The organism is Kitasatospora sp. NPDC048365 (assembly GCF_043200835.1).
Lineage (GTDB): Bacteria > Actinomycetota > Actinomycetes > Streptomycetales > Streptomycetaceae > Kitasatospora > Kitasatospora terrestris.
Genome location: NZ_JBICYJ010000006.1, coordinates 55,727 through 167,213, shown reverse-complemented (window position 1 = coordinate 167,213; position 111,487 = coordinate 55,727). Strand labels below are relative to the sequence as shown.

At 73.2% G+C, this 111,487-nt stretch carries 104 protein-coding genes and 5 tRNA genes (2 of these 109 cut by a window edge); 66 read left to right on the top strand and 43 right to left on the bottom strand.

The features are described 5' to 3' along the window. From ACGFX4_RS08515 to ACGFX4_RS08505, 3 genes are all read left to right on the top strand, one after another. Positions 1 to 693 carry the 3' portion of an amidase gene (locus tag ACGFX4_RS08515; protein ID WP_393071224.1) on the top strand. It extends 600 nt beyond the left edge of the window, so the window shows 693 of its 1,293 coding nt (coding positions 601-1,293); its start codon lies off the left edge, out of view; it ends in the stop codon at positions 691 to 693. 116 nt (positions 694 to 809) lie between these two features. After that, positions 810 to 1,418 carry a TetR/AcrR family transcriptional regulator gene (locus ACGFX4_RS08510; protein ID WP_393071223.1) on the top strand — a complete coding sequence of 203 codons (609 nt, stop codon included), beginning with the start codon at positions 810 to 812 and terminating at the stop codon, positions 1,416 to 1,418. A 113-nt stretch (positions 1,419 to 1,531) separates the two neighbouring features. After that, positions 1,532 to 2,410 carry an alpha/beta hydrolase gene (locus tag ACGFX4_RS08505; protein ID WP_393071222.1) on the top strand — a complete coding sequence of 293 codons (879 nt, stop codon included), beginning with the start codon at positions 1,532 to 1,534 and terminating at the stop codon, positions 2,408 to 2,410. A 90-nt stretch (positions 2,411 to 2,500) separates the two neighbouring features. Here the strand turns inward: ACGFX4_RS08505 and ACGFX4_RS08500 are convergent, their stop codons facing one another. Continuing rightward, on the bottom strand, positions 2,501 to 2,728 hold the full coding sequence (locus tag ACGFX4_RS08500; RefSeq protein WP_393071221.1) for a DUF5302 domain-containing protein: 228 nt from the start codon (positions 2,726 to 2,728) through the stop codon (positions 2,501 to 2,503). A 333-nt stretch (positions 2,729 to 3,061) separates the two neighbouring features. On the opposite strand from ACGFX4_RS08500, the gene ACGFX4_RS08495 reads away from it, so the two are divergent. Continuing rightward, entirely contained in the window at positions 3,062 to 3,883 is an 822-nt protein-coding gene (locus ACGFX4_RS08495) for an integrase (protein WP_393071220.1), read from the top strand. A 33-nt stretch (positions 3,884 to 3,916) separates the two neighbouring features. Here ACGFX4_RS08495 and ACGFX4_RS08490 read toward each other — a convergent pair whose 3' ends face one another. The 3 genes from ACGFX4_RS08490 to ACGFX4_RS08480 form a co-directional block, all read right to left on the bottom strand. Then, positions 3,917 to 4,474 (bottom strand): GNAT family N-acetyltransferase, encoded by a 558-nt coding sequence (locus ACGFX4_RS08490; RefSeq protein WP_393071219.1) that lies wholly within the window; start codon positions 4,472 to 4,474, stop codon positions 3,917 to 3,919. A gap of 206 nt (positions 4,475 to 4,680) precedes the next feature. Beyond that, positions 4,681 to 5,640: a pirin family protein gene (locus ACGFX4_RS08485; protein ID WP_393071218.1), complete on the bottom strand. Its 960-nt coding sequence runs from the start codon at positions 5,638 to 5,640 to the stop codon at positions 4,681 to 4,683. Between the two features lie 116 nt (positions 5,641 to 5,756). Next, positions 5,757 to 6,254 (bottom strand): MarR family winged helix-turn-helix transcriptional regulator, encoded by a 498-nt coding sequence (locus ACGFX4_RS08480; protein WP_393071217.1) that lies wholly within the window; start codon positions 6,252 to 6,254, stop codon positions 5,757 to 5,759. A 106-nt stretch (positions 6,255 to 6,360) separates the two neighbouring features. Between ACGFX4_RS08480 and ACGFX4_RS08475 the strand changes: the two genes are divergently transcribed. Both ACGFX4_RS08475 and ACGFX4_RS08470 read left to right on the top strand, forming a co-directional pair. Continuing rightward, positions 6,361 to 7,215: an SDR family oxidoreductase gene (locus tag ACGFX4_RS08475; protein ID WP_393071216.1), complete on the top strand. Its 855-nt coding sequence runs from the start codon at positions 6,361 to 6,363 to the stop codon at positions 7,213 to 7,215. 39 nt (positions 7,216 to 7,254) lie between these two features. Beyond that, positions 7,255 to 7,680 carry a MarR family transcriptional regulator gene (locus tag ACGFX4_RS08470; RefSeq protein ID WP_393071215.1) on the top strand — a complete coding sequence of 142 codons (426 nt, stop codon included), beginning with the start codon at positions 7,255 to 7,257 and terminating at the stop codon, positions 7,678 to 7,680. Positions 7,681 to 7,770: 90 nt separating this feature from the next. On the opposite strand, the gene ACGFX4_RS08465 is transcribed toward ACGFX4_RS08470, so the two are convergent. Beyond that, on the bottom strand, positions 7,771 to 8,271 hold the full coding sequence (locus tag ACGFX4_RS08465) for an SseB family protein (protein ID WP_393071214.1): 501 nt from the start codon (positions 8,269 to 8,271) through the stop codon (positions 7,771 to 7,773). A gap of 216 nt (positions 8,272 to 8,487) precedes the next feature. Between ACGFX4_RS08465 and ACGFX4_RS08460 the strand changes: the two genes are divergently transcribed. Together ACGFX4_RS08460 and ACGFX4_RS08455 are read left to right on the top strand one after the other, a co-directional pair. Continuing rightward, positions 8,488 to 10,317, top strand: a complete 1,830-nt coding sequence (locus ACGFX4_RS08460; RefSeq protein WP_393071213.1) for an acyl-CoA dehydrogenase — start codon at positions 8,488 to 8,490, stop codon at positions 10,315 to 10,317. A gap of 190 nt (positions 10,318 to 10,507) precedes the next feature. Next, positions 10,508 to 11,803, top strand: coding sequence for a M18 family aminopeptidase (locus tag ACGFX4_RS08455; protein ID WP_393071212.1), 1,296 nt, complete (start codon positions 10,508 to 10,510; stop codon positions 11,801 to 11,803). Positions 11,804 to 11,847: 44 nt separating this feature from the next. Here the strand turns inward: ACGFX4_RS08455 and ACGFX4_RS08450 are convergent, their stop codons facing one another. After that, positions 11,848 to 13,668: an NHL domain-containing thioredoxin family protein gene (locus ACGFX4_RS08450; protein WP_393071211.1), complete on the bottom strand. Its 1,821-nt coding sequence runs from the start codon at positions 13,666 to 13,668 to the stop codon at positions 11,848 to 11,850. A gap of 178 nt (positions 13,669 to 13,846) precedes the next feature. Here ACGFX4_RS08450 and ACGFX4_RS08445 point away from each other — a divergent pair, with 178 nt between their 5' ends. Continuing rightward, on the top strand, positions 13,847 to 14,569 hold the full coding sequence (locus tag ACGFX4_RS08445; protein WP_393071210.1) for a phosphotransferase: 723 nt from the start codon (positions 13,847 to 13,849) through the stop codon (positions 14,567 to 14,569). A 10-nt stretch (positions 14,570 to 14,579) separates the two neighbouring features. Here the strand turns inward: ACGFX4_RS08445 and ACGFX4_RS08440 are convergent, their stop codons facing one another. Then, the gene (locus tag ACGFX4_RS08440) at positions 14,580 to 15,236 is read right to left on the bottom strand and encodes a phosphotransferase (protein WP_393071209.1); all 657 of its coding nucleotides are present in this window, start codon (positions 15,234 to 15,236) and stop codon (positions 14,580 to 14,582) included. 67 nt (positions 15,237 to 15,303) lie between these two features. Here ACGFX4_RS08440 and ACGFX4_RS08435 point away from each other — a divergent pair, with 67 nt between their 5' ends. After that, positions 15,304 to 15,795, top strand: coding sequence for an LURP-one-related/scramblase family protein (locus ACGFX4_RS08435; RefSeq protein WP_393071208.1), 492 nt, complete (start codon positions 15,304 to 15,306; stop codon positions 15,793 to 15,795). Positions 15,796 to 15,840: 45 nt separating this feature from the next. Then, positions 15,841 to 16,263, top strand: coding sequence for a DUF350 domain-containing protein (locus ACGFX4_RS08430; RefSeq protein ID WP_345698320.1), 423 nt, complete (start codon positions 15,841 to 15,843; stop codon positions 16,261 to 16,263). Positions 16,264 to 16,362: 99 nt separating this feature from the next. Here the strand turns inward: ACGFX4_RS08430 and ACGFX4_RS08425 are convergent, their stop codons facing one another. Both ACGFX4_RS08425 and ACGFX4_RS08420 read right to left on the bottom strand, forming a co-directional pair. Beyond that, the gene (locus ACGFX4_RS08425) at positions 16,363 to 16,956 is read right to left on the bottom strand and encodes a GNAT family N-acetyltransferase (RefSeq protein WP_393071207.1); all 594 of its coding nucleotides are present in this window, start codon (positions 16,954 to 16,956) and stop codon (positions 16,363 to 16,365) included. 83 nt (positions 16,957 to 17,039) lie between these two features. Continuing rightward, on the bottom strand, positions 17,040 to 18,323 hold the full coding sequence (locus tag ACGFX4_RS08420; protein WP_393071206.1) for an adenylosuccinate synthase: 1,284 nt from the start codon (positions 18,321 to 18,323) through the stop codon (positions 17,040 to 17,042). A gap of 126 nt (positions 18,324 to 18,449) precedes the next feature. Between ACGFX4_RS08420 and ACGFX4_RS08415 the strand changes: the two genes are divergently transcribed. The 3 genes from ACGFX4_RS08415 (at position 18,450) to purM (ending at position 22,176) form a co-directional block, all read left to right on the top strand. After that, positions 18,450 to 19,262, top strand: coding sequence for a diacylglycerol kinase (locus ACGFX4_RS08415; protein WP_393071205.1), 813 nt, complete (start codon positions 18,450 to 18,452; stop codon positions 19,260 to 19,262). Between the two features lie 162 nt (positions 19,263 to 19,424). Continuing rightward, entirely contained in the window at positions 19,425 to 21,005 is a 1,581-nt protein-coding gene (gene purF / locus ACGFX4_RS08410) for an amidophosphoribosyltransferase (RefSeq protein ID WP_393071204.1), read from the top strand. Between the two features lie 88 nt (positions 21,006 to 21,093). Then, positions 21,094 to 22,176, top strand: coding sequence for a phosphoribosylformylglycinamidine cyclo-ligase (purM, locus tag ACGFX4_RS08405; RefSeq protein WP_393071203.1), 1,083 nt, complete (start codon positions 21,094 to 21,096; stop codon positions 22,174 to 22,176). Positions 22,177 to 22,250: 74 nt separating this feature from the next. Here purM and ACGFX4_RS08400 read toward each other — a convergent pair whose 3' ends face one another. Continuing rightward, entirely contained in the window at positions 22,251 to 22,496 is a 246-nt protein-coding gene (locus ACGFX4_RS08400) for a DUF3073 domain-containing protein (RefSeq protein WP_393071202.1), read from the bottom strand. Positions 22,497 to 22,861: 365 nt separating this feature from the next. Continuing rightward, on the bottom strand, positions 22,862 to 24,022 hold the full coding sequence (locus ACGFX4_RS08395) for a Glu/Leu/Phe/Val dehydrogenase dimerization domain-containing protein (RefSeq protein WP_393071201.1): 1,161 nt from the start codon (positions 24,020 to 24,022) through the stop codon (positions 22,862 to 22,864). 164 nt (positions 24,023 to 24,186) lie between these two features. Between ACGFX4_RS08395 and ACGFX4_RS08390 the strand changes: the two genes are divergently transcribed. Beyond that, positions 24,187 to 25,083, top strand: a complete 897-nt coding sequence (locus ACGFX4_RS08390) for a hypothetical protein (protein WP_393071200.1) — start codon at positions 24,187 to 24,189, stop codon at positions 25,081 to 25,083. A gap of 498 nt (positions 25,084 to 25,581) precedes the next feature. Next, complete coding sequence (gene bldC / locus ACGFX4_RS08385) at positions 25,582 to 25,788, top strand: developmental transcriptional regulator BldC (protein ID WP_030459248.1); 207 nt, start codon at positions 25,582 to 25,584, stop codon at positions 25,786 to 25,788. A 322-nt stretch (positions 25,789 to 26,110) separates the two neighbouring features. Here the strand turns inward: bldC and ACGFX4_RS08380 are convergent. Together ACGFX4_RS08380 and hrpA are read right to left on the bottom strand one after the other, a co-directional pair. Further along, positions 26,111 to 26,184, bottom strand: a tRNA-Asp gene (locus ACGFX4_RS08380). A 117-nt stretch (positions 26,185 to 26,301) separates the two neighbouring features. Next, entirely contained in the window at positions 26,302 to 30,267 is a 3,966-nt protein-coding gene (gene hrpA / locus ACGFX4_RS08375; protein WP_393071199.1) for an ATP-dependent RNA helicase HrpA, read from the bottom strand. Between the two features lie 137 nt (positions 30,268 to 30,404). On the opposite strand from hrpA, the gene ACGFX4_RS08370 reads away from it, so the two are divergent. Then, entirely contained in the window at positions 30,405 to 30,749 is a 345-nt protein-coding gene (locus ACGFX4_RS08370) for a hypothetical protein (protein WP_393071198.1), read from the top strand. Positions 30,750 to 30,781: 32 nt separating this feature from the next. Further along, a complete protein-coding gene (locus ACGFX4_RS08365) occupies positions 30,782 to 31,903 on the top strand; it encodes a hypothetical protein (RefSeq protein WP_393071197.1) in 1,122 nt (373 codons plus the stop codon). Between the two features lie 40 nt (positions 31,904 to 31,943). Here the strand turns inward: ACGFX4_RS08365 and ACGFX4_RS08360 are convergent, their stop codons facing one another. From ACGFX4_RS08360 to ACGFX4_RS08345, 4 genes are all read right to left on the bottom strand, one after another. Then, positions 31,944 to 32,591 carry a hypothetical protein gene (locus ACGFX4_RS08360; protein ID WP_393071196.1) on the bottom strand — a complete coding sequence of 216 codons (648 nt, stop codon included), beginning with the start codon at positions 32,589 to 32,591 and terminating at the stop codon, positions 31,944 to 31,946. A 115-nt stretch (positions 32,592 to 32,706) separates the two neighbouring features. After that, positions 32,707 to 33,477, bottom strand: coding sequence for an alpha/beta fold hydrolase (locus ACGFX4_RS08355; protein WP_393071195.1), 771 nt, complete (start codon positions 33,475 to 33,477; stop codon positions 32,707 to 32,709). Positions 33,478 to 33,539: 62 nt separating this feature from the next. Continuing rightward, entirely contained in the window at positions 33,540 to 35,012 is a 1,473-nt protein-coding gene (locus ACGFX4_RS08350) for an MFS transporter (RefSeq protein ID WP_393071194.1), read from the bottom strand. Between the two features lie 195 nt (positions 35,013 to 35,207). After that, complete coding sequence (locus ACGFX4_RS08345) at positions 35,208 to 36,188, bottom strand: NADPH:quinone reductase (protein ID WP_393071193.1); 981 nt, start codon at positions 36,186 to 36,188, stop codon at positions 35,208 to 35,210. Positions 36,189 to 36,375: 187 nt separating this feature from the next. On the opposite strand from ACGFX4_RS08345, the gene ACGFX4_RS08340 reads away from it, so the two are divergent. The 3 genes from ACGFX4_RS08340 (at position 36,376) to ACGFX4_RS08330 (ending at position 39,896) form a co-directional block, all read left to right on the top strand. Then, entirely contained in the window at positions 36,376 to 37,548 is a 1,173-nt protein-coding gene (locus ACGFX4_RS08340; protein ID WP_393071192.1) for an acyltransferase family protein, read from the top strand. Between the two features lie 29 nt (positions 37,549 to 37,577). Continuing rightward, positions 37,578 to 38,426 carry an NAD(P)H-binding protein gene (locus ACGFX4_RS08335; RefSeq protein ID WP_393071191.1) on the top strand — a complete coding sequence of 283 codons (849 nt, stop codon included), beginning with the start codon at positions 37,578 to 37,580 and terminating at the stop codon, positions 38,424 to 38,426. Between the two features lie 246 nt (positions 38,427 to 38,672). Continuing rightward, complete coding sequence (locus ACGFX4_RS08330; protein ID WP_393071190.1) at positions 38,673 to 39,896, top strand: IS701 family transposase; 1,224 nt, start codon at positions 38,673 to 38,675, stop codon at positions 39,894 to 39,896. A 7-nt stretch (positions 39,897 to 39,903) separates the two neighbouring features. On the opposite strand, the gene ACGFX4_RS08325 is transcribed toward ACGFX4_RS08330, so the two are convergent. Beyond that, entirely contained in the window at positions 39,904 to 41,853 is a 1,950-nt protein-coding gene (locus ACGFX4_RS08325) for a helix-turn-helix domain-containing protein (RefSeq protein ID WP_393071189.1), read from the bottom strand. A 297-nt stretch (positions 41,854 to 42,150) separates the two neighbouring features. On the opposite strand from ACGFX4_RS08325, the gene ACGFX4_RS08320 reads away from it, so the two are divergent. Together ACGFX4_RS08320 and pabB are read left to right on the top strand one after the other, a co-directional pair. After that, a complete protein-coding gene (locus ACGFX4_RS08320) occupies positions 42,151 to 42,918 on the top strand; it encodes a methyltransferase (RefSeq protein ID WP_393071188.1) in 768 nt (255 codons plus the stop codon). 16 nt (positions 42,919 to 42,934) lie between these two features. After that, entirely contained in the window at positions 42,935 to 45,052 is a 2,118-nt protein-coding gene (gene pabB, locus ACGFX4_RS08315) for an aminodeoxychorismate synthase component I (RefSeq protein WP_393071187.1), read from the top strand. Here pabB and ACGFX4_RS08310 read toward each other — a convergent pair. Then, positions 44,997 to 46,163 carry a transaldolase family protein gene (locus ACGFX4_RS08310; RefSeq protein ID WP_393071186.1) on the bottom strand — a complete coding sequence of 389 codons (1,167 nt, stop codon included), beginning with the start codon at positions 46,161 to 46,163 and terminating at the stop codon, positions 44,997 to 44,999. The two genes, pabB and ACGFX4_RS08310, sit on opposite strands and share 56 nt — an antisense overlap. Before the next feature lie 272 nt (positions 46,164 to 46,435). Between ACGFX4_RS08310 and ACGFX4_RS08305 the strand changes: the two genes are divergently transcribed. The 11 genes from ACGFX4_RS08305 (at position 46,436) to ACGFX4_RS08255 (ending at position 56,917) form a co-directional block, all read left to right on the top strand. Continuing rightward, positions 46,436 to 47,056, top strand: coding sequence for an NAD(P)H-dependent oxidoreductase (locus ACGFX4_RS08305; protein WP_345698343.1), 621 nt, complete (start codon positions 46,436 to 46,438; stop codon positions 47,054 to 47,056). Between the two features lie 45 nt (positions 47,057 to 47,101). Beyond that, entirely contained in the window at positions 47,102 to 48,316 is a 1,215-nt protein-coding gene (locus tag ACGFX4_RS08300; RefSeq protein ID WP_393071185.1) for a 3-deoxy-7-phosphoheptulonate synthase, read from the top strand. A 73-nt stretch (positions 48,317 to 48,389) separates the two neighbouring features. Next, positions 48,390 to 49,160, top strand: coding sequence for a 2,3-dihydro-2,3-dihydroxybenzoate dehydrogenase (locus ACGFX4_RS08295; RefSeq protein WP_393071184.1), 771 nt, complete (start codon positions 48,390 to 48,392; stop codon positions 49,158 to 49,160). 37 nt (positions 49,161 to 49,197) lie between these two features. Then, positions 49,198 to 49,815, top strand: a complete 618-nt coding sequence (locus ACGFX4_RS08290; protein ID WP_393071183.1) for an isochorismatase family protein — start codon at positions 49,198 to 49,200, stop codon at positions 49,813 to 49,815. Further along, a complete protein-coding gene (locus ACGFX4_RS08285) occupies positions 49,812 to 51,716 on the top strand; it encodes an anthranilate synthase family protein (protein WP_393071182.1) in 1,905 nt (634 codons plus the stop codon). The genes ACGFX4_RS08290 and ACGFX4_RS08285 overlap by 4 nt, the downstream gene beginning before the upstream one ends. Further along, positions 51,713 to 52,048, top strand: a complete 336-nt coding sequence (locus ACGFX4_RS08280) for a hypothetical protein (protein WP_393071181.1) — start codon at positions 51,713 to 51,715, stop codon at positions 52,046 to 52,048. Before ACGFX4_RS08285 ends, ACGFX4_RS08280 begins: the two co-directional genes overlap by 4 nt. A 176-nt stretch (positions 52,049 to 52,224) precedes the next feature. Next, a complete protein-coding gene (locus tag ACGFX4_RS08275) occupies positions 52,225 to 53,160 on the top strand; it encodes a 3-oxoacyl-ACP synthase III family protein (protein ID WP_393071180.1) in 936 nt (311 codons plus the stop codon). Between the two features lie 63 nt (positions 53,161 to 53,223). After that, positions 53,224 to 54,030, top strand: coding sequence for an arylamine N-acetyltransferase (locus ACGFX4_RS08270; protein WP_393071179.1), 807 nt, complete (start codon positions 53,224 to 53,226; stop codon positions 54,028 to 54,030). Between the two features lie 14 nt (positions 54,031 to 54,044). After that, positions 54,045 to 54,422, top strand: a complete 378-nt coding sequence (locus ACGFX4_RS08265; protein WP_393071178.1) for a YybH family protein — start codon at positions 54,045 to 54,047, stop codon at positions 54,420 to 54,422. 24 nt (positions 54,423 to 54,446) lie between these two features. Next, positions 54,447 to 55,547 (top strand): phenazine antibiotic biosynthesis protein, encoded by a 1,101-nt coding sequence (locus tag ACGFX4_RS08260; protein ID WP_393071177.1) that lies wholly within the window; start codon positions 54,447 to 54,449, stop codon positions 55,545 to 55,547. Beyond that, positions 55,547 to 56,917 (top strand): aldehyde dehydrogenase family protein, encoded by a 1,371-nt coding sequence (locus ACGFX4_RS08255; protein WP_393071176.1) that lies wholly within the window; start codon positions 55,547 to 55,549, stop codon positions 56,915 to 56,917. The genes ACGFX4_RS08260 and ACGFX4_RS08255 overlap by 1 nt, the downstream gene beginning before the upstream one ends. Before the next feature lie 102 nt (positions 56,918 to 57,019). On the opposite strand, the gene ACGFX4_RS08250 is transcribed toward ACGFX4_RS08255, so the two are convergent. From ACGFX4_RS08250 to ACGFX4_RS08205, 10 genes are all read right to left on the bottom strand, one after another. After that, entirely contained in the window at positions 57,020 to 58,228 is a 1,209-nt protein-coding gene (locus ACGFX4_RS08250) for an FAD-dependent oxidoreductase (RefSeq protein ID WP_393071175.1), read from the bottom strand. A gap of 86 nt (positions 58,229 to 58,314) precedes the next feature. Then, on the bottom strand, positions 58,315 to 59,625 hold the full coding sequence (locus ACGFX4_RS08245) for an FAD-dependent oxidoreductase (protein WP_393071174.1): 1,311 nt from the start codon (positions 59,623 to 59,625) through the stop codon (positions 58,315 to 58,317). After that, positions 59,622 to 61,703 carry a molybdopterin oxidoreductase family protein gene (locus tag ACGFX4_RS08240; RefSeq protein ID WP_393071173.1) on the bottom strand — a complete coding sequence of 694 codons (2,082 nt, stop codon included), beginning with the start codon at positions 61,701 to 61,703 and terminating at the stop codon, positions 59,622 to 59,624. The genes ACGFX4_RS08245 and ACGFX4_RS08240 overlap by 4 nt, the downstream gene beginning before the upstream one ends. Beyond that, positions 61,690 to 63,057 (bottom strand): nitrate/nitrite transporter, encoded by a 1,368-nt coding sequence (locus ACGFX4_RS08235; RefSeq protein WP_393071172.1) that lies wholly within the window; start codon positions 63,055 to 63,057, stop codon positions 61,690 to 61,692. The genes ACGFX4_RS08240 and ACGFX4_RS08235 overlap by 14 nt, the downstream gene beginning before the upstream one ends. A 43-nt stretch (positions 63,058 to 63,100) precedes the next feature. Beyond that, positions 63,101 to 64,843 (bottom strand): lyase family protein, encoded by a 1,743-nt coding sequence (locus tag ACGFX4_RS08230; protein WP_393071171.1) that lies wholly within the window; start codon positions 64,841 to 64,843, stop codon positions 63,101 to 63,103. Beyond that, entirely contained in the window at positions 64,840 to 66,810 is a 1,971-nt protein-coding gene (locus tag ACGFX4_RS08225; RefSeq protein WP_393071170.1) for an FAD/NAD(P)-binding protein, read from the bottom strand. Before ACGFX4_RS08225 ends, ACGFX4_RS08230 begins: the two co-directional genes overlap by 4 nt. Beyond that, positions 66,807 to 68,021 (bottom strand): 3-hydroxybenzoate 6-monooxygenase, encoded by a 1,215-nt coding sequence (locus tag ACGFX4_RS08220; RefSeq protein WP_393071169.1) that lies wholly within the window; start codon positions 68,019 to 68,021, stop codon positions 66,807 to 66,809. The genes ACGFX4_RS08225 and ACGFX4_RS08220 overlap by 4 nt, the downstream gene beginning before the upstream one ends. After that, positions 68,018 to 69,586 (bottom strand): AMP-binding protein, encoded by a 1,569-nt coding sequence (locus ACGFX4_RS08215; RefSeq protein ID WP_393071168.1) that lies wholly within the window; start codon positions 69,584 to 69,586, stop codon positions 68,018 to 68,020. The genes ACGFX4_RS08220 and ACGFX4_RS08215 overlap by 4 nt, the downstream gene beginning before the upstream one ends. 36 nt (positions 69,587 to 69,622) lie before the next feature. Then, positions 69,623 to 70,165, bottom strand: a complete 543-nt coding sequence (locus ACGFX4_RS08210) for an SRPBCC family protein (protein WP_393071167.1) — start codon at positions 70,163 to 70,165, stop codon at positions 69,623 to 69,625. 94 nt (positions 70,166 to 70,259) lie between these two features. Beyond that, positions 70,260 to 70,691, bottom strand: a complete 432-nt coding sequence (locus ACGFX4_RS08205; RefSeq protein ID WP_393071166.1) for a GNAT family N-acetyltransferase — start codon at positions 70,689 to 70,691, stop codon at positions 70,260 to 70,262. Positions 70,692 to 70,772: 81 nt separating this feature from the next. Here ACGFX4_RS08205 and ACGFX4_RS08200 point away from each other — a divergent pair, with 81 nt between their 5' ends. Both ACGFX4_RS08200 and ACGFX4_RS08195 read left to right on the top strand, forming a co-directional pair. Further along, on the top strand, positions 70,773 to 71,156 hold the full coding sequence (locus tag ACGFX4_RS08200) for a VOC family protein (RefSeq protein ID WP_393071165.1): 384 nt from the start codon (positions 70,773 to 70,775) through the stop codon (positions 71,154 to 71,156). Between the two features lie 95 nt (positions 71,157 to 71,251). After that, the gene (locus ACGFX4_RS08195; RefSeq protein ID WP_393071164.1) at positions 71,252 to 72,595 is read left to right on the top strand and encodes an FAD-binding oxidoreductase; all 1,344 of its coding nucleotides are present in this window, start codon (positions 71,252 to 71,254) and stop codon (positions 72,593 to 72,595) included. Between the two features lie 66 nt (positions 72,596 to 72,661). On the opposite strand, the gene ACGFX4_RS08190 is transcribed toward ACGFX4_RS08195, so the two are convergent. The 4 genes from ACGFX4_RS08190 to ACGFX4_RS08175 all read right to left on the bottom strand — a co-directional run bounded on the left by ACGFX4_RS08190 (position 72,662) and on the right by ACGFX4_RS08175 (position 75,584). After that, positions 72,662 to 73,342, bottom strand: a complete 681-nt coding sequence (locus tag ACGFX4_RS08190) for an oxygenase MpaB family protein (RefSeq protein ID WP_393071163.1) — start codon at positions 73,340 to 73,342, stop codon at positions 72,662 to 72,664. 2 nt (positions 73,343 to 73,344) lie between these two features. Next, the gene (locus ACGFX4_RS08185; RefSeq protein ID WP_393071162.1) at positions 73,345 to 74,586 is read right to left on the bottom strand and encodes an MAB_1171c family putative transporter; all 1,242 of its coding nucleotides are present in this window, start codon (positions 74,584 to 74,586) and stop codon (positions 73,345 to 73,347) included. Then, on the bottom strand, positions 74,579 to 75,055 hold the full coding sequence (locus tag ACGFX4_RS08180; protein WP_393071161.1) for a ParH-like protein: 477 nt from the start codon (positions 75,053 to 75,055) through the stop codon (positions 74,579 to 74,581). Before ACGFX4_RS08180 ends, ACGFX4_RS08185 begins: the two co-directional genes overlap by 8 nt. A 94-nt stretch (positions 75,056 to 75,149) precedes the next feature. Continuing rightward, positions 75,150 to 75,584, bottom strand: coding sequence for a helix-turn-helix domain-containing protein (locus ACGFX4_RS08175; RefSeq protein ID WP_393071160.1), 435 nt, complete (start codon positions 75,582 to 75,584; stop codon positions 75,150 to 75,152). A 356-nt stretch (positions 75,585 to 75,940) separates the two neighbouring features. On the opposite strand from ACGFX4_RS08175, the gene ACGFX4_RS08170 reads away from it, so the two are divergent. From ACGFX4_RS08170 to ACGFX4_RS08160, 3 genes are all read left to right on the top strand, one after another. Further along, entirely contained in the window at positions 75,941 to 76,798 is an 858-nt protein-coding gene (locus tag ACGFX4_RS08170) for a sulfurtransferase (RefSeq protein WP_393071159.1), read from the top strand. A 118-nt stretch (positions 76,799 to 76,916) separates the two neighbouring features. Further along, positions 76,917 to 77,945: a glycosyltransferase family 2 protein gene (locus ACGFX4_RS08165; RefSeq protein WP_393071158.1), complete on the top strand. Its 1,029-nt coding sequence runs from the start codon at positions 76,917 to 76,919 to the stop codon at positions 77,943 to 77,945. A gap of 135 nt (positions 77,946 to 78,080) precedes the next feature. Then, positions 78,081 to 78,854: a hypothetical protein gene (locus tag ACGFX4_RS08160; RefSeq protein WP_393071157.1), complete on the top strand. Its 774-nt coding sequence runs from the start codon at positions 78,081 to 78,083 to the stop codon at positions 78,852 to 78,854. A gap of 100 nt (positions 78,855 to 78,954) precedes the next feature. On the opposite strand, the gene ACGFX4_RS08155 is transcribed toward ACGFX4_RS08160, so the two are convergent. The 4 genes from ACGFX4_RS08155 to ACGFX4_RS08140 all read right to left on the bottom strand — a co-directional run bounded on the left by ACGFX4_RS08155 (position 78,955) and on the right by ACGFX4_RS08140 (position 79,729). Continuing rightward, positions 78,955 to 79,028 (bottom strand) — tRNA-Phe (locus tag ACGFX4_RS08155). A gap of 27 nt (positions 79,029 to 79,055) precedes the next feature. Further along, positions 79,056 to 79,129: transfer RNA gene (locus ACGFX4_RS08150), tRNA-Asp, on the bottom strand. A gap of 45 nt (positions 79,130 to 79,174) precedes the next feature. Beyond that, positions 79,175 to 79,247 (bottom strand) — tRNA-Glu (locus ACGFX4_RS08145). A 140-nt stretch (positions 79,248 to 79,387) separates the two neighbouring features. Continuing rightward, complete coding sequence (locus ACGFX4_RS08140) at positions 79,388 to 79,729, bottom strand: metallopeptidase family protein (protein WP_393071326.1); 342 nt, start codon at positions 79,727 to 79,729, stop codon at positions 79,388 to 79,390. 97 nt (positions 79,730 to 79,826) lie between these two features. On the opposite strand from ACGFX4_RS08140, the gene ACGFX4_RS08135 reads away from it, so the two are divergent. The 6 genes from ACGFX4_RS08135 to ACGFX4_RS08110 all read left to right on the top strand — a co-directional run bounded on the left by ACGFX4_RS08135 (position 79,827) and on the right by ACGFX4_RS08110 (position 86,417). Then, the gene (locus ACGFX4_RS08135; protein WP_393071156.1) at positions 79,827 to 80,309 is read left to right on the top strand and encodes a CrcB family protein; all 483 of its coding nucleotides are present in this window, start codon (positions 79,827 to 79,829) and stop codon (positions 80,307 to 80,309) included. Next, positions 80,306 to 80,647 (top strand): DUF190 domain-containing protein, encoded by a 342-nt coding sequence (locus ACGFX4_RS08130; protein ID WP_393071155.1) that lies wholly within the window; start codon positions 80,306 to 80,308, stop codon positions 80,645 to 80,647. The genes ACGFX4_RS08135 and ACGFX4_RS08130 overlap by 4 nt, the downstream gene beginning before the upstream one ends. Beyond that, on the top strand, positions 80,644 to 81,003 hold the full coding sequence (gene crcB, locus ACGFX4_RS08125) for a fluoride efflux transporter CrcB (RefSeq protein ID WP_393071154.1): 360 nt from the start codon (positions 80,644 to 80,646) through the stop codon (positions 81,001 to 81,003). Before ACGFX4_RS08130 ends, crcB begins: the two co-directional genes overlap by 4 nt. Before the next feature lie 963 nt (positions 81,004 to 81,966). Next, positions 81,967 to 84,258 (top strand): DEAD/DEAH box helicase, encoded by a 2,292-nt coding sequence (locus ACGFX4_RS08120; RefSeq protein ID WP_393071153.1) that lies wholly within the window; start codon positions 81,967 to 81,969, stop codon positions 84,256 to 84,258. Between the two features lie 139 nt (positions 84,259 to 84,397). Then, positions 84,398 to 85,210 carry a TIGR02452 family protein gene (locus tag ACGFX4_RS08115; RefSeq protein ID WP_393071152.1) on the top strand — a complete coding sequence of 271 codons (813 nt, stop codon included), beginning with the start codon at positions 84,398 to 84,400 and terminating at the stop codon, positions 85,208 to 85,210. A gap of 46 nt (positions 85,211 to 85,256) precedes the next feature. Next, positions 85,257 to 86,417: a low temperature requirement protein A gene (locus ACGFX4_RS08110; protein WP_393071151.1), complete on the top strand. Its 1,161-nt coding sequence runs from the start codon at positions 85,257 to 85,259 to the stop codon at positions 86,415 to 86,417. Between the two features lie 7 nt (positions 86,418 to 86,424). On the opposite strand, the gene ACGFX4_RS08105 is transcribed toward ACGFX4_RS08110, so the two are convergent. Further along, entirely contained in the window at positions 86,425 to 87,126 is a 702-nt protein-coding gene (locus ACGFX4_RS08105) for a tyrosine-protein phosphatase (protein WP_393071150.1), read from the bottom strand. 117 nt (positions 87,127 to 87,243) lie between these two features. After that, positions 87,244 to 87,990 carry an SDR family oxidoreductase gene (locus ACGFX4_RS08100; RefSeq protein WP_393071149.1) on the bottom strand — a complete coding sequence of 249 codons (747 nt, stop codon included), beginning with the start codon at positions 87,988 to 87,990 and terminating at the stop codon, positions 87,244 to 87,246. A 98-nt stretch (positions 87,991 to 88,088) separates the two neighbouring features. On the opposite strand from ACGFX4_RS08100, the gene ACGFX4_RS08095 reads away from it, so the two are divergent. Then, positions 88,089 to 88,775: a transglutaminase family protein gene (locus tag ACGFX4_RS08095; RefSeq protein ID WP_393071148.1), complete on the top strand. Its 687-nt coding sequence runs from the start codon at positions 88,089 to 88,091 to the stop codon at positions 88,773 to 88,775. Here ACGFX4_RS08095 and ACGFX4_RS08090 read toward each other — a convergent pair. Beyond that, entirely contained in the window at positions 88,754 to 89,953 is a 1,200-nt protein-coding gene (locus tag ACGFX4_RS08090; protein WP_393071147.1) for a DNA glycosylase AlkZ-like family protein, read from the bottom strand. The genes ACGFX4_RS08095 and ACGFX4_RS08090 overlap by 22 nt on opposite strands. Before the next feature lie 109 nt (positions 89,954 to 90,062). Between ACGFX4_RS08090 and ACGFX4_RS08085 the strand changes: the two genes are divergently transcribed. The 3 genes from ACGFX4_RS08085 (at position 90,063) to ACGFX4_RS08075 (ending at position 91,702) form a co-directional block, all read left to right on the top strand. Continuing rightward, on the top strand, positions 90,063 to 90,773 hold the full coding sequence (locus ACGFX4_RS08085) for a DNA polymerase beta superfamily protein (RefSeq protein WP_393071325.1): 711 nt from the start codon (positions 90,063 to 90,065) through the stop codon (positions 90,771 to 90,773). Positions 90,774 to 90,895: 122 nt separating this feature from the next. Beyond that, a tRNA-Lys gene (locus ACGFX4_RS08080) sits at positions 90,896 to 90,968 on the top strand. A gap of 176 nt (positions 90,969 to 91,144) precedes the next feature. Next, complete coding sequence (locus tag ACGFX4_RS08075; RefSeq protein WP_393071146.1) at positions 91,145 to 91,702, top strand: hypothetical protein; 558 nt, start codon at positions 91,145 to 91,147, stop codon at positions 91,700 to 91,702. A gap of 130 nt (positions 91,703 to 91,832) precedes the next feature. Here ACGFX4_RS08075 and ACGFX4_RS08070 read toward each other — a convergent pair whose 3' ends face one another. Then, the gene (locus ACGFX4_RS08070) at positions 91,833 to 92,534 is read right to left on the bottom strand and encodes a TetR/AcrR family transcriptional regulator (protein ID WP_393071145.1); all 702 of its coding nucleotides are present in this window, start codon (positions 92,532 to 92,534) and stop codon (positions 91,833 to 91,835) included. Between the two features lie 90 nt (positions 92,535 to 92,624). On the opposite strand from ACGFX4_RS08070, the gene ACGFX4_RS08065 reads away from it, so the two are divergent. Next, the gene (locus ACGFX4_RS08065; protein WP_393071144.1) at positions 92,625 to 93,809 is read left to right on the top strand and encodes an FAD-dependent monooxygenase; all 1,185 of its coding nucleotides are present in this window, start codon (positions 92,625 to 92,627) and stop codon (positions 93,807 to 93,809) included. Here ACGFX4_RS08065 and ACGFX4_RS08060 read toward each other — a convergent pair. Beyond that, the gene (locus tag ACGFX4_RS08060; protein ID WP_393071143.1) at positions 93,772 to 94,341 is read right to left on the bottom strand and encodes a TetR/AcrR family transcriptional regulator; all 570 of its coding nucleotides are present in this window, start codon (positions 94,339 to 94,341) and stop codon (positions 93,772 to 93,774) included. The genes ACGFX4_RS08065 and ACGFX4_RS08060 overlap by 38 nt on opposite strands. A gap of 67 nt (positions 94,342 to 94,408) precedes the next feature. On the opposite strand from ACGFX4_RS08060, the gene ACGFX4_RS08055 reads away from it, so the two are divergent. Beyond that, entirely contained in the window at positions 94,409 to 95,545 is a 1,137-nt protein-coding gene (locus tag ACGFX4_RS08055) for an FAD-dependent monooxygenase (protein ID WP_393071142.1), read from the top strand. Next, positions 95,542 to 96,369, top strand: a complete 828-nt coding sequence (locus tag ACGFX4_RS08050) for a TrmH family RNA methyltransferase (protein WP_393071141.1) — start codon at positions 95,542 to 95,544, stop codon at positions 96,367 to 96,369. Before ACGFX4_RS08055 ends, ACGFX4_RS08050 begins: the two co-directional genes overlap by 4 nt. Positions 96,370 to 96,385: 16 nt before the next feature. Here the strand turns inward: ACGFX4_RS08050 and ACGFX4_RS08045 are convergent, their stop codons facing one another. Further along, complete coding sequence (locus ACGFX4_RS08045; RefSeq protein ID WP_393071140.1) at positions 96,386 to 97,456, bottom strand: hypothetical protein; 1,071 nt, start codon at positions 97,454 to 97,456, stop codon at positions 96,386 to 96,388. Positions 97,457 to 97,851: 395 nt separating this feature from the next. Between ACGFX4_RS08045 and ACGFX4_RS08040 the strand changes: the two genes are divergently transcribed. The 14 genes from ACGFX4_RS08040 to ACGFX4_RS07975 form a co-directional block, all read left to right on the top strand. After that, positions 97,852 to 98,040: a lysine biosynthesis protein LysW gene (locus ACGFX4_RS08040; RefSeq protein WP_393071139.1), complete on the top strand. Its 189-nt coding sequence runs from the start codon at positions 97,852 to 97,854 to the stop codon at positions 98,038 to 98,040. Then, positions 98,037 to 98,921 (top strand): RimK family alpha-L-glutamate ligase, encoded by an 885-nt coding sequence (locus tag ACGFX4_RS08035; protein WP_393071138.1) that lies wholly within the window; start codon positions 98,037 to 98,039, stop codon positions 98,919 to 98,921. Before ACGFX4_RS08040 ends, ACGFX4_RS08035 begins: the two co-directional genes overlap by 4 nt. Before the next feature lie 23 nt (positions 98,922 to 98,944). Then, on the top strand, positions 98,945 to 99,586 hold the full coding sequence (locus tag ACGFX4_RS08030; RefSeq protein ID WP_393071137.1) for a degT/DnrJ/EryC1/StrS aminotransferase: 642 nt from the start codon (positions 98,945 to 98,947) through the stop codon (positions 99,584 to 99,586). Further along, positions 99,583 to 100,902: a DegT/DnrJ/EryC1/StrS family aminotransferase gene (locus ACGFX4_RS08025; protein ID WP_393071136.1), complete on the top strand. Its 1,320-nt coding sequence runs from the start codon at positions 99,583 to 99,585 to the stop codon at positions 100,900 to 100,902. The genes ACGFX4_RS08030 and ACGFX4_RS08025 overlap by 4 nt, the downstream gene beginning before the upstream one ends. Then, positions 100,895 to 101,935, top strand: a complete 1,041-nt coding sequence (gene argC / locus ACGFX4_RS08020) for an N-acetyl-gamma-glutamyl-phosphate reductase (protein ID WP_393071135.1) — start codon at positions 100,895 to 100,897, stop codon at positions 101,933 to 101,935. Before ACGFX4_RS08025 ends, argC begins: the two co-directional genes overlap by 8 nt. Further along, positions 101,932 to 103,773 (top strand): M20/M25/M40 family metallo-hydrolase, encoded by a 1,842-nt coding sequence (locus ACGFX4_RS08015; RefSeq protein ID WP_393071134.1) that lies wholly within the window; start codon positions 101,932 to 101,934, stop codon positions 103,771 to 103,773. The genes argC and ACGFX4_RS08015 overlap by 4 nt, the downstream gene beginning before the upstream one ends. Continuing rightward, positions 103,770 to 104,567: a thiamine pyrophosphate-dependent enzyme gene (locus tag ACGFX4_RS08010; protein ID WP_393071133.1), complete on the top strand. Its 798-nt coding sequence runs from the start codon at positions 103,770 to 103,772 to the stop codon at positions 104,565 to 104,567. Before ACGFX4_RS08015 ends, ACGFX4_RS08010 begins: the two co-directional genes overlap by 4 nt. Next, the gene (locus ACGFX4_RS08005; protein ID WP_393071132.1) at positions 104,564 to 105,472 is read left to right on the top strand and encodes a transketolase family protein; all 909 of its coding nucleotides are present in this window, start codon (positions 104,564 to 104,566) and stop codon (positions 105,470 to 105,472) included. The genes ACGFX4_RS08010 and ACGFX4_RS08005 overlap by 4 nt, the downstream gene beginning before the upstream one ends. 27 nt (positions 105,473 to 105,499) lie before the next feature. Further along, the gene (locus tag ACGFX4_RS08000; RefSeq protein WP_393071131.1) at positions 105,500 to 106,756 is read left to right on the top strand and encodes an ATP-grasp domain-containing protein; all 1,257 of its coding nucleotides are present in this window, start codon (positions 105,500 to 105,502) and stop codon (positions 106,754 to 106,756) included. Further along, a complete protein-coding gene (locus ACGFX4_RS07995) occupies positions 106,753 to 108,087 on the top strand; it encodes a hydrolase (RefSeq protein ID WP_393071130.1) in 1,335 nt (444 codons plus the stop codon). Before ACGFX4_RS08000 ends, ACGFX4_RS07995 begins: the two co-directional genes overlap by 4 nt. After that, entirely contained in the window at positions 108,084 to 109,304 is a 1,221-nt protein-coding gene (locus tag ACGFX4_RS07990; RefSeq protein ID WP_393071129.1) for an MFS transporter, read from the top strand. Before ACGFX4_RS07995 ends, ACGFX4_RS07990 begins: the two co-directional genes overlap by 4 nt. A gap of 4 nt (positions 109,305 to 109,308) precedes the next feature. Continuing rightward, positions 109,309 to 110,037 (top strand): 4'-phosphopantetheinyl transferase family protein, encoded by a 729-nt coding sequence (locus ACGFX4_RS07985; RefSeq protein WP_393071128.1) that lies wholly within the window; start codon positions 109,309 to 109,311, stop codon positions 110,035 to 110,037. Between the two features lie 22 nt (positions 110,038 to 110,059). Continuing rightward, entirely contained in the window at positions 110,060 to 110,983 is a 924-nt protein-coding gene (locus tag ACGFX4_RS07980) for an LLM class F420-dependent oxidoreductase (protein WP_393071127.1), read from the top strand. 105 nt (positions 110,984 to 111,088) lie between these two features. Further along, a protein-coding gene (locus tag ACGFX4_RS07975; protein ID WP_393071126.1) for an SRPBCC domain-containing protein crosses the window boundary here: on the top strand, positions 111,089 to 111,487 show its 5' portion. It continues 57 nt past the right edge of the window; only the first 399 of its 456 coding nucleotides appear in the window; the start codon lies at positions 111,089 to 111,091; its stop codon lies off the right edge, out of view.

The following is a 111,487-nucleotide window of genomic DNA, read 5'->3' as shown; positions in this document are numbered from 1 at the left end:
GTGATCGCGCACGCGCCCGGCCTGGACACCGTCGGCCTGTTCACCGCCGACCTCGCGGGCGCGGAGCTCGCCGCGTCCGTCCTGTGCGACGGCTGGACGCCCGGCGGGCCCGCCGGGCGCGAGCCGGTCCTCGGGGTCCCCACCGGCGGCTACCTGGACCAGGTCACGCCCGCCGCCCGGGAGGCGTTCGAGCAGACCCTCGACCGGCTCGGCGTGCCCGTCCGGCGGGTTGACGCGCTGCCCGACCTGGACGACCTGCGCCGGCACCTGATGGTCATCAGCCGCTACGAACTCGCGCGTGTCCACCAGGAGTTGTTCGCCCGCTTCGCGGGGCTGTACCGGGCCGAGACCGCCGCCGCGATCCGCCGCGGACAGGAGATCGACCGGGCCGACTACCAGGCCGCACTCGCCGCCCGGGCCCGCTTCCGCCGCCGCCTCGCCGACCGCGCCGCCGCCGACTCGATCGACCTCTGGGCGAGCCCCGCCGCGACCGGGCCCGCCCCGCACGGCCTCGACTCCACCGGCGACCCCGCCATGTCCGCCCCCTGGAGCTACGCCGGCCTCCCCGCCCTCACCCTCCCCGCCGGCCACCTGGACGGCCTCCCCCTCGGTCTCCAGCTCGCCGCCCACCCCCACACCGACGAACACCTCCTCGCCGCCGCCGCCACCCTCGCCCCCCGCCTCGCCCCCTGACACCACCGGCCGGGGGCCGTCCGCGGGGCCGGTCCGGGGCGGGTGGCGGCGGCGTAGGCTGGGCGTCTGCCGACGGGTGGGCCGGGCGGCTGGGTGGTGGGCGGAGGTGGAGCGCGGTGGTCGACGCCTCGACGGACGGCCGGGTGCAGCGGGGCAACGAGACCCGTCGCGCGGTGCTGGCGCGGTCGGTGCAGATCGCCTCGGTCGAGGGCCTCGGCGCCCTCTCCATCGGCCGGCTCGCCGCGGACCTGAAGCTGAGCAAGAGCGGTGTGTTCGCCGGCTTCGGCTCCAAGGAGGAGCTCCAGCTGGCCACCGTCCGGGCCGCGAGCCGGATGTTCTACGACGCCGTGGTCGCCCCGGTCGAGGCCCTCCCGGACGGACGGGCCAAGGCGCTGGCGCTCTGCGAGCAATGGCTGGCCTACTCGCGGGACCGGGTCTTCGACGGCGGGTGCTTCTTCTACGCGGTGGGCGCGGAGTTCGACGCCCAGCCGGGCCCGGTGCGGGACGCGCTGGCCGCGGCCGCGCTCGCCTGGGAGCGCAACCTCGAGGACCTGCTGCGCGCCGCCGCCGCGGCGGGCGAGCTGCCGGCCGGCACCGATCCGGTGGACACCGCGTTCCTGCTGATCGCGGCACTGGAGACGGCCAACGCGCAGAGCCTGCTGCACGACGACCCGTCCCGCTACGACCGGGCCGCCCGCACCATCCGCCGTCTCCTCGCCGCCTGACCCCGCCGCCCGTCTCCCAGGTCTGCCGCCGCGCTCCAAAAACTGCACGAACGGTCGTGCTAATATCTCGTCCCAGCAAGGCCCGCCCTTCGCCGCAGCCCCGTGGAGAGACCATGGCCCCGATCGACGCCGCCGTCCGCACCGCCCTGAACGCCACCTCCCTGCTGTCCCCCTCGCTCGCGGGCCGCGCGGCGTTCGCGCTCTTCTGCCGCCCGCTGCGCCGCAGTCGCGTCCGCAGCACCGAACTCGACGTGCACGCCCGCGCCGCCACCGAGGAACTCACCGTCAACGGCAAGCGGGTGGTCGCGTACCGCTGGGGCGACGGCACCCGCCCGGTCCTGCTGCTGCACGGCTGGCGGTCGCGGACCTCGCGCTTCGCCGACTGGATCCCCCGCCTGCTGGACCTCGGCTACAGCCCGGTCGGCTTCGACGCGCCGGGCCACGGCGACTCGCAGGGCCGCGGCACCACGATCCTGGAGTACCGCGAACTCATCGGCCGGCTCCAGGACCGGTACGGGCACTTCGAGGGGGTGGTCGCGCACTCCTTCGGCGTCCTGTGCGCCTTCCACGCGCTGCGCACGGGCGTCACCGCCGAGCGCCTGGTCGCCCTCTCCGGGGTCTCCGACTTCACCTTCGTCGTGGACGGCTTCTGCGCGGGCCTCGGGGTCAACGACCGGATCCGGCGCGAACTGGTCCGCCGCATCGAGCGCGAGCTGTTCCCCGGCACCCCCGACCCGCTGCGGGTGTTCGACGCCGGCCGGGCGCCGGAGGAGGTCCCGCTGCCGATCCTGGTGGTCCACGACGAGCAGGACGACGTGGTCCCGCACGGCCAGGCCCGCCGGCTGCAGGCCGCGTACGGGGAGCGCCTGCGGCTGCTCACCACCCGGGGCCTGGGCCACCGCCGGATCGTCGCGGAGCCGACCGTGGTCGACAACGCGATCGGCTTCCTGGCCGAGCCGCTCGCGGCCGAGGTCCCCGCCCCCGCCCGCTGACGCCGGCGGGGCGGGCCCCGAAGGACCCGCCCCGCCGGTACGGACGGCACCGAGCGCCGGCCGCTCGGCCGGCGCTCGGGAGGTGGTCGGTCAGCCGCCGCTCTTGCGGCGGAAGGTGCGCTTGCCGCCGGCCGCCGCGTGGGCGCCGTGGATCTTCGACCCGCCGCCCGCGCCGCCCGCGCCGCCGTGTCCGCCGCCCTTGCGCTCCAGCGCGGCGAGGAACTTCGCCTTCACGTCGTCCGGCTCGGCGGTCTCGGCCGCAGCGGCGGTGTCGGCCTCGGTCGTCGCCTCCGCCGGTTCGGCTGCTTCACTGCTCATTCGGGGACCTCCTGGACGCGAGCCGGTACTGATGTGCACTGCACACCCTGCCACGTCCGCCGCGCTGACGGACCATCGTTTCTCACGGCTGCGGCCGGTCGCGGTACTCCAGGCCGCCGATCATGTAGAGCAGCGCCAGGGTCGGAAAGCCGATCGAGGCGATCAACAGGACGAAGAACTGCCACACCATCGGAAAACTCCTCCCAGGACACTGCAGTCGTCTCCTGGACGATATGTCCGTATCATCCCTTTCCGCCATCGGAGGCTCATCTTTCGAGGGATCACGGTCCTACCCCTGTTCCCGGGCGCGTCCCGGTGCGCAGACTGAGTGGCATGCAGGTAGACCTCGCAGGAGAGCCCCGCCGCCCGGACCGCGTCAACGAGGACTTCGCCGCCGCCTCCCCCGAGGCCCTGGTGCTGCTGGACGGCTCCAGTTCGCCGGCCGGCCTGGAGTCGGGCTGCCGGCACGGCATCGCCTGGTACGTCCGCCGGCTCGGCGTGCACCTGCTGGCCCGGATGACCGACCGCTCGGACCGGTCGATCGCCGAGTGCCTCTCCGACGCCATCGCGGAGACGGCCGCCCTGCACGGCGGCCGCTGCGACCTGGCGCACCCCAACACCCCGGCCGCCATGGTGGTCGCGGCCCGACTGCACGGCGGCTCGCTGGAGTACCTGGTGCTCGGCGACTCGCTGCTGGTCCTGCACCTCAAGGACGGTCCGCCGCGGGTGCTCGGCGACAACCAGCGCTTCCCCGCCGGGGAGACGCTGCGCCGGCAGGTCTGGGCCACCGTGCCCGGCTCCGCCGAGCGGGCCGCGCTGCACATGCAGTACGCGATCGCGGTGCGGGCGGCCCGCAACACCGGCCACGGCCCGTGGATCGCCGCCGCCTCGCCGAGGGCCGCCGAGCACGCCGAGACCGGCTTCGTGAAGCTGGGCGACCTGCACGGCGTGGCCGCCCTCAGCGACGGCGCCGCCCGCTTCACCGACCGCTTCGACCTGGGCAGTTGGGCGGACGCGGTCCGGCTGCTGGCCGAATCCGGGCCCGCCGAGCTGATCGCCCGGGTCCGCGCGGCGGAGCGCTCCGACGTCGACTGCGAGCGCTGGCCGCGCGGCAAGGCGCACGACGACGCCTCCGCCCTCTACGCCCGCGTCTGAGGCGCACCCGGCAAAGGCGTCGTCGGAGGGGTGCTAAACGCCGGCCGGCGGCCACTCGCGGCGCAGCACCGACATCAGCACCTGGTCGTGCCAGCCGCCGGAGCGGTACACGGCCTCCCGGCGGCGGCCCTCCTCCACGAACCCGGCCCGCGCGTAGGCGGCGATCGCCCGGGCGTTGTAGCTGTTGACGGTCAACTCCACCCGGTTGAGCCCGAGTTCGTTGAACGCGTAGCCGATGGTGGTGCGCAGGGCGTCGGTTCCGAGTCCGCGGTCCTGGAAGGGCGGGCCCATGACGATGGCGAGGGTCGCGGCGCGGTCCTTCGGGTTGGCGCCGTAGAGGGTGATGTGGCCGGCGAGTTCGCGGGTCTCCACGGTCTCCACGCTCAGCCCCAGGTCGCTGCCGGTGTTGCGGCTCCAGGAGCGGAACATCTCGGCGAGCGCGCCGTCCGGCTGGGGGTGGACCGGCCCGGTCACCTGCTGGACGGCGAGGGCGGGATCCCGCCACCAGTCGGCGAGCCGGGGGAGGTCGCTCTCGCGCAGCTCGCGCAGTCGGACGAGCTTGCCGGTCAGCGGATCGCCGTCGATCGCCATGGTGGTGCCCCTCGGGGGTTCGGTGGTGCGGAGGTTCGCTCGGTTCGGCCCCACCGTAGGACCCGCGCCGGTGCCGGGCGGTCGGCGATGTCAGGTTGTGTCCTTCCCGACGCCCGATGCGGACCCCGGCCCCCGATGCCGTCGGGAAAGCCGCAGGCCCCGGCCGCCCATGACGGGCGGCCGGGGCCTGCGGGCGGCCGGACCGGTCAGTTCCGGTCGGCCGGGACGGTGCCGAGACGGCCGGCCTGGAAGTCCTCCATGGCCTGCTGGAGCTCGCGGTGGCTGTTCATCACGAACGGCCCGTACCAGGCGACCGGCTCGCGGATCGGCAGGCCGCCGAGCAGGACCACCTCGAAGGTGGAGCTGCGCGAGTCCTGCTTCTCGTCGGCCCGGATGGTCAGCGAGTCGCCGTCGCCGAAGGCGACTGCCTGGCCCATCCGGAACGGGCGGCGCTCGGTGCCGGCCGTGCCGCTTCCGGCCAGGCCGTACGCGAGGGCGTTGAAGTCGGACCGCCAGGGGAGGGTGACCTCGGCGCCCGGGTTCACCGAGACGTGGATCATGGTGATCGGGGTGTGGGTGGCGCCGGGGCCCTGGTGGCCGGCGATGTCGCCGGCGATCAGGCGGATCAGCGCGCCGCCGTCCTCGGTGGTCAGCAGCTTGACGCTGCCGCCGCGGATGTCCTGGTACTTCGGGGTGATCATCTTGTCCGAGGCCGGCAGGTTGACCCACAGCTGGAGGCCGTGGAACAGGCCGCCCGACATCACCAGCGACTCCGGCGGGGTCTCGATGTGCAGCAGGCCGGAGCCGGCCGTCATCCACTGGGTGTCGCCGTCGGTGATCACGCCGCCGCCGCCGTGCGAGTCCTGGTGCACGAAGGTGCCGTCGATGATGTAGGTGACGGTCTCGAAGCCGCGGTGCGGGTGCCAGGGGGTGCCCTTGGGCTCACCGGCCGCGTAGTCCACCTCGCCCATCTGGTCCATCATGATGAACGGGTCGAGGTACTTGGTGTTGATCTTCGCGAAGGCCCGGCGCACCGGGAATCCCTCGCCCTCGAAGCCTTCCGGGGCGGTGACCACCGTCATCACCGGACGTGCGACCGCACCGGCCGGGTCGGGGGTGGCGACGCGCGGGAGGGTCAGCGGGTTCTCGACGGTCACGGCGGGCATGTCGGCCTCCTTCGGGGTTACTGGCCTGGGTCCAGAGTAGTTCAACTCTCAACCACTCGCAAGGTTGAACATTGAACTACCTTCGACCATTCCCGGCCGTGCCCGTGCCGCCCGCCCTACCGCCCCTTGCCGCGCAGCGCGTCCTGGGCCTCGACGTACTTCAGCATCAGACGGGCGAAGTCCAGCCGCTCGCGCTCGCTCCAGTCCGCGGTGATCTGGTCGAAGGCCGCGCGCTGGTGGCGCAGGAAGCGGCCCATCAGCTCCTCGCCGCCCGGGGCCAGGTGCAGCACGGTGCGCCGGCCGTCCTGCTGCGAGGCGGCGCGCACCAGGTAGCCCGAGGCGATGCAGTCGGAGACCATCCGGCTGGCCACCGAGGGGTCCACGCCCAGGTGGTCGGCGACCGCGCCGACCGTCACCTCGCGGGCGCCGCCGCCGGGCTCCCGGCCCTCCGGGCGGTCCGCCTCCTGGACGATCCGCAGCACCAGGGTGCGGCTGAGGTCCTTCTGGCCGATCGGGTCCTCGACGTCCAGCAGTGAGGAGCGGCGCAGCCGTCCGAACGCCGGACCGACGGCGTTCAGCAGGTCCTCGTCGGTGGCGGGCTCGCGGTTCGTCATGCCGCCAGTCTACGGGTGCGTGATGAGGCGAAGGCATGTGTTGACATGAAAACGTGTGCAGGACATCATGCATATGTCGTCAACAACGAATAGATCGGAGTCCACCGTGACCACCCTCGTCACCGGCGGCCGCGGCCAGATCGCCCGCGCCGTCACCTCCCGCCTGCACGCCGCCGGCCTCCCGGTCCGCGCGGCCGGCAGCAGGCCCGCCGAGCTGGCCGCCCCGGCCGGAGCCGAGACCGTCGAACTCGCCCTCGGCAGGCCGGAGACCTTCGCCGCCGCCCTCCGCGGCGTCCGGCAGGTCTTCCTCTACCCCGAGCCGGCCGGCATCGGGGCGCTGATCGAGGAGGCCGAGGCGGCGGGCGTCGAGCACGTCGTCCTGCTCTCCTCCTCCGCGGTCCTCGGCCCCGAACCCGAGAAGGACCCGCTGGCCGACCACCACCTGCGGGTCGAGCGGGCCCTCGCCGGCTCCGCCCTGACCGGCACCTTCCTGCGGCCGGACGCCTTCGCCAGCAACGCCCTCGGCTGGGCGCACCCGGTCTCCCGGGCCCAGCCGGTCCAGCTGCCCTACCCGGACGCCGGCGTGGTGCCCGTCCACCCCGAGGACATCGCCGAGATCGCCGTCGAGGCGCTCACCGGCGACCGCCTCACCGGCCGTGCACTCACCCTCACCGGGGCCGAGCCGCTCACCTTCCGCGAGCAGCTCGCCGTCCTCGCCGACGTGTTCGGCCGCGAGATCCCGGTCGAACGGATCACCCGCGACGAGGCCGAGCGGCAGCTCTCCGCCTTCATGCCCGCGCCGATGGTCGGCTCGCTGCTCGACTTCTGGCAGCGGGCCGACGCGGAGCCGGTCGCGGTGGCCGACACCACCGCCACCCTGCTCGGCCGCCCCGCCCGCACCTTCCGCCGGTGGGCCGCCGAACACGCCGACGCCTTCGCCCCCGGGCGGACCGCCGCCTGACCGGCGCCTGACCGGCGACACCTTCGAGAGGAGCCCGCCATGCGCCCGATCGGGTACTGGCTCAACCGCACCGACCGCGCCCTCACCGCCCGGATGGACGCGATGCTCGCCGAGGACGGACTCACCCGGCTCGGCTGGCAGGTGCTGAACGCGGTCCACGACGACCCGCGGGCCGGCGACGCCGCCGTGGCCGGACTGCTCGTTGCCAACGCGACACCCGCCGCCCTGGCCGCCGCCGTCGAGGCGCTGCTCGCCGACGGCCGGCTCACCCGCCCCGCCCCGGGCGCGCTCGCCCCGACCGCCGCCGGCCGTGACTGCCTCACCGAGGTGGGCGCCCGGGTCCGGGCCTTCCGCCGGCTGGCCGCCGAGGGCGTCCCCGACGAGGACTATCGCACCGCGATCGCCGTCCTCGAACGCATCACCCGCAACGTCGAGGCCATGGGGGAAGGCGCGGACCGCCGGTAGAACCCGGTGCCGCCGGCCTCGCGGCCGTCCTGCTGGCCGTCGCCCTGCCGAGCCGGCTGCCGGGGCTGCAGCCGCCGGCGGTGGTACGGGCTAGCCGTACATCCGGCGCATGGTGAAGTCGACCATCTGCTCGACGGCCTTGGCGTCGAAGACCATCCGGTGCTCGCCCTCCATGTCGAGGGCGAAGCCGTAGCCGGTGGGGAGCAGGTCGAGGATCTCGGCGCCGGTGACGCTGAAGTGCTTGGACTCCTTGCCGGCGTAGCGCTTCAGCTCCTTGAGCGAGCTGAACATCGGGATCACCGGGGTCGGGGTGTTGTGCAGTGCGAGGAAGCCGGGGCGGTCGCCGCGCGGGCAGTAGACCTTGGAGGTGATGAAGATGGCCTGGAAGTCCTCGACCGCCATCGAGCCGGTGGTGAAGGCGCGCACCGCGTCGGCGAGGGACGGCGGCGACGGCTCCGGGTACAGGGACTGCTGGGCGCCCTGCTGGTGCGGGTCGCCGTACGGGCCGGCGCCGGGCATGCCGTTCATCCCCTGCTGCATCTGCTGCTGGTAGGGGTCGCCCTGGTAGGCGGTCTGCTCGTAGCCGTACACGGGAACAAGGCTATCGGGCGGACGGACTTTCGTGGGGCGATGGTCCGCACAATGCGGCCCGGGGCGGCATTGTGGGACGTGACCACGTTCATAGGCCTTTCATCCCGGAGGGCTTGAACAAGTTACCAACGGGTAGCATCATGGTCCCTACTGGTGGGTAAGTGGGACGCGCCGAGCCGGCGGGCCCGCGGAAGCAGACGAACCGGAGAAACGGTCATGGGTCACTACAAGTCCAACCTGCGGGACGTGGAGTTCAACCTCTTCGAGGTGTTCGGCCGCGACCAGGTGTACGGCACCGGTCCGTTCGCCGACATGGACGTCGAGACCGCGAAGAACATCCTGAGCGAGATCTCGCGCCTGGCCGAGAACGAGCTGGCCTCGTCCTTCGTCGACGCCGACCGCAACCCGCCGGTCTTCGACCCGGAGACCAACACCGCTCCGATCCCGGAGACCTTCAAGCGCAGCTACCAGGCGTTCATGGACGCCGAGTGGTGGCGCCTGGGCATCCCGGAGGGCATCGGCGGCCAGGTCACCCCGTCCTCGCTGGTTTGGGCGTACGCCGAGCAGGTCCTGGGCTCCAACCCGGCCATCTGGATGTACTCCTCCGGCCCGGCCTTCGCCGGCGTCGTCTTCGACGAGGGCACCGAGGAGCAGCAGAAGGTCGCCCAGCGCATGGTCGACGGCCTCTGGGGCGCCACCATGGTGCTGACCGAGCCGGACGCCGGCTCGGACGTGGGCGCCGGCCGCACCAAGGCGATCAAGCAGGAGGACGGCTCCTGGCACATCGAGGGTGTGAAGCGCTTCATCACCTCCGGTGAGCACGACATGTCCGACAACATCATCCACCTGGTGCTGGCCCGCCCCGAGGGCGGCGCCCCCGGCACCAAGGGCCTCGGCCTCTACATCGTGCCGAAGTACGACTTCGACTGGGAGACCGGCGAGCTCGGCGAGCGCAACGGTGCCTACGCCACCAACGTCGAGCACAAGATGGGCCTCAAGGCCTCCAACACCTGCGAGATGACCTTCGGCGCCAAGCACCCGGCCAAGGGCTGGCTGCTCGGCGAGAAGATCGACGGCATCCGCCAGATGTTCAAGATCATCGAGTTCGCCCGCATGATGGTCGGCACGAAGGCGATCGCCACCCTGTCCACCGGCTACCTGAACGCGCTGGAGTACGCCAAGGAGCGCGTGCAGGGCGCCGACATCTCGCAGTTCATGGACAAGACCGCGCCGCGCGTCACCATCACCAACCACCCGGACGTCCGCCGCTCGCTGCTCCAGCAGAAGGCGTACGCCGAGGGCATGCGCGCCCTGGTCCTCTACACCGCCTCGGTCCAGGACGACCTGCTGGCCGCCCGCCTGCGCGGTGAGAACGACGAGGCCGCCGAGCGCCTGAACGACCTGCTGCTGCCGATCGTCAAGGGCTACGGCTCGGAGAAGTCCTACGAGCAGCTCGCCCAGTCCCTGCAGATCTTCGGTGGCTCCGGCTACCTGCAGGAGTACCCGATCGAGCAGTACATCCGCGACGCCAAGATCGACACCCTCTACGAGGGCACCACGGCGATCCAGGGCCTGGACTTCTTCTTCCGCAAGATCGTGAAGGACGGCGGCCAGGCACTGACCGCGGTCTCCGAGCAGATCCAGAAGTTCCTCGGCGCCGGCGAGGGCGGCGACGCCCTGGCCGACGAGCGCGCCGCGCTCGCCAAGGCCGCCGGCGACCTGGAGGCCATCGTCGGCAAGCTGCTCGCCGACCTGTCCTCGGTCGAGCAGGACGTCAAGAACATGTACAAGGTGGGCCAGAACACCACCCGCCTGCTGATGGTCTCCGGCGACGTCGTGATCGGCTGGCTGCTGCTGCGCCAGGCCGCCGTCGCGCTGGCCAAGCTGGAGGCCGGCGCCTCGGAGAAGGACGTCCCGTTCTACCGGGGCAAGGTCGCCGCGGCCCGCTTCTTCGCCCGCAACGTCCTCCCGACCACCACCTCGCAGCGGAAGATCGCCGAGGGCGTGGACAACGAGATCATGGACCTCGCGGAGGAGGCCTTCTAGGCCGCCCGAACCACCTGACACACCCTCAACACGCAGGGCCCGGCACCCGCCGGGCCCTGCTGTGTGTGACGGTCCTTCACTGTTCTGTCACTCTTGGCGGGATAGCGCTGTCCTGTCCGTGTACGGGCATATGCTCGGGGCGGAGCCGGTCCCCCATCCGGTTGCCGATCTCCCTCAACTCAGGAGCAACATGTCGACCGCCGCCCGAACGGCCTCCTTCGACCGGACGCACACCGACGACCTGATCGCGTTCCTGCGCGACTCTCCGTCGCCGTACCACGCCGTGGCGAGCGCCGCCGAGCGGCTGGAGAAGGCCGGCTTCCGCCGCGTGCAGGAGACCGACGCCTGGGACGGGGCCACGGGCGGCCGGTACCTCATCCGCGGCGGCGCGATGATCGCCTGGTACGTGCCCGAGGGCGCGACCCCGGCGACCCCGTTCCGGGTGGTGGGCACCCACACCGACTCGCCCAACCTGAGGGTCAAGCCCGTCCCCGACACCGGGTCGGCCGGCTGGCGGCAGATCGCGGTCGAGATCTACGGCGGCGTCCCGCTCAACACCTGGCTCGACCGCGACCTCGGCCTCTCCGGCCGGCTCGCGCTGCGCGACGGCACCACCCGGCTGGTCAAGATCGACGAGCCGCTGCTGCGCGTCCCGCAGCTCGCCATCCACCTCGACCGCCAGGTCAACGAGGGCCTCAAGCTCGACAAGCAGCGCCACCTCACGCCGATCTGGGGAATCGGCAAGGTCACCGAGGGCGCGCTGGTCGAGTACGTCGCGGAGCGGGCGGGCGTGGCGGCCGCCGACATCGCCGGCTGGGACCTGATGACCCACGACGTCCAGCCGCCCTGCTACCTGGGCCGCGACCGCGAGCTGCTGGCCGGCCCGCGCCTGGACAACCTGCTGTCCGTGCACGCCGCCACCGCGGCGATCGCCGCCGTCGCCGGCGCCGACCTGCCCTACATCCCGGTGCTCGCCGCCTTCGACCACGAGGAGACCGGCAGCGAGTCCGACACCGGCGCGCAGAGCCCGCTGCTCGGCAACGTGCTGGAACGCAGCGTCCACTCCCGCGGCGGCAACGCCGAGGACCGCGCCCGCGCCCTGGCCGGCACCGTCTGCCTCTCCTCCGACATGGGCCACGCCGTCCACCCGAACTACAGCGAGCGCCACGAGCCCGGCCACCACCCGATGCCCAACGGCGGCCCGATCCTCAAGGTCAACGTCAACAACCGGTACGCCACCGACGCGCTCGGCCGGGCCGTGTTCGCCGCCGCCTGCGAGAAGGCCGGCGTGCCGTGGCAGACCTTCGTCTCCAACAACGCCATGCCCTGCGGCACCACGATCGGCCCGATCACCGCCGCCCGCCTCGGCATCACCACCGTCGACTGCGGCATCGCGGCGCTGTCCATGCACTCCGCCCGCGAGCTGTGCGGCGCCGACGACCCGTTCCTGCTGGCCGCCGCGATCAAGGCCTTCCTGGAGGGCTGAAACGGCTCAGGGAGCCCCGGGGCGGGGCTCCCTGCCGCAGCGGACTACTCCAGGCCGGCCAGCACCAGCGGCAGGCGGGTCGCCCCGCCCCCGGTCAGCCGCACCGGCACGCCCCAGTCCTGCTGGTGCACGTGGCACGCCGGGTACTCGATCTCCGGGTCGTCGTCGCAGGACGCCGCCATCGCCGACACGTGCAGCACGCCCTCGGCGACCTCCCCGTTCAGCACCAGCTCCCGCGACAGGTCGGTGTCCGCACCCGACCCCGCCAGCAGCAGCTCCGGCGGCGTCGAGGAGACCAGCAGCCGGGTCGACGGGCCGTAGCGCTCGTCCAGCTTCTGCCCGGACGGCGCCCGGAACACCACGTCCAGCCGCAGCGCGCCCGGTGCCACCTCGGTCGCCGCCCGCTGCGTCCGGTGCGCCACCGCCTCCACCCGCACGGCCTCCTCGGGCAGCCGCAGCCGGGTCAGCCGGTGCCGGGCCGACTCCACCACCACGATGTCCTCGTCCACCAGCACCGCGCCCGACGGCTCCCGCAGGTCGGTCGCCAGCGTCGTCACCTCGCCCGACACCGGGTCGAAACGGCGCAGCGCGTGGTTGTACGTGTCGGCGACCGCCACCGAGCCGTCCGGCAGGACGGTCACCCCCAGCGGGTGCTGCAGCAGGGCCTGACCGGCCGCGCCGTCCCGGTGCCCGAAGTCGAACAGGCCGGTGCCGACCGCTGTGTGCACGTCCTTTGTTTCACGTGAAACCCAGCGCACCGCCGAGGTCTCCGAGTCCGCGACCCACAGCCGCTCGCCGTCCGCCGAGACCGCCAGGCCCGACGGCTGCGCGAACCACGCCTCCGCGGCCGGGCCGTCCACCAGGCCCTCGTTGGTGGTGCCGGCCGCCACCGCGACCGTGCCCGCCACCGGGTCGAACGCCCACAGCTGGTGCACGCCCGCCATCGCGATCCACACCCGGCCGTCGAAGAACGCCACGTCCCACGGCGAGGACAGGTCCACCTCCAGGGCCGGGCCCTCGGTCGGCGAGCCCTGCCACCACTGCTTCCCGGTCCCGGCCAGCGTGGTCACCGAGCCGTCCGCCAGCCGCACACCGCGCAGCGCGTGGTTCACGGTGTCCGCCACCACCACGTCGTAGCCCAGCTCCAGCCCCGCCGGGACCAGCGCCAGACCCTGCGGCTCGCTGAACCGCGGCTCGGCGCCGTCCCGCAGCCCCCGCTCGCCGTCGCCGATCCGCCGCACCACGCTCTCGCCGTCCTCCGCCAGCTCCACCAGCGCATGGTGCCCGGAGTCCGCCACCAGGAAGTGCCCGTCCGGCAGGCGCACCGCCTTCCCCGGGAACTTCAGGTCCCCGGCGGTCGGCTCCGGCGGCACGTACGGGCCCTCGCCGCGACGCAGCGTGCCCTTCGCGGCGTGCTCCGCCTCCAGCTCCTCCACCAGCCGGGCGATCGCGTGCGCGTGGCCCTCACCGGCGTGCTGCGCCACCACGTAGCCCTCGGGGTCGATCACCACCAGGGTCGGCCAGGCGCGCACCGCGTACTGCTTCCAGGTGACCAGCTCCGGGTCGTCCAGCACCGGGTGGTGCACCTCGTAGCGGTCCACCGCGTCGACCACCGCCTGGTGGTCGGCCTCGTGCACGAACTTCGGCGAGTGCACGCCGACGATCACCACGGTGTCGCGGTGCTTCTCCTCCAGCTCCCGGAGTTCGTCCAGGACGTGGAGGCAGTTGATGCAGCAGAACGTCCAGAAGTCGAGGATCGTGATCTTGCCGCGGAAGTCGGCCAGCGACAGGTCCTTGCCGCCGGTGTTCAACCATCCGCCCTTGCCCACCAGCTCGGGGGCGCGTACACGTGCACGAGAAGCCATGCCCCAATCAAACCCCACGCCCGCTGTCCGCATTCCGGTGCAGGTGGGTGGAAACCCGATTGACCGGGCGGGCGGGGCGGGGTGGGATGCCGGGGTGATCTACTCCGGGGTGCCGCAGGGACGGGTCGAGGTGCCGGCGTGTGTCGCCGGGTTCGCGGGGGGTCGGCCGGTGCGGCCGGTGTGGCTGAACGGGACCGGCGGGTTGACCTTCGAGGTCGGCGCGGGGGCGGGCCGGCAGTTCGTGAAGTGGGCGCCGGCCGGCAGCGGGGTGGAGCTGTCGGCGGAGCTCGCGCGGCTGCGCTGGGCGGCCCGGTACGCGGTGGTGCCGGCGGTGGTGGCCGAGGGGGCGGACGCCTCCGGCTCGTGGATCGCCACCGACGGGCTGCCGGGCCGGTCGGCGGTGGACGAGCGCTGGCTGGCCGATCCGGCGACCGCGGTCCGGGTGATCGGCGAGGGCCTGCGGGTGCTGCACGACACGCTGCCGGTCGCGGACTGCCCGTTCGACTGGTCGGCCGAGGCACGGGTCGCGCAGGCGCACGCGCGCGCGGCCGCCGGGGCGGACGACGCGGCGAGCGCGGTCGACGAGGCCGTCCTCGAGGCCGGCGGCCGGGAGCGCGCGCTGGAGCTGCTCGCCGCGGTGCCGCTGGTGGAGCACCCGGTGGTCTGCCACGGCGACGCCTGTGCGCCGAACACGCTGCTCGCCGACGACGGCTCCCTCGCGGGCCACGTGGACCTCGGCTCGCTGGGGGTCGCCGACCGCTGGGCGGACCTGGCGGTGGCGACCTGGAACACGCGGTGGAACTACGGTCCGGGCTGGGAGCGGGCGCTGCTCGACGGGTACGGCATCGACCCGGACCCGGAGCGGATCCGCTACTACCGCCTGCTCTGGGAGCTGACGTAGCGCCAGGGGCTCAGCGCGCGGCCCGGATCAGCTCCAGGGCCTGCCCGAGGCCGGCGGTCTCCGCCTCCGTCAGGGTCGGGTTGGCCGCCCGGATCGCACGGACCTGTTCCAGCTGCCCTTCGGTCGGCGGCTCCAGCCGGCGCAGGAACGGGACGAGCAGGGCGCGGGCGAGCTCGGCGACGACCGGCATGGTGACGGCGGCCTGGGCGAGGATCAGCGCGGACATCGCCACGTCCAGGCCCGGTTCGCCCTCGCCGGCGGTGTCCCAGTCGATCACCACCGGGCCGCGCGGGGCGAGCATCACGTTCTCGGGGTGGAAGTCCAGGTGCAGGATCCGGTGCGCCGGGTCGGCGGAGTGCCGCGCGGGTATCGCGTGCAGCCGCCGCAGCAGGTCGGCGAGGAGCTCGCCGGCCTCCTCGGGGCCGGTGGTGCCGGAGGCGAGCGCCTCGCGCAGGGTGGGGCCGGCCAGCCGCTCCATGACCAGCTCGCCCGGTGCGGTGCCGGGCCACGCGGCGGCCACCGGGTAGTCGTGGCGGGCGAGATGGGCCATCACGGCGAGTTCGCCGGCGGTGTCGGAGCCGTCCCGGTAGCGCCGCAGCACCCGGCCGTCGTCCAGTGCGTACACGTCGGCCGTCCGGCCGACCCCCAACAACTCGCCGATCATCACGCCGGACAACCTAGCGGTCCGGCACGATGGGCGCAGCTATCAGGCGCGGGCCCCTCAGGAGGCGGCAGTGGCAGTGAAGTACGTGGTCAAGGAGAAGCTGCTCTCGATCGGTGACGACTACTGGATCGAGGACGGCGACGGCGAGAAGGCCTACCTGGTCGACGGCAAGGTGCTGCGGCTGCGCGACACCTTCGAGCTGAAGGACGTCAACGACGAGGTGGTGGCCGTCATCAAGGAGAAGGTGCTGACGGTCCGTGACGCGATGAAGATCGAGAACGCCGAGGGGGACGTGGTCGCGACCGTCCGCAAGAAGCTGTTCACACCGTTCCGCGACAAGTACCACGTGGAGCTGGAGGCGGGCGGCGAGCTGGAGGTGCACGGCGACCTGCTCGACAAGGAGTACCGGATCGAGTCGGACGGCGACCGGGTCGCCGAGGTCTCCCGCAAGTGGTTCCGGATCCGCGACACCTACGGGGTGGAGGTGGAGGAGGGCGCCGACGCGCCGCTGATGCTGGCGATCGCGGTCTGCCTGGACCGGATGGTCGAGCACAACGACTGACCGGTATCTTGTGCCGATCCTGGCGAGTGACGGAGGGGCCCGCAGATGAACGACATCATCCACCAGCTCGGCGAGGCGGCCGCCTACGGCGGTGTCGGCCTGGTGCTGCTGCTGCTCGGCGTCGGCCTGGTCGACGTACTGACGCCCGGCAAGCTGGGCCGGCAGATCTGGGTGGAGCGCAACCGCAACGCGGCCGTGGTGCTGAGCTCGGCGCTGCTGGCGATCGGCGGGATCGTCTTCACCGCGATCATCTCCACCTACCAGGAGTTCGGTAAGGGTCTGGCGGCGGCCGGCGTGTTCGGCCTGCTCGGCCTGGTGCTGCTGGCGGTGTCGTTCTGGGCGATCGACCTGTTCACCCCGGGCAAGCTGGGTGCGGTCCTGGTGGACCCGGAGCCGCACCCGGCGGTGTGGGTGACCGCCAGCACCAACCTGGCCGTCGCGGCGATCGTCTCGGCCGCGATCTACTGACGGTCGCCCACCGCGGGGCTCGGCCCACCGCGGGGCTCGGCCCACCGCGGGGCTCGGCCCACCGCCGAGCCCACCGCGGGGCCCGGCCCGGCGCGGGGCTCAGCCCGCCGCGAGGCGCTCGGTCAGCCGGGCCTTCGCGGCGGGCCACTCGTCGGCGAGCATCGAGAAGTACACGGTGTCCCGCCAGCTGCCGTCGGGGCGCCGCTTGGCGCGCCGGAAGGTGCCCTCGTAGCTGGCTCCGAGCCGCTGGATCGCGTTCTGCGAGCGCTCGTTGAGGTGGTCGGTCTTCCAGGAGACCCGGCCCATGCCGAGGTCCTCGAAGGCGTGGGTGAGCAGCAGCAGCTTGGACTCGGTGTTGACCGCCGTCCGCCATGCGGAGCGGGCGTACCAGGTGCCGCCGATCTCCACCTGCTCCTCGGCCGCGCTGGCGTCGAAGTAGCAGGTGACGCCGATCGCCCGCTCGGTGGCGAGGTCGACCACCGCGAACGGCAGGCAGGCCAGGTCGGCGAGCCGGGCGTCGGCGTACTCCGCCATCTGCTCCGGGGTGCGCGGCAGCGGCACCGGCACCCAGCGCCAGATCTCCTCGTCCCCGCCGCCGGCCAGGTGCAGGTCGGGGACGTGGGCGCGGGTGAGCGGCTCCAGCCGGACGTGCCGGCCGGTCAGGTACACGGGTGCGGGGAGCTTCGCGGTCATGCATGCCAACGTAGCCCCACTTTGCATTAGGTGCAATCAATATCTGCACTAGTGCAAAGTGGGGCTACGGGGTCGGGCGGCGGCTAGACGAAGGAGTTGATCTGGATCGTCTCGGTCCGGCCCGGGCCGACGCCGATGGCCGAGATCGGCGCGCCCGACATCTCCTCCAGCGCCTTCACGTAGGCCTGCGCGTTCTTCGGCAGGTCGGCGAAGGTCTGCGCCTTCGAGATGTCCTCGCTCCAGCCCGGGAGGTTCTCGTAGATCGGCTTCGCGTGGTGGAAGTCCGACTGGTTGTACGGGAGCTCCTCGACCCGGCGGCCGTCGATCTCGTACGCCACGCAGACCGGGATCTGCTCCCAGCCGGTCAGCACGTCCAGCTTGGTGAGGAAGAAGTCGGTCAGGCCGTTGACCCGGGTCGCGTAGCGGGCGATCACCGCGTCGAACCAGCCGCAGCGGCGGTCGCGGCCGGTGGTGACACCGCGCTCGCCGCCGATCCGGCGCAGCGCGTCGCCGTCGGCGTCCAGCAGCTCGGTCGGGAACGGGCCCGAGCCGACGCGGGTGGTGTACGCCTTCAGGATGCCGATGACCCGGTCGATCTTGGTCGGGCCGATGCCGGAGCCGGTGCAGGCGCCGCCGGAGGTCGGGTTCGACGAGGTGACGAACGGGTACGTGCCGTGGTCGACGTCCAGCAGGGTGCCCTGGCCGCCCTCCAGCAGGACGACCTTGTTCGCCTTCAGCGCCTCGTCCAGCACCAGGGTGGTGTCGGCGAGGAACGGCTTGATCTTGTCGGCGTAGCCCAGGTACTCCTCGAGCACCAGCTCGGCCGGGATGGCGCGGCGGTTGTAGAGCTTGACCAGGATCTGGTTCTTGTCGTGCAGCGCCGCCTCGATCTTCTGCTGGAGGATCGACTCGTCGAACAGGTCCTGCACCCGGATGCCCACGCGGTTGATCTTGTCCGCGTAGGTCGGGCCGATGCCGCGGCCGGTGGTGCCGATCCGGCGCTTGCCGAGGAAGCGCTCGGTGACCTTGTCCAGCGTCCGGTGGTACGGGGTGATCAGGTGGGCGTTGCCCGAGATCAGCAGCTTCGAGGTGTCGATGCCGCGCTCGTTCAGGCCGTTCAGCTCCGAGAGCAGCACGCCCGGGTCGATCACGACGCCGTTGCCGATCACCGGCACGACGTTCGGGCTCAGGATGCCGGAGGGCAGCAGGTGCAGGGCATACTTCTGGTCGCCGATGACCACCGTGTGACCGGCGTTGTTGCCGCCCTGGTAGCGGACGACGTAGTCGACGGAGCCGCCGAGCAGGTCGGTGGCCTTCCCCTTGCCCTCGTCTCCCCACTGGGCACCAACGAGCACGAGTGCCGGCACAGGCGTACACCCCTTCCGGTTGGGGCATCCTGCGTAGGCCGCAGTCTGACCCGAGATAGACGAAGCCCCTGGCGCAATAGCGCAAGGGGCTCTTGCACCGAGAGATTACCTGAGGAAGGACCGGTCGTGTCGTCCCTGTCCACGCCCGCATCCCAGCCCCCGGACCCCGACGCGCCCGGCCCGCTGCTGGTCCTCCTCGACCCGGCGGCCAAGCAGGCCGACGGAGAGTCGGTGCGGATCGCCAAGGACGTCCTCTGCGGCGGCGCGGACTGCAAGGTGGCGCTGCCCGAGTCGCCGTCCGAACTCGACCGGGTGCTGGAGCACCGCGGCCGGCGGCGCCCGGTGGTGATCGGGTCCGACCAGGCGCTCCAGCGGGTGCTCCAGGCGTTGCACCGGCAGCGCGAGTTGGGCGCCGACCCGATCGGCGTGGTCCCGGTCGGACGGCCCGCCGCCACCGCCGCCGCGCGGGGGCTCGGGGCGCCCGCCGAGCCGGTCGCGGCGGCCCGTGCGGTGCTCGGCGGCAGCCCGCGCAAGCTCGACCTGCTGGTGGACGACGGCGGCGGGGTGGTGCTCGCCGAGGTCCGCTTCACCGGCCCGCGGCTGGGCCGTCCGGGTGGCTGGCGTTCGCTATGGGCGAAATTGGCTGCGGCCGAGCAGGCGAAGGGCTCCCCGGTCGAGGAACTGCGGATCGAGGCGGACGGCCGGCTGCTGGCCGACGTCCACCAGGAGGTCGCCCGGCTGCGGCTGGGCCTGACCGGCGGGCTGATGGAGCTCTCGCTGCGCCTCGACGGCCGCCAGCAGCTGCACCGGGCGACCGCGCTGACCGTGGTGGGCCGGGGCTTCGGGTACGAAGCGGACGGCGTGCCGGTCGGCCCGGTCCGGCAGCGCACCTGGACGGTGCACGCCGACGCCTGGGCGCTGGTGCTGCCGATCGGGTGAGCAGGCTCACGTTTCTGCCGCCCGTCAACTGTGCGAACCCCTTGCGACAAGGGTGTGAAGTGGGTGGCCAGTTGGCGAAAAGTGCGGTAAGGGGTCGACTCTACGCGCGTCCGTCGACCGCCCTTTCGGGGTGGCGGAGCGACCTGCCCTAGACTCGAAGACGTGCCACGCGGTGACGGACGACTCAACCACGATCTTCTTCCCGGCGAGAAGGGCCCCCAGGACGCTTGCGGCGTCTTCGGGGTCTGGGCTCCCGGCGAGGAGGTCGCGAAGCTCTCGTACTTCGGCCTCTATGCCCTGCAGCACCGCGGACAGGAATCCGCGGGCATCGCAGTGAGCAACGGCTCCCAGATTCTGGTCTTCAAAGACATGGGGCTCGTCTCCCAGGTCTTCGACGAGACCGCCCTGGGGTCGTTGCACGGGCATATCGCCGTAGGACATGCCCGCTACTCGACAACAGGTTCCTCGGTCTGGGAGAACGCCCAGCCGACCTTCCGGGCGACCGCACACGGTTCGCTGGCCCTCGGCCACAACGGAAACCTGGTCAACACCGCCGAACTGGCGGCGATGGTCGCCGAGCTGCCCGGTGAGGAGCACATCTCGCGCTCCGGCCGGACCGCGGCGACCAACGACACCGACCTGGTGACCGCGCTGCTCGCCGGCCACCCGGACCTGTCCATCGAGGAGACCGCCCGGCAGATCCTGCCCAAGGTTCGCGGCGCCTTCTCGCTCGTCTTCATGGACGAGCACACCCTGTACGCCGCCCGCGACCCGCAGGGCATCCGCCCGCTGGTCCTGGGCCGCCTGGAGCGCGGCTGGGTGGTCGCCTCCGAGACGGCGGCGCTCGACATCTGCGGCGCCTCCTTCATCCGCGAGGTCGAACCCGGCGAGCTCATCGCCATCGACGAGAACGGCCTGCGCACCTCGCGCTTCGCCGAGGCCAAGCCCAAGGGCTGCGTCTTCGAGTACGTCTACCTCGCCCGCCCGGACACCAGCATCGCCGGCCGCAACGTGCACCTCTCGCGCGTCGAGATGGGCCGCCGCCTCGCCAAGGAGGCGCCCGTCGAGGCCGACCTGGTGATAGCGACCCCGGAGTCCGGCACCCCCGCTGCGATCGGCTACGCCGAGGCCAGCGGCATCCCGTACGGCTCCGGCCTGGTGAAGAACGCCTACGTCGGCCGCACCTTCATCCAGCCCAGCCAGACCATCCGGCAGCTCGGCATCCGGCTCAAGCTCAACCCGCTCAAGGAAGTCATCGCGGGCAAGCGGCTGGTCGTCGTGGACGACTCGATCGTCCGCGGCAACACCCAGCGCGCGCTGGTCAAGATGCTCCGCGAGGCCGGCGCGGCCGAGGTCCACATCCGGATCTCCTCGCCGCCGGTGAAGTGGCCCTGCTTCTTCGGCATCGACTTCGCCACCCGCGCGGAGCTGATCGCCAACGGCATGACCATCGAGGAGATCGGCCGCACGCTCGGCGCCGACTCGCTGGCGTACATCTCGATCGACGGCATGATCGAGGCCACCGCGCAGCCCAAGGACAAGCTGTGCCGGGCCTGCTTCGACGGGGAGTACCCGATGGAGCTGCCCGACCCGGCCCTGCTCGGCAAGCTGCTGCTGGAGGCCGAGATCGCCGGCGGCCAGGCCAAGCCCTCCGTCCGCGGCGGCAAGCCCACCAGTGACCTGGACGGCGTCCAGTCCCTGCTGGGCGGCGCGGGCGCGGCGGACGCGCTGCGACGCCCGTAAGCACGATGCAGTACCTGGGGGCGCGAGGCCAATCGACGAGCCTCGCGCCCCTGTCTGTTCCATCCCGATCGCGAAAGGGCTCACGAAAGTGACCAGCAACGAGAGCGGGGCGACCTACGCCGCCGCGGGTGTCGACATCGAGGCGGGCGACCGGGCCGTCGAGCTCATGAAGCAGTGGGTGAAGAAGGCGGACCGCCCCGAGGTGGTCGGCGGTCTCGGCGGGTTCGCCGGGCTCTTCGACGCCTCGGCCTTCAAGCGCTACGAGCGTCCGCTGCTGGCCACCGCCACCGACGGCGTGGGCACCAAGGTGGCCATCGCCCAGGCGATGGACAAGCACGACACCATCGGCCACGACCTGGTCGGCATGGTCGTCGACGACCTGGTGGTGTGCGGCGCCGAGCCGCTGTTCATGACCGACTACATCTGCGTCGGCAAGGTCGTGCCGGAGCGGGTCGCGGCGATCGTCAAGGGCATCGCCGAGGGCTGCACGCTGGCCGGCTGCGCGCTGGTCGGCGGCGAGACGGCGGAGCACCCGGGCCTGCTGGGCCCGGACGAGTACGACGTCGCGGGCGCGGGCACCGGTGTGGTGGAGGCGGACGCGCTGCTGGGCGCCGACCGCGTCCGGGCCGGCGACGTGGTGATCGCGATGGCCGCCAGCGGCCTGCACTCCAACGGCTACTCGCTGGTCCGGCACGTGCTGCTGAACCAGGCCGGCTGGTCGCTGGACCGCAAGGTGGAGGAGTTCGGCCGCACCCTCGGCGAGGAGCTGCTGGAGCCGACCCGGATCTACTCGCTGGACTGCCTGGCCCTCACCCGGGCCACCGAGATCCACGCCTTCTCGCACGTCACCGGCGGCGGCCTGGCGGCCAACCTGGCCCGGGTGATCCCGGCCGGCCTGCACGCCCGCCTGGACCGCGGCACCTGGACCCCGCTGCCGGTCTTCCAGACCGTGGCCAAGGTCGGCTCGATGCAGACCCTGGAGATCGAGAAGACGCTGAACATGGGCGTCGGCATGGTGGCCGTGGTCCCGCCGGAGTCGGTCGACGTGGTGATGTCGGTCCTGGAGGACCGCGGCGTCGAGGCGTGGCTGCTCGGCGACGTCGTGGACCGCACGGACGAGCACGACGGCGGCTCGGCGCTCTACAACGCGTACGAGGGCTTCGCGCTCTGATTCCGGCCCGTCAGCGGATACGCCGAAGACCGGTCCGGCACCCAGGGGTGCCGAACCGGTCTCCGGTCGAGCTGTCAGGCGCGACGGCGCGAGGAGTCGCTGTCGGCGTCCTCGCCGTCGTCCTCGTCGTCGTCGTACAGATTCGCGTACGCCGCGTAGGGGTCGTCCTCGTCCTCGTCCTCGATCGGCTCCGGCTCGATCGCGGTGGACGGAGATACGCCCAGCTCATGAGACAGACGATTGGCGTCGAACCCGCCGCTGTTGTACTTCAGCTCGCGGGCGACCTTCGTCTGCTTGGCCTTGGCCCGGCCGCGCCCCATGGGTCGACCCCCTCAACGATGGGGCTCACGGCCCCGAGTCTGACACGTGGTGATGATCAGGTCCGGCCCTGCCCGAAGTGGGAGAACCGTCCCTTGGAGCATTAACGGTACCTGTTTCCGCCGCCGGACGGTACGTCGCGAGTGTGACGTGGCGCGCACAGTCGCCCCCCCGAGCCAGGTCTGCCCTGGTCACAAGGGGAATATGGGGCTTTCGCAGGCTGCCCGGAGCTTTGCCGGGCCCGTCGTTCCTGCAGAGATTATCCCCCGAAGGAGGGCGCCGGATCGCCCGATCGGGCGACGAACTGAGAATCCGGTTCCACATCGTGATGCGAGGGGGCGGAGGGTGTCCGTCCCCTCGCGGAGGGTCAGGCCCGGCGGGCGGTCGGCAGCAGCACCGAACGGAGCGCGCTGATCTCGCGCATCCGCTTCTCGGCGAGCCGGTCAGCGGCCACCGCCGGCGGCACGCCGTCGGCCGCGGCCCGGGTGAAGATCTCCAGCGTGGTGTCGAAGATCTTCGTCGCCTTGTTCTTGGCGCGCTCGAAGTTGAAGCCCTCGATCTCGTCGGCGACCTGGATGACGCCGCCGGAGTTCACCAGGTAGTCGGGCGCGTAGAGGATGCCGCGGTCCGCCAGGTCCTTCTCCACGCCGGTGTGCGCCAGCTGGTTGTTGGCCGCGCCGCAGACGATCGAGGTGCCGGCCGCGCCGAGCGCCCCGACGGTGTGGTCGTCCAGCGCGCCGCCGAGGGCGCAGGGGGCGTAGACGTCCAGCGAGGCCTGCAGCAGGGCGGCGGTGTCGGCCGCGACCTCGACCTCGGGGTGGGCGGCCTTGACCCGGTTGATCGCCGCCTCGGAGACGTCGGTGATCACCACGGTGGCGCCGTCGGCGACCAGGTGGCCGACCAGGTAGTGGCCGACCTTGCCGACGCCGGCCACGCCGACCCGCCTGCCGCGCAGGGTGGGCTGGCCCCAGCGGGCCTGCGCGGAGGCGCGCATGCCCTGGAAGACGCCGAAGGCGGTCAGGATCGAGGAGTCGCCGGCGCCGCCGTGCTCCGGCGAGCGGCCGGTCACGAACTGGGTCTCGCGGGCCACCACGTCCATGTCCTGCACGTAGGTGCCCACGTCGCAGGCGGTGATGTAGCGGCCGCGCAGCGACTCGACGAAGCGGCCGTACGCGCGGAGCATCGCCTCGTTCTTGTCCTTGTTCGGGTCGCCGATGATCACGGCCTTGCCGCCGCCGAGGTCGAGACCGGCGAGGGCGTTCTTGTAGCTCATGCCGCGCGAGAGGTTCAGCGCGTCCTGGAGCGCCTCCTCCTCGGTCGCGTACGGGAAGAAGCGGGTGCCGCCGAGGGCCGGGCCGAGGGCGGTCGAGTGGATGGCGATGATCGCCTTGAGGCCGCTGGCACGGTCGTGGCAGAGGACGACCTGCTCGTGGCCGTCGCCGGGCGTGCCCTGCGGGTCGGTACCGAAGATCCTGCCGAGCACCCCGGGTGCGGGCACGGTGGCAGAAGCGGTGTGTACGTCGGTCACGGTGGTGACTCCAGTAATGAATGGCCCGCGGCTGTGGTGCGGGCGTCTGCCTCGAAGCCTAGTCCGGGGACCTCGAGCCTCGCTGCCTCCTGACGGTCCCTGAGACATAACGACCGAATCGCCGCGGCGGTACCCCTCCCCGCTCGCCCGCCGTGCGTGCGACGATGCCGAACGTGACCGTTGTGCGTACGTCGGTGCAGCCGCCCTACTCCGCCCACCTGCGCGTCTACGAGCCGCTGAGCGCCTGGCCGGAGCCGGAGCGCTCGCACTGGCAGGCCTATGCCGCCGAGCGGGGCCCGGACGCCGAGGACCGGGAGCCGGTCGCCGGGGCCGCGCTGGCCGAGCAGCGGGAGGCCCTCGCCGAGCTGCTGGCCCGCACCCCGCGGGCCCTGCCCGAGCAGGAGAGCGAGCAGGCCTTCGTGCGGCTGCTGGAGGGCACCCTGTACGTCTGCCCGCGGACCACCCGGCTGCGCAGCTGGCAGGCGCTGGAGGAGCTGCACCAGGAGCTTCCCGCGCACCTGCTGGACACCGTGCTGCCGCCGGCCGTGCGGGCCGCCGCGGAGGCCGACCGGCAGGCCTGGCGGGCCGACCACCCGGACGCCCGGCCGTGGATCCTCTCCAGCCGCTGGGAGGTCCCGGTGGGCTGGTTCCTGCCGTTCGGCGAGGAGGACCGCCGGTACGTGCCGCAGGGGGAGCAGGGGGAGGGGGAGCCGCCCACCGCGCCGGCGCTGTTCTACCTGACGCCGATGGTGCAGGCGCGCCGCCGGGTGGCGCGCGGCTACCGGGTGCTCAAGGAGCAGGTGCCGCGCGGCCCGCTGGTGCGGGGCGCCGAGCGGGTCGGGCGCTGGCTGGAGGAGTTCCACCCCCGCTCGCTGGTCGAGCTGGACTACGGCGGCCTGGTGCACCTGCTGGGCGACCGGCTGGCGGGCGAGCGCTCGGTGGCCGAGCTGGCGGACGGCCTGGGCGCGCTGCGGGCCGGCGACGGCGCCGAGGCGCTGCGTGCGTACGAGTCGCTGACCGGGCGGTGGCGGAAGCTGCTGGCACTGCGCCAGGCGAGCTGAGCGACCCGCCGGGCGGGGCCTCTGAGCTGGCCTGATGCGGGGTCAGAAAGATGTGCTGGCCGAATGTCAGTGCGAGGGGTGAGGATGGTCTGTACCTTCCCCGCGATGTTCGGGACCATGGTCCCGGTTCGGGTCAATAGGTCCCGAACGTGACACTACTCACCGTTGACGCGAAGTCACCCCTATGTGCCAAAATGGGACAACCAGCCCAAGTTCACTCAGGTGGAGCGAGTTCGGGATCCGTAACCGGATGTCATCACCGTGTGACTGTCCGTTATGGGATGGTCCATGGCCATCCGTCGCTCTTGAACCCGTGAGGGGTCAATTTTGACGGTTTGGTCGTTGGCTCTGGACGGATGGTGTAGTTGTAGACACCAGGACAAGCCGTTCGTCCTATAACCGACTCGGCCCGTCTGTGCCATTTCGGGCATCGCGGGTCAAGGTGCAGAATTTGAAGGATAGAACCGCCCTGGTTCGGTTCTCCCGAGGAGGCCGCTCATGACCGCTCGTACCCCTGACGCTGAGCCCCTGCTGACGCCGGCAGAGGTCGCCACCATGTTCCGCGTGGACCCCAAGACGGTGACCCGCTGGGCCAAGGCAGGCAAGCTCACGTCCATCCGGACCCTCGGCGGCCACCGCCGCTACCGCGAGGCGGAGGTGCGCGCCCTGCTGGCCGGTATTCCGGCCCAGCGCACCGAGGTCTGACGCTTAAGGCTTTCTCTGAAGGGGCCGCATCCCTGACTCCGCCGGGTCGGGGGCGCGGCCCCTTCGGCATGCCGGAATCCGGGATTCCAGGAGGGCTCGTGGGGGTGGGGGGAATTACAGTGAATAGCGGTACAATTTTATATATTAAATTGTGGGTCTTCCGGGGATGCCGTGTGATGACCCGCCCCAGGAAAAGATAAGTGACGACCGTCACATATTCGTGATCTTGCGATCCGGTGCACGTGTGGGTAGAAGCTGACCGACCGTCAGCGACAACGAAGAAGGCCCGGAACCTTTCGGCTCCGGGCCTTCCCCTGTACTGCGATCCCGACGGGACTTGAACCCGCGACCTCCACCTTGACAGGGTGGCGAGCTAACCAACTGCTCCACGGGACCAGTGATCTGATCCTTGTCCGCCTGCTCTCGCCTGCGAACAAGACAGATCGTACTGCATCCCGACCCCCCAGGTAAAACCGGGTGCCGGGGGTCCGGTCCGGGGGGTCGGGCGGGCGGTCAGAGAGTGGCCGCGGCCGCGTCCATCGCCTTGAGGATCCGCTTCTCCGAGACCGGGCTCGGCGTGCCCAGCCCCTGGGCGAAGAAGCTCACCCGCAGCTCCTCGATCATCCAGCGGATCGCCCGGACCTCCGGGGACGGCTCCCGGCCGGCCGGCACCCGGGCGAGCAGCTCGCCGTACGCCTGCTGCACCGCCTGGACCTTCTGCAGGTGCTGCAGGTCGCGCTGCGGGTGGTTGGGCAGCGCCTCCAGGCGCCGGTCCACCGCCAGCAGGTAGCGCTTGAGGTCGGGCAGCCGCTGCCAGCCCGTCCCGGTGACGAAGCCGGCGTGCACCAGCGAGGTGAGGTGCAGCTTGACGTCGTTCACCGCGGTCAGCAGCACCGGGCTGGAGACCGACTTCAACCGGGTGGACGCCTTGTGGAAGGCGATCAGCGCGGTCGCGGTCTTCAGGGTGGTGTCCGCCGACAGCTCGTACAGGTCGGCGCGGACCTGGTCGTACAGCTTGGTGAAGCTGTCCTGGTCCCAGGCCGGGCCGCCGTGCAGCGTCATCAGCCGGTCGGTGGCCGCCGACACGATGTCCTCGAAGAGGGCCGGGATCGAGCCGTGCGGGTTGTACGAGAGGGCCAGCTTCGCCTGGTTGCCCAGGCGGCCCTGGATCGACTTGGCGGGCGAGTTGACCTGGAGCATCAGCAGCCGGCGGGTGCCCGCCCACATCGCCTCCTGCTGGGCCTCCGGGGTGTCGAACAGCTTGATCGCCACCGCGTCCCGCTGGTCCACCAGCGCCGGGTAGGCGCGCAGCGAGTGGCCCCGGGAGCGCTGCTCGAAGGTGCGCTGCAGCAGCGGCAGGTCGGCCGGCCAGGCGCTCAGCCCGGTCCGCTCGATGCCGCGGCCGGAGGCGGCCGAGGAGAGCGTCTCGGAGAGCTGGGGCTGGAGCTTGCGGCGCAGCTCCTCCAGGTCCTTGGACTCGGCCAGCCTCTTCTTGCCGTCCACCACCCGGAAGGTCACCTTGAGGTGCTCCGGGACGCGCTCGTCGTCCCACGCCTCCGGCGGGATCGGGATGCCCGACATCCGGTGCAGCACCCGCTCCAGGGTCGGCAGCAGCGGCTCCTGGCGGTCCTTCATCTCGCGCAGCGCGGCCCGGGCGTGGTCCGGGGCCGGGACGAAGTTGCGGCGGACCGCCTTGGGCAGTGCCCGGATGTAGGCGGTCACCAGCTCCTCCCGCAGGCCCGGGATCTGCCAGTCGAAGCCCTCCGAGGTGACCTGGTTGAGCACCGGCAGCGGGATGTGGACGGTCACGCCGTCCGCGTCGCTGCCCGGCTCGAACTGGTACGTCAGCTGGAAGCGCAGCTTGCCCTGCTGCCAGTGGTCCGGGTAGTCCGCCTCGGTGACCCCGTCGGCCGACTCGTTGATCAGCATCGACTTCTCGAAGTTCAGCAGGTCCGGCTGGTCGTGCCGGGCCTTCTTCCACCAGGAGTCGAAGTGCCGGGTGGAGACGATCTCCTCCGGCAGGCGGGAGTCGTAGAAGTCGAACAGGGTCTGGTCGTCCACCATGATGTCCCGGCGGCGGGCCCGGTTCTCCAGCTCCTCGACCTCGGAGAGCAGCCGACGGTTCTCGCCGAAGAACTTGTGGTGGGTCTCCCAGTCGCCCTCCACCAGGGCGTTGCGGATGAACAGCTCCCGGCACAGCTCCGGGTCGATCCGGCCGTAGTTCACCTTGCGCTGGGCCACCACCGGCATCCCGTACAGGGTGACCTTCTCGAACGCCATCACGGCGCCGGCCTTCTTCTCCCAGTGCGGCTCGCTGTAGGTGCGCTTGATCAGGTGGCCGGCCAGCGGCTCCACCCACTCCGGCTCGATCTTGGCGTTGATCCGGGCCCACAGCCGGGAGGTCTCCACCAGCTCGGCGGACATCACCCAGCGCGGCGGCTTCTTGAACAGGCCCGAGCCCGGGAAGACCGCGAACCGGGCGCCCCGGGCGCCGGCGTACTCGCGCTTCTCCACGTCGAACAGGCCGATGTGGGAGAGCAGGCCGGAGAGCAGCGCCTGGTGGATCCGGTCGGCGTCCGGCTCGGCGTCGTCCCTCGGCTCGTCGATGGTGACGCCCAGCTGCTTGGCGACCGTGCGCAGCTGGGTGTAGACGTCCTGCCACTCCCGTATCCGCAGGTAGTTCAGGAACTCCGACTTGCACATCCGGCGGAAGGCCGAGGAGGAGAGCTCCTTCTGCTGCTCGCGGACGTACCGCCACATCGCCAGGAAGGCGAGGAAGTCCGAGGTCTCGCTGTTGAACCGGCGGTGCCGGTCGTCGGCGGCCTGGCGCTTCTCCGCGGGGCGCTCGCGCGGGTCCTGGATGGAGAGCGCGGCGGCGATCACCATCACGTCCCGGACGCAGCCGAGCCGGTCCGCCTCCAGGACCATCCGGGCCATCCGGGGGTCGACCGGGAGCTGGGCGAGCCGGCGGCCGAGCGGGGTGAGCCGCTTGCGGTGGTCCTTCTCCTCCGGGTCGAGGGCGCCGAGCTCGTGCAGCAGGTGCACGCCGTCGCGGATGTTGCGGGAGTCCGGCGGGTCCAGGAACGGGAAGGCCGCGATGTCGCCGAGGCCGGCGGCGGTCATCTGGAGGATGACGGACGCCAGGTTGGTGCGCAGGATCTCCGCGTCGGTGAACTCGGGACGGGAGAGGAAGTCCTCCTCCGAGTACAGCCGGATGCAGATGCCGTCGCTGGTCCGGCCGCAGCGGCCCTTGCGCTGGTTGGCGCTGGCCTGGCTGACCGCCTCGATCGGCAGGCGCTGGACCTTGGTGCGGTGGCTGTAGCGCGAGATCCGGGCGGTGCCCGGGTCGATCACGTACTTGATGCCCGGCACGGTCAGCGAGGTCTCGGCGACGTTGGTCGCCAGGACGATCCGGCGGGAGTTGGAGCGCTGGAAGACCCGGTGCTGCTCGGCGGAGGAGAGCCGGGCGTAGAGCGGCAGTACCTCGGTGAACTTCAGTTTCATTTTGGTCAGCGCGTCGGCGGTGTCGCGGATCTCGCGCTCGCCGGAGAGGAAGACCAGGATGTCGCCGGGGCCCTCGGCCTGCAGCTCCTCGACCGCGTCGCAGATCCCCTGGATCTGGTCCCGGTCGCGGTCGACCTCTTCCTCTTCGGTGGCGTCGTCGTCCAGCAGCGGCCGGTAGCGGACCTCGACCGGATAGGTGCGGCCCGACACCTCGACGATCGGGGCGTCGCCGAAGTGCTCGGCGAAGCGCTCCGGGTCGATGGTGGCGGAGGTGATCACGACCTTGAGGTCGGGCCGCCGGGGCAGCAGCTGCTTGAGGTAGCCGAGCAGGAAGTCGATGTTGAGGCTGCGCTCGTGCGCCTCGTCGATGATCAGGGTGTCGTACTGGCGCAGCTCGCGGTCGGTCTGGATCTCGGCGAGCAGGATGCCGTCGGTCATCAGCTTGACCAGGGTGTCCGGGCCGACCTGGTCGGTGAAGCGGACCTTCCAGCCGACCGCCTCGCCGAGCGGGGTGTCCAGCTCCTCGGCGACCCGGTCGGCGACCGTGCGGGCCGCGATCCGGCGGGGCTGGGTGTGCCCGACCAGGCCGCGGACACCGCGGCCCAGCTCCAGGCAGATCTTCGGGATCTGGGTGGTCTTGCCGGAGCCGGTCTCACCGGCCACGATCACCACCTGGTGGTCGCGGATCGCGGCGAGGATCTCGTCCTTCTTCTGGCTGACCGGGAGCTCGGCCGGGTAGCGGATCTCCGGGACGGCGGCGCGGCGCTGCTCGACCCGCAGCTCGGCCCGGGCGACCTCGGCGGCCAGCTCGGTGGCGATCTTCGTACGGGCCTCGGGGTTGCGGACCCGGCGGCTGCCGTCCAGCCGGCGGCCGATCCGCTGCTGGTCGCGCAGCATCAGTTCGGGCAGCCGGGCGGCCAGCTCCGCGAGGGTGGGGACGGGCTGCTGGTCGACGGGAGAACTCACTGCGGGCATCCCTCTAGGTTGCAAGGAGGTGTGCCCCGGGCGCACCTCGGTTTTCGAGCCCTTCCAGTGTCACAGAACAGGAGTCCTACCTACGGCGGTGGGATAGCCTGTTTGATTGTCTGTTCGGATCAGTCGGGGGAGTGATCATGGGGATCCTGGGCGACCTCAAGAACCTGGCCGGGGATGTGGTGCAGCTCGGCGAGGACATCGTCATGGCGCCGTCGGAGATCGCGCACTGGGCGCTGGGCAAGATGTTCGGCGATCCGGACGCGGAGCTGAACAAGATCGCCGGGGAGCTGGCCGAGCTCGGCCGGCAGGTCGAGGGGCTCGGCAAGGAGGTCGGCCAGACGCTGTCCTCGCTGACCTGGCACGGTCCGGCGTCGGACGCGTTCACCGCGCACGCCCAGGGCCGGATCAAGCAGCTGAACGGTGTGGCCGACGAGCTGTCGGAGCTGAGCCAGGCGGTCAAGCGCCTGGCCGACGTGCTCTGAGCCGGCCGGGTCCACGGGGGAGGGAACATCAGATGGCAGATCAGTTCGGCTACCAGATAGCCGAGTTGCAGAAGATCCAGCGGGACTTCCGGACGCTCGCCGAGCGGATGGCGAAGATGACCGAGCAGGTCGGCCACATCAAGCAGGTGGTGGCCACCGCGGCGGCGGCGGACGTTTGGTCCAGCCAGTTCTCCGGCATCCTGGGCTTCGCCTCGGTCGTCACCGACGTGGTGCAGAGCGTCAAGGCGGTCGAGTCCAAGGCGGACCATCTCCAGGCGACCAAGGAGGAGCTGACCAAGGGCCTCGCCCAGGACCTGGAGAAGATCCAGCGGGTGATCGCCGAGTACCAGGCCGCCGAGAAGAGGATCGCCGAGGAGGTGGGCGGCCAGCACCAGGGCCAGGAGAAGCCCAAGCCCCCGCAGACCGGCATCGACTCCGCCGGCGGCAACCATGGCGGCGGCGACAACGGCGGTGGCAACAACGGTGGCGGCGGCCAGCACCAGACCCCGCAGTCGCCCAAGGACCACGGCGGCCACGACACCAGCGGCAACGACGGCTCGGGCGTCACCCTCCGGCCCGGCGGCAAGCACGACGGCCCGAAGATCAAGGACCGCTCCACCGGCGAGTGGCAGACCCACATCAACGGTCGGAACTGGGAGGACTGGCCCGCCAACTCGCACAGCCACGCGCATCCGACCAACGGCCACGGCGCCGGGCCGCTGGCCCAGCCGAAGCTGGAGGGCGTCTCCGACGAGCGCCGGGCGATGGTCGAGCGGGCCATGGAGCGGGTGGACCGCAAGCTGGGCTACAGCCAGGGTGCGATCACCAACGGGTACCGGGTGGACTGCTCCGGGTTCGTCTCCGCCGCGTGGGGCCTGAACCCGGCGGGCGGCGGCACCTCGACCGGCCCGCTGATCAGCGAGTCCGCCGGGATCGCCCACCACATCCCGCGGGACTCGATGCTTCCGGGCGACGCGATGGTGATCCACCAGAACGGCGGCTCGCAGCACGTCGTGCTGTTCGGCGGCTGGGCGAATGCGAGCCACACCGAGATGATCATTCTGGAGGACAGCGGCAGCCAGGGCTGTGTGTCCCGAAAGGTCGACACCTCCGACTTCGACCGGTACACGCCCATCCGCAAGAACGGGATGTAGCGGGAGGGCGGGGCCCCGGTGCGGGGCCCCGCCCTCGGTGTCAGTCCACGATCTCCCAGGTCTCGTGCATCGAGGTGATCACGCCGCTCGCGTCGGTGGTGTAGATGAAGATCGCCCCGCACTCCAGGCCGGCCGGTCGGCCGTCGGGCTCGGGGAAGTCGTGGCAGAGCTTGTTCGCCCGCGCGAACTCCGCGAAGGCGACTTTCTTCGCCTCGTACCGCGGGTACTCCCGGCTGATGGACTTGGCGAACACGATGATCGAGGCGTTGGCCGCGACCTTGAACGCGGTTTCGGGGCCGATGTCCAGCTGCCGCCCGTACGGGGAGCAGGTGACCTTCTTCTTGGCGCCGTTGATCTGTCCCGGGGCCGTGGAGTTGACCACGAGGACGGAGCGCGTCCGGTAGTACTCCGTGCAGCCCTTCACGTCCATGCTGGCCTTCTCGAACGCTGCTTCCTCGGCCGGGCTGACGGCCTCACCTGCGAAGGCGAAAGCGGATGCGGCGGGCGAGGCGCCGGCGGACTTGGGCGCTGCAGTGCCGGCGGAGGCCGCGGAGGAGGCGGCGGGCGGCGGGGCGGCCTGGGTGGTCTTGGTGCCGGTGGTGGACGGGGTGTCGTCCGGGCCACAGGCGGTGGCGGTCAGCGCGACGGCGAGCAGCGTTGCGGTGGCGCCGAGTTGACGGATGTTCATGCTGAGGGATCCCCCCGATCGAGACAGCAGTGACGGTTGGAGAACCTACCAACCCGCTGCGTGACCGGGACGACCGGAGCCCCGGGCCGCGCACGGCCCGGGGCATCGCGGCAGGTCAGGCGGTGAACTTCCGGACCAGCCCGACGAACTCGTCGGTCTTCTCGAAGACGACCACGTGGCCGCTCTCCAGCTCCTCGAAGCGGGCGCCGGCGATGCCGTCGGCCAGCTCGCGGGTGAGGCCGAACGGCACGGTGCCGTCCTTGGTGCAGCCGATCACCAGGGTCTCGGCGGTGATCTGCGGCAGCAGCTCGCGGATGTCGGTGCGCAGGTTGACCGCGATGTGGCGCAGCGCACCCTCGGTCGGCTGGTTGCCGGCCATGATGCCGGCCAGCACCTCGGGGCCGATGGCGTTCATGAAGTCGCGGCTGAACGCGGTGAGCGTGCCGAAGCGGCCGAAGCTCTCCGGGTCGTCCTTGAGCGCGGCCCAGGTGGTCATGTGGGTGGAGAGGTACGCGTCGTCCGGGCGGGCCCAGCCGGCGGTCAGCACCAGGCGGCGGACCAGGTCCGGGCGCAGCGCCGCGACGGTCGCGGAGACCACCGCGCCGAGCGAGAAGCCGACCAGGTCGACCGGCCCGCCCTGGGCCTCGATCACCGCGATGATCTGCTCGGCGAGGATCTCGACGGTCAGCTCGCCGCCGTCGTCGACGGTCTCGCCGCAGCCGGCGAAGTCGGGCAGCACGACGGTGCGGTCGGCCGTGAACTGCTCGACCAGGTGGCCGAAGGTGCCCTGGGCACCGAAGCCGGTGCCGTGGACGAAGACCAGGCCCGGGCCCGATCCGGCCACCTGGTAGGACACGGTGGCGGTGCCTGCGGAAACGGTAGGCATGGGGTTTCGCTCCTTCTGTGGTGTCGGTTCTATCAAAACGGCGGTGCCGTCCGGACGCAGGCTCAGGACGCGGAGAGTGTCAGGTCGGCCGCGGAGTCGGCGGGCGCCTCGGCGGGCTGCTGCTTCGGGGTGCGCTCGAAGCTCAGCGCGACCAGCACCAGGACGGCGATCCCGGCGGTGGCGACCAGGACGGCGGTGCGCAGCCCGTCGGTGGTGGCCGAGCGCAGCTCCTCGCCGCTCAGCCCGGCGGTGCCGGCGTTGGCGACGGCGACCAGCACCGCCAGGCCCACCGCGCTGCCGACCTGCTGGCCGGTGGAGACGATGCCCGAGGCGATGCCCTGCTCGTAAGGGTGGACTCCGGTGGAGGCGGCGGCGAACATCGTGGTGAAGATGACGCCCTGGCACAGGCTCAGCACCACCAGGCCGGGCAGCAGCGCGGCGTAGCTGCCGTCGGTGGTCATGGTGAGCGCCATCGCGGCGGTGCCGGCGCCGCCGAGCACGAAGGAGCCGATCAGGGTGGTGCGGACGCCGAAGCGGGTGGCGATCCGGCCGCCCAGCATCGAGCCGAGGAAGCCGCAGACCATCGGGATCAGGAACGCGGTGCCGGTCTCCATCGCGGAGTATCCGTGCACGTTCTGGAAGTAGACGGTGAGGAAGTACAGCAGGGTGCCGAAGGTGGCCATGAAGAGGAAGGTGACCACCACGCCGGTGGAGAGGTTGCGGTTGCGGAACAGCCGCAGTGGCATCAGAGGGTCGGCGGTGCGGGCCTCGATCGCCAGGAAGGCGGCGACCAGGGCGAGGCCGACGGCCGCGGTGGTGAGGATCAGCGGGGAGGTCCAGCCGGAGGTCGGGGCCTGCACCAGGGTGAAGACCACCAGGGTGGCGCCGGCGGTGGCGGTCAGCGCGCCCGGCAGGTCGAAGGCGCGGCCCTGCTCGCGCGGGCCGTCCGCGGTGATCAGGGTGAAGGCGAGCAGCGCGGCGCCGCCGGCCAGCGGCACGTTGACGTAGAACACCGCCTGCCAGCCGAAGGCCTCGGTGAGCACGCCGCCGAGCAGCGAGCCGATGATCATGCCGGAGGCGCCGGCGGCGGCCCAGACCGACAGCGCGCGGTTGCGCTCGCGGCCCTCGGCGAAGCCGGTCACCACCAGGGCGAGAGTGGCCGGGAAGAGGAAGGCGCCGCCCAGGCCCTGCACCGCGCGGGCGGCGATCAGCAGGCCGGGGCCGGTGGCCAGGCCGCCGACCAGCGAGGAGACGGCGTACAGCGACAGGCCCAGGACGAACATCCGGCGGCGGCCGAACAGGTCCGAGGCGCGGCCGCCGAACAGCAGGAAGCCGCCGAAGGCGACCGCGTAGGCGCTGACCACCCACTGCAGGTTCTGCGCGGAGAAGCCGAGGCCGCTGCCGATCTCGGGCAGAGCGACGTAGACGATGTTGTAGTCGATCGAGACGATCAGCTGGGCGAACGCCAGCAGGGCCAGGGTGAGGCCCGCGCGGCGCCGTCCGGACGCCTGGTCGGCGTCGGCGGTCGTGGTCATCGGAGGGTGCCTTTCCGTGGTGAGGGGCGGGGTCAGGGGGTGTCTCTCGGGTCACGTCGGATGAGTGGGCGTCGTTGAGGTGCGTGCATCGGCGGTGCCGAGGAGGAAGTTGATGCGGAGCATCTGCGACCGACGAGAAGCCGTCGAGGTGCGTGCCCCGGCGGCGACCGCCCGGCGTGGCCCGAGAGACACCCCCTACAGATCGGGGCGCAGGACGACCCGCCTGCCGTTCAGCTCGCCGTTCTCCAGCGCCCGGTGGACGTCGGCGGTGGCGGAGAGCGGGAGGCGGGTCAGCGCGCGGGGGCGGAGCTTTCCGGTGGGCAGCGCGCGGTTGATCGCGGCGGCGGCCTCGGCGAGCTCGGCGGTGGTGGCGTGCGAGATGACGAAGCCGCGGACCGAGCCGTCCTTCATGTACAGCCGGCCGGCCGGCAGCACCGGGGCGGAGCGGGCGCCGGCCAGCAGCACGATCCGCCCGCGCGGGGCGAGCAGCTCGACCGCGGCGGCCAGGTCGTTGGAGCCGGAGGTGTCCAGGTGGAGGTCGACCCCGCCGGGACAGGCGGCGGCGAGCCGCGCGGGCAGCTCGGGGTCGCGGTAGTCGAGCACCTCGGCCGCGCCCAGGGCCCGGCAGTACTCGGCGTCCTCGGCGCGGGCGGTGGCGACCACCCGGGCGCCGGCCGCGGCGGCCAGCACCACCAGCGCCGAGCCGACGTTCCCGGCGGCGCCGGCCACCAGCACGGTCTCCCCGGCGCGCAGGGCGCCGTGGGTGAACAGGCCCAGGTACGCGGTGGCCGCCGGGTGCACGGTGGCCACCGCCTCGTCCTCGTCCACGCCCTCGGGCAGGTGGTAGAGCCGGTCGGCGGCGACCACCGCCTGCTCGGCGGCGGCGCCCTGCCGGCCGCCGTGGCCGAGGCTGTTGCACCAGACCCGGTCGCCGACCGCGAAGCCCGGTGCGCCGGGGCCCGCGGCGGCGACGGTACCGACCAGGTCCCGGCCCACCACGAAGGGGAACTCCACCGGTGTCCGGAACACACCGGAGCGGACGAAGGTGTCCACCGGGTTGGCCGACACCGCGATGACGTCCACCAGGACGTCGGTCGGTCCGGGGACGGGGGAGGGCACCTCGCCGAAGCGGATGTTCTGCGGAGGGCCGAGCTGCTCGATGAAGGCTGCGCGCATGCTCCCGATCCTGCGGCACCGCCGGGCGGACGCGCCGAAAACGCCGCATCGTTCGTCAACTCCCTTACCCCGGACGGCCGGATGGGACAGGGGTTCGACTTGACGCAGTGCCGGTCGGCAGCGCGCGGACCGCGCCCGGCGGCCGGTACTTGTTTCCCGTCGCCACCACACCCCAAGGACGGAAACCATGGCCACCGATCAAATCGTCGCCCGGCCCCAGCCGGCGGTCGAGACGGCGCCCGCGCAGCCGCAGCGCCCGTTCACCACCAGACTTCCCTCGCTGACCGGCCTGCGCTTCCCCGCCGCGCTCGCCGTGTTCGCCTACCACGCGGCGCTGCCGATCCCCTCGCTGCGCTTCTTCGGGGACGACGCCACCGAGTTCAGGTTCGTCGACCTGGCCGGCCAGGCCGGCGGCCTCGGCGTCTCGTTCTTCTTCGTGCTCAGCGGCTTCGTGCTGACCTGGTCCGCCCGGGACAGCGACACCACCACCGGGTTCTGGCGCCGCCGCCTGGTGAAGATCTACCCGAACTACGTGGTCACCTGGGCGCTGGCGATGGCGCTCTTCGCCTCCGCGTACACGCCGCTGCGCACCGCACTGGCCAACCTGCTGATGCTCCAGGTGTGGATACCCGACTTCAACACCTACTTCAGCGTCAACCCGCCGAGCTGGTCGCTGGGCGCCGAGGCGATCTTCTACCTGGCCTTCCCGCTGCTGCACCGCGGCTTCAAGAAGATCCCGGCCCAGCAGCTCAAGTACTGGGTGCTCGGCATGGTGGCCGGCATCATCGCCACCCCGGCGCTCGCCTACGCCCTGCTCCCCGACACGCCGGCCGTCCCCGGCGGTCTGCAGAGCTCGGTCCTGCAGTACTGGGTCACCTACGTGCTGCCGCCGGTGCGGATGATGGACTTCGCGCTCGGCATGCTGGTGGCGTACGCCGTCCGCAACGGCCGCTGGCGCAACATCGGCATGGTCTGGTCGTCCCTGCTGCTGGTGGCCGGCTACGTCGCCACCAACTACGTCCCGTACCTGTACGGCCAGCGCGTGATGACCATCGTGCCGATCGCGCTGCTGATTGCCGCCGCCGCGATCGCCGACAACGAGGGCCGCTTCACCCTGTTCCGCAACCGGGCGATGACCTGGCTCGGCGAGATCTCCTTCGCCTTCTACCTGCTGCACTTCATCGTGCTGGCGTACCTGCGCAGCCTGCTCGGCGCCCGGATGTTCTCCACCGTCGAGGGCGTCGGCCTGCTGCTCGGCTCGGCCGTCGCCACCGTGCTGCTCTCCTGGGCGCTGTACCGCCTGGTCGAGACCCCGATCGTCCGCCGCTTCTCCAAGCCGCGCGCCAAGCAGTCCGTCTGATCCACCGTCACACGAAAGAGAGAGCTCCCATGAGCAAGATCCTGGTCATCGGCGCGGGCGGCCAGGTCGGCGCCTCGGTCGTCGAGCAGCTGCTGGAGGCCGGCGCCGAGGTGCGGGCCGGCGCCCGCAACCCCGAGAAGCTGTCCCTGCCGGCCGCCGTCGAGGTGGTCAAGGCCGACCTGACGGACGGGGTGAGCCTGAAGGAGGCGCTGAACGGCGTCGCCAAGGTCTTCCTGTACGCGGTGCCGCAGGGCATCGAGACCTTCCTGGAGGCCGCGAAGGCCACCGGCGTTGAGCACGTGGTGCTGCTCTCCTCGCAGACCGTGGTGGACGCCTTCCCGGTGCAGGAGCCGATCACCGTCATGCACCGCACGGTGGAGGACGCGATCGCCGCCTCCGGCATCGCCTACACCTTCGTGCGGCCGCACAACTTCGCCACCAACATCCTGATGTGGGGCTGGCCGGAGTCGATCAAGTCCGAGGGCCTGGTCCGCTTCCCGTACCCGGAGTCGCACAGCGACGCCATCCACGAGAAGGACATCGCCGCCGTCGCGGTCGCCGCCCTCACCCGGCCGGGCCACGAGAACCAGGCGTACTTCATCAGCGGCCCGGAGTCGATCACCCAGCGCCGCCAGCTGGAGATCCTCTCCGAGGTGCTCGGCCGCCCGCTGGAGTACGTCGAGCTGACCGACGCCGAGGCCCGCGAGGCGCTCTCCCCGATCGTGCCGATCTGGGTGATGGACGCCGTGGTCGGCTACTGGGCCGGCACCGACAACGTCCCGAGCCACCTGACCGACAACGTCGAGAAGATCACCGGCCGCCCGGCCCGGACCTTCGCCGAGTGGGCGAAGGACCACGCCGCGGACTTCACCGCCTGACCCGCCCGTCCCCCCACGCGAGGCCCCCGCTCCGGCGGGGGCCTCGCGGCGTCCCCGGGCAGTGGTGGCTGGGCCACACCCGATCCGGCCGGGAACCCCGGAACACCGGGCCGCCCGACCAGGGGGGTGTGGTCGGACACCCGTCGGAGGGCCGAGACGGGTGAGCTGCGCACCTTAGCGAGCGGGCCCGGAATTCCTAGCGTTGGGAATCGCCGCACCAGCCCACCAATCAGCCGAGGGGTTCCCATGAGCGGTCTCACCCTGTACTCCCGGGAGGTTCAGGCCCCGGGCCACGCACCGGCCCCGGACCACTCCCACACCCACGACGTCCTGCTGTCGGAGCTGTGCTCCGTCCTGTTCGCCTCCCTGCCCCGGAGCGACCAGCGCCACAAGGGCGCGCAGTACCTGCGCGGCCTGCTCGGGGCCCAGGGCCGCAAGTCGATCCGCAACATCGCCACCGTGGTCGGCGGCCAGGCGGCCGAGCAGAGCCTGCACCACTTCATCACCAGCTCCACCTGGGACTGGGGACCGGTCCGCCAGGCCCTCGCCCAGCACCTGGCCCGGATCGCCCCGCCGCAGGCGTACGTGCTGCGCCCGATGGTCATCCCCAAGGCCGGCGACCACTCGGTCGGCGTGGACCGCCGCTTCATCCCCGCCCTCGGGCAGGTGCTCAACGCCCAGCAGGCGGTCGGGGTGTGGGCCGCCTCCGAGAGCTTCAGCTGCCCGATCAACTGGCGGCTGCACCTGCCGCAGACCTGGCTGGACAGCGAGCCGCGGCGCAGCCAGGCGCTGATCCCCGACGAGGTCGACGCCGAGACGGTGGCCGACTGCGGGCTGGAGGCCGTGCTCGGCCTGCCCGCCCGCTGGGGCCTGCCCACCCGCCCGGTGGTGCTGGACGCCCGGGACGCCGACGCGCTGCGCACCGTGCGCCGGCTCCGCTCGGAGCGGGTGCCGCTGCTGGCCCGGATCAGCGGGTCCTTCCCGCTGCTGCCCGCCACCCCGATCGCCGGCCGGCCGGTCGAGCCGACCCCGGCGTTCCAGGTGATGGGTGCCGCGCGGGACCTGCGCCGCCCGCTGGTGTGGTCCGGCCACACCGGTGCGGTGCGCACCAGCCTGGTCGCCGCGGTGAAGGTGCGGGTGCCCGGTCAGAGCGCCCGGACGATACCCGGCCTGCGCGGCGACGAGCTGATGCTGGTGGGTGTCGGAGTGCCCGGGCGGCGCTGGCCGAGCGAGCTGTGGCTGACCGACCTGGTCGACCTGCAGCTGTCCGGCCTGCTGCGGCTCGGTCGGCTGGTCGACCGGGTGGACCGGGACTTCGTCCAGATCGCCGACCGGGTCGGGGTGCGGGACTTCGCCGGGCGCTCGTTCAGCGGCTGGCACCGGCACATGTCGCTGGCCTCGGCCGCGCACGCGGTGGTGGCGCTCGGGCGGGGTGCGATGCCGGACGCCCGTTTCGGCCAGGCGTCCTGACGTGAGGTCAGGACTCCTCGGCCGGCGCGGCGGCCGGGCCTTCGCCGGTGCGGTCGAGCAGCTGCCGGCGCACCCGGGACAGCCGCAGCGCGAGCTGGATCTCGAAGGCGCGCTCGGGCTTCTGCCACTCGGGGCCGAGCAGCTCGCTGATCCGCTCCAGGCGGCGGGCCACCGTGTTGGTGTGCACGTGCAGCTTCTGGGCCGCGTAGGTCGGGCTGTTGCCGGTCTCGAAGTAGGCGCCCAGGGTGCGGGCCAGCTCGGTGAACCGCTGCTGGTCGTAGTCGAGGACCGGGCCGATGGTGGAGTCGATGAAGCCGTCGACGTCGTGGTTGTCGGACAGCAGCACGCCGATGAAGCCGAGTTCGCGGGCCGAGGCGGCGCGTCCGGTCGAGCCGAGCGAGGTCATCGCGTCCAGGCAGCGCAGCGCCTCCTGGTGGGCGTGGAACACCGACACGGGGTCGCTGGCCGGGCCGGCCGAGCTGACCGTGACCGGGGTGCCGAGCAGTGGCGTGAGCTCCTCGGAGACCGCGCGGGCGGCCGCGCCCGGGTCGGTGCCGGGCAGCAGCAGGACGGCGCGGCCGTTGTCGACCCGCTTCAGGCCGCTCATCCGGTGCGCGTACAGCGAGGCCCAGGTGGCCGCCTTGCCCTGGGAGTCGCCCTCGGGCCGGGCTATCACCAGCACGTGCGGGCGGGAGAGGTCGATGCCGATCCGCTGCGCCCGCATGGCGAGCTGCTGCGGCGGTCTCTGCGGGGTGGCGAGCAGCTCGTCGAGCAGCTCGTCCCGGACGTGGCCGAGCGCGGTGGCGGCCCGGCTGCTGTCCAGCAGCAGCGGGACGGCGACGGCCTGGGCGATCAGCTGGGCGACCCGGTCGGCGTGCGCGGCGTGCGCCGCGGACGGGCGCAGCATCAGGGTGCCCAGGTGCGTGGAGCCGGCCCGGACCGCGGCCGCCCAGAGGTTGTCCGGAAGCGGGACCGGCAGGCGGACCGTGTGGGCGTCCATCGCGGCGGCCACCACGGTCGACTCGTCCAGGTCGGGCAGCTCGCCGGCCGAGCTGAGCACGGTGCCGTCCGAGGCGTAGATCCGCAGGCCCGAGGCGAGCAGCCGGCCGGCCTCTCTGATCAGCGCGTGCGGGTCGGTGCCGGACAGCGCCAGGTCGAGCAGGACCTGCTGGGCGTCGGCGAGTTCGCGGACCTCCTGGAGGCCGGCCTCGGCCCGGGAGGTGTCCAGCTCCAGCCGCGAGACGGTGGCGCCGGCCTCCTCCAGCAGCTTGGCCTTCTCGATCGCCACGCCCGCGAGGTCGCCCAGCGAGGTCATCAGCGCGATCTCGTCCGAGGTGAAGTAGCGGACGCTGCGGTCGGCGATGTACAGCACGCCGAACGGGCGGGTGCGATGGCTGAGCGGCACGGCCATGATGGCGTGCAGGCCCTCGGCCCGGACCACCTCGTCGATCACCGGGCTGTGGTTGATCCGCTGGTCCGCCAGGTAGTCCGGGGTCCAGAACGGGGAGGGGTTGGCCAGCACGTCGGAGCCGAGCCCGGAGCCCTGCGGCAGCTTGAGGCCGACGCTCAGGGTCGAGGTGTGCCCGTCGGAGGTGCGGACGTACACGTAGCCCTGCTCCTCGTCGGGCAGGCTGATGTACGACATGTCGACGCCCAGCAGCAGCCGGGCGCGGCGGGTGATGACCTTGAGCAGGGAGTCCAGGTCGTAGGGCATCGCCAGGTCGCGGGCGGTGTCCACCAGGGCGGACAGGCCGGCCTCGCGCTGCTGGCGGCGCTTGGACTGGGAGCGGATCGACAGCCCGAGCTCGCGGAGCCGGCCGACCGACTCCAGCTCCTCCTCGCTGCTGCCGCAGGTGCGGCGGGCCTCCTCCAGGAGCTCCTCGAACCTGGCGAGCGGTGCCTCGCTCGCCAGCAGTTCCAGGACGCTGAAGGCGACGGAGTCCGCCAGCCGACCCACCACTGTCCCCTTCCCCCCCTGGCACCCCCCGGCGCCCGCCTGCTGAGTTGATCAAGGTCGATCAAGCCTACGTGACAGTCTGCGATCGGACGGTATGCGCAGGTGTACGGCTTCGTCAAGCTTTGGTCAAGGAGGTGGCGCGCCGTGTGGTCGGCCCACCGGTGTCCCGGCCACCGATGGCGGTCGCCGGGTGTGTTGCCCGATCACCTTCCGGTGCGCATGGGCCTTGAGTGAGGCTTGAGCCACTAACGAGACGTCAGGCAGCCGGCCTGTGCAGAGCTTCTGGGGAGAGCAGCAATGCAGGACGTGATGGACTACCGCCGTTCGCTCGAGCGGAGCCGCCTCTCGCGGATGCGGCGGGACGGTGCGTCGGTGTTCACCATGCAGGGCCGCGAGTGGGACCAGCTGCCGGGGGTGTTCGCGCCGACCGACTCGCCGTCCACCGGGATCGCGCTGGACCTGCTGGGTCTGGCCTCGCCGGACGCCCGTACGCACGGTTCCGTGCTGGAGATCGGCTGCGGCACCGGGGTGATCGCGGTGACCGCGGCCCTGGCCGGCAGCGAGCGGGTGGTCGCCTCCGACATCAACCCGCTCGCCGCCGAGAACGCGCAGCTGAACGCGGTGCGCCACGGGGTCGGCCACAAGGTCGACGCGGTGCACAGCGACCTGTTCGACGCGCTGGAGCCGGGCGAGCGTTTCGACACCATCTTCTGGAGTTCCAACTACGTGCTGGCCCCCGAGGACTACGCGTACGAGCACCCGCACGAGCGGGCCTACGTGGACGCCGGGTACGCGGCCCACCGCCGCTTCCTGGCCGAGGCCCCGTCCTGGCTCACCCCGAACGGCTCGGTGCTGCTGCACTTCTCCAGCCGGGGCGACCTGCTCAGCCTGATGAGGATCGCGGGCGAGGTCGACCGGGCGCTGCGGATGGTGCGCGTCCTGCCGGTCCAGGAAGGCGAGCACGAGGTGCAGCACATGTTGATAGAGATCGCCCCGCGTCATCGGACGCCGTCCGTGCCGGGCACCCGCACGGACGCGGTGCCGCAGCAGGGCCGCCGGGGCTGAGGGCGAGGAGCCGACGATGCGCACGCTACTGGTCGACAACTACGATTCGTTCACGTACAACCTTTTTCACTACCTGGCCGAGGTCAACGGCGAGGAGCCCGAGGTGGTCGTCAACGACGACCCCGCCTGGCAGTTCGACCGGCTCGCCGAGTTCGACAGCGTGGTGCTCTCGCCCGGTCCGGGCAGCCCCGAGCGGCCCTCGGACTTCGGCATCTGCCGGGAGATCCTGGAGCGCGGCGGCCTGCCGGTGCTCGGGGTGTGCCTGGGCCACCAGGGCCTCGCGGCGCTGCACGGCGGCCGGGTCTCCCGCGCCCCCGAGCCGTACCACGGCCGGCTCTCGGCGGTGGTGCACAACGGCACCGACCTGTTCGCCGGCCTGCCCTCGCCGTTCGAGGCGGTCCGCTACCACTCGCTGACGGTCGACCGGCTCTCGCCCGAACTGGCCGCCACCGCGTGGACCCGGGACGGCGTCCTGATGGGTCTGAAGCACCGTCAGAAGCCGCTGTGGGGCGTGCAGTTCCACCCCGAGTCGATCGGCGGCAGCTACGGCCACCGGCTGCTGGAGAACTTCCGCGACCTGGCCGACGAGCACAACCACCGCACCGGCCGCACGGTGCGCCGCACCCCGCGCCCGCAGCCGGAGCCGGAAGCCCGCTTCCTGCCGCGCCGCCGCTTCAAGGTGCTCACCCGCGAACTGGCCACCCGCTGGGAGGACGAGGTCGCCTACGACCGGCTGTTCCGCGGCGGCCCGTTCGCGTACTGGCTGGACAGCAGTCGTCCGGACGACAACCAGGGCCGCTTCTCGATCATGGGTGACGCGGCCGGCCCGCTCGGCCGGGTGGCCACCGCGGACGCCTGGAACTCCACCGTGGTGGTCCGGGACCAGTCCGGCGCCGAGGTGGTCTCCGGCACCTTCCTGGACTGGCTCGACCAGGACCTGCGGCAGCACGCCGTGGACATCCCCGAGCTGCCCTTCGACTTCGCACTGGGCTGGGTCGGCTACCTCGGCTACGAGCTCAAGGCCGAGTGCGGCGGCGACCGCGCCCACCGCTCCGACCTGCCGGACGCCGCCCTGGTGTTCAGCGCCCGCGCCCTGGTGCTCGACCACGCCACCAACACCAGCTACCTGCTGGCGCTCGCCGAGGAGGGCGAGGAGGCGGCGGCCGAGGCCTGGCTGCGGGACGCCTCCGAGCGGCTCACCGAGTCCGTCGGCAACCGGCTGCGGATGGCCGCCCAGCCGATGCCGCTGGGCCGGATCACCATGCGCCACGACCGCGAGGAGTACCTCGGCCTGGTCGAGCGGTGCCAGGAGGAGATCGCCGCCGGCGAGACCTACGAGGCCTGCCTGACCAACATGCTGGAGGCGCCCGGCCGGATCGACCCGTGGGAGGGCTACCGCTTCCTGCGCCGGGTCAGCCCCGCGCCGTTCGCCGCCCTGCTGCAGTTCGGCAAGGTCCAGGTGCTCAGCAGTTCGCCGGAGCGCTTCCTGCGGGTGGACGGCGAGCGCCGGGCCGAGTCCCGGCCGATCAAGGGCACCCGGCCGCGCGGCGCGACCCACCGCGAGGACCGCGCCCTGGCCGACGACCTGATCAGCAACGAGAAGGACCGCGCCGAGAACCTGATGATCGTCGACCTGGTCCGCAACGACCTGGGCCGGTGCGCCAAGGTCGGCACGGTCGAGGCCGAGGACGTGTTCCGGCTGGAGACCTACGCCAAGGCCCACCAGCTGGTCTCCACCGTCCGCGCGGTGCTGCGCGACGGGCACTCCGCGGTGGACTGCGTCCGGGCCGCCTTCCCGCCCGGCTCGATGACCGGCGCGCCCAAGCGCCGCACCATGCAGATCCTGGACCGGCTGGAGGCCGGGCCGCGCGGGGTCTACTCGGGTGCGATCGGCTACTTCTCGCTGAACGGCACCGCCGACCTGAGCGTGGTGATCCGCACCGCCGTGGTCACCCCCGGACGGATCCGGTACGGCGTGGGCGGCGCGGTGATCGCCCTGTCGGACGCCGCGGCGGAGTTCGAGGAGACGGTGGTGAAGGCCGCGCCGATGCTGGCGCTGACCGGCGGGGAACTGGAACTCAGGGACGGGGACCGGAGCCGGAGCCGGCAGCGGGCGGCGGCAGCGGCCGGCTGAGGCCGGCGGCCCGCAGCCGTGCGGCGAGCACCGCGTGGAGGCCGAGCCAGGCGTCGACCAGACCGGTGACGGCCTCGGCCTCCAGGCGGCGCACCACGGCGTCGTAGGCGATGCCGAGCCGGCCCAGCCCGTCGAGGACGGACCGGGCCGTCTCGTGCTGGCCCATCAGGGTGTCGCCGCGCAGCTGCAGGCTGGTCGCGGCCTCGTCCAGGACCGGGCAGTTCATCGCGTGCACGGTGCCCCAGGAGACCAGGCCCTCGACGTAGCGGGCCCGGGCGGCGGCCGGATCGGCGAGCGCGGAGGCGGTCCACAGCAGCCGCTGCGGACGCGCGCCGTTGGCGCGCAGGGCCCGCCAGCGGGCGCTGCCCAGCCGTTCCTCGTACACCCGGTACATCAGCCGGGCCACCGCCAGGGCGGCCCGGCCGCGCAGCGCGCCCGCGTCCGGTGAGCCGATGTCGGCCAGCCGGCCGTCCACCTCGCGGTCCACCGGGCCGACCGGCAGGGAGGCCACCGAGGCGATCGTCGACAACTGCCGGCCGGCCGCGAGCGCGCGCTCCAGGCCGTCGAAGTACGCGTCCACGGCCTGGCCGTAGCGGGTCACCGAGAACACCCCGGTGATGTGCACGCCGACGCCGGCCGCCACGCAGTCGCGCACGGCCAGCAGGCCCTCGGTGGTCGCCGGGATCTTCACCAGCATGTTCGGACGGTCCACCGCCCGGGCCAGCTCCAGTGCCTCGGCGGTGGTGGCGGCCGGGTCGTGGGCCATCCGCGGGTCCAGGTCCATCGAGACCAGGCCGTCGTAGCCGTGCGTCTCGCCGAACACCGGGAGCATCACGTCACAGGCCAGGCGCAGGTCCTGGACGGAGAGTGCCCACAGGGAGCTCTCCACCGACACGTCCAGCTCGGCCAGGCGGGCCAGCTGCGCGCCGTAGGCGTCACCGTCGTCGCGCAGCCGGGCGGCCAGCCGGCCCGGGTTGGAGGTCGCGCCGCGCAGGCCGGTCTCCGCCACCAGGCGGGCCAGCAGGCCGGACGTGGCGAGCTTCCGGTGGAAGCCGTCGAGCCACGGGGAGACGCCTTCCGCGACCAGTGGTCGCAGGTCTCCGTGGGACACGGGGGCGACCGGGCTTTCCTTCACGCGGGATCACTGCTCCTCGGCTCTGCGTCAGCCTGAATAGGGTGCTGGGGCCACGAGGATATGGAGCGATTCGTGCCCGGAAAACCCTGCGGCCGAAGCAATGTCAGGTCGGTGCCAAATCATCCACCTGATGAAGTAGTTGATGGAGTATCCGTCACCTGACGAAGTGCCGCCGCGGCCGTTGGCCGCCCCTGCCGGTGCTGCCCAGGATCTGCTGAACGAGCAGCCACCCGTAGGAGTTCATGGCCATGACCAAGATAGCCGTCATCTATTACTCGTCGACCGGGAATGTCGCAAAACTCGCCGAGGCCGCCGCGGCCGCCGCGGAGAAGGCGGGCGCCGAGGTCCGGCTGCGCCGGATCGCCGACCCCGAGCGGGAGACTTTCGTGCCGGGTACGGAGACGGCGGTCGAGGTCCTCCGGGAGCGCAATCTCACCATCCCCGAGGCGGAGTTGGACGACCTCGCCTGGGCGGACGGGATCCTGATCGGATCGCCGGTCCGCTTCGGCCTGCCGGCAGCGCCGGTCTCCGCGTTCATCGACTCCACCGCTCCGCTGTCCATCCCCGGCGGCCTGGCGAACAAGGCGGTCTCGGCCTTCACCTCCGGCTCGGCCCCGCACGGCGGCCACGAGACCACCATCCTCGCCCTGCACAACGCCTTCTGCCACTGGGGCTCGCTCATCCTCGCCAACGGCTCCACCGACCCGGTCCTCTTCCAGCCGAACAACGGCAACCCGTACGGCAGCAGCGCCGTTTCGCGGAACCGTCCCGGCCAGGTGCACGAGGAGAACCTGGCGGCCGTCGAGTACCAGGCCCGCCGGGTCGTCCAGGTCGCCTCGCTCGTCCGGAACCTGAACGCCGCCGCCTGAGCCAGGCCCGCCCCGGGCCGCGCATCCCACCCCATGGAGACATCAGTGGACAACGCCCTGCTCGACCTCAGACTCCCGTCCGAAGCCGGGGGGTCGACGGAGGAGACGTACCAGGCGCGGCCTGCCCTGCAGCAGCCCGACTGGCCGGACGCGGTCGAACTCCAGTCCGTACGGGAGGAGCTGGCCGTCCGGCCCGCCCTGGTCACCGGCCACGACGTCCGCCGACTGCGCTCGCTGCTCGCGCAGGTGGCCGACGGCGAGGCCCACGTGGTCCAGTCCGGCGACTGCGCCGAGGACCCGGCCGAGTGCACCTCCGGCTACGTCGCCCGCAAGGCCGGCCTGCTGGACGCCCTGGCCGGCGTCCTGAAGATCACCACCCACCGTCCGGTGGTCCGGATCGGCCGGATGGCCGGCCAGTTCGGCAAGCCCCGCTCCAGCGCCACCGAGCTGGTCGGCGGCGTCGAACTCCCGGTCTACCGCGGCCACATGGTCAACAGCCCGGAGCCCGACCCGCAGGGCCGGATCCCCGACCCGCGCCGCCTGCTGGACGGCTACCGGGCCGCCCGCGAGGCGGTCGGACACCTCGGCTGGCTCGACGGCGGGCACCGCTCGCCCACCTGCCCGCCGGTGTGGACCAGCCACGAGGCGCTCCTGCTGGACTACGAGATCCCCATGCTGCGCCGCGACGAGGAGGGCCAACTGCTGCTCGCCTCCACGCACTTCCCCTGGATCGGCGAGCGCACCCGGCAGCTGGACGGCGCCCACGTCGCCCTGCTCGCCAAGGTCGTCAACCCGATCGCCTGCAAGGTCGGCCCCACCATGAGCCCGGACGAGCTGCGCCGCCTGTGCGAGCTGCTCGACCCGGACCGCGAGCCCGGCCGGCTCACCCTGATCTCCCGGATGGGCGCGGCCAACGCCGCCGCCAAGCTGCCCGCGCTGGTCGAGGCGGTCCGCGCGGCCGGCCACCCGGTGGTCTGGCTCACCGACCCGATGCACGGCAACACCGTCAGCGGACCGGACGGCCTCAAGACCCGCCTGGTGGAGACCGTGATCCAGGAGGTCGAGGCCTTCCAGCAGGCCGTCCGCACGGCCGGCGGCACCGCCGGCGGCCTCCACCTGGAGACCACCCCCGACGACGTCACCGAGTGCGCGCACGACGCCTCCGGCCTGCCCGGGATCGGCGACAAGTACACGAGCTTCTGCGACCCGCGGCTCAACCCGGCCCAGGCCATCGCGGTGGTCTCGGCCTGGCGAGCCTGACCGCGGGTCGCGGACATTCCCAACCCACGGCCGCCGGTCCGAGAACCGGACCGGCACAGGGAGGTCCGAAACCATGGAGAACAAGGTGGCCCTCGTCACCGGAGCGGCCGGCGGCATCGGTGCCGCAGTCGTCCAGGCGTTGGCCGAACGCGGGGCCCTCGTGGCCGCCGCGGACCGCGACGCCGACCGCCTCGACGAGACGGTCGGCAAACTCGCCGCAGAAGGCCTGCGGGTCGAGTCCTTCCCCGCGGACGTCACCGCCAGCGCCTCCGTCGAGGCCATGGTCGAGGCGGTCGAGCAGCGGCTCGGCCCGATCGACTACCTGGTCAACGCGGCCGGCGTGCTGCGCCTCGGCGACGTCCGCGACTTCACCGACGAGGACTGGCGGATCACCTTCTCCGTCAACGTCGACGGCGTCTTCCACGTCTCCCGCGCGGTGGTCAACCGGATGGTGCCCCGCCGCTCCGGAGCGATCGTCACGGTGGCGTCCAACGCGGCCGTCACCCCGCGCACCGAGATGGCCGCGTACTCCGCCTCCAAGGCGGCCGCGACCCTCTTCACCAAGAGCCTCGGACTGGAGGTCGCCCAGTACGGCATCCGCTGCAACCTGGTGGCCCCCGGCTCGACCGACACCCGGATGCTCAGCTCGATGTGGCAGGACGACAGCGGCCGGCGCGGCACCATCGAGGGCCGCCCGTCCTCGTACCGGGTCGGCATCCCGCTCGGCAAGCTGGCCGCCCCCAAGGACGTCGCCAACGCCGTCGTCTTCCTGCTCTCGGACGACGCCGGCCACATCACCCTGCACGACCTCACCGTGGACGGAGGTGCCGGACTCGGTGCCTAGCAGCGTCCTCACCCAGCCGAGGCAGGAGACACGCCCCATGGCAGGCATACCCGCCATCGCCCCCTACCCGATGCCCAGCGCGGGGGAGCTCCCCGCCAACACCGCCACCTGGAAGGTCGACCCCGACCGGGCGGTGCTGCTCGTCCACGACATGCAGCGCTACTTCCTCAAGCCGCTCGGCGACGACGCCGAGCTCCTGGAGAACGCCGTGCGGCTGCGCGACTGGGCCGTCGCCCACGGCGTGCCCGTCGCCTACACCGCGCAGCCCGGCGGCATGACCGCCGAGCAGCGCGGCCTGCTGATGGACTTCTGGGGACCCGGCATGAAGGTCGACCCGGCGGACCGTCAGATCGTCGACCCGCTGGCCCCCCGCCCGGAGGACTGGCTGGTCACCAAGTGGCGCTACAGCGCCTTCCACAACAACGACTTCCTGCAGCGGATGCGCGCCAGCGGCCGCGACCAGCTGGTGGTCTGCGGGGTGTACGCGCACGTCGGCATCCTGATGACCGCGGTGGAGGCGTTCACCAACGACATCGAGACCTTCCTGGTCGCCGACGCCGTCGCGGACTTCTCCGCCGACCACCACCGGATGGCCCTGGAGTACGCGGCCCAGCGCTGCGCCGTCGTGCTCACCGCCCAGGAGGTGGCGGCATGACTCTTCTCGACGACGTCCTGGCCGACCAGCAGCGCCCGTTCGCGCTGATGTACCGGCCGGAGACGACCGGGCCCGGCCTGGTCGACGTGGTGCGCGGCGAGGTCGCCGAGCCCGCCACCCTCGCCGAGATCCCGCTGCCCGGGGACACCTCCCCGGGCGGCGGCCCCCGGCACGAGGTGCTCGCCCTGGTCCCGTACCGGCAGATCGCCGAGCGCGGCTTCGAGGCGCCCGACGACGGCGCCCCGCTGTTCGCGCTCACCGTCACCGAGCAGGCCGTCCACCCGCTCGCCGAGGTGCTGGCCAGGATCCCGGACGTGCCGATCGAGCTGGCCGGCGGCCACTTCGACGTCGCCGACGAGGAGTACGCGGAGACCGTCCGCCGGGTGATCGCGGAGGAGATCGGCGAGGGCGCCGGCGCCAACTTCGTGATCAAGCGGTCCTTCACCGCGGACATCACCGGCTACACCCCGGCCGCCGCGCTGGCCCTGTTCCGCCGGCTGCTCCAGCGCGAGCACGGCGCGTACTGGACCTTCGTGGTGCACACCGGGGAGCGCACCCTGGTCGGCGCCACCCCCGAGCGGCACATCAGCGTGCACGGCGGCACCGCGGTGATGAACCCGATCAGCGGCACCTACCGCTACCCGGCGGCCGGCCCCTCGCTGCCCGAGGTGATGGACTTCCTCGCCGACCGCAAGGAGGCCGACGAGCTGTACATGGTGGTCGACGAGGAACTCAAGATGATGGCCCGGATCTGCGAGACGGGCGGCCGCGTGGTCGGCCCGTACCTCAAGGAGATGGCCCGCCTCGCGCACACCGAGTACTTCATCGAGGGCCGCACCGACCGCGACCCGCGGGAGATCCTGCGCGAGACGATGTTCGCGCCGACCGTCACCGGCAGCCCGCTGGAGTCGGCGGCCCGGGTGATCGGCAAGTACGAGCCGGCCGGCCGCGGCTACTACAGCGGCGTCGCCGCGCTGATCGGCCGGGACGCGGCCGGGGAGCGCACGCTGGACTCGGCGATCCTGATCCGCACCGCCGACATCGACGCCGGCGGCCGGGTCCGGATCGGGGTCGGCGCGACCCTGGTCCGGCACTCCGACCCGCTCTCCGAGGTGGCCGAGACCCGGGCCAAGGCCGCCGGGCTGATCGCCGCCCTGCAGGCGGGGGAGCGGACCGGCTTCGGCTCGCACCCGAGCGTGCGGGCCGCGCTCGCCGAGCGCAACCGCTCGATCGCCGGGTTCTGGCTCGCCGAGGACGCCGAACGGGAGAGCCCGCGGGCCGGCCTCGCCGGCCGCCGGGTGCTGGTGGTGGACGCCGAGGACACCTTCACCTCGATGATCGACCACCAACTCCGTTCGCTCGGCCTGGAGGTGACGGTCCGCCGGTTCGACGAGCCGTACACCCTGGACGGCTGGGACCTGGTCGTGATGGGCCCCGGCCCCGGCGACCCCCGGCACACCGGCCACCCGAAGATCGCCCACCTGCGGTCCGCCGTGGCCGAGTTGCTGGACCGCCGGCAGCCCTTCCTGGCGGTCTGCCTCAGCCACCAGGTGCTCTCCACCGCCCTCGGGCTGGAGCTGCGCCGCCGTGACGTGCCCAACCAGGGCGTGCAGCGGCCGATCGACCTGTTCGGCAGGCCCGAGCGGGTCGGCTTCTACAACACCTTCGCCGCCAACAGCGCCGGCGACGCGTTCGAGGCGGCCGGCATCGGCACCGTCCGGGTCAGCCGCGACCCCGCCACCGGCGAGGTGCACGCCCTGCGCGGACCGCACTTCGCGTCCATGCAGTTCCACGCCGAATCGGTGCTCACCCAGGACGGCGTACGGATCACCGGCGACCTGATCGCCGCGGTGCTGGACTCCGCGGTGCCGGCCTCGGCCGTGCCGGTGGGCGCCCGATGAGGGCGGTCGTCGCCTGGTGGGACCTGGACGGCTCGGCGCAGACCGTCGACTCGCTGCGGGAGTTCCTGCGCGAGGAGGCGGTCGAGCGCTGGGCCGCCTTCCCCGGCCTGCTGCTCAAGGTCTGGATCGCCGACCGCGAGCGCAACCGCTGGGGTGCCTTCCAGCTCTGGGAGTCCGCCGAGGCGGCCGCCCAGCCGCTCTCCACCCGGGCCGCCGAGCTGATCGGCTTCCTGCCCACCGAGCGGCTGACCTTCGAGGTCGAGGCGACCACCGAGGGCATCCACCAACTGCCCACGCTGGCCCGGCTCGGGGTCGCACTCGCCGACACCTGACAAGGTCAGTGTCCGGCCTTTGCCCGACGCAATCCTCCGGCGCGACCATCAATACGCGGACGAATCCGATTGAGCGAGGGGAAATAGGAATGATCACTACGGGAATTCCCGGGAAAGGCCGGCCGAACTCCGGGATCGGCATCGTGGGAACCGGCTCGTACCTTCCGTCCCACGTGGTGACGAATTCCGAGGTCGGCGAGCCCGCCGGGGTCACCGGCGAGTGGATCCACGCGAAGACCGGAATTCTGAACCGCCGCCGGGCCAAGGACGACGAGGCCACCAGCGACCTGGCGGTGATCGCCGCCCGGGCCGCCCTGGAGAACGCCGGGCTGACGCCCTCCGACATCTCGCTCATCGTGGTCGCCACCTCCACCCCCGACTCCCCGCAGCCCCCGACCGCCTGCCTGGTGGCCGACGAACTCGGCTGCGACGCCGGCACGGCGGCCTTCGACGTCAACGCGGTGTGCAGCGGCTTCGTCTTCGCCCTGACCACCGCCGAGCGGATCCTGCGCGACTCCGGCTCCCGGTACGCGCTCGTCATCGGCGCCGACGTGTACTCCCGGATCCTCAATCCGGCCGACCGCAAGACCGCCATCCTGTTCGGCGACGGCGCCGGCGCCGTGGTCCTCGGCCCGGCGGCCGGACCCGACCGCGGCCTGCTGGCCGGCCGGCTCGCCAGCTTCGGCGCCGACCGCCACCTGATCGAGGTCCCGGCCGGTGGCAGCCGGCTGCCGGCCACCGCCGAGACCGTCAGCGAGGGCCTGCACTGGTTCCGGATGAACGGCCGCGGCGTGCGCGACTTCGTCAATGCCGAGGTGCCCCCCGCCGTCCGGACCTTCCTCGCCGACGCCGGCGTCACCCCCGACCAGATCGCCCGCTTCGTGCCGCACCAGGCCAACGGGCGGATGCTCGAGGAGCTCGCCGAGCCCATCGGCATTCCGTTCGAGCGCTTCAGCACCAGCTTCCAGGAGTACGGGAACACCGGCTCCGCCTCGGTCGCCGTCACCCTCGACCTGGCCGCCCGCAGCGGGCAGCTGAACCCCGGCGACCTGGTCCTGCTGGCCGGCTTCGGCGGCGGCATGGCCATGGGCCTCGCGCTGCTGCGCTGGTAGCCCGCCGCACCACCACCCCCACTTCACAGACCCTCACCCTCACCACCCGACAAGGAGACAGCGGTGCTGGACGACACCCTGGTGGACGCGTACCTCGCGCGGATCGGCGCCCGGCGCCCCGCACAGCCCGACTTCGACGGCCTGCGCCACCTGCAGGAGCGGCAGGTCCTCACGGTGCCGTTCGAGAACCTGGGCTACCACCTCGACGAGCCGATCCACATGGACGAGCAGGTCCTCGACAAGATCGTCCGCCAGAACCGCGGCGGCGGCTGCTACGAGGTCAACCCGGCGCTCTTCTTCCTGCTGACCTCCCTCGGCTACCAGGTCGAGATCCTCCCCGGCCGGGTCCACCGGCCGGGCGGGGAGCTCGGCGCCGCGATGTGTCACCTCGCCCTGCGGGTCACCCTGGACGGCCGGCAGTGGCTGGTCGACACCGGCTTCGGCCGCAACAGCCGCCACCCGCTCGACCTCGCCTCCCGCGAGGTGCAGAGCGACCCGGACGGCGAGTACCAGCTGGTCGACGCGGCGGAGGGCGGCATCGACGTCCTGCTGGGCGGCAAGCCGCTCTACCGGCTCGACGACCGCGCCGTGCGCATCGCCGACTTCCGCCCCACCCTGTGGTGGTACCGCACCTCCCCCGAATCCCCGTTCCTCCAGGACGTGTTCTGCTCGTTGCGGACCGAGGACGGCCGGATCACCCTCAAGGGCAACCAGCTCTCCGTGCTGGCCGGCAAGGAGCGCAGCTCCGAGACCTACCCGGACGACGCCGAGGTGCTCGCCGCGTACAAGACCCACTTCGGCTTCAGCCTCGACCGGCTGCCCGGCGAGCCGCAGCTCGGCGGGGCCACCGCCGGCGTGCAGACCGGCTGAGGGGCCCCGCCGTCATGACGATCGCCCCCACCGATCCCGCCGAACTGCCCTACGTCTTCGCGGACGCCTTCAACTCCGGCGACCTCGCCGCGATCGACCGGCTCTTCGAGATCGACGCCCTCTTCGTCACCGAGCCCGGCCGGACCGTCCGGGGCGAGGAGCGGCTGAAGGCCAACGCCCGGTTCCTCGCCCTCGGCGTGCCGATCAAGCTGACGCTCCGCCACAGCTACGTGACCGGCGACCTCGCCCTGCTGATCGGGGACTACCTGATCGAGGGCGACGGCCCCCAGGGCCCGATCCGGCTCGAAGGCTCGGCCACCGATGTCGCCCGCCGCGGCCCCGACGGGCGCTGGCGCTACGCGATCGACAACCCGTCGGGTATCGACCGTTGAACTCCCCACTCTGGAAGGATTGTTGTGTCGACTGCCGCTGACCCGGTGCTGGACCTGCCGTTCGACGTCCAGCCCGACCCGGAGGAGTACCTGAGCGCCGCGATGCGCTGGCACTTCTCCCCCGAGACCGGCTCCCCGTTCTGGCTGGAGCGCGCCGACAGCCTCGGCTTCGACCCGCTGACCGACATCCGCAGCTGGGCCGACCTGGCCAGGTTCCCCAACCTGGCCAACGAGCTGCGCTTCGCCCGCGTCGAGGACCTGATCCCGCGCGGCTACGGCGAGCGCCCCGACGTGGTCGGCATCTACGAGAGCGGCGGCACCACCGGCGCCCCCAAGCGGATCGTGCTGCTGCGCGACTGGCTGAACAAGCTGCTCGGCTGGTCCAGCGCCCAGCTCGACGGCCACGGCGTCCCGAAGGACGTCAACTGGCTGATCGTCGCCCCCAACGGCCCGCACATGGTCGGCGACGTCATCAAGCAGCAGACCGCCTACCGCGGCGGCCTCTCCTTCACCGTCGACCTCGACCCGCGCTGGGTCAAGAAGCTGATCGGCGACGGCAAGGCCGCCGAGGCCGGCGCCTACGCCGAGCACATCGTCGACCAGGTCGCGTTCGCCCTGGAGACCCAGGACATCGGCGTGCTGATGTGCACCCCGCCGGTGCTGGAGCGGATCGCCCGCCGCGACGACCTCGCCAAGCTGGTCAACGAGAAGGTCCGCGCGATCAACTGGGTCGGCACCCAGATGGACCCCGACACCCGCCACCTGTACCGCACCGAGGTCTTCCCGAACGCGGTCCTGTACAGCGGCTACGGCTCCACCATGATCCTCGGCAACGCCAGCGAGCGGCACGGCCTCACCGACGACGACCCGTGCATCTACGACCCGTACTCGCCGTACATGAGCTTCGGCGCCGTCGACCCGAAGACCGGCGGGACCGTCGAGTACGGCCAGCGCGGCCAGGTGGTCATGCACCACGTCTCCAAGAGCCTGCTGATGCCGAACAACCTGGAGCGCGACTACGGCACCCGGCTGCCGGGCCTGCCCGGGCAGATCGGCGACTCGGTCGCCGACATCGCCCCCGTCCAGGAGTTCGACAACGAGACCGTGATCGAGGGCGTGTACTGATGGGCGACCTCATCCAGCTCGACGCACTCGGGCCCAGCGGCGCCTTCCGGGCCCGCAAGCGGCTCACCGTCACCGACGTCACCGGCGTGCCGGTCGCCGAACTCAGCATCGTCCCGAAGCTGTTCGTGACCCGCGCGATGAAGGCCCTGCACGAGGCCGAGAGCCTGCCCGCCGAGGAGCGGATCGCCAAGCTGGCGCGGGCCGGGCGGATCTTCGCCGAGGAGGTCATCGACGGACTGACCTTCGACCGGTACGAGCAGACCGTCGCCCGGGTCTCCGGCGTGCCGCTCTCCGTGGTCCGCGACGCCACCGCGGCGATCGTCGACTCCGCCGAGAAGTCCGGCTGGGCCGCCTACCGGGCACAGCCGGTCGGCGCGGTCAGCGACTGGCGGTCGGACGAGACCCGCGGCGGCAGCGCGGTGTGGACCCGCAAGGGCAGCGTCTTCGCCGTCCACGCCGCCGGCAACCACCCCGGGCCGCACTCGCTGTGGCTGGAGGCGCTCGCCCTCGGCTACCGGATCGCCGTCCGCCCCTCGCGGCGCGAACCCTTCACCCCGCACCGCCTGGTCACCGCCCTGCGCGCGGCCGGCTTCGGCGAGGACCAGGTCGTCCTGCTCCCCACCGACCACGACGCCGCCGACGAGATCCTCGCCCTGGCCGACCTCGGCCTGGTCTACGGCGGCGACGAGGTGGTCAAGAAGTACTCCGGCAGCACCGTGCTGCCGCAGGGCCCCGGCCGCTCCAAGATCCTCGTCACCGCCGACGCCGACTGGCGCGACCACCTCGACACCATCGTCGACTCGATCAGCCACCAGGGCGGCGTCGCCTGCATCAACGCCACCACCGTGCTGATCGACGGCGACCCCGGCCCGCTCGCCGAGGCCATCGCCGAGCGGCTCGCCACCATCCCGAGCCTGCCGCCCGAGGACGAGAAGGCCGTGCTCGCCGTCCAGCCCGTCGAGTCGGCCCGCGCCATCGAGCGCTTCCTGCTCGCCCGTGCCGCCGGCACCAAGGCCTGGCTCGGCGGCGACGGCGTCGTCGAGGAGCTGGGCGACGGCAGCGCCGTCCTGCGGCCGGCCGTCCACCAGCTCGACCGGCCCGACGCCGAGCAGGCCTCGGTGGAGCTCCCGTTCCCCTGCGTGTGGGTCGCGCCGTGGAGCCCGGAGGCGGGCGTCGCACCGCTGCGCAGCAGCCTGGTGCTGACCGTCTTCACCGAGGACGACCGGCTGGTCGACAAGCTGCTCGACGAGCCGAGCATCAGCAACGTCTACCGCGGCGACCACCCGACCTACTGGATCCGCCCCGGCGTCCCCCACGACAGCTACCTGGGCGAGTTCCTGATGCGGACCAAGACCGTCATCCGCGACTGACCCACCGCAAGGCCCCCGTCAGCCCCCGGCTACTCCCCGAGCCGGGGGCTCACGGCTGTCCGCTTCCGGGTGGGGGCGCGAGGCGCCCCCACCCCTTCACGTTCACGGCCGGGCCAGCAGCTGGTCCGGGGAGGTCGGCAGCTCCTTGCCCAGGTACGGGCGGAGGGCGCCGAAGGCGCTCGCGTCGCCCGCGAGGACCGCGCCGAGCAGGGTGCGGCCGTCCTCGGCGAGGACGAGCTTGGCGTAGGTGCCGGCCGCGGCGTCGGTGTAGGCGAGTTCCACCGCGCCGGCGGTGGTCGCGTGCGCGTCGCCGAGGCTGGCGACCTCGACCCCGAGCAGCTTGAGGCGGGTGGCGGTGTCCGCGCCCGCGAACGGGACGCTGTCGACGCCGAGCAGCTGCCCGACCACGCTCTCCGCCATCCGGTACCCCGGCGCGACCAGCCCGTAGCAGCGGCCCTCGACCGCCGCGCAGTCGCCGACCGCCCAGATCCGCGGGTCCTCGGTGCGGCAGCGGTCGTCCACCAGGACGCCGCCGCGCTCGCCGACCGCCAGGCCCGCGCCGCGCGCCAGCTCGTCCCGGGGCCGGACGCCCGCCGCGAACACCACCAGCCCGGTGTCGATCGCGCTGCCGTCGGCCAGCCGCACCCGGCGCACCCGCCCGTCCAGGCAGGCCTCGACGGCCGCGGTGCCGATCCCCAGGTGCAGTTCCACGCCGAGTGCCGCGATCAGCCGGGCGAGCACCGCGCCGCCGCCGTCGTCCACCTGGACCGGCATCAGGCGCGGGGCCAGCTCCACGACGTGCGGCCGCATGCCGAGCAGCCGCAGCGCGTTCGCCGCCTCCAGGCCGAGCAGGCCGCCGCCGATCACCACGCCGGCCCGGCCCGGGCGGGCCGCCGCGCGGATCCCGTCGAGGTCGGCCAGGGTCCGGTAGCGGTGGCAGCCCGGCAGGTCGTGCCCGGGCACCGGCGGGACGAACGGCCGGGCGCCGGTGGCGAGCACCAGGGCGTCGTAGTGCACCACGGTGCCGTCGTCGCAGCGCACCAGCCGGCGGCGGCGGTCGACGGCGAGCGCGGTGGTGTCCAGCAGCAGGTGGATCGAGGGGTCGTCGAGGAAGCCCGGCCCGGCGAGCGCCAGGTGGTCGGCGCCGCGGCCCTCCACGGACGAGGAGAGCGCCACCCGGTCGTACGCGGGCACGCTCTCCTCGGCGAGTACGACGACGCGCCAGGCGTCCGTCCGGTCGCGGGCCCTGAGCTGCTCGATCAGGTGGTGGCCGACCATGCCGTGGCCGACGACGACGAGGGTGCGGATCATGGGGGCTCCGTTCGGAAGGTGTCGACAGACGGGCGCCCCACCCGGCCGCCGGACGGCGGGCGAGGTGGGGCGCGGCTGGTACGGCGTCAGGCCGGCTGGTCGGCCAGCTCGCGGGGGCGCGGCGGCTCGGCGGACGGGGTCCGGGCGGCGAGCGAGGTGCACAGGGCGCGCAGGTCGGGGCCGCAGCCGCCGCAGCCGGTGGTGGCGCGGGTGGCGGCGGCCAGCGCGGGGACGTCGCAGGCCCCGGCGTGCCAGGCCTCGGCGACGGCGCCCCGGGTGACGTTGGCACAGTGGCAGAGCACGGTGTCCGGGCCCGGCTCGGCGCCGCCGGGCAGCGCCGCCGGGGTGCCCAGCAGCAGCGCGAGCCGGTCGGCGGGGACGGGCAGGTCGCGGTCGTACAGCTGGGTGACGGCGGCGATCGCGCGGGGGAGTCCGAGCACCACCGCGGAGGCGATCCGGCCGTCCCGCAGCCCGAGCCGGGCGTACCGGCCGCGCGCGGGGTCGCGCAGCAGCACCTCGCGGTCCCCGTCGCCCGGCGTGCCGACGGCGAGCAGGTCCACCCCGGCGGCGGACAGCCGCAGGAGCGGCCGCTCCGGTACGGGGCCGGGCGCCGTCCCGGTCAGCAGCCGGGCCAGCGCGTCGGCCTGCGCCCAGCCGTCCCGGCCGGGGCCGGTGCAGGCGCCGAGCGCGTGGATCCGCGGGTCGGAGGTCAGCAGCCGGGCGTCGACGGCGATGCCGCCACCGACCGCCAGCCCCGCCGCGCGGGCGAGCGCGGTCTCCGGCACCGGCGGCTCGCAGCGCAGCACGGCGGCCGCGGGCAGCGACTCGCCGTCGTCCAGCGCGAGGCGGCCCTCGGCGTGCTGCAGGGCGGTGCGGCCCGGCCGCAGCCGGATCCCGGCCCCGGCGACCGCCCGGCCCAGCAACTCGGCCGCGGCGGGGTCCAGGTGACCGTCGAGCAGCTGCGGCTCCCGGTGCACCAGCGTGACGTCCCGGTGCGCCGCGCGCAGCGCCAGCGCGGTCCGGACCGCGTCCGGGCCGCCGCCGACCACGGCCACCGGGCCGGCCGGCGGGGCCGCCGCGGGGGCGCCCGCGGCCGACCGGGCGCCGGTGGCGAGGACCAGGGTGTCGTAGCGGTGCGCGGAGCCGTCCGAGGCGTGCACCAGGCGGCGCACCCGGTCGATCCGTACGGCCCGCACGCCCGCCCGCAGGTCGACCGCGTCCGACGGGTGGGCCGCGTCCGACGGGTGGTGAGCGGCGCGGGCACCCCGGGTGAGGACGGTGACCGGGCCCCGGTGGCCGAGGGCCAGCAGCCGCTGCACCAGCCGGTGCCCGGCCGGGCCGTGGCCGACCACGACCACCCGGCCCGCGGTCGCCGGGGTGGCGACTCGAGCGTTCATCGTGACTCCGTCGCGGGGGAGAGCCGGACCGCGCAGACCTTGAACTCGGGCATCCGGCTCCGCGGGTCGAGCGCCGGGTTGGTGACCAGGTTGGCCCGCCCGGCGCCCGGGAAGTGGAAGGGCAGGAACACCGTGTCGGTGCGCAGCGACCCGGACAGCCGCACCCGGGCGGTCACCGTGCCGCGCTCCGAGCCGACCTCGGCGAGGTCGCCGTCGGCCAGGCCCGCGCGGGCCGCCGTGTCGGGGTGCACCTCCACGTACGGCTCCGGCACGGCGGCGGCCAGTTCGGCGATCCGGCGGGTCTGCGCACCGGACTGGTAGTGCGCCAGCACCCGGCCGGTCGTCCCGAACAACGGGTACTCCGCGCCCGGGAGTTCGGCCGCGTCGCGGTGGTCGACGGCGGCGAACCGGGCCCGGCCGTCCGGGTGCGCGAAGCGGTCCAGGAACAGCCGGGGCGTCCCCGGGTGGCCCGGCTCGGGGCAGGGCCAGTGCAGTGCCTCGCCCGCGTCCAGCCGCCGGTAGTCGATGCCGGAGTAGTCGGCGGCGCCGCCGCGCGAGGCCCGGCGCAGCTCCGCGAACACCCGCTCCGGTTCGGTCGGCCAGCGCCCGGCGTCCTGCCCGAGCCGGACGGCCAGGCCGTGCAGCACCTCCAGGTCGCTGCGTACGCCGGGCGGCGGGCCGAGCAGCCGGCGGCGGCGCAGCACCCGCCCCTCCAGGTTGGTGAGCGTGCCCTCCTCCTCCGCCCACTGGGTGACCGGCAGCACCACGTCGGCCAGCCGCGCCGTCTCGGACGGCACGAAGTCCGCGACCACCAGCAGGTCCAGGGCGGCGAGCCGCTCGGTGACGTGCGCGGCGCGCGGCGCCGAGACCGCCGGGTTGGAGCCGAACACCAGCAGCGCCCGGACGTCCCCGCCGAGCGCGTCCAGCAGCTCGTACGCGCTGCGCCCGGGGCCCGGCAGGCTCTCCGGGTCGACGCCCCACACCCCGGCGACGTGCGCCCGGGCGGCGGGGTCGGTGATCGAGCGGTAGCCGGGCAACTGGTCGGCCTTCTGGCCGTGTTCGCGCCCGCCCTGCCCGTTGCCCTGGCCGGTCAGGCAGCCGTAGCCGCTGCCCTCCCGACCCGGAAGCCCCAGCGCCAGCGCCAGGTTGATGAACGCGGCGACCGTGTCGGCGCCCTTGCTGTGCTGCTCGGCGCCGCGCCCGGTGAGCACGTACGCCCGCTCGGCGTCGGCCAGCAGCCGTACCGCTTCCCGCTGTTCGGCCACCGGTACGCCGGTCAGCCGTTCCACCCGCTCGGGCGTCCAGCCGGCGGCGAGCTGCCAGGCGGCCTCCAGGCCGGTGGTGCGCGCGGCCAGGTAGCCGGAGTCCGTGCGGCCCTCGACCACCGCGAGGTGCAGCAGCCCGAGGGCGAGCGCCAGGTCGGTGCCCGGGGCGGGCTGCAGGTGGACGGCGGCGCGCTCGGCGGTCCGGGTGCGCCGCGGGTCGACGACGATCAGCCGCGCCTGCTCCAGGTGCCGCATCAGCGGCGGCATGGTCTCCGCCGGGTTGGCGCCGGCCAGCAGCACCACCTCGGCCCGGCCCAGGTCGGTCACCGGGAACGGCAGCCCCCGGTCCACGCCGAACGCGGCGATCCCGGCCGCGGCCGCGGACGACATGCAGAACCGGCCGTTGTAGTCGATCTGGCTGGTGCCCAGCGCGACCCGGGCGAACTTGCCCAGCTGGTACGCCTTCTCGTTGGTCAGCCCGCCGCCGCCGAACACCCCGACCGCGTCCGGACCGTGCTCGGCCCGGATCCGGCGCAGCCGCTCGGCGACCGTGTCCAGGGCGGTCTCCCAGTCCACCGGGCGCAGCCGCCCGTCCGCGCCGCGCACCAGCGGCTCGCGCAGCCGGTCGCGGACGTCCAGCAGCGCCGGGGCGGTCCAGCCCTTCTGGCACAGCCCGCCCCGGTTCACCGGGAAGTCGGACGGCCGGACGGCCACCGCCCCCGGCCCGCCGGCCAGCACGGTGCCGCACTGCAGCGCGCAGTACGGGCAGTGGGTGGCGACCTCCGGGCCGCCACCGCGGTCAGACCCGGACACGGGCACGCTCCGAGGTCCGCACGGCCGCGGGCACCGCCGGGGCCGGACGCAGGTACACCACCCGGGTCACCACCACGCACACCGCGTAGAAGCCCAGGAACGCCAGGAACGCGCCCGTGCCCCCGCCGCCCGGATGCCCGTACGAGGCGCGGAACACCAGGTTCACCGCCACCCCGCCGAGCGCCCCGACCGCACCCGCGATCCCGATCACCGCACCCGACAGCCGCCGCGCCCGGGCGAACGCCGCCCCGGCCGGACGCCCCGCCAGCACCACCCGCTCCGCCCGCGCCGCGAACGCCGCCGGGATCAGCTTGTACGTCGAGCCGTTGCCGATCCCGCTCAGCACGAACAGCACCGCGAACCCGACCAGGAACAGCGGGAACGAACGCAGCGCCGACGCCGCCAGCAGCACCAGCGTGCCCGCCGCCATCGCCGCGAACACCCAGCACGTCACCCGCGCACCGCCCCGCCGGTCCGCCGCCCAGCCGCCCAACGGGCGCGCGAACGACCCCAGCAGCGGCCCGAGGAAGGTGTACCCCGCCGCCTGCAGCGGCGTCGCACCGAACTGCGTCTGCAGCACCAGCCCGAACGCGAAGCCGTACCCGATGAACGAGCCGAAGGTGCCCACGTACAGCAGCGAGATCCACCACGTGTCGGCGCACCGCAGCGCCTCCAGCTGCGCCCCCCGGTCGGCCCGGCCGGCCCGGTCCGCCGGCAGGTCGTCCATGCCCGCGGACGCGAGCAGCGCCGCCAGGACGATCAGCGGCAGGTAGACCGCGATCACGTACGCCGGATGCCCGGCACCCGCTGTGGAGATCACCAGCAGGCCGATCAGCTGCACCGCCGCCACACCCAGGTTGCCGCCGCCCGCGTTCAGACCGAGTGCCCGGCCCTGGTACCGCTGCGGGAAGAACGCGGTGATGTTGGTCATCGACGACGCGAAGTTGCCGCCGCCCACCCCCGTCGCCGCGCCGATCAGCAGGAACACCCACAGCGGCGTACCCGGACGCTGCACGAACACCAGCGCCGCCGTCGCCGGGACCAGCAGCACGGCCGTCGCGAAGACCGTCCACGTCCGCCCGCCGAACCGCGTCACCGCCCAGCTGTACGGCAGCCGCAGCAGGGCGCCCACCAGCGTCGGCACCACCACCATCAGGAACTTCTCACTCGGCGAGAAGCCCAGGCCGATCGCCGGGGACATGAACAGCACCAGCACCGACCACAGGCTCCACACCGAGAAACCGATGTGCTCGGACAGCACCGACAACGCCAGATTGCGCCACGCGACCCGGCTGTCACCCCGCTGCCAGGCGAGTTCGTTCTCCGGATCCCAGTGCTTCAGGGTGCGCCTCATGACTTCCACCTCTCCGGGCGTGCTGCTACAGGGTTTGTGGACCTCAGGACTTCAGGGCCCGGTCGACCAGGGCACCGGCCGCGCCGGTGTACGCGGACGGGTCGCACAGCTCCGCGGCGAGGGCCGCCGGCACCAGACCACGACCCGCCAGCACCACCGCCAGCGGAATGCCGTTGAACTCCGCCTCCTCCGAGGCCTCGCCCAACAGGCGCTTCGCCTCCGCCTTGCCCAGCGACGGCGCCAGCACCGCCGCCACCCGCTCGGAGACCATCTGGCCACCGGTCAGTTCGAGGTTCGCCAGCATCCGCACCGGACGGACCGTCAGGCCCTCCGCCAGCTCCACCGCCGTGAACGACGCACCGCCCACCAGCCGCAGGCACTCGCGCAGCAACAGCCACTCGGCGTGCCAGACACCCGCCGAACGCTCGTCCTCGTGCACCATGCACGCCGTCAACGCCGCCGACAGCGCCGGCACCTGCAACGCCGCCGCACGGATCATCGTCGCCAGCACCGGATTGCGCTTGTGCGGCATCGCCGACGACGCCCCCCGCCCGGCGGCGGTCGGCTCGGCGACCTCGCCGACCTCCGTCCGGGTCAAGGACTGCACGTCCACCGCGACCTTGCCCAGCGCGCCGGCCGTGAACGCCAACGCCGCCGAGAGGTCCGCGACGGGAGTGCGCAGCGAATGCCACGGCAGCACCGGACGGGCCAGGCCCGTCTCCGCGGCGAACGCGTCGACCAGACGGTCGACGTACCCACCCGGGTCGCCCCCCTCATCGGGAGCATCGAGCCGGGCGAACTCCAGATAGCCGGCCAGCGTGCCCGCCGCACCGCCCAACGACACCGGCAGACCGCCGTCCAGCACCGCCGCCAGCCGGCGCTCCGCGTCCAGCAGCAGCCGGCGCCAGCCCGCCGCCTTCAGACCGAACGTGGTCGGGACCGCCTGCAGGGCCAAGGTCCGGCCCGGCATCACGGTGTCCCGGTGCTCCTCGGCCAGCGCCGCCAACGCGACGGCCGCCCGGCCGAGATCCGCCCGGATCAGCTCCACCGCCCGCCGCGCCACCAGCATCGCGCCGGTGTCGAACACGTCCTGGCTCGTCGAACCGCGATGCACGTACTCGGCGGCCGCCGGACTGACCTCGGCCACCACCCGGGCCAACTGCTGCACCAGGCCCACCACCGGATTTGCGGTCTCCCGGGCGGCCAGCGATAGGCCGCGCAGATCGAACCGGTCCGCCCGGGCGGCCGCGGTGATCGCCGCGGCCGCCCAGTCCGGCACCGTGCCCAGCCGCGCCTGCGACCGGGCCAGCGCCGCCTCGGCATCCAGCATCGCCTGCAGCCACGCCACGTCCGACACCACCGCCTCCACCGGCACCCCCACCCGCACCGGCGCCAACAACCCGGCATCCCCGTCCACCGCTGAGCCGCCTGCGGCGGGCTTGTGCGGCGCTTCCGCAGTCGGCTGCGCCACGCCGGCCCGCGCCGGAGCGCCTGCGGCGGGCTTGCGGGGTGCTTGCCCGGTCGGCTCCGCCGAGGCCCAGCGCAGCGGCTGCGCCGCGTCGACGTGCGCCGGAGCGCCTGCCGCGGGCTCGTGGGTTGTTTCCCCGGTCGGCTCCGCCGAGGCCCCGCGCAGCGGCTGCGCCGCGTCGACGTGCGCCGGAGCGCCTGCCGCGGGCTCGCGGGTTGTTTCCCCCGTCGGCTCCGCCGAGGCCCCGCGCAGCGGGGTGCCTGTGGCGGGCGTGTCCGGGGAGTCGTCGGCGGGGGGCTGGTGGGGGCCGGTGGTCATACCAGGACGCCTTGGAGGTCGGTTTCGGTGGCGGTGGGGCGGACGGCGGTGGGGACGTGGGCGGTCGGGGGGAGGGCGAGGACGGCGCGGGCGATGGCGTCGGAGTCGCCGAGGGTGACGGAGTCGACGCCGGGGCGGATGCCGGCGGCGGTGACCCAGTGCACGGACTCGGTGGGGATGCCGTACGCGAAGCGTCGCGGGTGCGCCCGGCCGCGGGCGTCGAGCAGGCGGTAGGGCCGCTCGGTGACCGCGAGGCCGCCGGTCTCGTAGCCGGAGCCGCCGGTGGAGCCGATCCGGTAGGTGGTGCACTGCTCGGTCTCGAGCAGGTGCCGCAGCAGCGGGTCGGCGGTGCGCCGCAGGTCGGGCTCGGGCAGCCGGGCCTCGATCAGGACGGTCGCCCGGACGGCCGCGCCGGGCACGGTCCGGGACTGCGCGACGAACGCGGGTGCGTCGGTGTCGATGCGGATCTCGGTGTCGGGGCCGAGCAGTTCGAGCACGCCGGCCTCGACCAGGGCGATCAGCTGCTCGATCCGCTCGGCGGGCGGGCCGATCGAGAGGAAGGCGTTGAGCGGGGTGTACCAGCCTTCGAGGTCGTCGCGGTGCGAGTCGCCGTCGAGGCCGCCGTGGTCGACGGCGAGGCGGATCTCGTTGCGCAGGTCGCGCAGGACGTCGAGCGCGGTCTTCAGCGGCCCGCTGAGGTTGCCCTCGCGGGCGGCGAGGACGTCCTTCGCCAGGTAGCCGAGCAGCCAGCGTCGGAAGTCGAGCCGGGAGGTGAACTCGCGGTCGCCGTAGGGGCGTCCGAGCTTCTCCCAGTTCCAGCGGTCGGCGTCGGAGATCGCGAAGGAGTCGAGCACCTGCTCGGGCCGCTCGTCGACGAGGTACCGCTGGGTGAAGGCCTCGCGTTCGGCGTCGCGGCCCTGCGCGGTGAGCAGGGCGCCGTAGTAGACGCTCTCCACCTCGCGGGAGATCAGCGGCCACAGGTCGGTGGCGAAGTTGACGGCGTCGCCGCGTTCGGTGCGCTCGCGGAGCCCGGCGACGACCTCGGGGGTGAGGAGCCGGGGCAGGTAGCGCCCGTACGCGCCCTTCTCGTTCTCGCCGCGGGCGTGGTACGGGATGCCGCGCCGGGAGGTGGCGTAGAGCATCGGCTCCTCGCCGGACGGCTGGTAGGACAGCTTGCCGTCGGCGCGGCGGGTGAAGGTGCCGCCGCGGCCGAGGGTGAGCAGGGCCATGTGGTCGAAGAAGTTGAGGCCGAGGCCGCGGAGCAGGACGTTCTGGCCGGGCATGGCGCCGACGTGGACGTCGGCGGGGTTGGCCGGCGGCACGTAGGTGAGGTGGTGGATGCGGGCGAGGCTGGCGGCCTTGGCCTCGCGGGGGGAGAGCCGGGCGGGGACGTGGCCCTGGGCCATCACGATGGCGTCGAGGCGGTTGAGCCGGGTGCCGTCCTCCAGGCGGATGCCCTGGGGTCCGCCGGGGACGCCGTGGGTGTCGGCCATGGCGACGACGCGGGAGCGGTGCACCCGGACGGTGACGTGCGCGGGGGCGCCGGCGACCACGGCGAGGAAGGAGTCGTGCAGGTAGCGGCCGTAGAAGGCGCGGGTGGGGTAGGTGTTGGGGCCGAGGTCGCGGGCCTCGGCGAGGGTCTCGTCGTCGTAGTCGGTGCCGCTGCCGGTCGCCGGGAGGGACTTGGCCCACTCGTACAGGGTGGGGCCGGGCTCGATCGGGCCCTCGACCCGGACCGACTCGTCGGTGTAGACGGTGATCTGGGAGGCGACGGTGTTCATCAGCAGGTGCCGGGACTGGCTGGTGCGCCAGACCCGGCCGGCGCCGGGCGCGGAGGGGTCGACGACGTGCACGGTGACGCTCTCGCCGGAGTGCTCGCGGCGCTCGTTGGCGCAGAGCCGCTCCAGCACGGACAGTCCGCGCGGGCCGGCGCCGATGATGCAGATCTGGAGCTGACGCTCGGTCATGACTGGTCTCCGTCCGTCTCGTTGTCGGCCGCGCCGAACGCGCGGACGCCGTGCATCCAGGCGACCTGGTCGTGCAGTTCGGACTCGGACAGCGAGCGGAGCAGGGCGTTGCGCCGTTCCGCGTCCTCGCCGGCCGGGTGCCAGAGCCGGATCGAGTCGCGGGCGGTCAGCTGGACCCGGCCGGTGCGCTCGCGCCGCTCGGCGTTGTACTTCTCGAAGCGCTGGGGGAAGGCGTCGGCGGTGCAGTCGAGCAGGTCGCCGAGCAGGACGGCGTCCTCCAGTGCCTGGCAGGCGCCCTGGGCCGCGTAGTGCAGCATCGGGTGCGCGGCGTCGCCGAGCAGGGTGACCCGTCCGTCGGTCCAGTCGGTGACCGGGTCGCGGTCGACCAGGACCCAGGAACGCCAGCCCTCGCCGAGCTCCAGCAGCCGGTGCGCGTCGGCGCCGAGGCCGGCGAACTGCTCGCGGACCTGCTCCTTGGTGACCGGCACGTTGGCGGTCGCCTCGGTGGCGTGGTTGTCGCTGGAGGCGGCCAGGTTGAGGTACTTGCCGCCGGCGATCGGGTAGTGGACGAAGTGGCAGTGCGGGCCGGCCCACCAGGTCACCGAGGTGGCCCAGCGGATCTCCTCCGGCACCTGCTCCATCGGGATGATCGCCCGGTAGACGGTGATCCCGGAGTTGCGCGGCGCGCCGTCGCCGACCAGTTGGCGGCGGATCGCGGAGTGGATGCCGTCCGCGCCGATCACCGCGTCGCCGGTGATCTCCTCGCCGTTCTCCAGCAGCACGGTGGCGGTGCCGCCGCCCTGCCGGTAGCCGGTGACGGTGACGCCGGCCCGCAGCTCGACCTTCTCGTCGGCGAGGCAGGCGTCGAGCAGCATGGCGTGCAGTTCGGCGCGGTGGACGACCACGTACGGGTTGCCGAAGCGCCGCCGGTACTCCTCGGTGAGCGGGAGGCTGGTGACGTGCTCGCCGGTGACGCCGTCCATGAAGCGCAGCTCGGCCATGTGCACGGCGCCGGCCCGGACCCGGTCGCCCAGGCCCAGCCGCTCCAGGGCGCGGATGCCGTTCGGGGCGATCTGGATGCCGGCGCCGATCTCGGCGAACTCCGGGGCCCGCTCCAGCACGGTCACCCGGTGGCCGCGGCGGGTGACGGCGAGGGCGGCCGCCAGGCCGCCGATCCCGCCGCCGACGATGACGATCCTGGGCTCGCTCATGCCGCACCGCCCGAGGCGATCAGGCCGGCCAGCTCGATCCGCTTGATCTTGGTGGTGGCGGTCTGCGGCAGCGAGCCGAGCTTCCACTGCACCGGCGGGGCCATCGCGGGGAGGGTCGCCGCGGCGGCCTTCCAGGCGTCCAGGTCCAGCGGCTCGTCGTCCTTGGTGCACACCACCGGGACGGCGCGGCCGTCCGGGCCGGGGATGATGACGACCTCGGCGAGCTGGTCCAGCTTGGCGAAGAGGGTGTCCTCGGCGGCGAGCGTGGAGCCGAAGCCCTCGATCACGTCGACCTCGCGGTCCAGCAGGTGCACGCAGCCCCACTTGGTGCGGTAGCCGACGTCGCCCATCCGCCACCAGCCGTCGTTGACCTGCTTGTCGTAGCGGTCCTGCTCGCCGAGGTAGGTGACGATCCGGCCGTCGCTCTTCACCTCGATGAAGCCCGGGTTGGTCGCCGACGGCGGGTTGCCGTCCCGGCTGACCACCCGGATGTCGGTGAAGCCGGGGAACGGCATGCCCACGCAGCGGCCGTCCGCGTCCAGGCCGCGCCGCTTGGTGAAGGAGCGGACGACCGCCGGGCCGATCTCGCTCTGCCCGTACAGCTGGCCGAAGACCGGCGCGGTGCGCTCGGAGGCGTTCAGCATGGTCTGGACGGTGCGCGGGTGGATCGCGTCGAAGGTGGAGGAGAACAGCTTGACGTTGGCCAGCGGCTTGCGGGGGTCGTGGACCAGCTCCTCCCACTCCATGAAGGAGTTGGGGTGCGCCTCCAGGATGCCCGGCTTCAGGCGGGCGAACAGCTCGCCGACGTGCGCCGGGTCCGACTCGCGCAGCACCAGGATCGGGAAGCCGCGGAACAGCGAGATCGCCAGTGCGGTGATCAGCCGCGAGTGCACGAAGGAGACGTGGATCGCGATGGTCTCCCGGCCCGGGATCAGCGGCCGCACCACGGTCGCCTGCGGGCGGTAACGCGCCTGCAGGGTACGGCCGGTGTGCACCGCGAGCTTCGGGGTGCCGGTGGTGCCCGAGGTGTGGGTGATCAGCGTCGGGTGCTCGGGCGGCATGGTGACGGACGGCACCCGGGGCGAGCCGGCGAGCGCCGACAGTTCGACCGCGCCCTCCCAACTGCCCTTGGTCAGCAGCACCTTGTCCGCGAGGTCGAAGACGGCGGCGGGCAGCTCGTGCTCCAGCTTGTCCTGGTCGGTGACCAGGAAGGGCTCGTCGGTGCGGCGGACCAGCTCGGCCACCGTGGCGCCGTCCAGCTTCGGTGACAGCAGCACCGGGACGGCGCCGACCCGCGCCACCGCGCACGCCAGCAGGGTGATGTCGAAGCCGTCCGACTTGTACACCACCACGCGCTGGCCGGGGCGGACCCGGGCGGCCCACAGCCGGGACGCGAAGTCGTCGATCAGATCGGCGATCTCCGCGACCGTCGCCCGGCGGCCCAGACCGGGGGCGATGTCGAGGTCGTGATCCAGGATCACGACGTTGGCACCCTGCTTGACCGCGGCCCGCTCAAAAAGCGTGCCGAGCCGGATACCCCGGTTTGCAATACGCTGAAGAAGCACCTTTCCGCCCTCTCAAATCCGCGCGGGAAAAAGCGATCAGTTCTTTTCGATGACGAGCTTGATGCGTTCGAGGGTCACGCCGAGGTCCTGCTCCAGCTTGACGCCCCAGTCGGTGAAGAACTGCTTCTTCTCCACGTCGTCCATTTCGGCGGTGATGCCGCGGATTCCCTCGGTGGCCGAGGCCATCTCGAAGTGGTGGACCAGTACGCTGCCCTCGCCGTCCGGCTCCACGTCGAAGCCCCAGACGGACTGCTGGGCCCGGCCCCGGCTGTCCTGCATCGCCCAGCGGAAGGTGCGGGCCGGCTCGGCGGCGACCACCTCGGCGTGGGTGTGCCAGGTGCCGCGGACCACCGGCGCCCAGGAGACGACCTCCTCGCTGCGCAGGTTCTCACCGCGGAACACCGAGCCGACCTCGCCCGGCGCGCCGGAGATCCATTCCCCGCCCTGGCATTCCGGGCTCCATTCGCCACTGCGCGGGAGGTCGCTGACCACGGCGTAGACGGCGGCCGGCGCGGCGGAGACGCGGCGCTCGGCGCGGACCTGGAAAAGCGGCGTGTTTTCGATCGTGTTTTCGCCCATGGCCGAAATCCTGGCGAGCCGCCGGAAGGGCGGTCAAAGACGCCCGGCGGGGTCCGTCAAGTCCGTCGGCGGACCTGACACAGAATGCCCCGGGTCAGATCTCCAGGCCGAAATGCAGCGCGGTGACCGCCATCCGCCGCGCGTGGTAGAAACGGTGCGCGCCGTGGTTCGCCGTCCCGGAGTCCAGCTCGATCCGCACGCACCCGTGCCGCCGGGCCCGCTCCCGCAGCTCCTCGAACAGCCGCGCCCCGACCCCGGTCGACCGCGCGGCGTCGGCCGTCACCAGGTCGTCGACGAAGAGCAGCCGGCCGCGGCTGGTCGCCAGCACCCGGTACCCCGCCACCGCCAGGCAGCGGTCCGCGCCGTCGTACGCGGCGGTGAACACCAGCCCCTGGGCCTGCGCTTCGGCGGCGAAGGCGGCGAAGCCCTCGGCGTCGAGGCGCGGACGCAGCAGCCGGACCAGCGGCGCCACGTCCCGGGCCAGCGCCGGATCGTCCGGCGCGACGTCAACCACGGTCAGCTCCACGGAGGTTCCCCTTGACTTGAAGCGGGCTTGAAGTTCTACGGTCGTGACACAACGACCGCCGTCCGACGAAAGGGCCCGAGCATGGCCGTCCAGCTGAACCACACCATCCTGAACGCGAGCGACAATCGCGCCTCGGCCCGATTCCTGGTCGAGCTGCTCGGCCTGCCGGACCCGGTCGAGTACGGGCCGTTCCAGGTCGTGCAGCTGAGCAACGAGATCTCGCTCGACGTGATCCGGGCCGACGGGCCGATCACCCCGCAGCACTACGCCTTCCTGGTCGGCGAGGACGAGTTCGACGAGATCTTCGGCCGGATCAAGGACCGCGGACTCACTTACTGGGCCGACCCGTTCCACCGTCAGCCCGGCCGGATCAACGAATGGCACGGCGGCCGCGGCGTCTACTTCGACGACCCGGACGGCCACGCCCTGGAGGTCATGACCCGCCCCTACGACATCGGCGCATGAACCGTAACCGGCGCCCGGCCGCGACGCCGTCCGACCTGACACAGAGCGCCCGGCCGGCCCCCGCGGGCCCCGCGACCGCCGCTAGCGTCGACGGCATGATCGGGACAACAGGGCCGGTGTTCCGGCCGGGCGACGACGGCTACGACGCAGAACGCGCAGGCTACAACCTCGCGCTCGACCACCACCCCGCGCTGGTGGTCGGCGCCACCGGACCGGCGGACGTGCAGGCCGCCGTCCGGTACGCGGCCGAACACGGCCTCGGCGTCGCCGTCCAGGCGACCGGGCACGGCATCTCCGTCCCCACCGACGGCCAGCTGGTCGTCTCCACCCGCCGGATGAAGGGCGTCACCGTCGACGCCGCCGCCCGCACCGCCACCGTCGCCGCCGGCGTCCGCTGGCACGAGGTGCTCGCCGCCACCGCCCCGCACGGCCTGGTCCCGCTCAGCGGCTCCAACCCGGACGTCGGCGCCGTCGGCTACACCCTCGGCGGCGGCATCGGACTCCTCGGCCGCCGCCACGGCTACGCCGCCGACCACGTCCGCCGCCTCACCGTCGTCACCGCCGACGGCGAACTGCGCACCGCGAGCCCCGACCACGAGCCCGACCTGTTCTGGGCGCTGCGCGGCGGCAAGGACAACTTCGGCGTCGTCGTCGAGATGGAGATCGACCTCTTCCCGCTCACCACGCTCTACGGCGGCGGCCTCTACTTCGGCGCCGACGACGCCGCGAAGGTGCTGCACGGCTGGGCCGGCTGGACCGCCGACCTGCCCGAGGAGATGTCCTCCTCCCTCCAGCTGATCCGCTACCCCGACCTGCCGGTCCTCCCCGAACCGCTGCGCGGCCGCTACGTCGCCCACGTCCGGATCGCCTGGAGCGGCGCCACCGCCGACGGCGAGGCCCTGGTCGCCCCGCTGCGCGCGCTCGGCACCCCCCTGCTGGACACCCTGCGCGAGCTCCCCTTCACCGACGCCGGCAGCATCCACCACGAACCGCCGATGCCGCACCCCGCGTTCGACCGCAACACCGCGCTGCGCACCCTGGAGCCCGCCACCCTCGACACCCTGCTCGACCTGGCCGGGCCCGACGCCGGCTCCCCGCTGATCGCCGAGATCCGCCAGCAGGGCGGCGCCTACGCCCGGCAGCCGGCCGTCGCCAACGCCGTCGGCGGCCGCGACGCCCGGTACATGCTCTTCTCCACCTGCATCCTGGAGCCGGGCCGGCTGGAGGAGATCCGCGCGGCCCACACCACCCTGCACGAGAGCCTGCGGCCGTGGAGCACCGGCGGGGCGTTCGCCAACTTCTTCGGCATCGACGACGCCGGGGCGCAGTCCGTCAGCCGCGCCTTCGACGCCGCCACCTACGGCCGGCTCGCCGCCGTCAAGGCGGCGTACGACCCGGAGAACCTCTTCCGCGTCAACTTCAACATCCCGCCGCGCTGACCGCCGCGCTGACCGCCGCGCCGGCCGCCGTGCCGACGGCGGCGCCGGCCACGGCCGGTCCGGTGGCTACCGCAGCAGGCCGAGCGCCCGCCCGGTGAGCCACCGGACCGGCCGCGGCGGCCGCCGGACCCCCAGGGCGTCGGCGAGCGACGCGTCGAGCAGTGCTGCCGCCACGAACGGGGCCAGCCGTCGTACCGGTCGGGGCAAGCGGCTCGCCAGCAAGCCGTTCGTGGCGGCCCACAGTGCCTGCCCGGCCTCGCTGCGCCCGAACCGCGACCGCTCGAACTCGGCCATCCAGCGGGCAACTTCGGCGAAGTCCCGCCCCACCGACGGCAGCTCCAGCGCCGCCCCCAGCGCGTCGAGGAAGGCGAACGCCCCGTCCCGCTCCGCCGGCGTCGCCCGGCGCCGCCCGTACGCGTCGACGAACGCCACCGGGCACACCGTGAAGCACCCCAGCACGTACGCCATCAGCTCGCCGTCGACGCCCGGCCGCCGGTGCACCTCGCGCAGCCGCGCCACCAGCGCGCGCCCCTCGGCGCTCTCCACCCCGTGCCGGATCAGCGCGAACATGGTCGCCCCGGTCGCCTTCGCCCGCGCCTTCGGGGCGGTCAGCAGCTCCCCGCTGCCGTGCAGCACCCGGGCGATCTCCGGCACCCCGTACGTCCGGACGAACCCCAGGGTCAGCCCCACCCGGGCCGACTGCGGCAGCTCCTCCAGCACCAGCCGCGCGAACGCGTCCCCGGGCACCGTCAGCCCACCCGCACCGGCCGGGCGTCCGGCGCGGCCTCCGGCGCCGACAGGCTGCGCGACACCCGTACCAGGTGGGCCCGCTCCTGCACCGGCTCGGCGTCCAGCCCGGGCAGCGTGACCTGCTCCTCCCGCGGACGCGGGGCCGCCCCGCCGTCCAGCGCCTCCACGGCCGCCCGCAGCGCCGCCGCGACCACCAGTGCGTCCCGCCGCTCCGGGCCGAGCCCGGCCCGCTCCGCGGCCTCCCGTGCGGCCGCGACCACCGCCGGATCGACCCACGGGCGCAGCGTGAGCTGCCCGTCGCGGATCTCCAGCACCCGGCGGGTGGTGCGCCACTCCAGGTCGCGCAGGGCCAGCCGCTCCTGCCACAGCGGCGGCGGGGTCTCCAGGGCGAGCCGCCGGTCGGCCCGGTACGCGAGGTCCCAGAGCGGCCGCAGCGCCCGGTAGTCGCTGCGCCGCCGCGTCCAGGCGGCGCCGGCCGGCCCCGCGAAGCCCACCGTGATCAGGACGGCGCCGGCCGCGGCGAACGCCGGGCCGACCCCGGTGCTCAGCCACTCCAGCCCGTCCACCCCGCCGTACGCGGCGCCGATCGCGACGATCTTGCACAGCACGTACCCGCAGGCGGTCAGCGCGCCGGCCGCCAGCGAGCGGATGCCCCGCCGCAGCCACCCCGCGGGCAGCCGGGCGGCGTGGCCCAGGCAGACCCGGCCGATGTCGACCAGCGCGAAGGCGAACAGCCCCTGGTAGATCGCGAGGAACAGGGCGACCGCGCCGCCCGCCGCGAACGTGGTGTCGAAGGTCAGCGGCGTCTCCGGCCGGTACGGGCCGCCGGCCAGGAACAGCCCGGCCATCGCCGGCACGGCCACCGCGAACACCGCGAGCCGCCCGCGCACCCGGCGCCGGACCGTCCCGCCGCTCGCCGCCGCCCAGATGCCCGCGCCGCCGGCCCGCGCCCCGGGCGGCGTCCACAGCAGCGCCAGCACCACGGTCGCCGCGGAGAAGCCCATGATGCCGAGGTACACGAAGAGGGTGGCCAGGTTGCCCACCCCGGTGAGCCGGTCGATCAGCCGGTACACCGGCGGCGCCGCGCACAGGAACGCGGTGGACGGCGAGGCGATCGCCAGCGCCACCACCAGCAGCCCGAACGACGGATCCCGCCGCCAGGCCCGGAACTTGGAGACCGCCACCACCCAGGCCAGCACACCGATGCCCAGGTAGACCACGTCGAAGGGCAGCTCAGACATGCTGCCCCTTGCGGTGCTCCATGGCCGGCGCCAGCTGCGAGGTGGTGCCGTCGCCGGGGGCGAGCACCAGGATCCGCAGCAGCTCGGCGCCCAGCACCTCCGCCTCCTCCTCGGCCGCGTCGTCGTAGTGCGAGCGGCCCAGCACCAGCCGCAGCATCTCCGGGTCGATGGTGGGCAGTTCGACCCGCGCGGTCTCCTCGTCCAGCGGCGGCACCTCGGCCAGGTGCCCGCACAGCAGGTGCGCCAGCTCGTGGCAGATGATGTGCGCCCGGTGCAGGCCCGAGGTCTCCTGCTCGTAGTGGATCACGTCGGCGTCCGCCCGCCGCTCCACGAAGCCGGACGGCTCGCCCACCCGCATCCGGCGCGGCTCCAGCCTGATCGGCCGCCCGCAGCGCTCGGCCACCGCCTCGCAGAGCTCCTCGACCGTGCTGAGCGGCGGCAGTTCCAGCCCGCGCGCGACCGACCGCATCCGGCGCCGCGTCCGACCCACACCCCGCACGTGTTCCCCCTCCGGCAGCCGCCAGCGCCCCAGCGGCACCCCCCGGTGCTCGACCACGGCGCGGTCAGTCCTTGGGGCTGCCGTCGTCGGGCAGTCCGACCGCCCGGCGCAGTTGCTCCACCATAGTGAGCGCGGCGTCCTGCATCTCCGGCGGCAGCCCGGCCGCGCGCATCGCGATCCGCTCCACCCGGGCGTCGCGCAGCGCCTCGATCTTCTGCAGGTCCCGCTCGACCGCCTGCGCGGTCGCGGAGTCGTTGAAGTAGTCCAGCGGGACGCCGAAGAACTTGGCGATCTTCACGGCGTTCTCCAGGCTGGGCTTCTGGGTGCCCTTGCGCAGGTTCCCGATGTACGTGCCGCTCAGCCCGGTGCCCTCGGCGATCTCCGAGTCCCGCCAGGGCCGGCCCAGATCCTTGGGATAGATCACCGCGATCAGGCGTCGGAACCTGCTCGCGAAGTCAAGGGCTTCCGCAGCGCTCGCGCGTGGAGAATCCGTGGTCATGAGGCGGATCATAGAACGTTCCGATGGTCGCCCGGGATCCCTTCCACGGAGCGATCTGCACGATCGTTGATGACTGTGTGCCCAAACGGTGCGGGTGGGGCCCGATGGACGCGGAACCGTCCACTCAAGAATCCACGATAGTTGACAGGCCCTCAGCAGCCCCGGCAGGATCGGCAGCCCGAGGCTCGGGCGCCGCTGCCCCACGGGGGTGGGCAACGGCGCCAGAGCGACCTCCTCCGCCCGCCGAACTCCGGATTCCGCCCCGGCCCGCCCACAGGGCAGGATGGCGTCCGTCGGGCCCGCCCCGACCGCGAGGAACGGGAGCGTCCCGACCGCGAGGAAGAGGAAGGCGGCCGATGGACGCGCTGCCCCTGCCCGGCCCCCTGGTCACGGTCGACTGGCTGGCCGGCCACCTCGACCACCCCGGCCTGCTGCTCCTCGACGCCAGCGTCGGCCCCGCCCGCGGCACCCTGCCCCCGCTCCCCGGCGCCCGCACCTTCGACATCGACGGCGAGCTCTCCGACCACCGCTCCCCGCTCCCGCACACCATGCCGGACGCCGAACGGTTCCAGACCGCGATGCGCGCCCTCGGCCTCGACGACACCGGCACCGTCGTCGTCTACGACAACAACGGCATCTACTCCAGCGCCCGCGCCTGGTGGATGCTGCGCGCCATGGGCTTCGACCGCGCCGCCGTCCTCGACGGCGGCCGCCCCGCCTGGACCGCCGCCGGCCTGCCCGACGGCACCCCGGCCGGCACCTCCGTCCCGCAGGCACCCGCCCCGGGCGACTTCACCGCCCGCCCCCGCCCCCACCTGCTGGTCGACGCCGACACCGTCGCCGCCGCCCTCACCGACCCCGCCGCCGCCGTCCTCGACGCCCGCACCCGCGAACGCTTCACCGGCCAGGCCCCCGAACCCCGCCCCGGCCTGCGTGGCGGCCACATGCCCGGCTCCCGCAGCCTCCCCTTCGCCGAGCTCCAGCACCCCGACGGCCGGATGCTCCCCGCCGCCGAGCTGCGCACCCGGATCGCCGACCGTGCCGACGGCCGCGACCGCCTCGTCACCAGCTGCGGCTCCGGCGTCACCGCCTGCGTCCTCGCCCTCGGCGCAACCCTGGCCGGCTACTCCGACGTCACCGTCTACGACGGCTCCTGGAGCGAATGGGGACTGCCCTCCTCCCGCCCGGTCGCCACCATCGGGCACACTCACTGAAGCGGCCGTCCACCGGCCCGCCCGTCCCACTCCGTCCGTCCCACCCCGCACCCCTGGCGCCCGTCACCCCCCGGAGAACCGGTTCGCAGGGCTCCGACCACCACGTGAAAGGCCCGCGATGGCCCCCCGCCTCTCCCTCGTCGTCCCGATCTACAACGTCGAGCGCTACCTGGAGGAATGCCTCGACTCGATCGCCGCCCAGACCTTCACCGACTTCGAATGCGTCATGGTCGACGACGGCTCCACGGACACCAGCCCCGCCATCGCCGACGCGTACGCCGCCAAGGACAGCCGGTTCCGCGTGGTCCGGCAGCAGAACAAGGGCCTCGGCGCCGCCCGCAACACCGGTTGGCGCCACCTCACCGACGGCACCGACTACCTGGCCTTCGTCGACAGCGACGACACCCTCCCGCCCGGCGCCTACCAGCTCATGGTCGACACCCTCGACGAGACCGGCTCCGACTTCTGCACCGGCAAGGCCCTGCGCCTGCGCTCCGACGGCCTGCACCCCTCGCACGCCCACAACAAGCCCTTCCAGCAGACCCGGCTGCGCACCTCCGTCCAGGAGATCCCCTCGCTGGTCACCGACCGCACCGCCTGGAACAAGGTCTACCGCCGCTCCTTCTTCGACACCGCCGGCATCCTCTACCCCGAGGGCATCCTGTACGAGGACGCCCCGGTCAGCGTGCCGCACCACTACCTCGCCAAGAGCGTCGACGTGCTCTCCGAGCCGATCTACCACTGGCGGATCCGCGAGGACGGCGACCGCTCCATCACCCAGCAGAAGTCCGACCCCAAGGGCGTCGTCGACCGGGTGAAGTCGATGGAGCTGGTCCGTGCCTGGCTGCTGGAGCAGACCGACCCGAAGTTCCGCGACCACCTGCGCTCCTACGACCGCAACTGCCTGGTCGAGGAGATCCCGATGTTCTTCTGGTCCGTCCCCGACGGCGACCGCACCTTCCGCGCCGCCTACCAGGAGCACGTCGCCCGCCTGGTCGACGCCATCGGCACCGAGCAGCTCGCCGCCCTCAACGGCCAGCTCCGCCTCAAGTACCAGCTCACCCTCGCCAACCGGATGCACCGCTTCGTCGCCGTCCAGCGCCTGCACCGCCTGGCCCGCCGCACCCGCCAGGCCACCCGCCGCTGACGAACGGCCGCCCGTTGCCGACGGGCGGCCGGATAATCGTTTGATCGTTCCCGACCTGGTTGAGAACCTGTCCGGCGGCCGCCGCCAGCCGGCGGCCGCTCCACGACAACCTCAACGCAGCACGGGGACACCTGAATGACCTTCGCACCGCGCCAGGGCGGCATCCGACTCCTCACCACCGCCCTGGCCACGGCCGCCCTGCTCGCCGCGGCGACCGCCTGCACCGGCTCCCAGGCCGGCCAGGACGGCTCCTCGGCCAAGGCCTCCGACACCTTCGGACCCAAGGGCTACCGCGGCCTCGGCCCCGGCACCACCAAGGACGCGGCCCTCGCCGGCGGCACCCTGCAGAACACCCCGCTCTCCGCCCTCAGCGGCTGCGCCTTCTACGGCTACCACGACGGCCCCGCCGCCGACCCCGCCGTGATCGCCGCCGAATCGGCCGCCACCACCAAGGTCAAGGACACCGGCGCCGCCGCCGACCGCGCCCAGGCCGAGGCCGCCGCCGCCGGACAGCCAGGCGCCGGGGCCTCCGCCCGCGAGTACGCCGACGCCGCCGCCCGGTCCGCCCAGGTCGCCAAGCTGCTCTCCGACTCCACCAGCGCCATCGCCGAGGAGACCACGCTGATGGCCGCCCGCGACAAGGCCTTCGAAGCCACCGGCGGCGCCAAGTTCGGCACCACCGGACACCTCAAGCAGCTCATCGCCCCGCCGAAGGCCCGCACCGCAGAAGGCATCGGCACCGGCTCCACCGAGGACGAGCTGAAGAAGGCCTACCCCAAGGCCAAGGCCACCGAGGGCGGCTGGTCCCTCCCCCTCGACGGCACCCCCGGCTGGGAACTCTTCTTCGCCACCGACACCGCCAAGGTGACGGCCGTCTCCCTGTTCGGCACCGAGGAGAAGTGCGTCTGACCCCGTCGGGCCCGGGCCACCCGGCCCGGGCACCCCTCGCCGTGCCGCGGCCCGAACGAGAACAGCCCCGCAGCGCTGTGCGCTGCGGGGCCGTCTACTGTGGCCAGGGCCGGGGTCGAACCGGCGACCTTCCGCTTTTCAGGCGGACGCTCGTACCAACTGAGCTACCTGGCCGTACTGCACCGTCTCTTGCGAGACGAGCGATCCCGACGGGACTTGAACCCGCGACCTCCACCTTGACAGGGTGGCGAGCTAACCAACTGCTCCACGGGACCTGGCGCGGAGAACTGCTCCGCACAGGACCTTACTACGGTACTGCGTGCCCCCAACGGGATTCGAACCCGTGCTACCGCCTTGAAAGGGCGACGTCCTGGGCCACTAGACGATGAGGGCTTGCGGCCCGTTTCCGCTGTTTCCAGCGTTCCGGGGACGTCGAGAAGCATATGGGATGCCGGGCGGGAACACCAAAACGATTGCGGCGGGGCCGTCGGTGTCGTGTCGGCCGGCCGGGTCGGGCGTGGCGGGAGGGGGAGTCAGGACCAGCCGAGCTCGTGCAGCTCGTGGTCGTCGAAGCCGAAGTGGTGGGCGACCTCGTGGACGACCGTGGTGCGGACCTCGTCGACCGTCTCGTCGTAGGTCTCGCAGTGCCGCAGGGTGGGGCCCATGTAGACGATGATCCGGTCGGGCAGGACCCCGGCGTACCACTCGCCGCGCTCGGTGAGCGGGGTGCCCTCGTAGAGGCCGAGGAGGTCGGGGGTGGCGGGGTCGGGCTCGTCCTCGACGAAGACCGCGACGTTGTCCATCATCGCGGCGAGCTGCGGGGGGATCTGGTCGAGCGCGTCGGCGACCAGCGTCTCGAACTCGTCCCGGTTCATCTCCACGGCCTCATTGTCGGGTGTGCGGTGACGCCGTGCCAGGTGATCGCCGGGATCGTCGCGGGAGTTTGCCCGGGCGGGTGCTTGACTGTGGGGTGTGCGTTCGGATCCGGCCAGTCTGCAGACCTCCGGCCCGGCGGCCCCGGTGCGGGCGCCGGGGCCGTTGCGCGGGCAGGGGCCTGCGGTCGCGGTGGTGGCGGTCGGCGGGGTGCTCGGGGCGTGTGCCCGGTACGGGGCGGGGTTGCTGTGGCCGACCGCGCCGGACGGCTTCCCGTGGACGACCCTGCTGGTGAACGCGGTGGGCTGCGCGGTGATCGGGGTGTTCCTGGTGCTGATCACGGAGGGGCCGGTGCGGCCGCATCCGCTGCTGCGCCCGTTCTTCGGCACCGGGGTGCTGGGCGGGTTCACCACCTTCTCGACGTACGCGGTGGACATCCAGCAGCTGTTCGAGCACGGGCTGCCCGGGCGCGGGCTGGCGTATCTGGCGGGCACGCTGCTGGCCGCGCTCGGCGCGGTGTGGGCGGCGGCCGCGGCGACCCGGTGGGCGCTGGCGGCTCTGGAGCGGAGGGGTGCGGGGTGATCGGGTCCGTGCTGAGGCTCACCGTGCTGGTGGGCGAGAACGACCGGTGGCGGCACCGGCCGCTGTCCAGCGAGATCGTGCACCGGGCGCACGCGGCGGGCCTGGCCGGGGCGAGCGTGTTCCGGGGCGTGGAGGGCTTCGGCGCGTCCTCGGTGGTGCACACGGCGCGGCTGCTGTCGCTGGCCGAGGACCTGCCGGTCGCGGTGGTGGTGGTGGACGAGGAGGAGCGGATCCGGGCGTTCCTGCCGCAGCTGGACGAGCTGGAGATCCGGGGGCCGGTGCTGCTGGACCGCTGCGAGGTGTACCGCTGGGGCGGGCGGAAGGCGGACCCGGCGTGAGCTGGCTGCTGGTGGTCGCCGGCGCCGCCGTCGGCGCGCCGCTGCGCTACCTGACCGACCGGGTGGTGCAGTCCCGGCACGACTCGGTGTTCCCGTGGGGCACCTTCGCCGTGAACGTGTCCGGCAGCCTGCTGCTGGGGCTGCTGGCCGCCGTCGCCACGCCGGACGTGCGGCTGCTGCTGGGCACCGGGCTGTGCGGGGCGCTGACCACGTACTCGACGTTCTCGTACGAGACGCTGCGGCTGGCCGAGAGCGGGGTGCGGTTCTACGCGGTGGCGAACGTGGCGGGGACGCTGATGGCCGGATTGGGCGCGGTGTACGTGGGTTCGGCGCTGGGTCACGCGTTCTGGGGCTGAGCGGGTCCGACTGGGCGGTCCGTGCCGCCGGGAGGGTCGCAGGGAGGGCCGGAGGGGGCGTACGCGGGCGTACGGGGCCGTTCGGGGTGGTCGGCCGTGTCCGCCGGGGGGCCCGCGCGTTGGGCACCGAGAACGTCGGTGCGGCCCGGTCCGGGCCTGCGCGGGAGGTGGCTCGGTGGTGGCGGTTGGTTCGAGGGTTTCGACGGGTTCGGCGGTTTCGGCGGGTTCGACGGTAAGGGCGGCCGGAGCGGGGCGCCGGAGGGTCCGGGCGGCGGTGGGCACGGCGCTGGCGGTGGTCGCCGGGCTGGGGCTGTCGGGGTGCATGTCGGTCGGTTCGGACGCGGCGCCGGGGCCCGGCGGGGCGAGCCAGTCCGGGCAGTCGGGCCCGGTGGGGAAGGCGGGCGGCGCCGGGAGCGCGGGCCGCGGCGCGGCCGGGCAGCGCGGTGAGCACGGCGGGACGCTCTCCATCGATGCGGCCTCGCCGGCCGCCTCGGCGTCGTCCGCGTCGACGCCCGCCCCCGGGGTGACCCCGCCGATGGCCGGGGTGCCGGGGCCGCCGGTGGTGGTGCCGGGGGCGAGCGGGTCGGCGGAGCCGCATCCGTCCGCCTCGGCGAGCGCGGGCGTGCCGGGGGCCAGTCCGTCCGCCCCGGCGCAGCCCTCGCCCAGTGCGACCGCCGGGAGCCCGGCGGCGTCGCCGTCGGCGCAGCCCGATCCTTCGCCCAGTGCCCCCGGTTCTCCGGCCGTGAGCGAGGCTCCGTCCCCGCATTAGCGGTCTGGCCAGCGCATTTGCCTTTGATCCGGAGGTTCCCCTATGGTGGTAGATCGTTCGTTTGAATCATTTGGCTGGCGCCCTACATCCCCGTGGCGCCCTTGGCGCGTTCCGGCGATCCGTGGCTGACCGCATAGAGGCGGTTTTAAACAGAACCCCGGACTTTGGCGCGTGCCACTTCCGGAAGGTTTTTCATGTCTCTCGTTGACGACGCCCGCTTCGCCATGCCCGCGAACGGTGACGACGCCGCCGACATCCTCGTCCCCGCCGACCTCGACATCGAGACCGAGCTGGACAACGACCTGGACTCGCTGGACTCCGCCGACCTCGACACCGCCGACGAGGCGGACGAGGCGGACGAGGCCGCCGCCGAGCCCACCATCACCTTCGGTGACCTGGGCCTGCCGGACGAGATCGTCCGCGCCCTCGCCAAGCGCGAGGTCACCACCCCGTTCCCGATCCAGGCCGCGACCATCCCGGACGCCCTGGCCGGCAAGGACGTGCTCGGCCGCGGCCGCACCGGCTCCGGCAAGACCCTGAGCTTCGGCCTGCCGCTGCTCACCCGCCTGGCCGGCGGCGACCGCACCCGTGCCAAGCACCCGCGCGGCCTGATCCTGGTCCCGACCCGCGAGCTGGCCATGCAGGTCGCCGACGCCCTGGAGCCCTTCGGCTCGGTGCTCGGCCTGCGCCTCAAGGTGGTCTGCGGCGGTACCTCGATGTCCAACCAGATCTACGCGCTGGAGCGCGGCGTGGACGTCCTGGTGGCGACCCCGGGCCGTCTGCGCGACCTGATCAACCGCGGCTCCGCCAAGATGGACGACGTCGAGATCGCCGTCCTGGACGAGGCCGACCAGATGGCCGACATGGGCTTCCTGCCCGAGGTCACCGAGATCCTCGACCTGGTGCCGGCCGGCGGCCAGCGCCTGCTGTTCTCCGCCACCCTGGAGAACGAGATCGACACCCTGGTCAAGCGCTACCTGAAGAGCCCGGTCACCCACGAGGTCGACCCGTCGGCCGGCGCGGTCACCACCATGACCCACCACATCCTCGTGGTGAAGCCGAAGGACAAGGCGCCGATCACCAACGCCATCGCCGCCCGCAAGGGCCGGACGATCATCTTCGTCCGCACCCAGATGGGTGCCGACCGGGTCGCCCAGCAGCTGCTGGAGGCCGGGGTGAAGGCCGACGCGCTGCACGGCGGCATGACCCAGGGCGCCCGTACCCGCGTCCTCGGCGACTTCAAGGACGGCTACCTCAACGTGGTCGTCGCCACCGACGTCGCCGCCCGCGGCATCCACGTCGACGGCATCGACCTGGTGCTGAACGTCGACCCGGCCGGTGACCACAAGGACTACCTGCACCGCTCGGGCCGCACCGCCCGTGCCGGCCGCTCCGGCACCGTCGTCACCCTGGTGCTGCCGCACCAGCGCCGCGGCGTCTTCCGCCTGATGGAGGACGCGGGCGTGGACGCCTCGCGCCACATCCTCGACCACGCCTTCGACGCCGAGGTTGCCAAGATCACCGGCGCCCGCTCGCTGGTCGAGGTCCAGGCCGAGAGCGCGTCCGGCATCGCCGGCGCCGCCGAGCGCGAGGTCGCCGAGCTGACCCGCGAGCTGGAGCGCGCGCAGCGTCGCGCCACCGAGCTGCGCGAGGAGGCCGACCGCCTGGCCGCCCGTGCCGCCCGTGAGCGTGCCGACCTGGGCATCGAGGAGGACGCCGAGCCGGCCGCCGCCGAGGGCGCCCCGGCCGAGGAGACCGCTCCGGCCGCCCCGGTGGCCGAGGAGCGCACCCCCTCGTACCGCGAGGCGCGCACCGAGCGCACCGAGCGTCCGGCCCGGTCCTTCGACCGTGACCGTGACGACCGCGGTGGCCGCTCCGGTGGCTTCAACCGTGACGACCGTCCGGCCCGTTCGTTCGGTGACCGTGACCGCGAGCGCGGCGGCTTCAACCGTGACGACCGCGGTGGCCGCTCCGGTGGCTTCAACCGTGACGACCGCGGTGGCCGCTCCGGCGGGTTCAACCGTGACGACCGTCCGGCCCGTTCGTTCGGTGACCGTGACCGCGAGCGCGGTGGCTTCAACCGTGACGACCGCGGTGGCCGCTCCGGTGGCTTCAACCGTGACGACCGCGGTGGCTTCAACCGTGACGACCGTGGCGGCCGCTCGTTCGGCGACCGTGACCGCGGTGGCTTCAACCGTGACGACCGTGGCGGCCGCTCGTTCGGCGACCGTCCGGCCCGTTCCTTCGGTGACCGTGACCGCGAGCGCGGTGGCTTCAACCGTGACGACCGCGGTGGCAGCAGCAGCAGCAGCCGTCCGTTCGCCCGCCGCGACGACCACCGCTCCGGTGGCCGCCCGGGTGGCTTCAACCGTGACGACCGCGGTGGCTTCAACCGTGACGACCGTGGCGGCCGTTCCTTCGGCGACCGTGACCGCGGCGGCTTCAACGGCGGCGGCGACCGCAACAAGCCGCGCTGGAAGAACTGACGCCCAGCACTCCTGAGACGAGCCCGTCCCACTCCGGTGGGGCGGGCTCGTCCGCGTTTCCGGGGTCCTCCCGGCGTTTCCGGGCCCTCTCCGATTAATCATTCTCCATCTGAGAACAACTGGGTGTAGCGTCGCCGCCATGAGCAGTCGCAACCGGAACCTGTCCGTGGAGAACGAGGAGATCGCCGACCGGGGGAGCTACCGAGCCCCGTCCGGCGAGGTGGTGCGGATCGGCGAGTCGCTGGCCGCCGCCCGGACCGGCACCGTGTCGTACCCGCCGGACGCCGATCCCGGCCCGGCCACCGGGCCGTTCGCCGGGATGCCGGAGGTGACCGCCGAGGGCAGCATGACGGCCGCCCGGCGGCTGCTGGTGCAGGGCGGCGAGCACGTCGCGGTGCTCAACTTCGCCTCGGCGCGCAACCCCGGCGGCGGCTACCTGCGCGGCGCCAAGGCGCAGGAGGAGGACCTGTGCCGGAGCGCGCTGCTCTACCGCTGCCTGCTGGAGGCACCGGACTACTACGAGGCGCACCGGGCCTCCACCGACCTGCGCTACAGCCACCGGGTGATCTGGTCGCCGCAGGTGCCGGTGGTCCGCGACGATCGGGCGAACCTGCTGGCGCAGCCGTACCCGGTCTCGTTCCTCACCTCGCCGGCGCCCAACGCCGGGCAGCTGGCCCTGCGCTCGGCCGGGCGGCCGGTCGACGTCGGGCCGGAGCTGGCCGAGCGGGCGGTGCGGGTGCTGGCGGTGGCGGCCCGGCACGGGGTGAAGGAGCTGGTGCTCGGCGCGTGGGGCTGCGGGGTGTTCCGCAACGACCCGGCGGTGGTCGCGGAGGCGTTCGAGCAGGCGCTGCAGACCCACGGAGCCCCGTTCGACCGGGTGGTCTTCGCGGTCTGGGACCGTGTCCCGGAGTCGGCGAACCGCGCCGCGTTCGAGAAACGTTTCGCGAACTGAACCCGTGATGCCCCGGGCCGGGCGCCCGGTGATCCATACTCGCGGCGTGATATCCGACGCATCCCGTCCGGCGGCGGCCCGACCCGAGCTGAGGGTCAGCCCGCTGGAGCTCTTCTTCGACCTCGTCTTCGTCTTCACCGTCACCCAGTTGACGGACAGTCTGGCCCACCACCTGGACCCGAGCGGATTCGCCCGGGTGCTGGTGATGCTGGCGGTCATCTGGTGGATGTACGACGCCTTCATCTGGCTCACCAACGCGATGCCACCCGAGACCCACCCCCGGCGCGGCCTGCTGCTGCTCGGCATGGCGGGCTTCCTGGTGATCTCGCTGACCGTGCCGCACGCCTTCGAGGGCAGCGGCGCGGCGTTCGGCTGGGCGTACCTGCTGGTGGTGGCCGTGCACACCGGGATGTTCGCCGGTGCGGGCGTGTCACCGCGTTCGGTGGCCCGGATGGGCCAGCTCAACCTGGTCAACGCGGCCCTGGTGGTGGCCGGCGGCTACCTCCAGGGCACCGCCGAACTGCTGCTCTGGACGGCCGCGTTCGCGCTGCAGTTCGCCATCCCGTACCTGGTGGACCTCCCGCAGTTCCAGCTCCGCTCGGACCACTTCGTGGAGCGCCACGGCCTGGTGATGATCATCGCCTTCGGCGAGTCGGTGATCGCGATCGGCGTCGGCATCGGCGACGCGCACCTGACCGCCACCCTGATCGCCGCGGCGATGCTGGTGCTGGCGGTCTGCGTCGGCCTGTGGTGGGCGTACTTCGGCGAGGACGACGACGAGCGGGCGGTGCACTTCATGGCCGGGCTCGACGACGCCCGGCGCAACCGGCTCGCGATCCGGCTCTACAACCTCGGGCACTACCTGCTGCTGCTCGGCGTCATCCTGCTGGCCACCGGCGCCAAGTCCGCCGTCGCCCACCCCGAGGACGTCCTGCACACCGACACCGCCGGGGCGCTGGCGGCCGGCGTGGCGCTCTTCCTGGTCGCCAACACCGCGATCCGCCGCACCATCGGGCTGAGCCCGCTGCTGCCCCGGCTGGTCGGGGCGGCCGCCGTCCTGGCGCTCGGCGTGCCGCTCGGCACCCGGGTCTCGGCGCTCGCCGAACTCGCGGGCACGGCGGCCCTGCTGGCGGCGGTCCTCGGCTTCGAGGAGCTGAGGGCCCGCCGCCCGGCGGCCGAACGGACCCGGTCCGTCCCGGTCGACTGACCGGTGCTCAGCCCGCGCGGAGGGCCCGGACCGCTGCCAGGTCCTCCGCGGTGGCGCCGTGCGCGAGCAGGTAGCCGTCCAGCGAGCCGTGCAGCTCGGCGATCCGGGCCAGCGCCGCCCGCAGGTTGGGCGCCTCGACCGGGTTCGACATCCGCTCCCGGCCCTCCTCGTCGGTGTACGGCACCGGGCCGGCGTCCAGCCCCAGCGCCGGGTTGGACCGCAGGAAGTCGGCCACCAGGTCGCCCTCCGGCAGGCCGAGCAGGGTGTGCACGGCGGCCACGGTCAGCCCGGTGCGGTCCTTGCCGACCGCGCAGTGGACCAGCACCGCGCCGCCCTCCGCCAGCGCCCGCACCGCACCGGCCAGCGCCGCGCCGCCGACCTCCGCCATGAACGGGTACAGCTCCGCCGGGGTCTGCGGCCACGGCAGCCCGCTCTCCGCCGGGTCCGGCAGCAGCGGCAGGTGCCGGTACTCGACCTCCAGGCCGTGCAGCCGGTCCGGCCAGACGTCCAGCTCGCGACGGCTGCGCAGGTCGATCACCACCCGGACGCCGAGCGCCTTCAGCCGCCCGGCGCCCTCCTCGGTCATGTGGAACAGCCCGCCGGAGCGGTACAGCCGGCCCGGCGGGAGCACGCCGCACCCCGCGTCGCGGAAGTTCGGCACATCGGGGACGTCGAGCAGGACGGGGGCGTCGTACGCGCTATCGGTCATGCCGGCAACGTTAGGCGGACCGCCCGCCCCGGTTCGCGCCGATTCCGGAGATTCCCTCCCGGGCCCGGAAGCGTTCACCCGACGCGCTTCGTGCGGCGCCGCCCACCCGGGACCGGCTCAGCGCCCCCCGGCGAGGTCCAGGATCGCCCCGGTGGCGTACGAGGACGCGGGGGAGAGCAGGAAGAGGATCGCCTCGGCGATCTCCTCCGGCCGCCCGCCCCGGCCCATCGGCAGCCCCGGGCCGAGCCGGTCCACCCGACCCGGCTCGCCGCCCAGCGCGTGGATGTCGGTGTGGATCAGCCCCGGGCGGACCGCGTTCACCCGGATCCCCTCGCCCGCCACCTCCAGCGCCAGCCCGCGGGTCATCGAGTCCATCGCGCCCTTGGACGCCGCGTAGTCCACGTACTCGTTCGGCGAGCCCAGCCGGGAGGCCGCCGAGGAGACGTTGACGATCGCGCCGCCCTTGCCCCCGTACCGGGTCGACATCCGCCGCACCGCCGCGCCCGCGCACAGGAACGGGCCGGTGATGTTCGCCGTCCAGATCCGCTCCAGCCGCGCCTCGTCCAACTCGTCCAGCCGGCACTGCCGCTCCAGCACGCCCGCGTTGTTCACCAGCGCGGTGAGCACCCCGAGTTCGGCGTCCACGGTGGCGAACAGCCGCTCCACCCCGGCCGTCCCCGAGACGTCCGCCCGCACCGCGAGCGCGGTACCGCCGGCGGCCTCGATCTCCGCCACCACCGCGGCCGCCGACGCCTCGTCGGACCGGTAGTTGACGCACACCGCGTACCCGCGGGCCGCGGCCAGCCGGGCCGTCGCCGCCCCGATCCCCCGACCGCCCCCGGTCACCACGACCACCTCGGACATCCGCCACCTCCGTGCGTACCGCTACGACTGCTCCCCGACCGTAGCCCACATGCTGGAAATCCCGGCCGGCCGCCCGCCGTTGCTCCGACCATGGCGGCATGACCGACACCACCACCGGTTCGCCGCTCGGACCGCTCACCCCCGACACCACCACCGGTTCGCCGCTCGGACCGCTCACCCCCGACACCACCACCGGTTCGCCGCTCGGACCGCTCACCCCCGACACCGCCGACCTCGACGCCTACCTCGCCGCCGACGCGGTGATCGACCACCGGCACCCGGAGATCGCCGCCCTCGCCGCCCGGCTGCGCGGCGCCGACGCCGAGGCCACCGCGCGGGCCGCCTTCGCGTACGTCCGCGACGAGATCGACCACTCGGCGGACATCGGCGTGTGGAGCGCCGCGTACCGGGCCTCGGACGTGCTCGCCCGGGGCAACGGCATCTGCCACGCCAAGTCCCACCTGCTGGCCGCCCTGCTGCGGGCCAACGGCATCCCGGCCGGCCTCTGCTACCAGAAGCTGGAGGTGCTGCACGGCCTGAACGCCGTGTACTGGCCGGAGACCGGGCAGTGGGTGCGGCTCGACGCCCGCGGCAACCGGAACGGCGCCGACGGCCGGTTCGCCACCGTCCCCGAGGAGGAGCGGACCGCCTGGGCCGACGACCCGGCGCAGGGCGACCACCACTACACCACCGTGTACGCCGCGCCGCCCGCCGACCTGCTGGCCGGGCTGGCCCGGGCCCGCGAGGACGTGGCCGGCTTCGACTACCTGCCCGCGGAGCTCTGACCCGCGGCCCGCATCGCGGCGATCTTCGGGGCCCGGCTCTTCGGCGAGTCCAGGCTGAAGCCCCGCGCGTCGCCCAGCTCGTCCCGGACGAACGCCTCGGTGCGGGCGATCGCGGCCAGCAGCGCCTCGTCGGCCGGCACGAACAGGCTGTGCACGATCTCGGACCGCTCGGTGTCGTACTCCCAGAAGCCGACGATCCGGCCGCGGTCCACCACGACGTGGCCCTGCGGATCGACCTCCGTCCCGAAGACCCGCCCCTCCCTCGCCCCCGGCAGCGGGCGGTCCCCGTCCGCCGGGTCGATCAGTCGGGGCAGGTCGCGGTGCAGCAGGTGGAGCCCGTCGATCCCGGCCAGCAGCGCGTACGACGGCTCGTCCGGGACGGTGAACCCCTGGAACTCCTCGACCAGTGCGGTGGGCACCAGGAGGTCCGTCCCGGGCAGCTCGGCCAGGTCCAGCGGGGTGAGTGCCGCCTTCGCGGTCGCCGCGGAGAACCCCGAGAACCAGCGGAAGTGCTTCACCGAGGCCGGCGCCGCCCACGCGAAGTACCGCTCGGCCAGCTCCGCCGCCGAACCACGGACCGTCTGGTCCCAGCCCACGTAGCCGTAACGCTGCTGGTCCAGACGGCCGTTGACCGGCACCCGGCGGATCCGTCCGCGCGCCTGGAGCAGCCCCAGCGCCAGCGGCAGCGTCGTCGACTGCCCGCGCTTCTTCCCCGCCTCGCCCAGGCTCCGGACCGCCCCGCCCACCCCCTCCCGGATCGCCGGCGGATCCAACGGCCGATCGGCGGACAGCAGTTCGGAGACGGCCAGGCAGAGCTTCTCGATCTCGTCCCGGGTCACCCCCAGGTGCCGCGACGCCGAGGCGATGTCCGCCTCCGGCGCACCCGCCCCGGCCGCCAGCCCCAGGGCGAAGTCCGACGCCGGCAGCACGTACGTGCACCCCCGGGCCGACGGCAGCTCGTGCACCTCCAGCGCCGCCACCGCCGCGTCCACCGCCGCCCGCCCCAGTCCCGCCCGGGCGAACATCCCCAAGTACGGCGCCGCCCCGCCCACCGACCGCGCCCACCCGGTCGCCGCCAGGACCTCGGCCGGGGACGCGCCCGCACGGCCGCCGTCCAGCCACTGCCGGTGCGCCCACCAGGCACGGAGCTTCGCCGCGGGGATGTCCGTGTTCGCCATGCGCCCAGTATCGGCGCGCCCGGGCACCGCGCGGTGCAGCGACCCGGCCGGTGATGCGGCACGGCCCGCCCCGGAATTCACTCGCGCGGGTCGCCCCGGCCGGGTCACACTGCCCAGGACCCAGGTCCCGTTCGCTGAGGAGGCGACCATGCACGTCCTGCTCTCCGGCGTCGTCGGCTCCACCGCCTACGGCCTCGCCCACGCCGACTCCGACATCGACCGGCTCGGCCTGTTCGCCGCCCCGACCGTCGAGTTCCACGGCCTCCACCGGCCCGCCGAGTCGCACGTCTCCACCGCGCCCGACCGCACCCTGCACGAGGCCGCCAAGTGGTGCCGGCTCGCCCTGAGCTGCAACCCCACCGCCTCCGAACTGGCCTGGCTGCCCGAGGACCTGTACGAGGTGCGCACCCCGCTCGGCGACGAACTCGTCGCCATCCGCCGGTCCTTCCTCAGCGCCCGGGCCGTCCGCAACTCCTACCTCGGCTACGCCACCCAGCAGTTCCGCAAACTCACCACCCGCGACCCCGGCGACCCGCGCTCCCGGGCCCAGGGCGCCAAGAACGCCCGGCACCTGGTCCGGCTGCTCGAACAGGGCCTCGCCCTGCACGAGACCGGCGAGGTGACCGTCCGTCTCGCCGAACCCGAGCGCGTCCGCGAGCTGGGCGAACACCTCGCCGAGAACCCGGCCGACGCCACCCCGCTGCTCGCCGACGCCGAGCAGCGCTTCGACCGGCCCGGCGCCCTCCCCGACGCCCCCGACGAGGCCCCCGCCGAAGCCTGGCTCCGCGCCGTCCGGGCCACCCACCTCACCCCCGCCTGACCCTGGCCGTCCCACCTGGCGGACCTGCGACGCCGCCGGGCAATCCAATGGCCAACCCTTGGGGATCACCGGGTAGGATCGCCCTGGCAGGCGCTGTACCACCACGGTCGGCGCCCGTCGGCGGGCCGCTAGCTCAATTGGCAGAGCTGCGGACTTTTAATCCGTAGGTTCAGGGTTCGAGCCCCTGGCGGCCCACCTGGAAGGACGGGTTCACACCCCGACCGGACCGCAGTGCAGCACCCGACCCTTCGAGCGGTCGGGTGCTGCTGCGTTTTGCGGCCATGGGTCAACTCGCGTATTCGAGCTGGAGTTTGACGGCTTGACACTGCTTCGCGGGCGCGGAAGGCTCGGCGGCGCGCGGAGGGGGCGGCATGGCTCGGAACCAGGACAACACGGATCAGGCGGCACTCGGCTCCGCCACGGTCGCGGCCGTGCTGGCGGTCAGTACGGGTGACGGCCGGTACAACTGGTTCAGCCTGGCCGTCGGGTTGGCGCTGGCCTTCCTGGTCGCCTCCTACTACCGGCCGGGCTCGTTCGGGGCGGGCCGGCAGCGTGAGCGGGTGCTGCGCTCCCTCGCGTTCGGGGCGTGCATGGGCCTGACCGCCGCGATGATCGCGGCCTGGCCCGTCCAGGCGGTGATCGGGACGCCGGCCGGCTGTCGTGGGGCGGAGGACGTCGACAACTGCGCGGGTGCCGCCGCCGGCGACTGGGTGGGCGTGTGCTGGGCGGTCGGCGCCGTGCTGCTGACCGCGGTCCACTGGTGGATCAGCGGTGAGCGCGCCGCCGTCCGGGTCGCACCTGCGCCCGACGCGTCGCCGACCGCGTCGCCGACCGCGCCGGATGCGCCTCCGACCGAGCCGCTGCCCGCCCCCGGGGCCGCCCCGGACGGTGTCCCGGCGGCGGTGACGGCGCCGGACCCCTCGTCCTGAGCACGGTCGGCGGAGGCCCTGCGCACCGCGGGCCACACCCTCCCGTACACCCCCCGCCTGCGCGAACGGGCCTGACGGACCGAAGCGGCCCGACGGGCCAGAGCGGTCTGTGGCCCGGGCGCGGCCGGAGCTACGGGAGGCCGAACTCGGCGCGGTCGGTGGTGATGACCTCGTCGAGCAGCGCGGCCAGGGCGGTGGCGACGGCGGAGAGGACGTCGTCACCGGGCGCGCGGTCGTGCTCGAAGGCGCGTTGCACGGTGCGGGCGAGGAGTTCCGCCTGCTGGTCGGTGTCGCGGTCGCCGTGGTCGGCGCAGAGGAAGCCCTCGAAGGTCGCCTGGTAGGCGTGGGCGATGTCCGCCGCCGAGAGGTCCTCGCGCAGCAGACCGTGCTCGGCGAGCAACCGGAACCAGCCCCGGGTGAGTTCGGCGTGCCGCTCCTCGCGTCCCGACCCGGAGCCGGCGGTGAGCCGGCCGAGCAGGTGCGGGTCGGCGAGCAGGAAGCCGCGCAGCAGCGGGCGCGCGGTGGCGGCGAGGTAGAAGGCGTGCGCGAAGCGGTGCGGCAGGCAGGTCTCGGGCTGCCGGCGCAGGGCGGCGCGGAGCTCGTCGAGCGCGGTGAGGACGTCCCGCGCGAAGACCGCGGCGAAGAGCTGTTCGCGGGTCTTCCAGTGCAGGTAGACGGTGCCCTTGCCGATTCCGGCGCCGGCCGCCACGTCGTCGATCGAGACCTTGCGGTGGCCGTGGCGCAGCAGCAGGTCGGCGGTGACGTCGAGGATCCGGGTGGCGCGTTCGGCGCGTTGCCGCGGGTCGCGGAGCCGTCCGGTGGATGCGGTCATGGGCCAAGGATAGGACCGCTTCCTGACCGGATCCGAAATCCGGTCACGAAACTGTTGACCAGTTTTCGAATCCGGTCATACAGTCAAACCATGGCGACGACGAGTGCTCCGACCGTCCTGATCTCCGGTGCCGGCATCGCCGGCACGACGCTGGCGTACTGGCTGGCCCGGCACGGCTTCCGGCCCACCGTGGTGGAGCGGGCGGCGGGCCTGCGCTCCAGCGGCAGTCCGGTGGACGTGCGCGGCCCGGCCGTGCCGGTCGCCGAACGGATGGGCGTCCTGCCGGGGCTGCGCGAGGCGGCGACCCGGGTGTCCGCGCTGAGCTTCGTGGACGCCGCCGGGCGGCAGGTCGGCCGGGTCGACCTGGGCGCGCTGCGGCGGGCCGCCGGCCGGCGCGAGGTGGAGGTGACCCGCGCCGACCTGGCGCGGATCCTGCACGACGCGGGCCGGGACACGGCCGAGTACCTCTTCGGCGACACCGTCACCGCCCTGCGCCAGGACCCGGACGGGGTGGACGTCGACTTCGCGCACGCCGCGCCCCGCCGCTTCGACCTGGTGGTCGGCGCCGACGGCCTGCACTCCACCACCCGCCGGCTGGCCTTCGGCCCGGAGGCGGAGTTCGTCGAGCACCTGGGCCTGTACGTGGCGACGCTGCCGCTCGGCGGCCCGGCCGAGCGCGCCACCGAGGTGGTGCTGCACAACGCGCCCGGGCGGATGGTGTCCGTCCATCCGGTGCGCGGCGAGGCGCTGGCCGCGTTCGTCTTCCGGCACCCGGGCGTCGCGGGCCCGGACCTCCGCGACACCGGGCTCCACCGGCGGCTGCTCACCGAGGCGTACCGGGGCGGGGGTTGGCGGATTCCCGAGCTGCTGGACCGCGTCCGGGGCGCCGAGGACCTGTGGTTCGACGCGGTCAGCCGGGTCCGGATCGACCGCTGGTCGAACGGGCGGATCGGCCTGCTGGGCGACGCCGCCTCGTCCGTCTCGCTGTTCGGCGACGGCTCGACCCTCGCCATGGCCGGCGCCCACACCCTCGCCGAGGAGCTGGCCGCCGCCCCCGGCGACCCGGTCGCCGCCTTCGCCCGCTACCGGGCCCGCCACCGCGCCCTGGTGGACCCCCGGCAGGGCGGCGTGGCCACGGCCGCCGCGCTGCTGGTCCCCGCCACCCGGGCCGGCATCGCGGCCCGCAACGCGGCCACCCGGCTGTGGCCCGCGGCGGCGGCGCTCTCCTGGCTGCGGGCTACCGCGGCGGGCGCAGGCCGTCCATCAGCACGGTGAGGTAGGCGTCGACGAGCTCCGGCGCGGCGGGCCGGGACCGGGCGACGGCGTACGCGGTCTGCCCGATCAGCGTGGTCAGGGCGGGGGCGTCGAGGTCGGTGCGGACCAGGCCCGCCGCCCGGGCCCGGTCGAGCATCTCCTCGACGGCGCCGACCAGTTCGGCGCGGCGGGCGGTGGTGGCGGGCAGGTCGAGCCCGCCGAGCCGCTCGTTCAGCGGGTGGTGCGCGGACTGGAAGGCGATCAGCTCGGCCAGGAAGGTGCGCAGGGCCAGGTCCGGCTCGGGGTGGCCGCACAGCTCGCGGGCCCGGCGGACGACCGGTTCGAGCAGGTCGGAGACGGCGGCGTCGAGCAGCGCGTCCTTGCCGCCGAAGGCGCGCACCACGGTGCCCGCGCCGAGGCCGGCGCGGGTGGCGATGGCCTCGACGGTCAGTGCGGCGCCCGGTTCGGAGAGCAGGGCGGTGGCCGCCTCCAGGGCGAGCTGCCGGTTGCGCACCGCGTCCGCGCGGCGGCCTCCGCTCTTCGGCGTTGACATCTGGAACGCTCCTTCCACATACTCATATGGAACCTCGGTTCCAATTATCCCCGGTGGAGGGACTCCTGTGAACGAGCGCGTCCTCGTCTCCGGCGCGAGCATCGCCGGACTGACCCTGGCCCACTTCCTCGCCCGCAGCGGCTTCCGGCCCACCGTGGTCGAGCGGGCCCCCGCGGTACGGCCCGGCGGCAACGGCGTCGACGTCCGCGGCCGGGCGCTGGACGTGGTCGGGCGGATCGGGATCCGGCCCGCCGTCGAGGCGGCCGCCGCCGACGTCCGCGGCCTGCGGTTCGTCGACGACCACGACCGCACCACCGCCCGGTTCGACCTCCGCACCCCCGACTCCGTCGAGGTGATGCGCGGCGACCTGGTCGCCCTGCTGCACGCGCGGGCCGACGTCGAGTTCCTCTTCGACGACACGGTGACCGCCCTGCGGCAGGACCCCGGGGGCGTGGACGTCGAGTTCGCGCGGGCCGCGCCCCGCCGCTTCGACCTGGTGGTCGGCGCCGACGGCCTGCACTCCGCCGTCCGCCGGCTGGCCTTCGGCCCGGAGCAGCGGTACCTGCGCTTCAAGGGCCACTACTTCGCCTTCGCGGACGCCGACGCCGCGCTCGGCGAGGACCGCTGCGTCACCCTGCACAACAGCCCGGGCAAGGTCGCCGGCCTCTACCGCTCGGGCACCCACGAGCAGGCCAAGGCGTACTTCATGTTCCGCTCCGCCCCGCTCGACCTCGACCACCGCGACACCGACCGGCAGCGACTGCTGCTGCGCGAGGCGTTCGGCGGCGACACCTCCTGGCGCGTCCCGGAGCTGCTCGAAGGGGCTTTGGCCGACCCGGAGTTCTACTTCGACGCGCTGAGCCAGGTCGCGCTGCCGGACTGGTCGGCCGGCCGGGTCGTGCTGGTCGGCGACGCCGCCTGGTGCGCCTCGCCCGCCTCCGGCGCGGGGGCCGAACTCGCCCTGGTCGGCGCGGACCGGCTGGCCGGCGCGCTCGCCGCCCACCGGGGCGACCACCGGGCCGCGTTCTCCCGGTACCTCGCCGAGCACCGGTCGACGGTCCGCCGCAGGCAGCGGATCGGCCCCAACGTCCGGCTGATGGTGCCGCGCACCGCGGCCGGCGCCCGCGCCCGCGACGCCCTCGCCGGGCTCCGGGGCAGGCCCGGCCCGGCGGGGCGGCCGGGTAGGGGAGAATCGGGGGCATGACCGACGACTACCGCGACGACCGGCGGGGCGGGGCGCAGCCGGCCCAGCGCTCCCCGAAGGACACCTTCATCACCGTGTACGGGCGGATGCCCGTGCTGGAGGTGCTGCAGGACTCCGCGTTGCAGGTGGACAAGCTGGTGGTCGCGGACAACGCGCGCGGCGACAACCTGGACCGGATCCTGCGGCTGGCGGACCGGCGCGGGGTGCCGATCCGGGAGGCGTCGGCGCACCGGGTGAAGGTGCTGGCCGGCAACGGCAAGCACGACCAGGGGATCATCGCGGACGTGGTGGCGCCCCGGATGGCGCCGCTGGACGAGTTCCTGGAGCGCACCCGGAACGCCAAGGTGCGCGGGCGCGGCATCCTGGTGCTGGACGGCGTCAACAACCCGTCCAACGTGGGCATGATCCTGCGCACGGCGACCGCCGCAGGGATGACCGGCGTGGTGCTGCCCCGGGTGGGGTCGCCGTCGATCGACCCGCTGGTGATCAAGGCCTCGGCGGGGGTGGCGTTCCACGCGCCGATCCTGCGCTGCCGCACCGCGACGGAGGCGCTGGAGGCGCTGCACCACGCCGGGTACCGGATCTACGGCCTGTCCGGCGAGGCCCGCACCTCGCTGTACGGCGAGCAGTTCCCGGCGAAGTCGGCGTTCGTGCTGGGCAACGAGACCGAGGGCGTGTCGGCGGCCGCCGAGGAGTGGGTGGACCGCTCGCTGCACATCCCGATGGCCGGCGGGGTGGAGTCGCTGAACGTCTCCAGTGCCGCCGGGGTGCTCTGCTTCGACCTGGTCCGCCGGGCCGAGGAGCGCAAGGCGCAGCGCGGCTGACCTCCGCCCCGCCCGGTCAGCTGTCGAACCAGCCGTTGCGCCGGGCGAGGCTGCCGGCCTGGAAGCGGCTGTCCGCGCCGAGGTCGTTCATCAGCTCGGTGACGTGCCGCCGGTAGGTGCTGGTGGACATGGACAGCCGGCGGGCGGCCACCTCGTCCTTCAGCCCGGACTCCAGCAGTCGCAGCACCGAGCGGCGCAGCTCGTCCTTGGCGGAGCCGTACCCGGTGCCGCCGGGTGCCGAGCTGAACGGCAGCGCGGCGTCCCAGGTGCTCTCCCAGGCCCGGTACAGGTGCCCGAGCAGGGCGGGGTCGCGGATGACGACCGCGCCGGTGCCGGAGCCGGCGGCGCTGTCGGCGATGACGGCGCTCTCCCGGTCGAAGAAGAGGATCCGGTCGGGGATGTGCCCGGCGGTGCGGATCTCCGCGCCGAGCGCGGTCATCCGCCCGAGGTGCTGCTGCATGTAGCGGTGGGCCAGCACCGAGTGCGGGTACAGGGTGCGCATCGCGACGCCCCGGCCGAGGACCTCGGTGGTGCGGGCCAGCCCCTCGGTCAGCGCCTCGGGCGGCGGCAGCAGCGGGTGGGCGGCGGCGACCTCCTGGCGGGCGCCGGCGGACAGCTGCTCCAGCGAGGAGCGGACGGTGTCCGGCAGGGTCAGGTGGACGATCGGGTTCTGCTGGGAGCTGCCCTGCCAGGAGTCCTCGAAGACCGGGTTGAGCGCCATCACGTGGCTGCGCAGCCGTTCGGCCTCGCGGTGCCGGCGGCGGATCTCGGCCTCGATGGAGCCGGTCAGGTGCGCGGCGGCCGCGTTGGGGCTGCACGGGATCCAGCCCGCCGGGTGGTCGTCGGTGCCGCCGGCGCCGGTACCGGCGTCGCGGCGCAGCAGGTGCAGCCGGGCCAGGTCGCGGACGGCGGCCTCGACCTCGGCGAGCCGGGCGCCGAGCCGCATCGCGGCCTTCACGGGGTCGAGCCAGCCGTGTTCCAGGGCGCGGCGGTAGAGCGCGGTGTGGAGTTCGCCGAGCCGCGGGGTGTCCTCGTCGGCGTCCACCGGTGCCGCCGGGTCGGCGGTGGCGGGTGGGCTGGTGTGCATCGGCACGCCCTTCGCTGGTGAGTGGTTGTCACTTGCTGTTTGTCATCACCGGGCAGGAGTGGCGCTCGGTTCGACCGGTCGGGCACGGTTGTTCCAGAGAGAAACCGCCGGGGTTTTCCAGCGGCGGCCGACAAGGAGGGGATCCGTCATGAAGCTCGATTTCGCTGCGTACTCGCCGGTTTCCGCCGCCGCCCCGGGCGACGACATCATCTGGCCGATGCCGCCGATGTAGTCCTGGCGGCGGGTCTACACGATTCCCCACCTGGGGATTCCGGGCCACGGCACCATCCTCGCTATGTCATGTTCGGTCCATTGCGGCGCGGCATCCGTGCCCTTCGAAATCTGACGGACCGTCAGACATGGATCGTGAACACACCGAAAGGAAACATGCGCACATGACCACGGCCATCGAGACGCCGAAGTGCCTCGTCTGCGACACCGAGTTCGAGGTGCAGGACGACTGGGAGAAGGGCGAGATCGCCGAGTGCGGCGCCTGCGGGCAGGAGCACGAGGTGGTCGAGAAGACCGACGCCTCCGTCCGGGTCGAGCTGGCCCCCGAGGTCGAGGAGGACTGGGGCGAGTGACCTCCTCGGAACCCGAGGTCCTGCTCTCGGTCACCATGCTCCGTCCGGACGAGAAGCTGCTCCTGCAGGCGCTGCGCGCCGAGGGACTGCCGGTCCGGCCGGTACTGCTGGAGGACCTGGCGGAGGTGGTGGCGGGGCACTCGGCCCCGCCCGGCCTCGCCCTGATCAGGAACCTCTCCCATCGTGAGGCGATCGGAGTCGCCAGGCGGCTGGAGTACGTCGGGGTGGAGACCCTGAACCGCGCCGCCACCATCGAGACCTGCAACGACAAGGGCCTGCAGGCCCTGGTCTTCGAGCGGCACGGAGTCCCGCACCCGCTCTCCCGGCACGCGTACAGCTACGCCCAGGTGCGGTCGGCGGTCGAGGAGCTGGGCTGGCCGGCGGTGATCAAGCCGGTCAGCGGCTCCTGGGGCCGCGGGGTGACCCGGATGGCCGACGAGGCCTGCGTGGACGCGTGGGTCGGCGGCCGGGAGTCCGCGGACGCCGGCGGCAAGCTCTTCCCCGTCCTGGTGCAGGAGTACATCGACAAGCCGGGCCACGACCTGCGGGTGGTGGTGGTCGGCCGGACCCCGGTGGTGGCGATCCAGCGGGTCTCGGACGACTTCCGCACCAACACCCACCTCGGCGCCGAGGTGAAGCGGGTGGAGATCACCGACGAGATCGAGAAGCGCTGTGCCCAGGTGGTGGACGCGCTCGGCGACGGCTTCTACGGGGTCGACCTGGTGGAGGACCGCTCCACCGGCGAGCTGCTGGTCCTGGAGGTGAACGCCAACCCGGAGTTCGCGCGCTCCTCCGCCCTGCACGGCGTGAACGTGGCGGGCCTGCTCGCCGCCCATGTGGCCGAAACGTACGGGCGCAGCCTCACGGCTGCGGCCGCGTGAGACGAGACGGATTGCGACGAACCATGGAACTGTTCGACACGGCCACCGTGCTGACCCGGGTACTGACCTCGGGCGTGGTCATGAGCATCGAGAAGAGCGACCGGGAACTGCCCGGTCTGGAACGCCTGTTGACCAAGCAGACCGGCCGCTCCAAGGCCATCCTGCTGAACAGCCGCAGCGGCGCGGTGCACGCGGCGCTGGCCGGCCAGGGCATCGGCCACGGCGACGTGATCAGCGCGCCGGTCCTCGCCGAGCAGGACCGCCGCTTCCTGGCCTGGCTGGGCGTCGAGGTGCGCGAGGAGCGCGCCGACGGCGGCCCGGTCGCCTTCGAGAAGATCACGCTGGACGCCGAGAACGCCGACCGCCTCGGCGAGTTGGCGGCCAAGGCCACCGCGCCGGCGCTGGTGGTGGACCTGACCGGCCTGGGCTTCGGCCCGGCCGCCGCGGTCCTCACCGACGACCCGGAGATCTGGGCCCGCGGCGAGCGGCTGAAGATCTTCGGCGCCTACGACCTGCGCACCATGTGGACCCAGCAGGAGGACGCCGCCGAGCTGGTGCCCGGCGTCCAGTTCAACTACCGGCTCAGCCCGCTGGTCGCCGCCTGCGTCCGGATGGCGCTCGGCCAGGCCGCCCGGCCCCTCACCACCTCCGGAGCCACCACGTGATCACCGACTTCCCCTCACGTCCCCTTCCCCTGCCGAACGCCGACGAACTCGCCGCCGAACTGGCCGCGTTCGGCGGTGACGCGATCATCCCCAAGGACCTGCGCCGCACGCTCTTCCCGGTCATCACCAAGGAGGACGTGTTCAACCTGATGCTGGCCCAGCGGACCGGCCCGGCCAAGGTGGTCGCCGACTTCACCGAGGCCTACCGCCGCTACGTCGGCGCCGAGTACGCGCTGCCCACCGCCAGCGGCACCTCCAGCCTGCACCTGGCCCTGGTCGGCGCGGGCGTGCAGCCCGGCGACGAGGTGCTGGTCCCGGCCTTCACCTTCATCGCCACCGCGCAGGCCGTGGTCGCCGCCCACGCGATACCGGTCTTCGTCGACATCGACCCGCGCACCTACTGCATGGACCCCGAGGCCGCCGCCGCGAAGATCACCCCGCGCACCCGGGCCCTCATGCCGGTCCACGTGCACGGCCTGCCCGCCGACGTCCCGGCCCTGCGCGCCCTCGCCGACCGGCACGGCATCGCCCTGGTCGAGGACGCCTCGCACGCCCACTCGGCGAAGATCGGCGAGCAGGTGGCCGGCTCCTTCGGCGACGCCGCCGGGCAGAGCCTGATGGCCGACAAGAACTTCCCGCTCGGCGGCGAGGGCGGCATCGCCTTCTTCGCCACCGCCGAGGCCCACCAGCGGGCCGCCGACCACCTGGAGCGGCACGGCATCGACTACGGGATGTCCTGGGTGGCCGGCGCGTTCGGCGCCAGCCAGCTCAAGCGGCTGCCGTACTACGACGAGATCCGCGCCCGCAACGCCGCGCTGATCGGCGACGCCCTGGAGGGCACCGGGCTGTTCCACAAGCCGTACGTGCCCGAGGGCCACACCCACGCCTACAACATGTACCGGATCACCCTGACCCCCGAGGCGATCGGCCTGGACGACCTGCCGGTCTGGGCGGTCAAGGAGGCGGTGCACGAGCTGCTGGTCGCCGAGGGCGTCCCGGCCCGCGAGTGGCAGAACACGCCGATCCCCTGCCACCTGCCCTTCCAGCACCGCGCCGGCTTCGGCAACGGCTACCCGTTCACCCTCAACCCGGAGGCCGTGCGCCACCACACCCCGGACGACTTCCCGGTCACCCAGGGCATGCTCGACTCCACCCTGGTGCTCTGCCGCGAGCTGCGCGCCCCGGTCGAGTACGAGCGCGCGCTGCGCTACGCGGACGCCTTCGCCAAGGTGGCCCGCCGACCGGACGCCATCCGCAAGCTGGTCGAGGGCGGCGACTACCGCCGGCCGTACGAGAAGGCGGCCCGCCTTGGCTGACAAGATCCGAGTCGCGGTCGCGGGGGCCAGCGGCTACACGGGCGGCGAGGTGATCCGGCTGCTGCTGGACCACCCGAACGTCGAACTCGCCTTCCTCTCGGCCGAGCGCAGCGCCGGTACCCCGATCGGCGCGGTCCACCCCTGGCTGCGCAACCACCCGGGCGCGGCCGGCCTCAAGTTCCGCCCGCTGGCGGAGCTGGAGGAGGTCGACGTGGCCTTCGGCTGCCTGCCGACCGGCACCCTGCCCGGCAAGCTGCCGCTGCTCGCCGAGCGCGCCAAGCGGGTGCTCAACCTGGCCGGCGACTTCCGGCTGCGCGACCCGCAGGAGGTGCAGGAGTTCTACCCGCGCACCGCCGCCACCCCGATCGAGGAGGAATTCTCCTACTACGTACCCGAGTTGTCGCAGGGCGTGCCGGAGGGCCGGTTCATCAACCTGCCGGGCTGCATGGCGGTGGCGACCATCTACGCGCTCTACCCGCTGTTCGCCGAGCAGCTGGTCGAGCCGCAGGTCGTGGTCGACGCCAAGACCGGCTCCAGCGGCGGCGGCCGCGGCTCCAGCGAGCAGCCCGCCGAGCGCTCCGGCAACTTCCGGGTGCACAAGCTGCACGGGCACCGGCACACCCCGGAGATCCGCCAGGCGATCGCCGAGTTCACCGGCACCGCGCCGGAACTGCGGTTCTCCACCCACAGCCTGGACGTGCCGCGCGGCATCATGGTCACCGCCTACAGCCGGCTCAGGCCCGGCACCGCCGCCCTGGACGTCAAGCGGGCCTACGCCAAGGCGTACGTCGGCAAGCCCTTCGTCCGGGTCCGCCCGGCGCCCAAGGCGCCGCAGGACTTCCCGATGCTCAAGGCGGTCAACGGCTCCAACGTCGCCGAGGTGGCGGTCGCGGTCAAGGGCGAGCAGTGCGTCGCCGTCGCCGCGCTGGACAACCTGATCAAGGGCGCAGCCGGGCAGGCGATCCAGGCGATGAACCTGATCAGCGGCTTCGACGAGGCCGCCGGACTGCCGCGGACGGCGGTGTCGCCGTGAAGCCGCTCTACGTGGTCAAGGTCGGCAGCGCCACCCTCGACCGGGGCGACATCCACGCGGAGCTCGCCGAACTGGTCGGCCGCGGCGCCCGGGTGCTGCTGGTCTCCGGCGGCGCGGTCGGCATCGAGCGGCACTACGCCGCGATCGGCCGCGCCATGCCGGAGCTGCGCCTGGCCAACGGCGACGCGGTCCGCTACTGCCCGCCCGAGGAGATGGCCCACCTGGTCGACGCGTACGAGCGGGTCACCCTGCCGGCCGTCGAGCAGGGCCTGCGGGCGCTGGGGGTGAGCGTCTTCACGGCGGTCGCCGCCCGCGGCGGCCTGGTCTCCGGCCGGGCCAACCGGCCGCTGAAGGCGGTCACCGCGAGCGGGAAGGCCACCGTGGTCCGCGACCACCGGGCCGGCGTGCCGACCGAGGTGGACACCGTCCGGCTGAACGCCCTGCTGGACGCCTACGACGTGGTCTGCCTCTCCCCACCGGTCCGCGACGAGGCCGGCGGCGCCCCGCTCAACGTGGACGCCGACGTGCTCGCCGCCGCCCTCTCCAACGCCCTGGACGCCGACCACCTGCGCCTGGTCACCGGCACCGCCGGACTGCTCACCGACCCGAAGGACCCGGCGTCCACGCTGCGCCACGCCCACCCGGGCGAGGCCGGACAGTACGCCGGCGGCCGGATGCGGCAGAAGGTCCGCGCCGCCGAACTCGCCCTGGACGGCGCGGCGGACGTGGCCATCACCGGCCCGCACACGATGGCCGACCCGAGCGGCTGGACCCGCTTCTGGCGCACCCCCGCGCCCGAGCCGGACCTCACCCTGCTCGGCCGCGCGGTCGGCGTCCCCTCGGTCTCCGGCGACGAGCGCGAGCTCGCCGCGTACCTGGTCCAGTGGTGCGCCGAGCACGGCATCGAGGCCCGGATCGACGAGGCCGGGAACCTGGTCGCCACCCGCGGCGACGGCATCCGCCGGCTGCTGCTGCTCGGCCACCTGGACACCGTGCCGCACCGCTGGCCGGTCGAGTGGCGCGGCGGCGAACTGCACGGCCGCGGCAGCGTCGACGCCAAGGGCAGCCTGGTGAACTTCCTCCAGGTGCTGGCCGAGGCGGAGGTCCCCGAGGACGGGCAGCTGCGGGTGGTCGGCGCGGTCGAGGAGGAGATCTCCTCCTCCAAGGGCGCCTTCCACGCCCGCGACCACTACCCGGCCGACGCGGTGGTGATCGGCGAGCCCAGCGGCGCCCGGAAGCTGACCCTCGGCTACTTCGGCCTGTTCAAGCTGCGGGTCACCGCCGAGGTGGCCAGCGGCCACTCCGCCGGGATGGACGCGGTCTCCGCGCCGGACGCCCTGATCCGGGTCCTGGAGGACATCCGCGCCTCGGTGGAGAAGGAGGCCTCGGACGCGCTCAGCGCCGTGATCGACATCCGCTGCGAGACCGGCCCGGCCAGCCACCGCGCGGTCGGCGTCCTCAACTTCCGCGTCCCGCCGCTCGCCGACCTGGCGGCCCTCAAGGACGCCGCCCTGGGCCACGCCCGCGAGGGCGTCGCCGTCGAGGTGCTGCGCGCCACCCCCGGCCACGCCGGCCCGCGCACCACCCCGCTGGTCAAGGCCTTCACCCGGGCCTTCGGCCAGGCCGACATCCGTCCCACCTACGTCGTGAAGAAGGGCACCTCGGACATGAACACCCTCGCCACCACCTGGCGCGACGTGCCGATGGTCGCCTACGGCCCGGGCGACTCCGCGCTCGACCACACCGACGTCGAGCACCTCACCGCCGAGGACCACCGGCTCGCCCGCACCGTCCTCGCCGACGCCGTCCGCCGCTGGTTCGAGGGCGGTGCCCGATGACCGTCACCGTCGACGCCCCCGTCGACCTCGCCGCCCGGGCCGCCGAGGCCCGCCGGCTGGTCGTCGACATGGCCGCGAGCCCGCGCGGCTGCCACCTCGGCGGCAGCCTCTCGGTGCTGGACGTCCTGATCGCCGCCCTGCACCGGGCCTCGCTCGGCGACGGCACCGAGGTGGTGCTCAGCAAGGGCCACGCCGCGGCCGGCCTGTACGCCGCCCTGCACGTCTCCGGCATCCTCCCCGAGAACCCGGCGCCGCTGTACGGGCAGCTCGGCCACCCGTACACCGGCCACCCCGGCCCCAAGGTGCCCGGCGTGCGCTTCCCGACCGGCAGCCTCGGCCACGGCGTCCCGTACGCCGCCGGCTGGGCGATGGCCCGCCGGCTCGGCGGACTGCCGGGCCTGGGCATCGCGGTGGCCGGCGACGGCGAGCTGCAGGAGGGCCTGGTCTGGGAGACCTGCCAGGTCGCCGCCGCCCAGCGGCTCGGCAACTTCGTCCTGGTGGTGGACCGCAACGGCGGCCAGAACGACGGCATGGTGGCCGACATCTCCCCGCTGCCCGACCTGGCCGCCCGCTTCGCCGCCTTCGGCTTCGACACCGTCGAGGTGGACGGGCACGACCTGGCCCGCCTCGGCGAGGTGTTCGGCGCCGACCGCACCGGCGCCGAGCGGCCGCTCGCGGTGATCGCCGACACCGTCAAGGGCAAGGGCGTCCCCGCGGTGGAGGGAAAGGCCGGCTCGCACTACGTGACCATCGACGCCGCGCGCGCCGCCAAGTGGAAGCGACTGATCCGATGACCGCCTCGACCCTCTCCGGCCGCGACGCCTACCGCCACGAACTGGCCGACCTCGCCGCCGAGGACCCCGCGCTGCTCTGTCTGGAGGCCGACCTGGGCGGCAAGGGCCACCCCTTCCAGGCGGCCCACCCGGAGCGCTTCTTCAACCTCGGCATCGCCGAGGGCGCCATGGTCGACATGGCCACCGGGCTGGCCTCCGCCGGGTACAAGCCCTTCGTCTCCACCTTCGCGCCGTTCGCCGCACTGCGCGCCGCCGAGAGCCTCAAGCTCACCCTCGGCTACCTGAACGCCGGTGTCACCGTGGTGGCACCGTACGCGGGCGTCTCCGGCGCCTGGTTCGGCACCACCCACCACTGCCTGGAGGACCTGGCGGTGCTCCGCTCGATCCCCGGCGTCACCATCGCCGCGCCCTACGGCGAGGCGGAGACCCGGGCGGTGGTCCGGGCCGCGGCCTCCTCCGGCCGCCCGCACTACATCCGCACCGGCCGCAACGCGGTCTACGACAGCCTCCCGTTCGACGGCGAGCTGCCCGGACCGGTCACCTGGGACCACCGCGGCGAGCCCGACGCGACCGTGCTGGTCTCGGTCGGCGAGGAGGGCACCCGGCTCGCCCTGGAGGCCCGCGAGCGCCGCCCCGAGCTCGGCCACGCCCACCTGGTCTACCTCGACCACGCCCACCTGACCCTGGCCGCCGAGGAGTTGGCGACCACCGCCGGCCGCCTGGTGGTGGTCGAGGAGCACCGTGCCGAGGGCGGCGCCGCCGAGGCGCTGGCCCTGCTGCTGCCCGGCCGCGAGGTGGTCGGCGTCAACGCCGGCCACGCCTGGCCCACCCAGGGCGGCGACCACCACGAGGTGATGGCCCAGCTCGGCCTCGACCTGCCCGCGGTCCTCGCCGCGACCCTCTGAACTTCCGCTTCCCGAAAGGACTTTCCCATGCACATCGTGATGGTGGAGTGCAACCCGAACGGCATCGCCGGCATCGCCAACGCCCTGCGCCTCGGCCACCGGGTCACCCTGGTCACCGCCGACCCCGACTTCTACCTGAACGCCTCCCCGCTGGCCGCCGACGCCTACGCGCACCCCAACTGCGAGGTGGTGAAGAGCGCCGACGCCTTCTCCATCGACGCGCTGGAGCAGCTGGTCAAGGAGATCCACGCGGCCCACCCGGTGGACGGCGTCACCACCTACAGCGAGTACCACACCGTGCACGCCGCCACCGTGGCCCGCGCGCTCGGCCTGCCCGGCCTCAGCGTCGAGGGTGCGCTCAACGCCCGCCACAAGCACCGCACCCGGCTCGCCCTGCGCGGCGCCGAGGGCGTCCGCCAGCCGCGCTTCGCGCACGTCGAGGACCCGGCCGGGATCGAGGCCGCGATCCGCGAGGTCGGCTTCCCGTGCGTGGTGAAGCCCTCCGACGGCACCGCCAGCCTGCACGTGCTGCACCTGACCAACGAGGACGAGCTGCAGGCCTACCTCGCCGAGCTGGCGAAGGTCTCCGACTACGGCCGGGGCGTCACCCGGATCCCCGACCTGCTGGTCGAGGAGTTCGTCACCGGCGAGCTGGTCTCGGTCGAGGCCTGCGTGCTGGCCGACGGCACCGTGGTCAACCTCGGCATCACCGACCGCACCCTGAGCGGCTTCCCGTACTTCATCGAGATGGGCGCCACCTACTTCGCCGACCACCCGCTGCGCGAGCCGCTGTTCGCCATGAACGAGAAGGTGCTGGCCGGCCTCGGCATCGACTTCGGCTTCATCCACACCGAGTACTTCCTCACCCCCGAGGGCCCGGTGCTCTGCGAGGTCAACGGCCGCCTGGTCGGCGGGATCGTGCCCGGCCTGATGAAGATCTCCTGCGGCGTCGACCCGTACCTGGAGGTGATCCGCCAGGCCCTCGGCGAGACCCCCGAGCTGCCGTTCCCCGGCGAGGTGATCGCCACCGGCCGCTGGTTCGGCTCGCCGGTCGAGGGCGTGCTGGAGTCGATCGACTTCGCCGCCGTCGAGGAGCTGCCCGGCTTCCACGAGGCGCTCAGCTACCGGGCCGCCGGCCGCCAGGTCTCCAAGCTCTCCACCAGCAACTTCGACTGGCTGGGCCACCTGGTCTTCACCGGCACCGACCGCGACCAGGCGCACGGCCGCGCCGAGGCCGCCCTGGACCGGATCGACGTCCAGGTCTCGGTCAAGGTCGCCCGATGACCGCCCGCTCGGTGCTCCGCCGGGTCGCCATTCCCAGCCTGGACCGCGAGCAGCTGTACGACGTGGACATCGAGGACGGCGTCTTCACCCGGATCGAGCCGGTCGACCGCCGCGCCGACCAGCCCGGACCGATCACCGAACTGTGGCCCGGCTACGTCGAGGCGCACGCCCACCTGGCGCTGCCCGCCAACTTCGACGACTCGCTGGACGACCCGCGGATCAGCGCCCTGTCGTACCTGTACCACGGTGTCACCCACGTCGCCGACCTGTTCGGCTTCCCGCTGCTGAAGTCCCGCTGGGAGGCCGGCGCGGCCGCCTCCGCCCACCCGTACCCGGAACTGGTGCACTGCGGCTACGCCGCCACCGCCACCCGGGACGCGATGGGCCTGACCGGGCACGGCGTGGAGTTCCCCTCCCCGGTCTTCATGCTCGGCATGGAGGAGGACCTCGCCGACGTGCTGCACGCCAACCGGGCGCGCGGCGGCACCTTCCTCAAGGTGATGTTCACCGACGGCACCGAGCAGCCCGAGATGGAGGCCCGGTTCTCCCGGCTCTCGCCCAAGGTGCTGGAGCACACCGAGCGGGTCACCCGCGAGCAGGGCGTCCCCGCCGTCCTCGACTGCAACACCCGCGAGGAGGTGCTGGAGGCGTACCGGATCGGCTTCCGGCTCTTCGCCCACCCGGTACGGGACTTCGTGCTCAGCGACGAGGACTGGGACCTGCTGGCCGACGCCCGCTTCGTCACCACGCTCAGCGGGCTGCGCCCGATGGTGATGGAGCGCGCGGAGTTCGAGGCCGAGTACGGCCGCCCCGGCTTCCTCGCCACCCAGGACGGGGCCAACCTGGAGTTCGTCCAGGCGATCGAGGAGCCCTACGGCATCCAGTACAAGTGCCAGGACACCCGCACCGCCGCCCTGCGGGTGATGCGCGAGAACAACCTCGCCGCCCTGCGCCGCGGCCGGATGCTGGTCGGCACCGACTGCGGCAACACCGGCGCCTTCCACGGCTACAGCCTGCTCGGCGAACTCGACCTGCTGGCCGGCGAGTCGGCCGACCCGGAGCTGCGGCACGGCATCCGGCACGCCGCCACCGTCGACAACTGGCACTTCTTCCACCGCCTCGCGCAGCGCGAGGCCGGCGCCCACCCGATCGCGGTCGGCGCCCCCGCCACCTACAACCTGTTCGCCGCCGCCCGCGGCGCCGACGACACCCCGCTCTCCACCCTGCCGGACGCCACCGTGGTGGCCGGCACCCCGGTCGACCGCGCCGCGATCGCCCGGGAGATCCGCACCCTCCGCGACTCGGCATCGACAGGAAAGGTCGTGCTGTGAACAGCCAACTGAGGCGCACCCTCTGGGGCATCAACCTGGGCATCGCGCTCGCCCACGTCGGCAACTACATCTGGTTCCCGCTGCTGGTCTCCACCCTCGGCACCGCGTACAGCGGCTTCTGGGCCGGCTTCGTGATGTTCCTGACCTACGTCGGCCGGCTCGCCTCCACCTTCAGCTACGAGGGGCTGGCCCAGCGGCTCGGCGTCCGCGGCTCGGTGATCGCCGGTGTCGCCCTCGAAGCGCTCGCCCTGTGGGGCATGGGCTTCGTGGACGGCGTCCCGCTCTACAGCGTGCTGGCCTTCCTGATCGGCTTCGGCTCGGGCATGTCCTTCCCCGGCCTGAAGAACATCCTCTCCGCCTTCCCCGAGGCCGACCGGCCCAAGGCCTTCTCCGCCTTCCAGATGTCCTGCCAGCTCGGCGCGATCGGCGGCGCCCTGGCCGGCGGCCTGTTCCTGCACGTCGACCTGAAGGTGCTGTTCACCACCGTCTTCGCGCTGTTCGCGGTGTACTGCCTGGCCGCCGTGTTCGTGATCCCCGCCGACACCACGCCCACCGCCGAGGACACCCGGCGGGCGCCGCTGTTCAGCCTCGCCGTCCTCAAGGGCATCCGGCTCGGCGGCGGCGGACGGTACTTCGTCCTCTCCAGCGTCTTCTGGCTGCTGTCGATCAGCTTCCTGGTCGGCATCCCGCTGCACATGCAGGAGTACGCCCACGGCCTGCCGATCTCCATGCCGTTCTGGATCACCGGGATCACCCTGCTGCTGCTCCAGTTCCCGGTGCTGCGCCTGCTCAACAAGCACCTGCAGCCCGGCCAGGTGATGGCCGTCGGCTTCGCCGCGATGACCGCCGCCTACCTGCTGTTCGGCGCCGGACGCAGCGCGCTCTGGGTGGTCGTCGGCTGCTTCGTGGTGGTCTTCGGCGACATCCTGTTCACCCCGTCCTTCGACCTGTGGGTGGCCAAGCAGATGCCGCGTGAGAACCTCTCCCGCGCGATGGGCTCGATGCACTTCTTCCGCAGCTTCGGGAACATGGTCGGCACCCTTGCCGCCGGTGCGCTCTACGACCTGGCCAACACCACCGGCATCCCCGGACTCAACTGGTACGTGGTCGCCGCGATCGCCGTCGGCTGCGCCCTGTTCAGCCTGGCCGGCGCCCGCCGCGAGGCCGCTCCCGCCCCCGGCGAGCCGGCCCGCGAGCTCGCCGAGCAGGCAGCCTGAGTCCTTGTCCGCCAGAGCCGAGAAGAGCGAGGCCGTGACCCCGGCACCCACCCTCCCGCCGCGAGGCGAGACCCACGTCTGGTTCGGCGGCACCACCGCCGCCGAACCGGAGCGGGACCTGGCCCTGCTCCCGGCCGACGAGCGGGAGCGGGCCCTGCGCCACGGCTCCACCGCCGACCGGGCCCGGTGCGCCGCCGCCTGGGCCGGCACCCGGCGGATCCTGGCCCGCTACCTCGGCGCCGACCCGGCCGCGCTCCGCCTGGAGCGCACCGGCGCCGCCCGCTGGTCCACCCCCGGACCGGACGGCACCCCGGTCCACCTCAGCGTGGCCCGCGCCGACGGCAGCTGGCTGCTCGCCCTCGCGGTCGGCGACCCGGTCGGCGCCGACCTGGAGCGGATCCGCCCGCTCGACACCGAAGGACTGGCCGCCCACTGCCTCGCCCCCGAGGAGCGGTCCTGGCTGGCCGGCCTGCCGGACGGCGAACACACCGACGCCTTCCTGCGCGCCTGGACCCGCAAGGAGGCCCTGCGCAAGGCCGCCGACCTGCCCCGCACCGCCCCCCGGCACCTCCCGGTCGCCGCCGACCGGCCCGGCCCGGTCACCCTCGCCGCCCCCCACCCCGGCGACGGCTGGACCGTGGACGACCTGCCCGCCGCCCCCGACGAACGCGCCGCACTGGCCCGACCCGCCCACTGCACAGGGCCGTTGAGCCGCTTCCACGCCACCGTCTGACCGACCCCCGATGATGGACACCATGGACCTGCGCATCTTCACCGAGCCCCAGCAGGGCGCCTCGTACGACACCCTGCTGCGGGTCGCGACGACCGCCGAACAGCTCGGCTACGACGGCTTCTTCCGCTCCGACCACTACCTGCGGATGGGCGACGCGGACGGCCTGCCCGGCCCCACCGACGCCTGGATCACGCTGGCCGGCCTGGCCCGCGAGACCTCCCGGATCCGCCTCGGCACCCTGATGACCGCCGGCACCTTCCGCCTCCCCGGGGTGCTCGCGATCCAGGTCGCCCAGGTCGACGCGATGAGCGGCGGCCGGATCGAACTCGGCCTCGGCGCCGGCTGGTTCGAGGCCGAGCACAAGGCCTACGGCATCCCCTTCCCGGACCGGCGGATCGACCGGCTGGAGGAGCAGCTGGCCATCGTCACCGGCCTGTGGGAGACCAAGCTCGGCGACACCTTCGACTTCGCCGGCCGCTACTACCGGCTGGCCGACTCGCCCGCCCTGCCCAAGCCCTTCCAGGACCGCGTCCCGGTCATCGTCGGCGGCATGGGCCCGTCCCGCACGCCCGCCCTGGCGGCCCGCTACGCCGACGAGTTCAACCTCCCGTTCGCCCCGCTGGACGCCACCCGCACCCAGATCGGCCGGGTCCGGGCCGCCGCCGAGGAGCGCGGCCGCGACGCCGACTCCCTGGTGTACTCCAGCGCCCTGGTCGCCTGCGTCGGCCGCGACGACGCCGAGGTCGCCCGCCGGGCCGCCGCGATCGGCCGCGAGGTCGAGGAGCTGAAGGCCAACGGCCTGGCCGGCACCCCCGACGAGGTGGTCGAGAAGATCGGCCGCTACCGCGAGGCCGGCAGCGGCCGGATCTACCTCCAGATCCTCGACCTCGACGACCTCGACCACCTGGCGCTGATCGCCGACCGGGTCGGCGCGCAGCTGACCTGACCCGCCCGCCACCCTCCGCGAACCCGTGGACGCAGCCGGCCACGGGGTCCGTCCCGGTTCGCGGTGGGTCGGGTGGTGGGTCATCGTGGGACGGAGGTGAGTCCCATGCCCGAGATCGCCCTGCAGATCGACATCGCGGCGTCCCGCTCCCGCCTGCTGGCGGCCCTGGACACCCACGACGGCCTGACCGCCTGGTGGACCACCGGCGTCTCCCGGGACGGCGACGACCTCCTGTTCGAGTTCCCGGACACCCCGGAGCCGTTCCGGTTGCGCCGGGACCGCGCCGACGAGGACCGGGTCGCCTGGACCAGCGTCGGCGCCTTCCCGCCCGACTGGCTGGACACCACCGTCACCTGGGACCTCTTCGACCACCCGGACGACCCGCACCGCACCCGCCTGCTCTTCCGCCACCTCGGCTGGCGCCCGGACACCGAGCGCACCGTCCCGATGGTCGCCGGCACCTGGGCCGAGCTGCTGGTGCGGTTGAAGGACTACGTCCAGAGC

What these genes read in the sequence shown, in the direction of transcription:
- ACGFX4_RS08505 (WP_393071222.1), top strand. Translation starts at nt 1,532, where the DNA reads ATGGCCCCGATCGACGCCGCCGTCCGCACCGCCCTGAACGCCACCTCC.
- ACGFX4_RS08500 (WP_393071221.1), bottom strand. Translation starts at nt 2,728, where the DNA reads ATGAGCAGTGAAGCAGCCGAACCGGCGGAGGCGACGACCGAGGCCGAC.
- ACGFX4_RS08495 (WP_393071220.1), top strand. Translation starts at nt 3,062, where the DNA reads ATGCAGGTAGACCTCGCAGGAGAGCCCCGCCGCCCGGACCGCGTCAAC.
- ACGFX4_RS08490 (WP_393071219.1), bottom strand. Translation starts at nt 4,474, where the DNA reads ATGGCGATCGACGGCGATCCGCTGACCGGCAAGCTCGTCCGACTGCGC.
- ACGFX4_RS08485 (WP_393071218.1), bottom strand. Translation starts at nt 5,640, where the DNA reads ATGCCCGCCGTGACCGTCGAGAACCCGCTGACCCTCCCGCGCGTCGCC.
- ACGFX4_RS08480 (WP_393071217.1), bottom strand. Translation starts at nt 6,254, where the DNA reads ATGACGAACCGCGAGCCCGCCACCGACGAGGACCTGCTGAACGCCGTC.
- ACGFX4_RS08470 (WP_393071215.1), top strand. Translation starts at nt 7,255, where the DNA reads ATGCGCCCGATCGGGTACTGGCTCAACCGCACCGACCGCGCCCTCACC.
- ACGFX4_RS08460 (WP_393071213.1), top strand. Translation starts at nt 8,488, where the DNA reads ATGGGTCACTACAAGTCCAACCTGCGGGACGTGGAGTTCAACCTCTTC.
- ACGFX4_RS08455 (WP_393071212.1), top strand. Translation starts at nt 10,508, where the DNA reads ATGTCGACCGCCGCCCGAACGGCCTCCTTCGACCGGACGCACACCGAC.
- ACGFX4_RS08450 (WP_393071211.1), bottom strand. Translation starts at nt 13,668, where the DNA reads ATGGCTTCTCGTGCACGTGTACGCGCCCCCGAGCTGGTGGGCAAGGGC.
- ACGFX4_RS08430 (WP_345698320.1), top strand. Translation starts at nt 15,841, where the DNA reads ATGAACGACATCATCCACCAGCTCGGCGAGGCGGCCGCCTACGGCGGT.
- ACGFX4_RS08425 (WP_393071207.1), bottom strand. Translation starts at nt 16,956, where the DNA reads ATGACCGCGAAGCTCCCCGCACCCGTGTACCTGACCGGCCGGCACGTC.
- ACGFX4_RS08400 (WP_393071202.1), bottom strand. Translation starts at nt 22,496, where the DNA reads ATGGGGCGCGGCCGGGCCAAGGCCAAGCAGACGAAGGTCGCCCGCGAG.
- ACGFX4_RS08390 (WP_393071200.1), top strand. Translation starts at nt 24,187, where the DNA reads ATGCCGAACGTGACCGTTGTGCGTACGTCGGTGCAGCCGCCCTACTCC.
- bldC (WP_030459248.1), top strand. Translation starts at nt 25,582, where the DNA reads ATGACCGCTCGTACCCCTGACGCTGAGCCCCTGCTGACGCCGGCAGAG.
- hrpA (WP_393071199.1), bottom strand. Translation starts at nt 30,267, where the DNA reads ATGCCCGCAGTGAGTTCTCCCGTCGACCAGCAGCCCGTCCCCACCCTC.
- ACGFX4_RS08370 (WP_393071198.1), top strand. Translation starts at nt 30,405, where the DNA reads ATGGGGATCCTGGGCGACCTCAAGAACCTGGCCGGGGATGTGGTGCAG.
- ACGFX4_RS08365 (WP_393071197.1), top strand. Translation starts at nt 30,782, where the DNA reads ATGGCAGATCAGTTCGGCTACCAGATAGCCGAGTTGCAGAAGATCCAG.
- ACGFX4_RS08360 (WP_393071196.1), bottom strand. Translation starts at nt 32,591, where the DNA reads ATGAACATCCGTCAACTCGGCGCCACCGCAACGCTGCTCGCCGTCGCG.
- ACGFX4_RS08355 (WP_393071195.1), bottom strand. Translation starts at nt 33,477, where the DNA reads ATGCCTACCGTTTCCGCAGGCACCGCCACCGTGTCCTACCAGGTGGCC.
- ACGFX4_RS08350 (WP_393071194.1), bottom strand. Translation starts at nt 35,012, where the DNA reads ATGACCACGACCGCCGACGCCGACCAGGCGTCCGGACGGCGCCGCGCG.
- ACGFX4_RS08345 (WP_393071193.1), bottom strand. Translation starts at nt 36,188, where the DNA reads ATGCGCGCAGCCTTCATCGAGCAGCTCGGCCCTCCGCAGAACATCCGC.
- ACGFX4_RS08340 (WP_393071192.1), top strand. Translation starts at nt 36,376, where the DNA reads ATGGCCACCGATCAAATCGTCGCCCGGCCCCAGCCGGCGGTCGAGACG.
- ACGFX4_RS08335 (WP_393071191.1), top strand. Translation starts at nt 37,578, where the DNA reads ATGAGCAAGATCCTGGTCATCGGCGCGGGCGGCCAGGTCGGCGCCTCG.
- ACGFX4_RS08330 (WP_393071190.1), top strand. Translation starts at nt 38,673, where the DNA reads ATGAGCGGTCTCACCCTGTACTCCCGGGAGGTTCAGGCCCCGGGCCAC.
- ACGFX4_RS08320 (WP_393071188.1), top strand. Translation starts at nt 42,151, where the DNA reads ATGCAGGACGTGATGGACTACCGCCGTTCGCTCGAGCGGAGCCGCCTC.
- pabB (WP_393071187.1), top strand. Translation starts at nt 42,935, where the DNA reads ATGCGCACGCTACTGGTCGACAACTACGATTCGTTCACGTACAACCTT.
- ACGFX4_RS08305 (WP_345698343.1), top strand. Translation starts at nt 46,436, where the DNA reads ATGACCAAGATAGCCGTCATCTATTACTCGTCGACCGGGAATGTCGCA.
- ACGFX4_RS08295 (WP_393071184.1), top strand. Translation starts at nt 48,390, where the DNA reads ATGGAGAACAAGGTGGCCCTCGTCACCGGAGCGGCCGGCGGCATCGGT.
- ACGFX4_RS08290 (WP_393071183.1), top strand. Translation starts at nt 49,198, where the DNA reads ATGGCAGGCATACCCGCCATCGCCCCCTACCCGATGCCCAGCGCGGGG.
- ACGFX4_RS08285 (WP_393071182.1), top strand. Translation starts at nt 49,812, where the DNA reads ATGACTCTTCTCGACGACGTCCTGGCCGACCAGCAGCGCCCGTTCGCG.
- ACGFX4_RS08280 (WP_393071181.1), top strand. Translation starts at nt 51,713, where the DNA reads ATGAGGGCGGTCGTCGCCTGGTGGGACCTGGACGGCTCGGCGCAGACC.
- ACGFX4_RS08265 (WP_393071178.1), top strand. Translation starts at nt 54,045, where the DNA reads ATGACGATCGCCCCCACCGATCCCGCCGAACTGCCCTACGTCTTCGCG.
- ACGFX4_RS08255 (WP_393071176.1), top strand. Translation starts at nt 55,547, where the DNA reads ATGGGCGACCTCATCCAGCTCGACGCACTCGGGCCCAGCGGCGCCTTC.
- ACGFX4_RS08250 (WP_393071175.1), bottom strand. Translation starts at nt 58,228, where the DNA reads ATGATCCGCACCCTCGTCGTCGTCGGCCACGGCATGGTCGGCCACCAC.
- ACGFX4_RS08245 (WP_393071174.1), bottom strand. Translation starts at nt 59,625, where the DNA reads ATGAACGCTCGAGTCGCCACCCCGGCGACCGCGGGCCGGGTGGTCGTG.
- ACGFX4_RS08235 (WP_393071172.1), bottom strand. Translation starts at nt 63,057, where the DNA reads ATGAGGCGCACCCTGAAGCACTGGGATCCGGAGAACGAACTCGCCTGG.
- ACGFX4_RS08230 (WP_393071171.1), bottom strand. Translation starts at nt 64,843, where the DNA reads ATGACCACCGGCCCCCACCAGCCCCCCGCCGACGACTCCCCGGACACG.
- ACGFX4_RS08225 (WP_393071170.1), bottom strand. Translation starts at nt 66,810, where the DNA reads ATGACCGAGCGTCAGCTCCAGATCTGCATCATCGGCGCCGGCCCGCGC.
- ACGFX4_RS08220 (WP_393071169.1), bottom strand. Translation starts at nt 68,021, where the DNA reads ATGAGCGAGCCCAGGATCGTCATCGTCGGCGGCGGGATCGGCGGCCTG.
- ACGFX4_RS08210 (WP_393071167.1), bottom strand. Translation starts at nt 70,165, where the DNA reads ATGGGCGAAAACACGATCGAAAACACGCCGCTTTTCCAGGTCCGCGCC.
- ACGFX4_RS08200 (WP_393071165.1), top strand. Translation starts at nt 70,773, where the DNA reads ATGGCCGTCCAGCTGAACCACACCATCCTGAACGCGAGCGACAATCGC.
- ACGFX4_RS08195 (WP_393071164.1), top strand. Translation starts at nt 71,252, where the DNA reads ATGATCGGGACAACAGGGCCGGTGTTCCGGCCGGGCGACGACGGCTAC.
- ACGFX4_RS08185 (WP_393071162.1), bottom strand. Translation starts at nt 74,586, where the DNA reads ATGTCTGAGCTGCCCTTCGACGTGGTCTACCTGGGCATCGGTGTGCTG.
- ACGFX4_RS08180 (WP_393071161.1), bottom strand. Translation starts at nt 75,055, where the DNA reads ATGCGGTCGGTCGCGCGCGGGCTGGAACTGCCGCCGCTCAGCACGGTC.
- ACGFX4_RS08175 (WP_393071160.1), bottom strand. Translation starts at nt 75,584, where the DNA reads ATGACCACGGATTCTCCACGCGCGAGCGCTGCGGAAGCCCTTGACTTC.
- ACGFX4_RS08170 (WP_393071159.1), top strand. Translation starts at nt 75,941, where the DNA reads ATGGACGCGCTGCCCCTGCCCGGCCCCCTGGTCACGGTCGACTGGCTG.
- ACGFX4_RS08165 (WP_393071158.1), top strand. Translation starts at nt 76,917, where the DNA reads ATGGCCCCCCGCCTCTCCCTCGTCGTCCCGATCTACAACGTCGAGCGC.
- ACGFX4_RS08160 (WP_393071157.1), top strand. Translation starts at nt 78,081, where the DNA reads ATGACCTTCGCACCGCGCCAGGGCGGCATCCGACTCCTCACCACCGCC.
- ACGFX4_RS08140 (WP_393071326.1), bottom strand. Translation starts at nt 79,729, where the DNA reads ATGAACCGGGACGAGTTCGAGACGCTGGTCGCCGACGCGCTCGACCAG.
- ACGFX4_RS08120 (WP_393071153.1), top strand. Translation starts at nt 81,967, where the DNA reads ATGTCTCTCGTTGACGACGCCCGCTTCGCCATGCCCGCGAACGGTGAC.
- ACGFX4_RS08115 (WP_393071152.1), top strand. Translation starts at nt 84,398, where the DNA reads ATGAGCAGTCGCAACCGGAACCTGTCCGTGGAGAACGAGGAGATCGCC.
- ACGFX4_RS08105 (WP_393071150.1), bottom strand. Translation starts at nt 87,126, where the DNA reads ATGACCGATAGCGCGTACGACGCCCCCGTCCTGCTCGACGTCCCCGAT.
- ACGFX4_RS08100 (WP_393071149.1), bottom strand. Translation starts at nt 87,990, where the DNA reads ATGTCCGAGGTGGTCGTGGTGACCGGGGGCGGTCGGGGGATCGGGGCG.
- ACGFX4_RS08095 (WP_393071148.1), top strand. Translation starts at nt 88,089, where the DNA reads ATGACCGACACCACCACCGGTTCGCCGCTCGGACCGCTCACCCCCGAC.
- ACGFX4_RS08090 (WP_393071147.1), bottom strand. Translation starts at nt 89,953, where the DNA reads ATGGCGAACACGGACATCCCCGCGGCGAAGCTCCGTGCCTGGTGGGCG.
- ACGFX4_RS08075 (WP_393071146.1), top strand. Translation starts at nt 91,145, where the DNA reads ATGGCTCGGAACCAGGACAACACGGATCAGGCGGCACTCGGCTCCGCC.
- ACGFX4_RS08070 (WP_393071145.1), bottom strand. Translation starts at nt 92,534, where the DNA reads ATGACCGCATCCACCGGACGGCTCCGCGACCCGCGGCAACGCGCCGAA.
- ACGFX4_RS08065 (WP_393071144.1), top strand. Translation starts at nt 92,625, where the DNA reads ATGGCGACGACGAGTGCTCCGACCGTCCTGATCTCCGGTGCCGGCATC.
- ACGFX4_RS08060 (WP_393071143.1), bottom strand. Translation starts at nt 94,341, where the DNA reads ATGTCAACGCCGAAGAGCGGAGGCCGCCGCGCGGACGCGGTGCGCAAC.
- ACGFX4_RS08050 (WP_393071141.1), top strand. Translation starts at nt 95,542, where the DNA reads ATGACCGACGACTACCGCGACGACCGGCGGGGCGGGGCGCAGCCGGCC.
- ACGFX4_RS08045 (WP_393071140.1), bottom strand. Translation starts at nt 97,456, where the DNA reads ATGCACACCAGCCCACCCGCCACCGCCGACCCGGCGGCACCGGTGGAC.
- ACGFX4_RS08040 (WP_393071139.1), top strand. Translation starts at nt 97,852, where the DNA reads ATGACCACGGCCATCGAGACGCCGAAGTGCCTCGTCTGCGACACCGAG.
- ACGFX4_RS08030 (WP_393071137.1), top strand. Translation starts at nt 98,945, where the DNA reads ATGGAACTGTTCGACACGGCCACCGTGCTGACCCGGGTACTGACCTCG.
- ACGFX4_RS08010 (WP_393071133.1), top strand. Translation starts at nt 103,770, where the DNA reads ATGACCGTCACCGTCGACGCCCCCGTCGACCTCGCCGCCCGGGCCGCC.
- ACGFX4_RS08005 (WP_393071132.1), top strand. Translation starts at nt 104,564, where the DNA reads ATGACCGCCTCGACCCTCTCCGGCCGCGACGCCTACCGCCACGAACTG.
- ACGFX4_RS08000 (WP_393071131.1), top strand. Translation starts at nt 105,500, where the DNA reads ATGCACATCGTGATGGTGGAGTGCAACCCGAACGGCATCGCCGGCATC.
- ACGFX4_RS07995 (WP_393071130.1), top strand. Translation starts at nt 106,753, where the DNA reads ATGACCGCCCGCTCGGTGCTCCGCCGGGTCGCCATTCCCAGCCTGGAC.
- ACGFX4_RS07980 (WP_393071127.1), top strand. Translation starts at nt 110,060, where the DNA reads ATGGACCTGCGCATCTTCACCGAGCCCCAGCAGGGCGCCTCGTACGAC.